The 114,017-nt window shown below is 71.8% G+C and carries 107 protein-coding genes, 5 tRNA genes, 1 other RNA gene, 1 pseudogene and 1 riboswitch (2 of these 115 running past the window's edge); of the genes and pseudogenes, 33 read left to right on the top strand and 81 right to left on the bottom strand.

The features are described 5' to 3' along the window. The 7 genes from Csp2054_RS03140 to ffs form a co-directional block, all read right to left on the bottom strand. A protein-coding gene (locus Csp2054_RS03140; RefSeq protein ID WP_096897837.1) for an Rv2578c family radical SAM protein crosses the window boundary here: on the bottom strand, positions 1-961 show its 5' portion. It extends 122 nt beyond the left edge of the window; 961 of the gene's 1,083 nt are visible here — the first part of the coding sequence; its start codon is at positions 959-961; its stop codon lies off the left edge, out of view. Between the two features lie 41 nt (positions 962-1,002). Further along, entirely contained in the window at positions 1,003-2,490 is a 1,488-nt protein-coding gene (locus Csp2054_RS03135) for a malate:quinone oxidoreductase (protein WP_096897836.1), read from the bottom strand. 117 nt (positions 2,491-2,607) lie between these two features. Next, positions 2,608-3,660 (bottom strand): aspartate-semialdehyde dehydrogenase, encoded by a 1,053-nt coding sequence (locus Csp2054_RS03130; protein WP_096897835.1) that lies wholly within the window; start codon positions 3,658-3,660, stop codon positions 2,608-2,610. Between the two features lie 116 nt (positions 3,661-3,776). Continuing rightward, positions 3,777-5,042, bottom strand: a complete 1,266-nt coding sequence (locus Csp2054_RS03125) for an aspartate kinase (RefSeq protein ID WP_096897834.1) — start codon at positions 5,040-5,042, stop codon at positions 3,777-3,779. A gap of 118 nt (positions 5,043-5,160) precedes the next feature. Beyond that, positions 5,161-5,760, bottom strand: coding sequence for a recombination mediator RecR (gene recR / locus Csp2054_RS03120; protein WP_096897833.1), 600 nt, complete (start codon positions 5,758-5,760; stop codon positions 5,161-5,163). Then, entirely contained in the window at positions 5,760-8,633 is a 2,874-nt protein-coding gene (locus Csp2054_RS03115; protein ID WP_096897832.1) for a DNA polymerase III subunit gamma and tau, read from the bottom strand. Before Csp2054_RS03115 ends, recR begins: the two co-directional genes overlap by 1 nt. Positions 8,634-8,762: 129 nt before the next feature. Continuing rightward, positions 8,763-8,859, bottom strand: an RNA gene (gene ffs, locus Csp2054_RS03110) — signal recognition particle sRNA small type. Between the two features lie 36 nt (positions 8,860-8,895). Between ffs and Csp2054_RS03105 the strand changes: the two genes are divergently transcribed. Further along, complete coding sequence (locus tag Csp2054_RS03105; RefSeq protein WP_096897831.1) at positions 8,896-9,570, top strand: SDR family oxidoreductase; 675 nt, start codon at positions 8,896-8,898, stop codon at positions 9,568-9,570. 93 nt (positions 9,571-9,663) lie between these two features. On the opposite strand, the gene Csp2054_RS03100 is transcribed toward Csp2054_RS03105, so the two are convergent. Both Csp2054_RS03100 and pta read right to left on the bottom strand, forming a co-directional pair. After that, positions 9,664-10,860, bottom strand: a complete 1,197-nt coding sequence (locus Csp2054_RS03100; RefSeq protein WP_096897830.1) for an acetate/propionate family kinase — start codon at positions 10,858-10,860, stop codon at positions 9,664-9,666. Positions 10,861-10,980: 120 nt separating this feature from the next. After that, positions 10,981-13,122 (bottom strand): phosphate acetyltransferase, encoded by a 2,142-nt coding sequence (gene pta, locus Csp2054_RS03095; protein ID WP_096898019.1) that lies wholly within the window; start codon positions 13,120-13,122, stop codon positions 10,981-10,983. A 122-nt stretch (positions 13,123-13,244) separates the two neighbouring features. Here pta and Csp2054_RS03090 point away from each other — a divergent pair. Beyond that, a tRNA-Ser gene (locus Csp2054_RS03090) sits at positions 13,245-13,332 on the top strand. A gap of 346 nt (positions 13,333-13,678) precedes the next feature. Further along, positions 13,679-14,308, top strand: a complete 630-nt coding sequence (locus tag Csp2054_RS03085) for a hypothetical protein (RefSeq protein ID WP_141399098.1) — start codon at positions 13,679-13,681, stop codon at positions 14,306-14,308. 62 nt (positions 14,309-14,370) lie between these two features. On the opposite strand, the gene Csp2054_RS03080 is transcribed toward Csp2054_RS03085, so the two are convergent. After that, complete coding sequence (locus Csp2054_RS03080) at positions 14,371-16,359, bottom strand: helicase HerA-like domain-containing protein (RefSeq protein ID WP_096897828.1); 1,989 nt, start codon at positions 16,357-16,359, stop codon at positions 14,371-14,373. A 43-nt stretch (positions 16,360-16,402) separates the two neighbouring features. Beyond that, positions 16,403-17,659: a multidrug effflux MFS transporter gene (locus tag Csp2054_RS03075; RefSeq protein WP_255252592.1), complete on the bottom strand. Its 1,257-nt coding sequence runs from the start codon at positions 17,657-17,659 to the stop codon at positions 16,403-16,405. 179 nt (positions 17,660-17,838) lie between these two features. Here Csp2054_RS03075 and Csp2054_RS03070 point away from each other — a divergent pair, with 179 nt between their 5' ends. Continuing rightward, entirely contained in the window at positions 17,839-18,417 is a 579-nt protein-coding gene (locus tag Csp2054_RS03070) for a TetR/AcrR family transcriptional regulator (protein ID WP_096897826.1), read from the top strand. 109 nt (positions 18,418-18,526) lie between these two features. Here the strand turns inward: Csp2054_RS03070 and Csp2054_RS03065 are convergent, their stop codons facing one another. The 6 genes from Csp2054_RS03065 to Csp2054_RS03040 all read right to left on the bottom strand — a co-directional run bounded on the left by Csp2054_RS03065 (position 18,527) and on the right by Csp2054_RS03040 (position 27,588). Next, positions 18,527-20,542 (bottom strand): protease pro-enzyme activation domain-containing protein, encoded by a 2,016-nt coding sequence (locus Csp2054_RS03065; protein ID WP_255252591.1) that lies wholly within the window; start codon positions 20,540-20,542, stop codon positions 18,527-18,529. A 301-nt stretch (positions 20,543-20,843) separates the two neighbouring features. Then, on the bottom strand, positions 20,844-21,419 hold the full coding sequence (locus tag Csp2054_RS03060; protein WP_096897825.1) for a substrate-binding domain-containing protein: 576 nt from the start codon (positions 21,417-21,419) through the stop codon (positions 20,844-20,846). A gap of 9 nt (positions 21,420-21,428) precedes the next feature. Further along, positions 21,429-22,856, bottom strand: a complete 1,428-nt coding sequence (locus Csp2054_RS03055) for an MFS transporter (RefSeq protein ID WP_096897824.1) — start codon at positions 22,854-22,856, stop codon at positions 21,429-21,431. A 111-nt stretch (positions 22,857-22,967) separates the two neighbouring features. After that, on the bottom strand, positions 22,968-24,113 hold the full coding sequence (locus tag Csp2054_RS03050; RefSeq protein WP_096897823.1) for a cystathionine gamma-synthase: 1,146 nt from the start codon (positions 24,111-24,113) through the stop codon (positions 22,968-22,970). Positions 24,114-24,162: 49 nt separating this feature from the next. Then, positions 24,163-25,527 (bottom strand): cystathionine beta-synthase, encoded by a 1,365-nt coding sequence (locus Csp2054_RS03045; RefSeq protein WP_096897822.1) that lies wholly within the window; start codon positions 25,525-25,527, stop codon positions 24,163-24,165. A gap of 192 nt (positions 25,528-25,719) precedes the next feature. Further along, a complete protein-coding gene (locus tag Csp2054_RS03040) occupies positions 25,720-27,588 on the bottom strand; it encodes an ABC transporter ATP-binding protein (RefSeq protein WP_411897132.1) in 1,869 nt (622 codons plus the stop codon). Between the two features lie 149 nt (positions 27,589-27,737). Between Csp2054_RS03040 and Csp2054_RS03035 the strand changes: the two genes are divergently transcribed. Further along, complete coding sequence (locus tag Csp2054_RS03035) at positions 27,738-29,159, top strand: APC family permease (protein WP_096897821.1); 1,422 nt, start codon at positions 27,738-27,740, stop codon at positions 29,157-29,159. Positions 29,160-29,369: 210 nt separating this feature from the next. Here Csp2054_RS03035 and Csp2054_RS03030 read toward each other — a convergent pair whose 3' ends face one another. The 5 genes from Csp2054_RS03030 to Csp2054_RS03010 form a co-directional block, all read right to left on the bottom strand. Then, positions 29,370-30,101, bottom strand: a complete 732-nt coding sequence (locus Csp2054_RS03030) for a hypothetical protein (RefSeq protein ID WP_141399097.1) — start codon at positions 30,099-30,101, stop codon at positions 29,370-29,372. 544 nt (positions 30,102-30,645) lie between these two features. Then, positions 30,646-31,029, bottom strand: coding sequence for a 50S ribosomal protein L7/L12 (gene rplL / locus Csp2054_RS03025; RefSeq protein WP_066655204.1), 384 nt, complete (start codon positions 31,027-31,029; stop codon positions 30,646-30,648). Between the two features lie 51 nt (positions 31,030-31,080). After that, positions 31,081-31,596, bottom strand: coding sequence for a 50S ribosomal protein L10 (gene rplJ, locus Csp2054_RS03020; protein WP_096897819.1), 516 nt, complete (start codon positions 31,594-31,596; stop codon positions 31,081-31,083). Between the two features lie 292 nt (positions 31,597-31,888). After that, positions 31,889-33,400: a sensor histidine kinase gene (locus tag Csp2054_RS03015; RefSeq protein WP_096897818.1), complete on the bottom strand. Its 1,512-nt coding sequence runs from the start codon at positions 33,398-33,400 to the stop codon at positions 31,889-31,891. A 10-nt stretch (positions 33,401-33,410) separates the two neighbouring features. Beyond that, positions 33,411-34,151, bottom strand: a complete 741-nt coding sequence (locus tag Csp2054_RS03010) for a response regulator transcription factor (RefSeq protein WP_096897817.1) — start codon at positions 34,149-34,151, stop codon at positions 33,411-33,413. 149 nt (positions 34,152-34,300) lie between these two features. Between Csp2054_RS03010 and Csp2054_RS03005 the strand changes: the two genes are divergently transcribed. Together Csp2054_RS03005 and Csp2054_RS03000 are read left to right on the top strand one after the other, a co-directional pair. Next, positions 34,301-35,845 (top strand): ABC transporter permease, encoded by a 1,545-nt coding sequence (locus Csp2054_RS03005; protein WP_096897816.1) that lies wholly within the window; start codon positions 34,301-34,303, stop codon positions 35,843-35,845. Between the two features lie 149 nt (positions 35,846-35,994). After that, entirely contained in the window at positions 35,995-36,669 is a 675-nt protein-coding gene (locus Csp2054_RS03000) for an ABC transporter ATP-binding protein (protein ID WP_096898016.1), read from the top strand. A 115-nt stretch (positions 36,670-36,784) separates the two neighbouring features. On the opposite strand, the gene Csp2054_RS02995 is transcribed toward Csp2054_RS03000, so the two are convergent. The 6 genes from Csp2054_RS02995 to Csp2054_RS02970 form a co-directional block, all read right to left on the bottom strand. Further along, a complete protein-coding gene (locus Csp2054_RS02995; RefSeq protein ID WP_096897815.1) occupies positions 36,785-37,717 on the bottom strand; it encodes a TolB family protein in 933 nt (310 codons plus the stop codon). Positions 37,718-38,291: 574 nt separating this feature from the next. Continuing rightward, positions 38,292-39,131: a carbohydrate ABC transporter permease gene (locus tag Csp2054_RS02990; protein WP_096897814.1), complete on the bottom strand. Its 840-nt coding sequence runs from the start codon at positions 39,129-39,131 to the stop codon at positions 38,292-38,294. Next, entirely contained in the window at positions 39,124-40,119 is a 996-nt protein-coding gene (locus Csp2054_RS02985; protein WP_096897813.1) for a carbohydrate ABC transporter permease, read from the bottom strand. Before Csp2054_RS02985 ends, Csp2054_RS02990 begins: the two co-directional genes overlap by 8 nt. A 169-nt stretch (positions 40,120-40,288) precedes the next feature. Further along, a complete protein-coding gene (locus Csp2054_RS02980) occupies positions 40,289-41,590 on the bottom strand; it encodes an extracellular solute-binding protein (RefSeq protein WP_096897812.1) in 1,302 nt (433 codons plus the stop codon). 136 nt (positions 41,591-41,726) lie between these two features. Next, entirely contained in the window at positions 41,727-42,908 is a 1,182-nt protein-coding gene (locus Csp2054_RS02975; RefSeq protein WP_255252590.1) for a Gfo/Idh/MocA family protein, read from the bottom strand. Further along, positions 42,905-43,687, bottom strand: a complete 783-nt coding sequence (locus tag Csp2054_RS02970) for a sugar phosphate isomerase/epimerase family protein (RefSeq protein WP_255252589.1) — start codon at positions 43,685-43,687, stop codon at positions 42,905-42,907. Before Csp2054_RS02970 ends, Csp2054_RS02975 begins: the two co-directional genes overlap by 4 nt. A gap of 109 nt (positions 43,688-43,796) precedes the next feature. Between Csp2054_RS02970 and Csp2054_RS02965 the strand changes: the two genes are divergently transcribed. Together Csp2054_RS02965 and Csp2054_RS02960 are read left to right on the top strand one after the other, a co-directional pair. Next, the gene (locus Csp2054_RS02965) at positions 43,797-45,008 is read left to right on the top strand and encodes an ROK family transcriptional regulator (protein WP_176491527.1); all 1,212 of its coding nucleotides are present in this window, start codon (positions 43,797-43,799) and stop codon (positions 45,006-45,008) included. Positions 45,009-45,056: 48 nt separating this feature from the next. Continuing rightward, positions 45,057-45,755, top strand: a complete 699-nt coding sequence (locus Csp2054_RS02960; protein ID WP_096897811.1) for a YqaJ viral recombinase family protein — start codon at positions 45,057-45,059, stop codon at positions 45,753-45,755. 48 nt (positions 45,756-45,803) lie between these two features. Here the strand turns inward: Csp2054_RS02960 and Csp2054_RS02955 are convergent, their stop codons facing one another. From Csp2054_RS02955 to Csp2054_RS02930, 6 genes are all read right to left on the bottom strand, one after another. Then, positions 45,804-46,412, bottom strand: coding sequence for a Pr6Pr family membrane protein (locus tag Csp2054_RS02955; protein ID WP_096897810.1), 609 nt, complete (start codon positions 46,410-46,412; stop codon positions 45,804-45,806). A gap of 126 nt (positions 46,413-46,538) precedes the next feature. Further along, positions 46,539-47,228: a 50S ribosomal protein L1 gene (gene rplA / locus Csp2054_RS02950; RefSeq protein ID WP_096897809.1), complete on the bottom strand. Its 690-nt coding sequence runs from the start codon at positions 47,226-47,228 to the stop codon at positions 46,539-46,541. 73 nt (positions 47,229-47,301) lie between these two features. Continuing rightward, on the bottom strand, positions 47,302-47,733 hold the full coding sequence (gene rplK / locus Csp2054_RS02945) for a 50S ribosomal protein L11 (RefSeq protein WP_017888638.1): 432 nt from the start codon (positions 47,731-47,733) through the stop codon (positions 47,302-47,304). A gap of 121 nt (positions 47,734-47,854) precedes the next feature. Then, positions 47,855-48,901, bottom strand: coding sequence for a transcription termination/antitermination protein NusG (gene nusG / locus Csp2054_RS02940; RefSeq protein WP_096897808.1), 1,047 nt, complete (start codon positions 48,899-48,901; stop codon positions 47,855-47,857). Positions 48,902-48,992: 91 nt separating this feature from the next. Next, complete coding sequence (gene secE, locus Csp2054_RS02935) at positions 48,993-49,271, bottom strand: preprotein translocase subunit SecE (protein ID WP_096897807.1); 279 nt, start codon at positions 49,269-49,271, stop codon at positions 48,993-48,995. 20 nt (positions 49,272-49,291) lie between these two features. Beyond that, positions 49,292-49,364 (bottom strand) — tRNA-Trp (locus tag Csp2054_RS02930). A 173-nt stretch (positions 49,365-49,537) separates the two neighbouring features. On the opposite strand from Csp2054_RS02930, the gene Csp2054_RS02925 reads away from it, so the two are divergent. After that, positions 49,538-50,719, top strand: coding sequence for a pyridoxal phosphate-dependent aminotransferase (locus Csp2054_RS02925; protein ID WP_411897133.1), 1,182 nt, complete (start codon positions 49,538-49,540; stop codon positions 50,717-50,719). A 130-nt stretch (positions 50,720-50,849) separates the two neighbouring features. Here the strand turns inward: Csp2054_RS02925 and Csp2054_RS02920 are convergent, their stop codons facing one another. From Csp2054_RS02920 to Csp2054_RS02910, 3 genes are read right to left on the bottom strand one after another with little or no spacing between them, the layout of a single operon-like run. Then, complete coding sequence (locus Csp2054_RS02920) at positions 50,850-51,896, bottom strand: UDP-N-acetylmuramate dehydrogenase (RefSeq protein ID WP_096897805.1); 1,047 nt, start codon at positions 51,894-51,896, stop codon at positions 50,850-50,852. 2 nt (positions 51,897-51,898) lie between these two features. Then, positions 51,899-52,321 carry a MaoC/PaaZ C-terminal domain-containing protein gene (locus tag Csp2054_RS02915; RefSeq protein ID WP_096897804.1) on the bottom strand — a complete coding sequence of 141 codons (423 nt, stop codon included), beginning with the start codon at positions 52,319-52,321 and terminating at the stop codon, positions 51,899-51,901. Beyond that, a complete protein-coding gene (locus tag Csp2054_RS02910) occupies positions 52,318-52,767 on the bottom strand; it encodes a MaoC family dehydratase N-terminal domain-containing protein (protein WP_096897803.1) in 450 nt (149 codons plus the stop codon). The genes Csp2054_RS02915 and Csp2054_RS02910 overlap by 4 nt, the downstream gene beginning before the upstream one ends. A 110-nt stretch (positions 52,768-52,877) precedes the next feature. Here Csp2054_RS02910 and Csp2054_RS02905 point away from each other — a divergent pair, with 110 nt between their 5' ends. Beyond that, positions 52,878-53,267 (top strand): hypothetical protein, encoded by a 390-nt coding sequence (locus Csp2054_RS02905; RefSeq protein ID WP_141399096.1) that lies wholly within the window; start codon positions 52,878-52,880, stop codon positions 53,265-53,267. A 43-nt stretch (positions 53,268-53,310) separates the two neighbouring features. Here the strand turns inward: Csp2054_RS02905 and Csp2054_RS02900 are convergent, their stop codons facing one another. Next, the gene (locus Csp2054_RS02900) at positions 53,311-54,153 is read right to left on the bottom strand and encodes a helix-turn-helix domain-containing protein (protein WP_096897801.1); all 843 of its coding nucleotides are present in this window, start codon (positions 54,151-54,153) and stop codon (positions 53,311-53,313) included. Between the two features lie 73 nt (positions 54,154-54,226). On the opposite strand from Csp2054_RS02900, the gene Csp2054_RS02895 reads away from it, so the two are divergent. After that, positions 54,227-56,437 (top strand): hypothetical protein, encoded by a 2,211-nt coding sequence (locus Csp2054_RS02895; RefSeq protein WP_141399095.1) that lies wholly within the window; start codon positions 54,227-54,229, stop codon positions 56,435-56,437. A gap of 103 nt (positions 56,438-56,540) precedes the next feature. On the opposite strand, the gene Csp2054_RS02890 is transcribed toward Csp2054_RS02895, so the two are convergent. From Csp2054_RS02890 to Csp2054_RS02870, 5 genes are all read right to left on the bottom strand, one after another. After that, a tRNA-Met gene (locus Csp2054_RS02890) sits at positions 56,541-56,614 on the bottom strand. Positions 56,615-56,647: 33 nt separating this feature from the next. Next, positions 56,648-56,719: transfer RNA gene (locus tag Csp2054_RS02885), tRNA-Thr, on the bottom strand. Between the two features lie 93 nt (positions 56,720-56,812). Further along, entirely contained in the window at positions 56,813-57,988 is a 1,176-nt protein-coding gene (locus Csp2054_RS02880) for a M23 family metallopeptidase (protein WP_096897799.1), read from the bottom strand. A 153-nt stretch (positions 57,989-58,141) separates the two neighbouring features. Beyond that, complete coding sequence (locus tag Csp2054_RS02875; protein ID WP_096897798.1) at positions 58,142-58,972, bottom strand: inositol monophosphatase family protein; 831 nt, start codon at positions 58,970-58,972, stop codon at positions 58,142-58,144. 69 nt (positions 58,973-59,041) lie between these two features. Beyond that, positions 59,042-59,123, bottom strand: a tRNA-Tyr gene (locus Csp2054_RS02870). A gap of 144 nt (positions 59,124-59,267) precedes the next feature. On the opposite strand from Csp2054_RS02870, the gene Csp2054_RS02865 reads away from it, so the two are divergent. After that, complete coding sequence (locus tag Csp2054_RS02865) at positions 59,268-59,756, top strand: YajQ family cyclic di-GMP-binding protein (protein ID WP_096897797.1); 489 nt, start codon at positions 59,268-59,270, stop codon at positions 59,754-59,756. Positions 59,757-59,791: 35 nt separating this feature from the next. Continuing rightward, positions 59,792-61,252: a cardiolipin synthase gene (gene cls, locus Csp2054_RS02860; protein ID WP_096897796.1), complete on the top strand. Its 1,461-nt coding sequence runs from the start codon at positions 59,792-59,794 to the stop codon at positions 61,250-61,252. A gap of 155 nt (positions 61,253-61,407) precedes the next feature. Here cls and Csp2054_RS02855 read toward each other — a convergent pair whose 3' ends face one another. The 4 genes from Csp2054_RS02855 to Csp2054_RS02840 form a co-directional block, all read right to left on the bottom strand. Further along, positions 61,408-62,565: a heparan-alpha-glucosaminide N-acetyltransferase domain-containing protein gene (locus tag Csp2054_RS02855; protein ID WP_096897795.1), complete on the bottom strand. Its 1,158-nt coding sequence runs from the start codon at positions 62,563-62,565 to the stop codon at positions 61,408-61,410. Positions 62,566-62,572: 7 nt separating this feature from the next. Next, entirely contained in the window at positions 62,573-63,946 is a 1,374-nt protein-coding gene (locus Csp2054_RS02850; protein WP_096897794.1) for an FAD-dependent oxidoreductase, read from the bottom strand. Between the two features lie 275 nt (positions 63,947-64,221). Beyond that, positions 64,222-65,298 (bottom strand): polyprenyl synthetase family protein, encoded by a 1,077-nt coding sequence (locus tag Csp2054_RS02845; protein ID WP_096897793.1) that lies wholly within the window; start codon positions 65,296-65,298, stop codon positions 64,222-64,224. Positions 65,299-65,328: 30 nt separating this feature from the next. Then, a complete protein-coding gene (locus Csp2054_RS02840; RefSeq protein WP_096897792.1) occupies positions 65,329-66,138 on the bottom strand; it encodes a demethylmenaquinone methyltransferase in 810 nt (269 codons plus the stop codon). A 65-nt stretch (positions 66,139-66,203) separates the two neighbouring features. Here Csp2054_RS02840 and Csp2054_RS02835 point away from each other — a divergent pair, with 65 nt between their 5' ends. Further along, positions 66,204-67,463: an isochorismate synthase MenF gene (locus Csp2054_RS02835; RefSeq protein WP_096897791.1), complete on the top strand. Its 1,260-nt coding sequence runs from the start codon at positions 66,204-66,206 to the stop codon at positions 67,461-67,463. Positions 67,464-67,972: 509 nt separating this feature from the next. On the opposite strand, the gene menD is transcribed toward Csp2054_RS02835, so the two are convergent. Beyond that, positions 67,973-69,661, bottom strand: a complete 1,689-nt coding sequence (menD, locus tag Csp2054_RS02830) for a 2-succinyl-5-enolpyruvyl-6-hydroxy-3-cyclohexene-1-carboxylic-acid synthase (protein WP_255252588.1) — start codon at positions 69,659-69,661, stop codon at positions 67,973-67,975. A 22-nt stretch (positions 69,662-69,683) separates the two neighbouring features. Next, positions 69,684-70,031 (bottom strand): PLDc N-terminal domain-containing protein, encoded by a 348-nt coding sequence (locus Csp2054_RS18440; protein ID WP_096897789.1) that lies wholly within the window; start codon positions 70,029-70,031, stop codon positions 69,684-69,686. A gap of 63 nt (positions 70,032-70,094) precedes the next feature. On the opposite strand from Csp2054_RS18440, the gene Csp2054_RS02820 reads away from it, so the two are divergent. After that, positions 70,095-70,415 (top strand): DUF4229 domain-containing protein, encoded by a 321-nt coding sequence (locus Csp2054_RS02820; protein WP_176491526.1) that lies wholly within the window; start codon positions 70,095-70,097, stop codon positions 70,413-70,415. 38 nt (positions 70,416-70,453) lie between these two features. Here Csp2054_RS02820 and Csp2054_RS02815 read toward each other — a convergent pair whose 3' ends face one another. The 4 genes from Csp2054_RS02815 to Csp2054_RS02800 form a co-directional block, all read right to left on the bottom strand. Continuing rightward, entirely contained in the window at positions 70,454-71,449 is a 996-nt protein-coding gene (locus Csp2054_RS02815; protein ID WP_096897788.1) for a 1,4-dihydroxy-2-naphthoate polyprenyltransferase, read from the bottom strand. A 100-nt stretch (positions 71,450-71,549) separates the two neighbouring features. Further along, positions 71,550-72,686, bottom strand: coding sequence for an AMP-binding protein (locus tag Csp2054_RS02810; RefSeq protein ID WP_096897787.1), 1,137 nt, complete (start codon positions 72,684-72,686; stop codon positions 71,550-71,552). Next, on the bottom strand, positions 72,686-73,615 hold the full coding sequence (locus tag Csp2054_RS02805; RefSeq protein WP_096897786.1) for a 1,4-dihydroxy-2-naphthoyl-CoA synthase: 930 nt from the start codon (positions 73,613-73,615) through the stop codon (positions 72,686-72,688). The genes Csp2054_RS02810 and Csp2054_RS02805 overlap by 1 nt, the downstream gene beginning before the upstream one ends. A 127-nt stretch (positions 73,616-73,742) precedes the next feature. After that, positions 73,743-74,336 (bottom strand): hypothetical protein, encoded by a 594-nt coding sequence (locus Csp2054_RS02800; protein ID WP_096897785.1) that lies wholly within the window; start codon positions 74,334-74,336, stop codon positions 73,743-73,745. Positions 74,337-74,515: 179 nt separating this feature from the next. Between Csp2054_RS02800 and Csp2054_RS02795 the strand changes: the two genes are divergently transcribed. Beyond that, complete coding sequence (locus tag Csp2054_RS02795) at positions 74,516-75,493, top strand: o-succinylbenzoate synthase (RefSeq protein WP_096898011.1); 978 nt, start codon at positions 74,516-74,518, stop codon at positions 75,491-75,493. A 203-nt stretch (positions 75,494-75,696) separates the two neighbouring features. Here Csp2054_RS02795 and ccsB read toward each other — a convergent pair whose 3' ends face one another. The 6 genes from ccsB to Csp2054_RS02765 form a co-directional block, all read right to left on the bottom strand. Then, a complete protein-coding gene (ccsB, locus tag Csp2054_RS02790) occupies positions 75,697-76,680 on the bottom strand; it encodes a c-type cytochrome biogenesis protein CcsB (protein WP_096898010.1) in 984 nt (327 codons plus the stop codon). A gap of 2 nt (positions 76,681-76,682) precedes the next feature. After that, positions 76,683-78,455 (bottom strand): cytochrome c biogenesis protein ResB, encoded by a 1,773-nt coding sequence (locus tag Csp2054_RS02785; RefSeq protein WP_096897784.1) that lies wholly within the window; start codon positions 78,453-78,455, stop codon positions 76,683-76,685. Further along, entirely contained in the window at positions 78,439-79,137 is a 699-nt protein-coding gene (locus Csp2054_RS02780) for a cytochrome c biogenesis CcdA family protein (protein WP_096898009.1), read from the bottom strand. The genes Csp2054_RS02785 and Csp2054_RS02780 overlap by 17 nt, the downstream gene beginning before the upstream one ends. Before the next feature lie 44 nt (positions 79,138-79,181). After that, positions 79,182-79,802 carry a TlpA family protein disulfide reductase gene (locus Csp2054_RS02775; RefSeq protein ID WP_096897783.1) on the bottom strand — a complete coding sequence of 207 codons (621 nt, stop codon included), beginning with the start codon at positions 79,800-79,802 and terminating at the stop codon, positions 79,182-79,184. Then, positions 79,799-80,455, bottom strand: coding sequence for a histidine phosphatase family protein (locus Csp2054_RS02770; protein ID WP_096897782.1), 657 nt, complete (start codon positions 80,453-80,455; stop codon positions 79,799-79,801). Before Csp2054_RS02770 ends, Csp2054_RS02775 begins: the two co-directional genes overlap by 4 nt. A gap of 104 nt (positions 80,456-80,559) precedes the next feature. After that, positions 80,560-82,050: a SulP family inorganic anion transporter gene (locus tag Csp2054_RS02765; RefSeq protein WP_096897781.1), complete on the bottom strand. Its 1,491-nt coding sequence runs from the start codon at positions 82,048-82,050 to the stop codon at positions 80,560-80,562. Positions 82,051-82,101: 51 nt separating this feature from the next. Between Csp2054_RS02765 and Csp2054_RS02760 the strand changes: the two genes are divergently transcribed. After that, positions 82,102-82,497 carry a MerR family transcriptional regulator gene (locus Csp2054_RS02760; RefSeq protein WP_096897780.1) on the top strand — a complete coding sequence of 132 codons (396 nt, stop codon included), beginning with the start codon at positions 82,102-82,104 and terminating at the stop codon, positions 82,495-82,497. Here Csp2054_RS02760 and Csp2054_RS02755 read toward each other — a convergent pair. Both Csp2054_RS02755 and Csp2054_RS02750 read right to left on the bottom strand, forming a co-directional pair. Then, positions 82,474-82,695, bottom strand: a complete 222-nt coding sequence (locus tag Csp2054_RS02755; RefSeq protein WP_096897779.1) for a hypothetical protein — start codon at positions 82,693-82,695, stop codon at positions 82,474-82,476. The genes Csp2054_RS02760 and Csp2054_RS02755 overlap by 24 nt on opposite strands. Next, positions 82,692-83,030: a hypothetical protein gene (locus Csp2054_RS02750; protein WP_096897778.1), complete on the bottom strand. Its 339-nt coding sequence runs from the start codon at positions 83,028-83,030 to the stop codon at positions 82,692-82,694. The genes Csp2054_RS02755 and Csp2054_RS02750 overlap by 4 nt, the downstream gene beginning before the upstream one ends. A gap of 213 nt (positions 83,031-83,243) precedes the next feature. Here Csp2054_RS02750 and aspS point away from each other — a divergent pair, with 213 nt between their 5' ends. Then, positions 83,244-84,584, top strand: a complete 1,341-nt coding sequence (gene aspS, locus Csp2054_RS02745; RefSeq protein WP_096897777.1) for an aspartate--tRNA(Asn) ligase — start codon at positions 83,244-83,246, stop codon at positions 84,582-84,584. 73 nt (positions 84,585-84,657) lie between these two features. Here the strand turns inward: aspS and Csp2054_RS02740 are convergent, their stop codons facing one another. The 5 genes from Csp2054_RS02740 to Csp2054_RS02720 form a co-directional block, all read right to left on the bottom strand. Continuing rightward, positions 84,658-84,951: a Dabb family protein gene (locus tag Csp2054_RS02740; protein WP_096897776.1), complete on the bottom strand. Its 294-nt coding sequence runs from the start codon at positions 84,949-84,951 to the stop codon at positions 84,658-84,660. Further along, positions 84,948-85,202 carry a glutaredoxin family protein gene (locus Csp2054_RS02735; protein ID WP_096897775.1) on the bottom strand — a complete coding sequence of 85 codons (255 nt, stop codon included), beginning with the start codon at positions 85,200-85,202 and terminating at the stop codon, positions 84,948-84,950. Before Csp2054_RS02735 ends, Csp2054_RS02740 begins: the two co-directional genes overlap by 4 nt. Before the next feature lie 124 nt (positions 85,203-85,326). Next, positions 85,327-85,425: a 30S ribosomal protein bS22 gene (locus tag Csp2054_RS02730; protein WP_003792170.1), complete on the bottom strand. Its 99-nt coding sequence runs from the start codon at positions 85,423-85,425 to the stop codon at positions 85,327-85,329. 135 nt (positions 85,426-85,560) lie between these two features. Then, complete coding sequence (locus tag Csp2054_RS02725) at positions 85,561-85,755, bottom strand: helix-turn-helix domain-containing protein (protein WP_017888579.1); 195 nt, start codon at positions 85,753-85,755, stop codon at positions 85,561-85,563. Between the two features lie 165 nt (positions 85,756-85,920). Further along, entirely contained in the window at positions 85,921-86,436 is a 516-nt protein-coding gene (locus tag Csp2054_RS02720; protein WP_096897774.1) for an ArsR/SmtB family transcription factor, read from the bottom strand. A gap of 71 nt (positions 86,437-86,507) precedes the next feature. On the opposite strand from Csp2054_RS02720, the gene Csp2054_RS02715 reads away from it, so the two are divergent. Together Csp2054_RS02715 and Csp2054_RS02710 are read left to right on the top strand one after the other, a co-directional pair. Further along, positions 86,508-87,941 carry a TrkH family potassium uptake protein gene (locus Csp2054_RS02715; RefSeq protein ID WP_096897773.1) on the top strand — a complete coding sequence of 478 codons (1,434 nt, stop codon included), beginning with the start codon at positions 86,508-86,510 and terminating at the stop codon, positions 87,939-87,941. A 16-nt stretch (positions 87,942-87,957) separates the two neighbouring features. Then, positions 87,958-88,644 (top strand): potassium channel family protein, encoded by a 687-nt coding sequence (locus tag Csp2054_RS02710; RefSeq protein ID WP_176491548.1) that lies wholly within the window; start codon positions 87,958-87,960, stop codon positions 88,642-88,644. A gap of 110 nt (positions 88,645-88,754) precedes the next feature. On the opposite strand, the gene proC is transcribed toward Csp2054_RS02710, so the two are convergent. Next, positions 88,755-89,585, bottom strand: a complete 831-nt coding sequence (proC, locus tag Csp2054_RS02705) for a pyrroline-5-carboxylate reductase (protein ID WP_096897772.1) — start codon at positions 89,583-89,585, stop codon at positions 88,755-88,757. Positions 89,586-89,685: 100 nt separating this feature from the next. On the opposite strand from proC, the gene Csp2054_RS02700 reads away from it, so the two are divergent. Then, entirely contained in the window at positions 89,686-90,060 is a 375-nt protein-coding gene (locus Csp2054_RS02700) for a hypothetical protein (protein WP_096897771.1), read from the top strand. Between the two features lie 15 nt (positions 90,061-90,075). Here Csp2054_RS02700 and Csp2054_RS02695 read toward each other — a convergent pair whose 3' ends face one another. After that, entirely contained in the window at positions 90,076-90,507 is a 432-nt protein-coding gene (locus tag Csp2054_RS02695; protein WP_096898007.1) for a nucleoside deaminase, read from the bottom strand. A 133-nt stretch (positions 90,508-90,640) separates the two neighbouring features. Here Csp2054_RS02695 and upp point away from each other — a divergent pair, with 133 nt between their 5' ends. The 5 genes from upp to Csp2054_RS02670 all read left to right on the top strand — a co-directional run bounded on the left by upp (position 90,641) and on the right by Csp2054_RS02670 (position 96,084). Beyond that, positions 90,641-91,276, top strand: a complete 636-nt coding sequence (gene upp / locus Csp2054_RS02690; protein ID WP_096897770.1) for a uracil phosphoribosyltransferase — start codon at positions 90,641-90,643, stop codon at positions 91,274-91,276. 515 nt (positions 91,277-91,791) lie between these two features. After that, positions 91,792-92,559, top strand: coding sequence for a winged helix-turn-helix domain-containing protein (locus tag Csp2054_RS02685; protein WP_096897769.1), 768 nt, complete (start codon positions 91,792-91,794; stop codon positions 92,557-92,559). Between the two features lie 287 nt (positions 92,560-92,846). Beyond that, positions 92,847-93,329, top strand: a complete 483-nt coding sequence (locus Csp2054_RS02680) for a MarR family winged helix-turn-helix transcriptional regulator (protein WP_255252587.1) — start codon at positions 92,847-92,849, stop codon at positions 93,327-93,329. Continuing rightward, entirely contained in the window at positions 93,326-94,675 is a 1,350-nt protein-coding gene (locus Csp2054_RS02675) for a cryptochrome/photolyase family protein (RefSeq protein ID WP_096897767.1), read from the top strand. The genes Csp2054_RS02680 and Csp2054_RS02675 overlap by 4 nt, the downstream gene beginning before the upstream one ends. Continuing rightward, positions 94,672-96,084, top strand: coding sequence for a serine hydrolase domain-containing protein (locus Csp2054_RS02670; protein ID WP_176491525.1), 1,413 nt, complete (start codon positions 94,672-94,674; stop codon positions 96,082-96,084). The genes Csp2054_RS02675 and Csp2054_RS02670 overlap by 4 nt, the downstream gene beginning before the upstream one ends. 96 nt (positions 96,085-96,180) lie before the next feature. On the opposite strand, the gene Csp2054_RS02665 is transcribed toward Csp2054_RS02670, so the two are convergent. Next, positions 96,181-97,155 (bottom strand): carbohydrate kinase family protein, encoded by a 975-nt coding sequence (locus tag Csp2054_RS02665; RefSeq protein ID WP_176491524.1) that lies wholly within the window; start codon positions 97,153-97,155, stop codon positions 96,181-96,183. A 138-nt stretch (positions 97,156-97,293) separates the two neighbouring features. Between Csp2054_RS02665 and Csp2054_RS02660 the strand changes: the two genes are divergently transcribed. After that, on the top strand, positions 97,294-97,869 hold the full coding sequence (locus Csp2054_RS02660; RefSeq protein ID WP_096897764.1) for a TetR/AcrR family transcriptional regulator: 576 nt from the start codon (positions 97,294-97,296) through the stop codon (positions 97,867-97,869). 194 nt (positions 97,870-98,063) lie between these two features. Here the strand turns inward: Csp2054_RS02660 and Csp2054_RS02655 are convergent, their stop codons facing one another. The 5 genes from Csp2054_RS02655 to Csp2054_RS02635 form a co-directional block, all read right to left on the bottom strand. Further along, the gene (locus Csp2054_RS02655; RefSeq protein ID WP_096897763.1) at positions 98,064-98,678 is read right to left on the bottom strand and encodes a superoxide dismutase; all 615 of its coding nucleotides are present in this window, start codon (positions 98,676-98,678) and stop codon (positions 98,064-98,066) included. Positions 98,679-98,726: 48 nt separating this feature from the next. Next, positions 98,727-99,284, bottom strand: a complete 558-nt coding sequence (locus tag Csp2054_RS02650; protein ID WP_255252586.1) for a flavin reductase family protein — start codon at positions 99,282-99,284, stop codon at positions 98,727-98,729. Between the two features lie 129 nt (positions 99,285-99,413). Beyond that, entirely contained in the window at positions 99,414-100,937 is a 1,524-nt protein-coding gene (locus tag Csp2054_RS02645; RefSeq protein ID WP_096897761.1) for an MFS transporter, read from the bottom strand. Positions 100,938-101,170: 233 nt separating this feature from the next. Then, positions 101,171-102,193, bottom strand: a complete 1,023-nt coding sequence (locus Csp2054_RS02640) for a LacI family DNA-binding transcriptional regulator (protein ID WP_096897760.1) — start codon at positions 102,191-102,193, stop codon at positions 101,171-101,173. Then, the gene (locus Csp2054_RS02635) at positions 102,172-104,247 is read right to left on the bottom strand and encodes an aldo/keto reductase (RefSeq protein ID WP_096897759.1); all 2,076 of its coding nucleotides are present in this window, start codon (positions 104,245-104,247) and stop codon (positions 102,172-102,174) included. Before Csp2054_RS02635 ends, Csp2054_RS02640 begins: the two co-directional genes overlap by 22 nt. A 242-nt stretch (positions 104,248-104,489) precedes the next feature. On the opposite strand from Csp2054_RS02635, the gene Csp2054_RS02630 reads away from it, so the two are divergent. The 5 genes from Csp2054_RS02630 to Csp2054_RS17965 all read left to right on the top strand — a co-directional run bounded on the left by Csp2054_RS02630 (position 104,490) and on the right by Csp2054_RS17965 (position 108,695). Further along, positions 104,490-105,794 carry an ABC transporter substrate-binding protein gene (locus tag Csp2054_RS02630; protein ID WP_096898006.1) on the top strand — a complete coding sequence of 435 codons (1,305 nt, stop codon included), beginning with the start codon at positions 104,490-104,492 and terminating at the stop codon, positions 105,792-105,794. Then, the gene (locus tag Csp2054_RS02625; RefSeq protein ID WP_096897758.1) at positions 105,791-106,837 is read left to right on the top strand and encodes a carbohydrate ABC transporter permease; all 1,047 of its coding nucleotides are present in this window, start codon (positions 105,791-105,793) and stop codon (positions 106,835-106,837) included. Before Csp2054_RS02630 ends, Csp2054_RS02625 begins: the two co-directional genes overlap by 4 nt. Next, a complete protein-coding gene (locus Csp2054_RS02620) occupies positions 106,834-107,757 on the top strand; it encodes a carbohydrate ABC transporter permease (protein ID WP_096897757.1) in 924 nt (307 codons plus the stop codon). The genes Csp2054_RS02625 and Csp2054_RS02620 overlap by 4 nt, the downstream gene beginning before the upstream one ends. A gap of 152 nt (positions 107,758-107,909) precedes the next feature. Further along, the gene (locus Csp2054_RS02615) at positions 107,910-108,458 is read left to right on the top strand and encodes a TetR/AcrR family transcriptional regulator (protein WP_096897756.1); all 549 of its coding nucleotides are present in this window, start codon (positions 107,910-107,912) and stop codon (positions 108,456-108,458) included. A 66-nt stretch (positions 108,459-108,524) separates the two neighbouring features. After that, on the top strand, positions 108,525-108,695 hold the full coding sequence (locus tag Csp2054_RS17965) for a hypothetical protein (protein ID WP_176491523.1): 171 nt from the start codon (positions 108,525-108,527) through the stop codon (positions 108,693-108,695). A gap of 157 nt (positions 108,696-108,852) precedes the next feature. On the opposite strand, the gene Csp2054_RS17960 is transcribed toward Csp2054_RS17965, so the two are convergent. The 7 genes and pseudogenes from Csp2054_RS17960 to Csp2054_RS18640 form a co-directional block, all read right to left on the bottom strand. Further along, on the bottom strand, positions 108,853-109,392 hold the full coding sequence (locus tag Csp2054_RS17960) for a hypothetical protein (protein ID WP_176491522.1): 540 nt from the start codon (positions 109,390-109,392) through the stop codon (positions 108,853-108,855). Further along, positions 109,389-109,880: a hypothetical protein gene (locus tag Csp2054_RS02605; RefSeq protein ID WP_096897755.1), complete on the bottom strand. Its 492-nt coding sequence runs from the start codon at positions 109,878-109,880 to the stop codon at positions 109,389-109,391. The genes Csp2054_RS17960 and Csp2054_RS02605 overlap by 4 nt, the downstream gene beginning before the upstream one ends. Beyond that, the gene (locus tag Csp2054_RS02600) at positions 109,877-110,551 is read right to left on the bottom strand and encodes a TetR/AcrR family transcriptional regulator (RefSeq protein ID WP_096897754.1); all 675 of its coding nucleotides are present in this window, start codon (positions 110,549-110,551) and stop codon (positions 109,877-109,879) included. Before Csp2054_RS02600 ends, Csp2054_RS02605 begins: the two co-directional genes overlap by 4 nt. Positions 110,552-110,628: 77 nt before the next feature. Continuing rightward, positions 110,629-111,108 carry a 6,7-dimethyl-8-ribityllumazine synthase gene (ribH, locus tag Csp2054_RS02595; RefSeq protein WP_096897753.1) on the bottom strand — a complete coding sequence of 160 codons (480 nt, stop codon included), beginning with the start codon at positions 111,106-111,108 and terminating at the stop codon, positions 110,629-110,631. A 35-nt stretch (positions 111,109-111,143) separates the two neighbouring features. After that, positions 111,144-111,737: pseudogene (gene ribB, locus Csp2054_RS02590) on the bottom strand (3,4-dihydroxy-2-butanone-4-phosphate synthase); the annotation flags it as partial. An 80-nt stretch (positions 111,738-111,817) separates the two neighbouring features. Then, a complete protein-coding gene (locus tag Csp2054_RS02585; protein WP_096897751.1) occupies positions 111,818-112,459 on the bottom strand; it encodes a riboflavin synthase in 642 nt (213 codons plus the stop codon). Between the two features lie 83 nt (positions 112,460-112,542). Next, positions 112,543-112,676, bottom strand: a riboswitch (FMN riboswitch). 131 nt (positions 112,677-112,807) lie between these two features. Next, on the bottom strand, positions 112,808-114,017 hold the end of the coding sequence (locus Csp2054_RS18640; protein ID WP_096897750.1) for a bifunctional lysylphosphatidylglycerol flippase/synthetase MprF. The gene runs 1,217 nt beyond the window's last position; only the last 1,210 of its 2,427 coding nucleotides appear in the window; the start codon falls outside the window, past its right edge; it ends in the stop codon at positions 112,808-112,810.

Genomic DNA, 114,017 nt, shown 5'->3' with positions numbered 1-114,017 from the left:
CGACCACGCCGAGACCGACCCCGTGCGCCCGCAGGATCGGCCGGATCCGCTCCCCCAACCAGCGCCGGTAGTCGCGTGGCGCGTACGTGTTGTCGAGGTACATCGAGCGGTACCGCTCGACCAGGTCCGGGCGGGCACGCCCGAGCCACGTGAACCACCACGGCTTCACGCCGGGCCGCAGGTGCAGCGCGGAGTACGTGATGCTCGTCGCTCCGGCAGCGACCGCACGGCCGACCGCCTCGTCGAGGTGCGCCTTCGTGTCGGTGATGTACGGCAGCACGGGCATCAGGAACACCGCGCAGTCGAGGCCGGCGTCACGGACCGCCCGGACGGTCGCGAGCCGCGCAGCCGTGGTCGGCGTGCCGGACTCGACCGCCTGCTGCAGGTCGTCGTCGTAGACCGCGATCGACATGGCGAGGTCGACGGGGACGCGTTCGGCGGCCGCGGCGAGCAGCGGCAGGTCGCGGCGCAGCAGCGTGCCCTTCGTCAGGATGCTGAACGGCGTGCCGGAGTCCGCCAACGCCTCGATCACGCCGGGCATCAGCCGGTAGCGCCCCTCGGCCCGCTGGTACGGGTCGGTGTTCGTGCCGAGGGCGACCGGGTGCCCCTCCCAGCTCGGCCGCGCGAGTTCCCGTCGCAGGACGTCGGCGACGTTGGTCTTCACGACGATCTGCTGGTCGAAGTCGGCGCCCCCGTCGAACTCGAGGTAGGTGTGGGTCGGCCGTGCGAAGCAGTAGACGCATGCGTGGCTGCAGCCCCGGTACGGGTTGATCGTCCAGCCGTAGGCTCCGTCGCCGTCCACACTCGGGACCCGGTTGAGCGCGCTCTTGGCCAGGACCTCGTGGAAGGTCACGCCCGCGAACTCGGGCGTCGTGACGCTCCGCACGAGCCCACTGTTCGACTCCAGCCCCGGCAGGGCGTCGTCCTGCGTCGCGTCGATCGCCTGCCCACTCCACCGCATGCAGCCATTCGAACACATGTTCGAACGGCTGGCAAGCCGGGTCAGTGGTGCAGGCCGAGGACCTTCGCCGTGTGCTCGAGCGTCCGGTCCGCGAGCGCCGGGTCGTCACCGAGGTCGGTGCCGTACGTCGGGACCATCTCGCGGACCGTCGGCTCCCACTGGGCCCACCGCTCGGGGAAGCACCGCTGCAGCATCGCGAGCATGATCGGGACCGCCGTGGACGCGCCGGGGCTCGCGCCGAGCAGGCCCGCGATCGACCCGTCGGCGGACGTGATGACCTCGGTGCCGAACTGCAGCACCCCGCCCTTGTCCTTGTCCGGCTTGATCACCTGGACGCGCTGTCCGGCGGTGATCCGGTGCCAGTTCCCGGGCTCAGCGGTCGGCATGAAGTCGCGCAGGGCGTCGAACTTGGTGGACTTCGACGCGAGCAGCTGCCCGACCAGGTAGCGGACGAGGTCGAAGTTCGAGAACGCGACCGCCAGCATCGGGCGGAGGTTGTGCGGCCGGATGCTCATGACGAGGTCGAGCACCGAGCCCTGCTTGAGGAACTTCGGGCTGAACCCCGCGTATGGCCCGAACATGAGGGACGCCTTGCCGTCCACGATCCGGGTGTCGAGGTGCGGCACCGACATCGGCGGAGCGCCCACGCTCGCCTTGCCGTAGACCTTCGCGGCGTGCTTCTGCACGACCTCAGGGTCGTCCGTGCGGAGGAACTCGCCCGACACCGGGAAGCCCCCGTACCCGCGGATCTCCGGGATGCCGGACTTCTGCAGCAGGTGCAGTGCCCCGCCGCCGGCGCCGACGAACACGAACTTCGCGGCGATCCGCGACTTCGAGCGGCCGATCTCGTTGCGGACGTCGAGCACCCATCCCTCGCTGATCTTCGAGCGGGAGATGCGGCTGACCTGGTGCGACGCCTCGAACTCGACGCCGTCGATCTCGAGCCCGTCGAGGAGCTGGCGGGTGAGGGAGCCGAAGTCGACGTCCGAGCCGGCCGCGGAGTACGTGGCGGCGATCGGCTGGTCCTTCCTGCGCCCCGGGATGAGCGCCGGCGCCCACTTACGGATCTGGGCGGGGTCGTCCGAGTACTCGATGCCGGCGAACAGCGGGTGGTCCTTGAGCGCCTCGTACCGCTTCCGCATGTACTCGACGTTGTCGGCACCCCAGACGAACGAGATGTGCGGCGTCGGGTTGATGAAGTTCGACGGCTCGGGCAGCGCTCCGGTCTCGACCAGGTGCGCCCAGAACTGCCGCGAGACCTGGAACTGCTCGTTCACGGTGACGGCCTTGCTGATGTCGACCCGGCCGTCCGCCAGCTCCGGCGTGTAGTTCAGTTCGCACAGCGCACTGTGCCCGGTCCCGGCGTTGTTCCAGGGGTTCGACGACTCCTGTGCCGCGTTGCCGAGGCGCTCGTACACGCGGATGCGCCAGGTCGGCTCGAGGCGGTGGATGATGGCGCCGAGGGTGGCGCTCATGATCCCTCCCCCGACCAGGACGACGTCGATCGGTTCCACCTGCTTCACTGCCACGCGACGATCCTAGCGCCGGGTGGTGTGAGCACGGTGACCGCGCAGCGGACGGGAGGCCCGTGGCGGCGCCGCCACGGGCCTCCCGTCCGCATGTCCGGCTGGGCCGGCAGACCGCCGCTACGCGGCGACGGAGCGACGCGCGAGGATCGCCTCGGCGATCTGCACCGCGTTCAGCGCGGCGCCCTTGCGCAGGTTGTCGTTGCTGACGAAGAGCGCCAGGCCGCGTCCCTCGGGGGCGGACTGGTCGGCGCGGATGCGGCCGACGAACGTCGGGTCCTGTCCGGCGGCCTGCAGCGGCGTCGGGACGTCGGAGAGCTCCACGCCGGGCGCACCGGCGAGCACCTCGGTCGCGCGCTCGGGCGACAACGGACGCTCGAACTCGGCGTGCACGGCGATGGAGTGGCCGGTGAACACGGGGACGCGGACGCAGGTGCCGGCGACGAGCAGGTCGGGGAGCTCGAGGATCTTCCGGCTCTCGTTGCGGAGCTTCTTCTCCTCGTCGGTCTCGCCGAGGCCGTCCTCGACGATGCTCCCGGCGAGCGGCACGACGTCGAACGCGATCGGTCGGACGTACTTGACGGGCTCGGGGAACGACACCGCCGAACCGTCGTGCGTGAGAGCCGCGGTGTCCTGCTCGATCGCTGCCCGGGCTTGGCCGAGCAGCTCCTCGACCCCGGCGAGGCCGGAACCGGACACGGCCTGGTAGGTCGTCGCGACGAGACGCCGCAGGCCGGCCTCGGCATCGAGGACCTTCAGGACCGGCATGATCGCCATGGTCGTGCAGTTCGGGTTCGCGATGATCCCCTTGCGGGCCTCGTCGATCGCGTGCGGGTTGACCTCGCTCACGACGAGCGGCACGTCCGGGTCCATGCGCCAGGCACTGGAGTTGTCGACGACCACGGCCCCGGCGGCGGCGAACTTCGGTGCGAGCGCGCGGGAGGCCGTCGCACCGGCGGAGAAGAGCGCGATGTCGATGCCGGACGGGTCGGCGGTCTCGGAGTCCTCGACGACGATCTCCTCGCCGCGGAACGGGAGGGTGGTGCCGGCGGACCGGGCGCTGGCGAAGAACCGGACGCGCTCGGCGGGGAACGCGCGCTCCTCGAGGAGCCGGCGCATCACGGCGCCGACCTGGCCGGTGGCGCCGACGACGGCGACGGTGGGGTTGCTCATGTGCTGCTCCCGCTGGTTCTGGGTCGGGCTGGTTCCGGGTCGGGCTGGTGGCCGGTCGGGCTGGCCGCCGGTCGGGCTGGTCGCCGGTCGGGCTGGTCGCCGGTCGGGCTGGTCGCTCAGCGACCGGTGCCGGCGTAGACGACGGCCTCGGTCTCGCCGTCGAGGCCGAACGCCTCGTGCACGACCCGCACGGCCTCGTTCAGGGTGTCGGCGCGCGTGACGACGGAGATGCGGATCTCCGACGTGGAGATCATCTCGATGTTGATCGACGCCTCGTGCAGCGCACGGAACAGCTGCGCCGAGACACCGGCGTTGGTGCGCATGCCAGCGCCGACGAGCGCGAGCTTGCCGATCTGGTCGTCGTACTGGATGCTCTCGTAGCCGATGTCGGCCTTCGCGACCTCGAGGGCGGTGAGGACGCCCTGTCCCTGGTCCTTCGGGAGCGTGAACGAGATGTCGGTCCGACCGGTCACCGCCTCGGACACGTTCTGCACGATCATGTCGATGTTCGCGCCGGCACGGGCGACGATCGTGAAGATCTCCGCGGCCTTGCCCGGGGTGTCGGGCACGCCGACCACGGTGATCTTGCCCTCGGAGAGGTCTCCGGCGATGCCGGTGATGATCGGTTCTTCCACGGTTTCCCCCTCTGCAGGGTTGTAGACGATGGTGCCCTCGGCGTTCGAGAACGACGAGCGGACGTGCAGGGTGACGCCGTGCCGACGGGCGTACTCGACGGCACGGATGTAGAGGACCTTGGCGCCGGAGGCCGCGAGCTCGAGCATCTCCTCGCTGGTGATGCGGTCGACCTTCCGGGCCCGTGGGACGACGCGGGGGTCGGCGGTGAAGATGCCGTCGACGTCGGTGTAGATCTCGCAGACGTCTGCGTCGAGCGCGGCGGCGAGGGCGACGGCGGTGGTGTCCGAGCCGCCGCGGCCGAGCGTCGTGATCTCGCCGGTCGTGCGGTTGAACCCCTGGAAGCCGGCCACGATCGCGACGTGCCCGGCGTCGAGCGCCTCCCGCACGCGCTTCGGGGTGACGTCCACGATCCGGGCCTTGCCGTGCTGGGCGTCCGTGAGCATGCCGGCCTGGCTGCCCGTGTACGACGATGCCTCGACGCCCAGGCTCTTGATCGCCATGGCCAACAGAGCCATCGAGATCCGCTCCCCCGCGGTCAGGAGCATGTCGAGCTCACGACCGGCCGGGATCGGCGTGACGGAGTGGGCGAGGTCGACGAGCTCGTCGGTGGTGTCGCCCATCGCCGACACGGCCACGACGACGTCGTTGCCGGCCTTCTTCGTCTGGACGATCCGCTTCGCCACGCGCTTGATGCTCTCGGCGTCCGCGACGGACGATCCACCGAACTTCTGCACGATCAAGGCCACGGGCGGTTACTCCTGGAGACGGGTGGGACCGCGCAGGTGACGCGGTCTGACAATCGTAGACGGTGTTTCGGGGATGTTGCGTCAGAGGCGGGCCGCACGCAACGATCCTGCGTCGGGTTCAGCCCCCGACGACGCGGCGGCCCTCGAACGCGCGGCCCAGCGTGACCTCGTCGGCGTACTCGAGGTCGCCGCCGACCGGCAGTCCGGACGCCAGTCGCGTGGTCCGGATCCCCATCGGCACGAGGAGCCGACTGAGGTAGGTCGCGGTCGCCTCGCCCTCGAGGTTCGGGTCGGTGGCGATGATGACCTCGTCCACGGTGCCGTCGGCGAGCCGGGTCATGAGCTGCTGGATGCGGAGGTCGTCCGGGCCGACGCCGTCGATCGGGCTGATCGCACCGCCGAGCACGTGGTAGAGCCCACGGAACTCACGGGTGCGCTCGATCGCGGCGACGTCCTTGGCTTCCTCCACCACGCAGATCACGCTCGGGGCACGGCGCGGATCGCGGCAGATGCTGCACCGTTCGGACTCGGTCACGTTGCCGCACACCTCGCAGAAGCGGACCTTCTCCTTGACCTCGGCGAGGAGTTCGGACAGCCGGGTGGGGTCGAACGACTCGGTCTGGAGGATGTGGAACGCGATGCGCTGCGCCGACTTCGGACCGATGCCGGGGAGCCGTCCGAACTCGTCGATGAGGTCCTGCACGATGCCGTCGTACATCAGGCACCGTCCTCGTGCAGGGCGGTCTCCTCGATGAACTGGGCACCGAGGATCTCACGGACGACCGCCTCGCCGTAGCGCCCGGCCACGGCGGTGCGGCGGACCTGGGGTGCGGACTGGGCCGGTCGCTGAGCCGGCTGCGCGGTCGCACGTGGCGGCTGCGCCTGCTGGGGCGCTGCTTGCTGCGGTGCTGCCTGTTGCGGCGCTGCCTGCTGGGTTCGTTGCCGGCCCGGGTCCGGGAACGGTGCGCCGTCGTCGTACGGGTCGTCGTCGAGCGGGTAGTCGTCGACGGGCACGTCGCTGGCTGTGGGAGCGGGCGCACCGCCGCTGCCGGAGGACGACACGGGTGCGGACGCGTCGACATCGGACTGGTCGGGGGCCCCGGCGGCCGGCGCCGGCGCACCGGCACGGGTCGGCGCGCCGAGCGACGAGGCGGGCCGGAGCTGGGCGGCGAGCGCGGCGTCGGCAGCCGGGTCGGTCGTCGCCGACGGCTCCACGGGCGCCACCGTCGCCGACGGGTCGGCCTGCCCGAACGGCGCGGCCCAGGTGGGCTCGACGTCCTCGGGCACGGCGCCCACCGTCGGGTCCACGCTCGGGATCGTCGCCACGGCCCAGTCGGTCACGGGCGCGTTCGACGGCGGCGTCTCCGCGGCCGGGGTCTGCCCACCCGTGGACGAGGACTGGTCATCCCGTTGCGGCGCGGGGGCCTGCTGCTGCGCGGGCGCCTGCCGCTGCGCGGGGGCCTGCTGCTGCGCCGGAGGCTGCTGCTGCGCCGGAGGCTGCTGCTCCACAGGAGGCTGCTGCTGCGCCGGTGCCTGTTGCTGCGTCGGTGCCTGTGCCGGGGCGTCGGACGGCCGATCCGTCATCGGCGCTCGTGTCTGCTGCCCCGCCGGAGGCCCCTGCCGCTCCGGAGCCTGCGACGTGGGAGCGGTCTGCTGCGCGGCGTCCGGTCGCGGCGCGGTGCCGGCCGCTGCCGGCCCTCGTGCGACGAACTTCACCCGGATGCCGAGCACGTCGAGGATCGCCGACCGCAGGAGCTCGGACACGCTCGTCGCCGGGTCCGACATCTCCTTGAAGGACGCTACGTCCTGCTGACTCGGGAAGGTCAGGGTCAGGACGTCGTCCCGCAGCGCGGTCACCTGCGCGGTCACGACGACCGACCAGGCAGAGCGTCGGGCGCGCTGCACGTGCTCGACGACCTGTGGCCAGGCGTCCCGCATCTGCTGGAAACCGACCACCCCGACCGGCTGCACGGCCGGCTCGTCACCGACCGCGGTCCCCTGTCCGGTCGACGACGCGCTGACCGGGGCCGTCGGCTCGTCCGTGGAGGACGGTCGGGAGCTCTCCCGCTGCGGAGCGGACGGACCGGCAGTGGGGGCCGACGGTGCGCTCGTGGGCACGGCAGCTGCCCACGAGGCGGCAGCATCTCGGGCGACGGCGCCGGGATCGGTCGACGGGGCGCCCGGTGCGGTCGCCTGCGCCGGGGTCGCGACCGTGTCGGACCGTTCGCCGGTGCTGGTCAGCGCGGCCGTGGTCGCGGTCTCGGTCGTGGAGGGACCGTCCGTCGACGACCGTCCCGCGGTGGGGACGGATCCGGTCTCGGCACCGGACCGTGCCGGCGTCGGGGCAGCGGGGGCGGGAGCAGCGGCAGCGGCTGCGGCCTGCGCGGACACGGCCGGAGCGCCCCCGGCCTGGTGCCCGCCGGCGTCCCCGACCCCGACGCGCCGTTCCAGCCGCTCGACCCGGGCGAGCGCGCCACGCTGCGAGTCGTCCGACTCGGGCACGAGGATCCGTGCGGTCATGAGCTCGAGGTGGAGCCGCGGCGAGGTCGCGCCCGTCATCTCGGTCAGCGCACGGTTGGCGATGTCCGCCGCCCGCGAGAGCCCGGTCGCGCCGAACACCCCGGCCTGGCGCGACATGGTGTCGAGCTCCTCCGGGGACACCCCACGGAGCACGGCGGCGGCGCTCTCGTTGGTCGCCGCCACCACGATGAGGTCGCGGAGCCGCTCGAGCAGGTCCTCGACGAAACGCCGCGGGTCCTGCCCGGTCTGCACGACCCGGTCGACCGCGGCGAACGCGGACGCCGGGTCCGCCACGGCGAGCGCGTCGACGACGTCGTCGAGCAGGGCGGCGTCGGTGTAGCCGAGGAGGGCGACGGCCCGCTCGTAGGCGATGGAGCCGCCCTCGCTGCCCGCGATGAGCTGGTCGAGGAGGGACAGGGTGTCACGGACCGAGCCGCCACCCGCCCGCACGACGAGGGGCAGCACACCCGGCGCGACCGTCACGGACTCCTGCTCGCAGAGCTGCTCGACGTACTCGAGCATCGCCGCCGGGGGCACGAGCCGGAACGGGTAGTGGTGCGTGCGCGACCGGATGGTGCCGATGACCTTCTCGGGCTCGGTGGTCGCGAAGATGAACTTGACGTGCTCCGGCGGCTCCTCGACGAGCTTGAGCAGGGCGTTGAAGCCCTGGGGCGTCACCATGTGCGCCTCGTCGAGGATGAAGATCTTGTAGCGGTCGCGCGCGGGCGCGAAGACGGCTCGGTCGCGGAGGTCGCGGGCGTCGTCGACGCCGTTGTGGCTGGCGGCGTCGATCTCGATGACGTCGAGGGAGCCGCCACCGCCGCGTGCCAGCTCGACACAGCTCGGGCACACACCGCACGGGGTGTCGGTCGGCCCCTCGGCGCAGCTCAGGCAGCGCGCGAGGATGCGCGCGGACGTCGTCTTGCCGCAGCCGCGCGGTCCGCTGAACAGGTAGGCGTGGTTGACGCGGTTCGTCCGCAGTGCGGTGCGCAGCGGGTCGGTGACCTGCGACTGCCCGATCAGCTCGGCGAAGTTCTCGGGCCGGTAACGGCGATACAGGGCGGTGACCACGCGACCAAGGGTAGTCGGCACGACCGACACCCGAGACCCTCTCCACAGGCACCCGGCACGCGGCCCGACCGCCCGGACGCACGATCCGCGGAGACCGGCCCGGAACGAGCGCGGAGACCGGCGCGGAACGAAGAAGACTCCTCACGCACCCGCCAGAGCCCGGTTACCCTTGCTGCGTTTCCGCCCTGGGGGAGTTGGCCTGGATGGCGTCACGTGAGGAGCCTCCGGAAGTCTACCGGACGCGACGGGCAGTATCGGACACATGAAGATCGCCATCGCCGGAGGCCACGGCCAGATCGCCCTCCTCCTCGCCCGTCAGCTCACCGACGCCGGACACGACGTGCTGTCGATCGTCCGGAACCCCGCCCACGTCGCCGACGTCGAGCAGCAGGGGGCGTCCGCCCTCGTGACCGACCTCGAACAGCTCGACGACGACGAACTGGCGTTGCGCCTCCGCGGCTTCGACGCGGTCGTCTTCGCCGCGGGTGCCGGACCGGACAGCGGCGCCGAGCGGAAGCTGACGGTCGACCGGGACGGTGCGCTCCTCCTCGCCGACGCGGCCGAACGCATCGGCATCTCCCGCTACGTCATGATCTCCGCGATGGGAGCGGACGGCTACGACCCCGAGCGCGCGGTCGTCCCGGCGCGTACCGCCAAGGACGTGTTCCAGGTGTACCTCCGGGCCAAGGCCGAAGCGGACGCCAACATCCGCGCCCGCAACCTGCGCTGGACGATCATCCGCCCGGGCGCGCTGGTGGACACGCCGCCGCAGGGCACGGTGCACGTCGGTCGGACGGTGCCGCGCGGGTCGATCCCCCGCGCCGACGTCGCCACCCTGGTCCGTCACGCGCTGGTGGACGACCTCGCCGTCGGCGTCCAGTTCGAGGTCACGAGCGGGAACACGCCGATCGCGGCAGCCCTCGCAGCGCTCGGCTGACGCCGAGGGCGACGCGGCCGGACGCCGTCCGGCCGCGACGCCGCCCGGCCGCGATGCCGCCCGGCCGCGATGCCGCCCGCGCGGCGGAGCGGCCTACAGCGCGACCGCAGCCGACTGCCGGGCGATCTCGAGTTCCTCGTTCGTCGGGATGACGAGCACCGCGACACGTGACGTGTCCGTGGAGATGCGCCGCGCCTCCCGGGATGCCAGCTCGTTGCGGTCCGGGTCGACCTCGATCCCCAGGTGCTCGAGCCCGGCCAGCACCCGCCGGCGCAACAGGGCGTTGTTCTCCCCCACCCCGGCCGTGAACACGACCGCGTCGAGCCCGCCGAGCTGCGCCGTGTACGCGCCGACGTAGCGCCGGATGCGGTGACGGTAGACGGCGAGCGCCGCCTCGGCCTCGTCGTCGCCGTGCAGCGCCGCGTCCTGCACGTCCCGCATGTCGCCGTTGCCGGTGAGGCCGAGGAGCCCGGACTCCTTGTTGAGCATGGTGTCGAGTTCGTCGAAGCCGAGGCCGGCCTCGCGGTGCAGGTGGATGAGGACCGCGGGGTCGAGGTCTCCCGACCGGGTCCCCATCACGAGGCCCTCGAGGGGGGTGAGCCCCATGGAGGTCTCGATCGACCGCCCACCGTCGATCGCCGCCGCCGACGCCCCGTTGCCGAGGTGCAGCACGATCGTCTTGAGCTCGGCGAGCGGGCGTCCGAGGAACACCGCGGTCTGCTCCGACACGTACTTGTGGCTCGTGCCGTGCATGCCGTAGCGGCGGACCCGGTACTTCTCGGCCAGGTCGGCCGGGATCGCGTAGGTGTACGCGTGCGGGGGCATCGTCTGGTGGAACGCGGTGTCGAACACGGCGACGTGCGGGACGTCCGAGAACACCCGCTTCGCGGCGCGGATGCCCTCGAGGTTCGCCGGGTTGTGCAGCGGTGCGAGGCTGTTCAGGTCCTCGATCTGCTGTTCGACCTCGTCCGTCACGACGGTCGCGCGGTCGAACGTCGTCCCGCCGTGCACCACCCGGTGTCCCACCACGGCGGGCGGGTGCTCGTCGAACGAGGGGCCGACGGCGGCGAAGGCGTCGAGCATGGCCTGGAAGCCGGCCGCGTGGTCGGGCACCGAGGCACCGTCGTTCGAGGAGGACTCCCCCGTGACGGCGTTGGTGTGCTTCCAGGCGCCGGACGACTCGCCGATGCGCTCGACGAGTCCGGACGCCAGGGTCCGCTCGTCCTCGAGTTCGATGAGCTGGTACTTGAAGGAACTCGAACCCGAGTTCACGACGAGGGCTGCGGTCACGGCTGGGTCATCACTTTCTGTTCGACGGGCACGGCAGTTCGACGGGCACGGCAGTTCGACGGGCACGGCAGTTCGACGGGCACGGCAGTTCGGACGGGAGGCACGACTCGCGCTGGTCGGTCAGGGTGCGGCCGGGTGGGTGGCCGGGCCGACCGGGCCGCCGTCGCCGGCGGTCCCCGCCTGGATGGCGGTGATCGCGACGGTGTTGACGATGTCGCTGACGAGGGCTCCGCGCGAGAGGTCGTTGATCGGCTTGCGGAGCCCCTGCAGCACCGGGCCGATCGCGACGGCCCCCGCCGATCGCTGCACGGCCTTGTACGTGTTGTTGCCGGTGTTGAGGTCGGGGAAGATGAACACCGTCGCCTTGCCGGCCACCGGCGAGTCCGGCATCTTCGTGCTGGCCACCGTCGGGTCCGCCGCCGCGTCGTACTGGATCGGGCCCTCGACGAGCAGGTCCGGTCGGCGCTCGCGCACGAACGCGGTCCCCGCCCGCACCTTGTCGACGTCGGCCCCCGAGCCGCTGTCGCCGGTCGAGTAGCTGAGCATCGCCACGCGCGGTTCGATGCCGAACTGCGTCGCGGTCTCGGCGGAGGAGATCGCGATGTCCGCGAGCTGCTCGCTGGTCGGGTCGGGGATGACGGCGCAGTCGCCGTACACGAGGACCCGGTCGGCGAGCGCCATCAGGAACACGCTGGACACGATCGACGTCTCCGGCCGCGTCTTGATGATCTCGAACGACGGCCGGATGGTGTGCGCCGTCGTGTGCTTCGCGCCCGAGACCATGCCGTCCGCGAGCCCGAGCTGGACCATGAGCGTGCCGAAGTAGGACACGTCGGTGACGGTGTCGCGGGCCAGCTCGACCGACATCCCCTTGTGGGCGCGGAGCCGGGCGTACTCCACGGCGAACCGCTCCCGCAGCTCCGGGTCGAACGGGCTGAGGAGCTGCGCCTGCTCGAGGTCGAGGCCGAGCTCGGTCGCGCGCGCCCGGATCGACGCCGGGTCGCCGAGGATCGTGATCCGGCAGACCTGCCGGGCGAGCAGCGTCGACGCCGCCCGGAGGATGCGGTCGTCGTCGCCCTCGGGCAGGACGATGTGCTTGCCGTGGCCGCGGGCCCGGTCGAGCAGGCCGTGCTCGAACATGAGCGGCGTGACCACCCCGGACGGGGTGACCTGCAGCCGGTCCCGGAGTTCGTCCGCGTCGACGTGCTGCTCGAACAGTGCGAGGGCGAGGTCGGCCTTGCGGGGCGAGTCCGCCGCGAGCCGACCACGGGTCTGGGTGATGCGGAGGGCGGTGTCGTAGGTGCCCAGGGTGTTCTGGGCGATCGGCAGGCTGCTCGACAGGCCCTCGAGCAGTCGGCTGATCTGCGGCGACGTCTCGAACCCGCCGTTCAGGATGACGCCCGCGAGGCTCGGGAACGTGTCCGACTGGTTGGCGAGCAGCATCGCGATGAGGACGTCGCTGCGGTCACCCGGCACGACCACGATCCCGCCCTCGATGAGCCGCGGCAGCACGTTCTCCATGCTCATGCCGGCGACGACGGTGCCGAGCGCCTCGCGTTCGAGCAGCGCCTCGTCGCCCCGCACGAGCGTGGCGTCGGTGGCCTCGAGCAGGGCACGGACGGTCGGCGCGACGAGCACGGGGTCCTCGGGGATGGCCCACACCGGCACCCCGGGGTGGTCGTCGTGCACCGCGGCACCGACCGTCGCGACGACGTCGTCGAGGCGGTCCGGGTCGGCGCGGTTCACCACGACGCCGAGCAGCTGGGCGTGCGCTGCCCGGAGCTCGCTCGTCGTCACGTCGGCCACCTGCGCCATCGCCTCCGGCGTCCGGGCACCGCGGTCGGCGGCGTCACGCCCGCCGAGCACGAGCAGCACGGGAGCGCCGAGGTTGGTGGCGACCTTCGCGTTGAAGGAGAGCTCGGTCGGGCTGCCGACGTCGGTGTAGTCGGAGCCGAGCACCACCACCGCGTCGCACTGCCGCTCGACCTGCGCGAAGCGGCGGACGATCGTCGCGAGTGCGGCGTCCGGGTCGGCGTGGACGTCGTCGTAGGTGACCCCGACGGCGTCGTCGTACGAGATGCCGACGGCGGTGTGCTGGAGGAGCAGCTCGAGCACCCAGTCCGGTTCGTCCACCGACCGTGCCACGGGCCGGAACACGCCGACCCTGCCGACCGTGCGGGCGAGCGTCTCGAGGACCCCGAGGGCGACGGTGCTCTTGCCCGTGTGTCCCTCGGCTGACGTGATGTAGATGCGGGTCGACACCGTTCCAGGGTAGCCACCCCACATGACGACCCAGCCGGGAGGGACCCGGGTGTGGACGGCGGTGGTCATCCACACCCCCGCGGACCTGTACCATGGGGTGTCGCCACCGCGAGGTGGCGCCTGGAGGATTCGCCTAGTGGCCTATGGCGCACGCTTGGAAAGCGTGTTGGGTGCAAGCCCTCAGGGGTTCGAATCCCCTATCCTCCGCCACGCACGACGACGCTGACGACGCGACGCACGCCCAGCGCTCGTCGACACCACTCCGGCGCGGGCCCCCTTCGGACCCGCGCCGTCGTCGTCCCCGCCCCGCCCTCTCCCACTCGGCCGTCGTGGTCCCCCACCTGGCCGACCGCGGTGCACCCCGTGCACCAAGGACTGGCCGGGAACCGCCCGATCGGGGTGGAACGGGTTGTCTCCACCGGGGGTCGGTCCCCTATGCTGAGCGGACGGTGGACCCCGGGACGGGTCCACTCGGGTGCAGGAGCGGCAGGGGCGTCGTTCTCGACGTCCAGATCGTCACGCCCACCATCACCGGGAGGACCGCATCGTGGGGGACATGACCGCGCAGGCTGCGATCCGACCACGCCCGCAGACGTGGGACCTCGTCGTCCGGCCGCGTACCGCGCTCGTGCGGTCGACCGTGCTGAGCATCGTCTTCTCCGCCGTCCCCCTCGCGGTCGCGCTCGTCTGGGTCTCGTTCCCGTTCCGGCTCTGGGCGCTGATGGCGACGGTCGTCGCCGTCCTCGCCGTGGTCGTCGGCGCGGTCGCGGTCCGGATCGGCACCGCCTACGTGGGTGTGGACGCGACGAGCGTCGCCGTGCACGGGGTGCTCTCGCGGACCAAGCAACTCGACCGCGCGTGCGTCGACCGTGTCGTGCTCGTCGAGCGTGCCGCACTCGACCGCTCCGTGCGGGAGCTCCTGGCCTTCGCCGAGGACGGCACCTACCTCTTCCGGATGCGGTCCGACGTCTGGGGCCGCTCCGGGCAGGACCGCGTCGTCGAGGAGCTCGGCACGACCGTCTTGCAGGAGCCCCGCGCCCTCTCCGCCCGCGAGATCGCCGAGCGGTGGCCCACCAGCCGTGCCTGGTTCGAGCGTCGCGGTCCGGTCATCGGCGTCGGTCTCGCCGCGGTGGTGCTCGTCGGGGCGCTGCTGGCGGTGGAGACCGCCGGACTCCTCGCCCGCTGACGGCCGGCGGCGCTGACGGCCGACCCCGCTGACGGCCGGCGGCGCTGACGGTCGGCGGCGCGTCAGCGGCGTCGACGCAGGGTCGAGAAGATCCCGCGGACGACCTCCTTGGCGATCGTCCCACCGAGTCCGGAGCCGAGCAGGTCCGACAACGGGTCCCCCGCGCGACGCGACGTCGTCGTCCGTGACCCCGTCGTCCGCGGAGCCGACCGCCCGGACCGTCGCGCCTCGGCCGCCCGCTCGGCCCGCTCGAACTCGCGCTGGGCCTTCTCGTACTCCTTCTGCGCGGCCGCCCGGTCGCGTTCCTCCTGCTTCGCCTTCGCGGCTGCTTCCTTCGCCGCGGTGACCTGGGCGCGGGCGGCTTCCTCCTCGGCCTCGGCAGCCGCCTCGGCGGCGGCCTTCTCGGCATCGGCAGCGGCGGCGTCCGCGGCTGCCGCCTCCATCCGGCGCGCGAGCATCTCGTACGCAGAGTCCGGGTCGACGCGCGTGCCGTAGGTGGCGAGCAACGGCGACGCCTGCACGCGCGCGGCCAGTTCGTCGGCGGGCATCGGGTCCATCGACCCCTCGGGGGCACGCAGCCGGGTCCAGGCCACCGGGGTCGGCGCGCCCTTCTCGTTCATCACCGTCACGATCGCCTCACCGGTCGCGAGCGACGTGAGGACCTCGCCGAGGTCGTAGTCGCTCGACGGGTAGGTCGACACGGTGGCCCGGAGCGCCTTCGCGTCGTCGGGGGTGTGTGCCCGGAGCTGGTGCTGGATGCGCGAGCCGAGCTGGGCGAGGACGTCGTTCGGGACGTCCTTCGGCGTCTGCGTGACGAAGAAGATGCCGACGCCCTTCGAGCGGATGAGCCGCACGGTCCGGATGATCTGGTCGGTGAAGTCCTTCGAGGCGCCGGCGAAGAGCAGGTGCGCTTCGTCGAAGAAGAACACCAGCTTCGGCTTGTCCTGGTCGCCGACCTCGGGCAGCTCGTTGAACAGGTCCGCGAGCAGCCACATCAGGAACGTCGAGAACACCGCGGGCTGGTCCTGCACGCCGGGCACCTCGAGCAGGTGGACGATGCCGCGTCCGTCCGCGGCGGTGCGCAGGAACAGCTGCGTGTCGATCTCCGGCTCGCCGAAGAACCGGTCGGCTCCGGCGTCGGCGAACGTGATGAGCTCGCGGAGGATCACCCCCGCCGTCTGCTTCGACAGCCCGCCGAGCGCCGCGAGCTCCTGCTTGCCCTCGGCGCTCACGAGGAACGTCAGCACGCTGCGGAGGTCCGACAGGTCGACGAGCGGCAGCCCGGCGTGCTCGGCGTAGTGGAACACGAGGCCCAGCGAGGACTCCTGGGTCTCGTTGAGCCCGAGGACCTTCGCGAGCAGCAGGGGTCCGAACCCGGAGACGGTCGCCCGGATCGGCACGCCGGTCCCCTGCCCGCCGAGGGCGTAGAACTCGGCCTGGCTCGCGACGCCCCGCCAGTCCTGCCCGATGCCGGCCGTGCGGGCGAGCAGCTTGTCGCTCGGCGTCCCCGCGACCGCCAGCCCGGACAGGTCGCCCTTCACGTCGGCGGCGAACACGGGCACGCCCGCCGCCGCGATCTGCTCCGCGAGGACCTGCAGTGTCCGGGTCTTGCCGGTGCCGGTGGCGCCCGCCACGAGCCCGTGCCGGTTGAGCATGCCGAGCGGGATCCGGACCTGGACGTCGGGGATGGCCTCGCCGTTGACGAGTGCGCCGAGTTCGAGCGCGCTGCCCGCGACGCGGTACCCGTCGCGGACGGCGGCGACCGCGTCGGCGCCGAGTGGTCCGGCGGGTGCGGTGCGGTCGCCCGCGGCGGCCTGGCCGGGAGGCACGGTGCCGCTCGACGACGCAGGGTCGCCACCGGCCGGGGTCGCGTCCGCACCGTCGGCGAGGGTCGGTTCCGACCCATCGGCGGGCACCCGGTCCTGGGCCTGCAGTGCCGCCGCGAGCTCCTCGGCGCGCGCCGCGGCCTCGTCGGCGAGCCGACGCGCCTCGTCCGCCGCCGCCTTCGCCGCCGCCGCTGCCGCCCGCGCCTGCTCCACTGCATCGCTCATGGGCACAGCATACGAACGCGGCGCCCGCGCGGTCCGGGTCGGTTCAGTGCGACAGGGCCGGGACGCTCCGCGGACGGACGACCGCCCAGAGCAGCACGATCGCCACGGCCGACGTGCACGCCATGACGGCCGCCATCGGGACCGCCGTCGAGATGCCGAGCAGGCCGACGATCGGCGAGATGAGCCCCGCCACCCCGAAGTTCAGCGCACCGAGGAGGGAGGCGGCGGTCCCCGCTTCCTTGCCGTGTGCGGCGAGGCCGATGACCTGCACGAGCGGGAACGAGAAGCCGCACGCGGCGATGAAGAACCACAGCGGGACGAGCACGCCCACCATGCCGGCACCGAGGAGGTCGAGCACGATGATCGCCACCGCCGCTGTGAAGAGCGTCGCGGTCGAGCAGGCGAGGATCCACTGCGGCCCGACCCGCTGGGCCAGGCGCGACGAGATCTGCACGCCGAGCACGACACCGATCGAGTTCACCGCGAAGAGCAGACCGTACTGCTGCGCGTCGAGTCCGTAGACGTCCTGGAACAGCAGCGACGACGAGCTGAGGTACGAGAACAGTCCGCTGAACACCATCGCGCCGATGAGGGCCACGCCGACGAAGATGCGGTCCGAGAACAGTGCCCGGTAGCGTTGCCGGACGCTCGAGTGCCCGGCGTCGTGGCGTCGGGCCGGCGGCAGGGTCTCGACGATGAGCAGCACCGACGCGATCACGACCGCGAGGCCGTAGCAGGCGAGGAACACGAACACGCCGTGCCAGTCGACGAAGCGGAGCATCTGCGAGCCGATGACGGGCGCGAGGATCGGGGCGAGGCCGTTGACCATCGCGAGCCGCGAGAGCATGCGCACGAGCGGCTTGCCGCCGAACAGGTCACGCACGGTCGCCATGGCCACGACACCGCCCGCCGAGGCCCCCATGCCCTGCAGCACCCGGAAGAGGGCGAGCACCTCGACGTTCGGTGCGAGCGCGGCGCCCACGGAGGCGGCGACGTGCACGCTCGTCGCGAGGATGAGGGGCAGCCGACGGCCGACCTTGTCGCTCCACGGTCCGACGAGGAGCTGCCCGACGGCGAACCCGAGCGTCGTTGCCGTCAGGGTGAGCTGGACGGCGCCGTCCGTGATGCCGAACTGGTCCTTGATCGACGGGAAGGCCGGCAGGTAGAGGTCGATCGTGAACGGGCCGAGGGCGGTCAACGCACCGAGCACGAAGACGTACACCAGGCGCTGCGCGCGGGTGAGCGAGTCGCCCGGGTGGACGACGATGCGGAGCGAACCGGTGGTGGCGGGCGCGGTCACGAGGGGTCCTTCGACGATGAGGGGGTTGCGGAGGGGCGCCGCGACGGGCGGCTGGAGATGCGGGATCGAATCGATTCGTCCGCAGGTCCATGCTAGCGGCTCCTGTGCGTCTTCTGACATGCGGTACGTTCTGATTGCCCGATCGACCGGGGCGGACGGACCAGAAGGGGGCCAGCGTCATGGTGGACGCCCGGATCCTGCACACCACGGCAGCGCTGCGCGAGGCGATCCTCCGACTCGCCGCCGATCGACCGGTGTCCCGCATCACCGTCTCCGACGTCACGCGGGCCGCCGGCATCAACCGGGCGACGTTCTACTCGCACGCCGTCTCCCCCGGCTCGCTGCTGGCCGACGTCCTCACGCCGGAGCTCGACCGGATCCGCGAGACCGACCAGACCGCACGGCGGGCCGCCGTCGAGCGCGGCACCTCGCCCGCGGAGCTCGAGGCGATCACGCGCCGCGGCATCGAGGCCGTGGTCGACCACGTCGTCGCACACCGCGCCGTCTACTGCACGGCGCTGCCCGACCCCGAGGACGCCTCTCTGCACCGACTGCTCGTCGACCACTTCACGGTGTCGAGCGCGCAGCACGTCCGCGACCTGCCCGACGGCCGGCCCGAACTGCTCGACGACGTCGCCGCCGGGTTCGTGGCGCAGGGCGTCGTCGGGGCGATCGAGGTGTGGCTCGCGGGACCCCGCCGGTCACGCAGGGCGCTGGTCGAGACGATCACCCGCTCGCTCCCGTCCTGGTGGCGCTGAGCGCGCCCCGCGGCCGCTCGTGCGGTCGCCGTCGACGCGACGCGCGCCGGTGACGGACGGGAGGCACGGCGCCGACCGGCACCGTGCCTCCCGTCCGTCGTCGACGCGGCTAGTGCCGCGCCACCTGCGTCATCCCGCTGAAGGACACCGCGCCGAGACCCGTGACGTCGTCGTAGCCGCGGGCGGTGGTCAGTGAGGTGTCGTGGTCGAGCGTCACCAGGTAGTCCTTGCCGCTCGTCGCGCTCGTGTAGGCCAGCGCGATGGGCGACCGCGGCGGACGGACGTCGGTGAACGCCGACGGCGTCGTCCGGTAGGTCGCGTACAGCGTCGGGTTCGCGAAGCCGATCCGGGCCCCGGTGGTCTGCTGCACGATCGCGGAGAGTGCGGCGGTCAGCGGCGAGGCGAGCGACGTGCCGCCGTAGGTCTCGTCCTGGTACGGCCCCGTCGCCAGGGTGCCGTCGTCCGTGATGGGCCGGATGCCGATCGCGAACCCGGTGTACGGGTCGGCGAGTGCGGCCAGGTCCGGGGAGACGCGCTTGCCGTTCGCGAGGGAGGCCGGGACGATGCCCCGCTGGTACGCGGGCTGGTCGAACAGCGTGCTCCGCCCACCACCGGCACCGCCGCCGACGAGGTCGCCCGGGAGCGGCGACGAGTACACGTTGCCGCGGTCGCTCGACACGATCTGGTCGAGCACGTCGCCCCACCCGGTCTCGAACGTCTTCCGGCCGTCCTGGCCGATGCCGATCGCCGTGCCGCCGACCGCGGTCACCCACGGGCTGGAGGCCGGGAAGTCCGGCTGGGCGCTGCCCAGGGACGCCGACTCGTCGCCGTCGTCGCCGCTCGAGAAGTACAGGCCGATCCCCTCGCCCGCCGCCTGGAGCTGCAGGTTCTCCTCCCCGCGCACGGTCGACAGCGGGACGTCCTCCCCGCCGTCGCTGTAGCTGTTGCTCACGATGTCGGCGAGGCCCTGGTCGAGGATCTTCGACATCGCGACGTCGAGTCCGCCGCCGCAGTTCGTGCCGCCCACGTAGAGGATCTTCGCCGCCGGGGCAACGGCGTGCACGGACTGGACGTCGAGGGTCTCCTCACCCTGCCAGCCGCTCGGCTGCTGGCAGAGCACCTGGTCGGTGAACTGCGACGGCGCGGGGATGCGCTGTGCGAAGGTCGCGCTGGTGAGCCCGGGCTCACCGTTCGCCGCGGAGTAGGTGTTCGTGTCGCGCACGATCGACGGCGAGGCGTAGGCGTCGATGATCGCGACCGTCTGGCCCTGTCCCTGCACGCCCTTCGCGGCGAGCGTGTCCACGCCGTACGCCGACCGGATCTGCTTCGGGACGTAACCGCACGCGAAGGTGCGAACGCGAGTCTGCCCGTAGGCCGCGGGCACCGGGGCGGTGTGCTGGCCGTCGTACTGCGAGCACTGCGCGTCGATCCCCGTGGGTGCCGTCGCCTGCTGCCGGAGGGACCGCGCCGGCGTGCTCGTCACCGGCGTCTGCCCCTGCCGGACGAGCTCGGGGTGGGTGAGGAGCCGTCCCTGGTCCACCGTGACCCCGCTCACGAGCCCCGCGATCGGGGCCGGCAGCGTCGGAGCGCTCGCGGGCGCCACGAGCGTGTGTCCCTCGTGCCGGTAGCGGTGCAGCGAGGTGCCGAGGACCGACCCGACCACCGACGCCGGTCCGCGGAACACGACGTACTGGTGGCTCGCCGGCACCGCGGTGATCGTCAGGCCCTGTGCCCGGAGGTAGTCGGTGACCTCGTCGGCCGACGCCTTCGTCGGCGCGTACCGCGCGATCCACGCCCGCGGGCTGATCGGCTTGCGGTATCGCGCGTTCCCCGGCGTCGACACGGCGGTCGCCAGGGCCTCGGCCCCCTGCTGGTCCCGCAGCGGCAGGTACACCTCGCCCTCGACGTCGGTCGAGGCGGCGGCGGCGCCGGCGTCGTTCGCCGACGTGGCCCAGACCGGGGTCGACCCCGGCAGGGCGTGGCGCGTGGCGGCGTCGGCGGGACCGGCGGCGAACAGCACCGCGCCGATCGTGCAGGCGGCGGTCGCGGCGGCGACGGCGGCGTTCCTGGTGATGCGGGGCGTTCGGGGGTCGGTCCGACGGGTGGTCGGTCGGCGTCGTTGCACTGCGGGTTCCTCTCACCGGGGCGTCCACGTACGGTCCGCCGGGGACGCCGGGTCGGCGCCTCCGCGCGGTCCGCCGGGACGTCCGATCGGCGTTCCCAGCGGATTCGTGGGCTGTGGTGAGGCGACTGTAGTGAGCGGCGGGGAGCGTCGGACAGTCGGTCGTTCCACCGACGAACCATGTCCCCTGTTCGAGGGGTGATGCTGTCGCTCTGCTCAGCAGCCGAGCCCGACGGGACGGCGGTCGGCGGGGCGTCGCTGGGGAGCCGCCGTGAACCGCGACGGCCCTCTTGCGCGGAACGCCTCAGCCGACGTCGGGCTTCTCGCCTCGCTGCAGTGACTCCACGACCGCGGTGGCCCGCGCCACGGTGGCGGCGTCGGAGTCGGCACCCTGCACCCGGTAGTCCGCGGAGACGCCGTCGCCGCCCGTGCCGCTCACCGGCAGGGGGTCACCGAGGGCGATCACGACGACGCCGGCGTCGTGCGCCACCTGCACCGCCCCGGCGAGCGCAGCGGGGTCGGCTGCCTCGACGAGCACCGCCTTCGCGCCCGCACGGACGAGCGCCCGCACCGCCGAGGCCTGGTCCGCGGACGGGTCCGCCGCTCCGGCGACTCGCACGTCGGGGGTGAACCCCGCGGCGGTCAGGTCGTCGTGGAACCGGGTCGACAGCGCCGTCCCGCCCGAGGTCGCCCCCGGCGTCGCGGCGGACTGCAGGAGCACCACCCCGATGACGGCGTGCTGGTCGAAGCCGCCGTCCGAACTCGTCAGGTCGCTGCTCTGCACGGGGGTCGGTGCGCTCGACGTTGTCCCCTGGCAACCCGTGAGGGCGAGCGCCGTCACCACGACGACGACGACGACGGCTGGGATGCGGGCGGACACGCCGCCACGCTACCCGTCGGAACGCGGTGACGCAGAGGCGGACCCCGACGCAGCGGCATCCGGAGTCGAGGGCGCCGGGACCGGGCCGAGCCGTCGGACCGCGGCGGTCGCGAGGACGGCGATGACGATCATGCCCGCGAACACGAGCGGGAAGGACACGGCGGCGTCGGCACCGCCCGTGCCGACGAACAGCAGCCCGGTGACCGCGAGGCCGATCACGCTGCCCGCGGCGTCGGCGATCGTCAGGGCCGAGCTCGCGAAGCCGTCGTCGCCCTCGCCGGAGAACCGCAGCGTCAGCATCGAGGTCCGCGGGTAGATCGCCCCCATCCCCGCGCCGCCGACGAACCAGCCGACGACGAGCAGCCACCACGGCAGGTCCCAGGTGGCCACCGCGAGTGCGGCGACCAGGCTGACCAGCACCAGCACGAGGCCGACACCGAACGTCCGGGCCGCGGAGAGCCGCCGCTCCCCCAGCCGCCCGTGCAGCCAGCTCGCCCCCGCCCAGCTCAGCGCGGCGACGGTCAGCGCGAGTCCCGCCGTCGACGCCGACAGCCCGTGCCGCGCCTGGAGGAGGAACGGCACGTACGCCTCGCTCCCGAAGAACGCGGCCGCGACGAGCCCACGGAGCAGCACGACGGACGGCAGCCCCGGCGCAGCGCGGAACGTCCCCGTCGGCACGAGCGGGCGGAGCGCGGCCCACGTCCCGACCACGCCGACGACGACCGCTGCCACCCGCCCCCAGGTGCCGAGGTCCGGGGCGACGTTGAGCAGGAGGATGGCGACGGCCGCCGCCACCGACCACGCGATCCGGGGACGCTGCCACCGCGCGCGGAGCTCGGCGGCGGGCGGGTGCAGACGACGGAGGGTCGGGACGAGGACGCTGAAGCCGCCGAGGGCGATCGCGAGCGCGCCGGCGAACACCCAGTGCCAGTCCCAGACCTCGGCGACGACTCCGGCGAGTGCGGGCCCGACGAGCGCCGGGACCACCCACGCCGCGGCGAAGGCGGCGAACACCGGCCCGTGCAGGACCTGCGGGAAGATCCGCGCCACGAGGACGTAGAGCACGACGTCGATCGCCCCGGCGCCGAAGCCCTCGACGAGCCGGCCGACCAGGAACGCCTCCATCGTCGTGGCGGTCATGACGATCGCGGTCCCGATCGCGAACAGCCCCGCGGAGACCCAGGCGACGACGCGGCCACCCGCGCGGTCGGTCCAGTTGCCGGCGATGACCATGCCCGGCACCCCCGCCGCGAGCGGTGCCGCGAACGCGAGGGCGTAGAGCGTCCGCCCGTCGAGGTCACGGCTGATCTCCGGCATGACGGTCGTCATCGCGAGGTTCTGGAACGCGGCGACGGCCACGATCGCGATCATCCCCGAGGTCGCGAGGGCGTACCGGCCGCTGAAGATGCTGGTCCTCGTCGGCGCAGCGGTGCTCATCACGCCATCCTAGGAGCGGCCACCGACGGCCGTCAGGACGGGACGGGAGGTCCGTGGTGGCGCCGCCACGGGCCTCCCGTCCGTCTCGTCAGCGCGTCAGCGCTTCGTCCGTCAGCGCTCGAGGGCCTGCCGCAGGTCCGCGACCAGGTCGCCGGCGTCCTCGATGCCCACCGACAGCCGCACGATGCTGTCCGGCACCTCGAGCTCCGTCCCGCGGACGGACGCGTGGGTCATCTCGCTCGGGTAGCCGATGAGGGACTCCACGCCGCCGAGCGACTCCGCGAGCGTGAAGACCTCGGTCGACTCGGCGAAGCGCTTCGCGGCGGGTGCCCCGCCCGACAGCTGGACCGAGAGCATCCCGCCGAAGCCGCGCATCTGGCGTGCGGCGACCTCGTGCCCGGGGTGGTCGGCCAGGCCCGGGTAGAAGACGCGCTCGACGCCGGGCGCACCGACGAGGGACTCGGCCACGGCCTGGGCGTTGGCGGAGTGCCGCTCCATGCGCACGGCGAGGGTCTTGATGCCACGGGTGGTGAGGAACGCGTCGAACGGCGAGGAGATCGCGCCGGCACCGAACTGCAGGAACGCCACCCCCTCGGCGAGCGCCTCGTCCGCGAGCACCACCGCGCCGCCGACGACGTCCGAGTGCCCGCCGAGGTACTTCGTCGTCGAGTACACGACCGCGTCCGCACCGAGCGACAGCGGCTGCTGCAGGTACGGCGACGCGAACGTGTTGTCGACGACGACGAGGGCGCCCGCGGCGTGTCCGACCTCGGCGAGCAGGGCGATGTCGGCGACCTTCATGAGCGGGTTCGTGGGCGTCTCGACCCAGAGCACGGTCTTCGCGGGGGCACCCTCGAGTGCGGCGCGGACCCGGTCGACGTCGCTCATGTCGACCACGACGAGCTCGACGCCCCACGGCACGTGCACGCGGTTCACCAGTCGGTGCGTGCCGCCGTACACGTCGTTGCCCATCACCACCCGGGCGCCGGGCTCGAGGTACGAGCGCAGGAGCGCGTCCTCGGCGGCGAGCCCGGACGCGAACGAGTAGGCGGCGACACCCCCGTCCAGGTCGGCGAGCAGGGTCTGCAGGCCGTCACGGGTCGGGTTGCCGCCGCGGGAGTACTCGTAGCCGGCCCGCATGTTCCCGATGCCGTCCTGGGCGTACGTCGACGTGACGTGGATGGGCGGGATGACGGCGCCGGTGCCGGCGTCGGGCTCCTGGCCGGCGTGGATCGCGCGGGTGCTGAACTCGGTCATGCTGGTGGTTCCTCGGTCGGTCGCTGGGTCGGGTCGGTCGATGGGCCGGTCACTCGGACAGGGACGTGAGCAGGTCGTGGCGGGTGAGGACGGTGACGGGCTTGCCGTCCTCGACCACCAGGAGCGCGTCGACGGTCTCGAGCGCGCGCCGGGCGGCGGCCACGGACTCCCCCGCGCCGATGAGCGGCAGCGGCTCGCCGACGAACGGCGTGAGGGCGTCCGTCATCGATGCCGCTCCGGTGAAGACCTGCTCGAGCAGGTCCTTCTCGGCGACGGCGCCGACGACCTCGCCGATGACGACGGGCGGCTCCGCGCTGAGGACGGGCATCTGCGAGACGCCGTACGTCGCCATGATGTCGACGACGTCGCGGACGGTGTCGGACGGGTGCGCGTGGACGAGGTCCGGCAGCCGTCCGTCCTTGCCGGCGACGATCGACCCCACCGTCCGGGCGTCGTCGGTCTCGGCGAAGCCGTAGGAGCGCATCCACCGGTCGTTGAAGATCTTCCCGAGGTAGCCGCGGCCGCCGTCGGGCAGGAGCACCACGACGACGTCGTCCTCGGTCAGGTCGGCGGCTGCGCGGAGTGCCGCGACCACGGCCATGCCGCTCGACCCGCCGACGAGCAGGCCCTCCTCGCGGGCGAGTCGCCGCGTCATCGCGAACGACTCGGCGTCGGTGACGGCGATTATCTCGTCGGGCACCCCGGCGTCGTAGGCGGGCGGCCAGAAGTCCTCGCCGACGCCCTCGACCAGGTACGGTCGACCGGTGCCGCCCGAGTAGACGGAGCCCTCCGGGTCCGCGCCGACGATCCGCACCCGCCCGTCCGAGGCCTCCTTGAGGTAGCGCCCGGTGCCGGAGATCGTGCCCCCGGTGCCGACGCCGGCGACGAAGTGCGTGATCTGCCCCTCGGTGTCGCGCCAGATCTCGGGGCCCGTCGTCTCGTAGTGGCTGCGCGGTCCGTTCGGGTTCGCGTACTGGTTCGGCTTGTAGGCGCCCGGGATCTCCTGCACGAGCCGGTCGGACACCGAGTAGTACGACTCCGGGTGCTCCGGCGGGACGGCGGTCGGCGTGACCACGATCTCGGCGCCGTAGGCCGTGAGGACGTTGCGCTTGTCCTCGCCGACCTTGTCCGGCAGCACGAACACGCACCGGTAGCCGCGCTGCTGGGCGACGAGCGCCAGGCCGACGCCGGTGTTGCCCGAGGTCGGTTCGACGATCGTGCCGCCGGGACGCAGGTCGCCCGACGCCTCGGCCGCGTCGATGATCCGGGTCGCGATGCGGTCCTTCGACGATCCACCGGGGTTGAGGTACTCGACCTTGACGAGGACGGTCGCCCGGATGCCCTCGGTCACGCGGTTGAGCTTGACGAGTGGGGTGTCGCCGACGAGGTCGACGACGGAGTTGGCGTAACGCACGGCCCCGAGTCTAGGTGCGCTACCCGGGTGGTCCCGGGGACGTGACGATGCGTTGCGTGGGTGCCCACCTGGCGCGCCGTCGGACCAGCGGGTCGCGTGTTCGCCGTGCCCCGCACCGGACGGGAGGCGCGGTGCCCGGCCGCCACGGGCCTCCCGTCCGACCCGCGGCGACGGGGCGCACCGCCCGGTCGATCAGGCGCCGACGGGGAGGTTCTGCTGCCGGTGCAGCGTCGCGTAGGTGCCGTCGAGCGCCAGGAGCTCGTCGTGCGAGCCCTGCTCGACGATGCGGCCGTGGTCGAGGACGAAGATCACGTCCGCGTCGCGCACCGTCGACAGCCGGTGCGCGATCGAGATCGTCGTGCGCCCCGCCGCCGCGGTGTCGAGCGCCGTCTGGACGACGCGCTCCGAGATCGAGTCGAGGGCGCTCGTGGCCTCGTCGAGGACGAGGACGGGCGGGTCCTTCAGCAGGACCCGGGCGATCGCGATCCGCTGCTTCTCACCGCCGGACAGCCGGTACCCCCGCTCCCCGACGACCGTGTCGTAGCCGTCCGGGAACGACGCGATGGTGTCGTGGATGTTCGCCGCCCGCGCGGCACGTTCGACCTCGTCGTCGGTCGCGTCCGGCTTGGCGTAGCGCAGGTTGTCGGCGATGGTCGCGTGGAACAGGTAGGTCTCCTGGCTGACGATGCCGACGTGGCGCATCAGGTCCTCGTGCTCGAGGTCACGGACGTCCCGTCCGGCGAACCGCACGGATCCGGCAGTGGCCTCGTACAGCCGGGGCACGAGGTAGGAGACGGTCGTCTTGCCCGCACCGGACGGCCCGACGAACGCCGCGAACTGGCCGGGCTGCAGCTCGAACGACACGTCGCGGAGCGTGGGTGCGTCGGGCTCGCCGTCCGGGTAGGTGAAGGTCACGTGGTCGAAGGCGACGTGCCCGAGGCGCGATTCGTCGACGGGCTCCGCGGTCGGCGAGTCCGTGATCGCCGGCCGCAGGTCGAGGTACTCGAAGATCCGCGCGAACAGCGCTCCGGACGTCTGGAGGTCGAGGACGACCCGGAGCAGCCCCACGGTCGGGAACAGCAACCGCGACTGCACTGTGGTGAAGGCGACGATCGTGCCGGCCGTGATCGGGACGCCACCGAGGATCAGGTAGGCGGCGACCAGGTAGATCACCGCGGGGATGATCGACAGGAAGATCTGCACGATGGCGAAGAACCACTGGCCGGACATCTGCTGCCGGACCTGGAGCCGGATCTGGTTCCGGTTCTCGTCGCCGTACCGCTGGGTCTCGCTGCGCTGCTGGTTGAAGCTCTTGGCGAGCAGGATGCCGGAGACGCTCAGGGCCTCCTGCGTGATCGCGGTCATGTCGGACAGCGACTCCTGCGTCTGGGCGGCGATGCGTGCGCGCACCTGTCCCACCCGGCGCTGGGCGATGACCAGCAGCGGCAGCGGGACCACGGCGACGAGGGTCATCTGCCAGCTGAGGAGCAGCATGGCGACGACCGCGGCGATGACGGTCACGGTGTTGCCCAGGACGGACGAGATCGTGTTGTTGAGGACACTCGCGACGCCGCCGACGTCGTTCTGCAGCCGCGACTGGATCACACCCGTCTTCGTGCGGGTGAAGAAGGCGAGTTCCATCCGCTGCAGGTGGCCGAACAGACGCATCCGCATCGCACCCATGACCTTGTTGCCGACGGTCGCGGTGAGGTAGGTCTGCCAGACACCGATGCCGGCGCTCGCGATCCACAGCGCGACCATCCCGCCGACCAGGGCGTACAGCACCGGCAGGTCCGGCCCGCCGCCACCCGGCGGGAACAGTCCCTCGTCGAAGGCGCGCTGGGTCAGGAGCGGGGGCACCACCGAGAGCGCGGCGCCCGCGAGCACCAGGACCACCGTCAGCGTGATCGACGCGCGGTGCGGGGCGAACAGGCCCGCGATGCGGTGGAGCAGGTGCGGGATCTTCGGCGCCTCGGCGTTGGCGGCCTTCTGCGCCGCGTGGTCGCCGCTGGAGATCCGCCCACCCGGGCGTGGTCCGCGCCCGCCGTGTCCCATGCTCATGCGTGTTCCTCCTGCATCGACCAGGGCAACCGTACCGCCGGGCGACGACATCCGACCGCGGCGTCGGTTTGACCCCGTCCGGGGGGCATGCCACCATTTCACGTCCCCGTCCGGCCGCGCGGCCTGACCCCGCGCTCCCCCGAGGTCCCATGACGTCCGCCCCGCCCTCCGTGTCCCTCCGCCAGCAGCTCACGCGGCGCAAGCCCATCGAGGACCTGCAGGCCGAGGCCGCCCGCGGGGTCGACGGCGAGCCGCTCCGGCGCTCCCTGGGCGTGTGGCACCTCACGATGATCAGCGTCGGTGCCACGCTCGGCACGGGCATCCTCGTGGTGCTCGGCACGGCCGTCCCGCTCGCCGGGCCCGCGGTGTGGATCTCGTTCGTGCTCGCCGGGGTCGCGGCCCTGCTGTCGGCGCTGTCCTACGCGGAGATGGCCGGGGCGGTGCCGACGTCGGGGTCGAGCTACTCGTACACCTACGCCACCATGGGCGAGGGGATCGCCTGGGTCTGCGGGTGGTGCCTCGTGCTCGAGTACGCGGTGTCCGTGGCGGCCGTCGCGGTCGGGGCGAGCGAGTACGTCGACGAGACGCTGCGGGTGTTCGGGCTGCACCTGCCGACCGCGATCTCCTCCCCGCCGGGTGACGGCGGCCTCGTGAACCTGCCGGCGGCGGTGCTGGTGCTCCTCGCCACCGTGGTCCTGCTCCCCGGCGTCCGTGAGAGCGCGTGGGTGAACACGCTGATGGTCCTCGTGAAGATCGCCCTGCTGGTGTTCTTCGTCGTCGTGGCGTTCACGGCGTTCCGCGCGGGCAACTTCGAGCCGCTCGCCCCGATGGGCGCCGCCGGGGTCACCGCTGCGGCCTCGCGCCTGTTCTTCTCCTACATCGGGTTCGACGCCGCCTCCACCGCGGGCGAGGAGGCGAAGGACCCCCGCCGGGACCTCCCGCGCGCGATCATCGGGTCGATCGCCCTCATCACGGCGCTCTACATCCTGGTGGCCGTCGCCGCGATCGGTGCGCGCACGTGGACGTCGTTCTCCGATTCCGAGGCCTCGCTCGTCCGGATCGTCGTCGACGTCACCGGGCAGCCCCTGGTCGCGCTGGTGTTCTCCGTCGGCGCGGTGATCGCGATCGCGAGCGTCGTGCTCACGGTGCTCTACGGCCAGACCCGCATCCTCCTGACGATGGCGCGCGACGGCCTGGTGCCGAAGGTCTTCGGGCGCGTGTCGCACCGCACGGGGACCCCGGTCGCGAACACGCTCATCGTCGGCATCGTCGTGACCGTGGTCGCCGCGCTCGTGCCGCTCGGGGAGCTCGCCGACGCGACGAGCATCGGCACCCTGGTGGCGTTCGCGCTCGTGAACGTGTCGGTGATCGTCCTCCGCCGGACGCGGCCCGGGCTCGAGCGCTCGTACCGGGTGCCGCTGTTCCCGGTCGTCCCCGTGCTCGGCACGCTGTGCTGCGTGCTCCTCGCGGTGTTCCTCGGTGCCGGGACCTGGATCGCGTTCGGCGTGTGGATGCTCGTCGGCGCCGCGCTGTACCTGCTCTGGGGCCGGCGCCACAGCACCTTGCGCTGACCCGCACCCGGCCCGGCCGCCCCGCGCTGCTCGCGGCCGCGCCGCTGCGCCCGCCCCGGTCGCCACGGCCGCCCCGCGCTGCTCGCGGCCGCACCCAACCGTGCGTCGCTTTCGCGAAAGCGACAGGATCGTCGGTCACCGCGCCGGGATTCTGTCGCTTCAGCGGGGCTCTCCCCGAAGCGATCTGCACGGGTGTCGCTTCTGAGCCACTCACCGGCATGGCACCCGGTGGTGCCGGAGCTGCGCCCGCAGCCGTTCCTTCGACGTGAGGTGTTCCCAGTAGACGCGGACGAACCCACGGACTTCGTCGTGAGAGCGGATGCGGTCTTCGCGACGCTTCTCGTCCCAGAGCGCGTCGGCGGGTCGCTTCCCTCGGAGCATCGAGGGGTCTTCGTACTTCGTGCGCCCGTCGAACTCGATCACGATGCCCTGCTCGGGCAGCCAGAAGTCGACGCGGTCGACCGTGCCGTCAGCTCCTCGGAACTCGTGCTGCGGTTCCATTTCCGGGCAGCCGAGTTCTGCGGCGCGTGCAGCGAAGAACGACTCCCCGACCGACTCGTGGCGGGCGTCGCAGATGTCGAGGGCGTGTTCGACCCGCACACCACCCCACGGCCCGACCTCGTCCGCGATGGTCTGGAGCTCGTCGACCGAGACCCCCTTGCGGAGCGCGTGGTCGAGCGACACGACCGCGGTCGAGAGGTCCCCGCGCCGACCGAGTTCGACCACCGTCTGCGCGAGTGACGCGAACGCGACTCCGTGGAAGGTCCGGTCGTCCAGTCGGGTCGTGCCCGCGTGCAGGGTGAGTCCGACGCGCTGTGCTGTGTGGTCGAGTGACGGCACCACGGCGTGCACGCGCTCGGGCCATGGCGTGAGACGCGGAACACCGTGGACGGCCGCCGCCGAGTCCAGTGCGAACACCGCGTCGAGGCGGAGGATCGGCACGCTCGCTCGCATCCGGACGAGATGCCTCGACCGCGCGTCCAGTCCGGACCAGGCTGCTCGGTCGACGAAGACTCCGTGTCGGACCCGGACGAGCTGCCCGGCGCGCTGCCGGCGTTGGAGGCGGCGCGATGCAGAACGGTCGACGGGGTCGGTTCGCAGGAGTTCGATGGCATTCGCTGGGTGCATGGCAGCACCGTGTCGCCCTTGCGCGACCAATGCGGACGACGCGGCCCACCTGTGGATCGTCTGCTGTGCCTCCCGGCCATGTGGAGGACTTGTCGAAGCGACAGATCTGCGGATCCCCGGGCCGTTCGCCGTGCTGAAGCGACAGATCGCACGCGATCAGCGCGACGAACCTGTCGCTTTCGCGAAAGCGACAGCCCGCACGCCACTCGCTTTCGCGAAAGCGACAGCCCGCAAGCCACTCGCTTTCGCGAAAGCGACAGCCCGCACGCCGAACACCACGACCCACACCCACCCTCCCCCGCACACGACGAAGGCCGCCGCCCCGAGGGGCGACGGCCTTCAGACCAGACGGTCGAACTTACGCGAGCTCGATCGTGGCGCCGGCGGCCTCGAGGGCCTCCTTCGCCTTGTCAGCGGTCTCCTTGTTGACGCCCTCGAGGATCTTGGCGTCAGCGGTCTCGACGAGCGCCTTGGCCTCGCCGAGGCCGAGCGACGTGAGGCCACGGACCTCCTTGATGACCTGGATCTTCTTGTCACCGGCCGACTTGAGGACGACGTCGAACTCGGTCTTCTCCTCGACCTCCTCGGCGGGGGCAGCAGCGCCACCGGCCGCGGCGACCGCGACGGGGGCAGCAGCGGTGACCTCGAAGACCTCTTCGAACTTCTTCACGAAGTCCGAGAGCTCGATGAGCGTGAGCTCCTTGAAGGCCTCGATGAGCTCGTCCTGCGAAAGCTTCGCCATGATTTTCTCCTACTTGCTAATGCGTGGTGTGGTTGTGGAACGCGTGCCCGATCAGGCCGCGGACTCCTGCTTCTCGCGGAGGGCGTCCACGGTGCGGACGGCCTGCGAGAGGGGTGCCTGGAACAGGTACGCAGCACCGAACAGCGAGGCCTTGAAGGCGCCGGCGAGCTTGCCGAGCAGCACATCGCGGGACTCGAGGTCGGCGAGCTTGTCCACCTCGGTCGCGGAGAGCGGGTTACCGTCGAAGTAACCGCCCTTGACCACGAGCTGAGGGTTCGCCTTGGCGAATGCACGCAGCGACTTCGCGACGGCGACGGTGTCACCGTGGACGAAGGCGAGAGCGGACGGACCGGCGAGCTCGTCGTCGAACGACGAGATGCCGGCGTTGTTCGCCGCGATCTTGGTCAGCGTGTTCTTCACCACGGCGTACGTGGCGTGCTCACGGATCGAGTTGCGGAGCTCCTTGAGCTGCGCCACCGTGAGACCGCGGTACTCGGTGAGCAGGACGGCGTTCGAGCTCTGGAATGCTTCCGTGAGCTCGGCGACCGCAGCTTCCTTGTTCGCCATGGTTCTCCTTGGGGGTTTCTTGTCGGCAGCCCCGGGTCCACAGCACACATGAAAAAAGCTCCGGCGCAGAGGCTCGGAGCTGCTCCCCCACGAGGGAAGGAGAGGTTCGGAACACCTGCGCGGGCTGCCTCACGGAGTGAGGACCTTCGCCTGGTGCGCGAGCGCGCCAGGAACCGACGGTCTTTGGCTTCGAGAACTGTACCAGACGTCGCGGACGGCACCAAACGTCCGCCACAGCGCCGGGACACCGGACGGGAGGCGCGGTGCGGGCCCGCACCGCGCCTCCCGTCCGTCAGGTGGTTGCGGGAGCCGCCTCTGGCGTCTCCGACCAGCCCGCCTGGTCCGCGTCGTCGCCGACCGTCGCCGACGTCGTGACGGGCAGGTGCACCGTGAACACGGTGTCGCCCGGCTCGCTCGTCACGTCCACGCGTCCACCGTGCGCCTGCACGACCGCGTCGACGATCGCGAGCCCGAGGCCGGTCGAACCCACGGTCCGGGAGCGCGAGGAGTCCGCACGCGCGAACCGCTCGAACAGCTTCGGCAGGAACTCCGGGTCGATGCCCTGTCCGGTGTCGCGGACGGTGAGGTCCACGCCGTCGGACGTGCGGGCGATCCCGACCGTGATGCGGGTGCCCTCGGGGGTGTGGGTCCTGGCGTTCGTGACGAGGTTGACGATGACCTGGTGGAGCCGTGCGGCGTCGCCGAGCACCTCGACCGGAGCGTCCGGCACGTCCACCTCGATGACGTGCCCCGGCGAGGCGGCGTGCGCGTCGTTCACGGCGTCGAGCACGAGCCCGGTGAGGTCGACGTCGTCGAACTGGATCTCCCGGCCCTCGTCGAGCCGGGCGAGGAGCAGCAGGTCCTCGACCATGCTCGTCATCCGCTTCGACTCCGACTCGATGCGGCTCATCGCGTAGACGACGTCCGCGGGCAGGTCGGCGCCCATGCGGCGGGTGAGCTCGGCGTACCCGCGCACCGAGGCCAGCGGGGTGCGGAGCTCGTGCGAGGCGTCGGCGACGAACTGCCGGACCTTCTGCTCTGAGCGTTCCCGGGCCTGCATCGCCCCGCCGATGTGGCCGAGCATGCGGTTGAACGCGGCGCCGACCCGCCCGACCTCGGTGCGGGGGTCGGCATCCGGGACCCGCACGTCGTCGAGGACGCTGCTGCGCTCGAGGGGCATGCGCGCCACGGCCGAGGCGGTCTCGGCGACACGTTCGAGGGGTCGGAGCGCCCGTCGGACGACGACCGCGGCGACGATCGACCCGGCGAGCAGCGCCCCGGCGACGACCACCACGACGACCCAGAACAGTGACCAGACGCTCTGGTACACGGGTGCCATCGGGATCCCGACCACGAGGACGGCGTTGCCGATCCCCGGGGTGTCCACCTGCACGGCCGCCACACGGTACCGGCCGAGTGCGCCCTCGAGGTCCAGCGTCGCCGGATCGACGCCGACCTTCACCTCGCCCAGCCGGGAGAGCTGGTCGGTCGTCAGCAGGGAGCGGGACCCGTCGTCGTTCAGGACGATGCCGCCCGCGCCGCCGCCGGTGACGTAGTACGCCGTGAGGGTGCCGGCCGCCTGCCCGAGCGGCTGCAGTGCGTCGTCGTTCGGGCGCTGTCCGCCCTGGGGTTGCTCGCCCTGTCCGAACCGGGTCGACGCGCGGTCGGTCGCCTTCTGCAGCTGGGCGTCGATCGCGGCGGTCTGGATCGTCGAGAGCGCGATGATGCTCCCCGCGCCGATGACCGCGGAGACGGCGACGACGAGGGCGACGATGCTCAGGACGAGCCGACGACGGAGGGTCACTGCGCGGACCTCAGGACGTCGGCTTGATGACGTACCCGACGCCGCGCACCGTGTGGATCATCGGGGTCTCACCGGCGTCGATCTTCTTGCGCAGGTAGGAGATGTAGATCTCGACGACGGAGCTCTTGCCGCCGAAGTCGTACGACCACACGCGGTCGAGGATCTGCGCCTTCGACAGCACACGGCGGGGGTTGCGCATGAGGAAGCGGAGGAGCTCGAACTCGGTGGCGGTGAGCTCGATCGGACGACCGGCACGCGACACCTCGTAGGACTCCTCGTCGAGGACGAGGTCGCCGACGACGATGCGGGAGTCGCCGGCCTCGGAGATCGAGATCTGCGAGCGGCGGATCAGCCCGCGGAGGCGCGCCACCACCTCTTCCAGCGAGAACGGCTTCGTGACGTAGTCGTCGCCGCCCGCCGTGAGCCCGGTCACACGGTCCTCGACGCTGTCCTTCGCGGTGAGGAACAGCACCGGGGTGTCGTCGTTGTTCTGCCGGAGCCGGCTGAGGACCTGCAGGCCGTCGAGGTCCGGCATCATCACGTCGAGCACCATCGCGTCGGGCTTCCACTCCCGAGCCGTGCTCAGGGCGTCCTGGCCGCCGTTCGCGCTCTTCACGTCCCAGCCCTCGTAGCGGAGCGCCATGGACAGGAGGTCGGTGAGGCTGGCCTCGTCGTCGACGACGAGGATGCGCAACGGGGAACCGTCGGCACGCGTGAGGCGCGGGGCTGCTGCAGGCTGGGAGATGGTCACGTCTTCGAGTATCGAGAGTTTCCTATGAGCGGTCTGAGACGTGCCGATGTCCGTCCTGTGGATCGCACATAGCGCATTCATCGGATCCCGCGACACTGCTCATCAGCTCCGTCCCTACGGTCTCCCCGATCCCTACACCGAGGAGAACCATGTTCCTGACCTACCTCAGGCGCGAGCTCACGAACCGCAGGAAGCAGACGGTCATCATCGCCGTCGGCATGGCGCTCGCGATCGCCCTGGTCGTCATCGTGTCGTCGATCGCCAGCGGGGTGCAGCGTGCCCAGGCGAGCGTGCTGCAGTCCGTCTACGGCGTCGGCACCGACATCACCGTCACGAAGACCGAGGAGCCGACCGCGGGCAGCACCGGCCGGCCGAGCTTCGACTTCGGCAGCCGCTCCGGCAGCGACGGCGGTTCGACCGACCTGTCGCAGTCGCGGCTCGCCGTGGCACGGGGCACGAGCACGCTCAGTGCCTCGGACGTCCGGACGGTGACGGCGACGGACGGCGTCAAGGCGGCGACCGGCGTGCTGACGCTCGAGGACACGACCTTCTCCGGGCAGGTCAAGCAGAACAGCAGCGGTACCACGGGCAGCAGCAGCACGGGCAGCAGCAACACCGGCGAGAGCGACGCGCAGCAGGGTCCCCCGAGCGGCGGCGGGGGTGGCGGCTTCGGCGGCGGCTCGTTCAGCGTCGACTCGTTCACCGTCACGGGCATCCCCGTCTCCGGTGACACGGTCGGTCCCCTCACGAGCACCGAGCTGACGAAGGGACGCACGTTCACGGCGAAGGACGCCGGCAAGGACGTCGTCGTGCTCGACAGCTCGTACGCGAAGAGCGAGGACAAGGCCGTCGGGGACACGCTCTCGATCGGCGGGACGAAGTTCACCGTCATCGGGATCGTCGCGTCGACCGGCTCGTCGAGCTCCACAGGCTCGAACACGTACGTCCCGCTCGACACCGCGCAGTCGCTCGCCGACCTCGACGGCAAGGTCACCTCGATCTACGTCTCCGCCGAGTCGTCGTCGGACGTGGGCACGATCAAGTCCGCGCTGTCGAAGAAGCTCTCGAGCGCGACCGTCTCCACCGAGGCCGACCTCGCGTCGAGCGTCTCCGGGTCCCTCGGCACGGCGTCGTCGCTCGTGTCGAACCTCGGCACGTGGCTGTCGATCGTGGTCCTCGCCGCGGCGTTCCTCATCGCGATCCTGTTCACCATCTCCGGCGTCACCCGACGCACGCGTGAGTTCGGCACGCTCAAGGCCATCGGCTGGTCGAACGGCCGGATCACCCGACAGGTCGCGGGCGAGTCGCTCGTGCAGGGACTCATCGGCGGGGTGATCGGCGCAGCCGTGGGTCTCATCGGGATCCTCGTCGTGAACGTCATCGCCCCGACGGTCTCGGCGAGCGCCTCGACCTCCACCCGTGGCGGCATGGGCACAGGAGGTGGGATGCCCGGTGGCGCTGCGACCGGAGCGGCCGGTGGCGGCTCGGCCGGTGGCGCCCCCGCCGGTGGGTTCGGCGGCGGCGGTGCGAGCAGCGCCAGCACGACCGACGTCGTCCTGCACGCTCCCGTGACCGTCGAGGTGATCCTCCTCGCCATCGGCCTCGCGATCCTCGGCGGCCTCCTCGCCGGCGCGCTCGGCGGGTGGCGCGCGAGCCGGCTCCGACCGGCCGAGGCGCTGCGGAGCGTCGCCTGATGCCCGCGCCGACCACCGGCGCGGTCCCCGTCCCGGCACGCCCGGACGCGACCGCCGACGACCGCAGCACCCCCGACCCGACAGGAGCCACCGTGACCACCCCGACGACCGCAGCGTCCGCGACGGAGGCGAGCCGCGCCTCCCGGCCGATCTACCGTCTGCAGAACGTGAGCAAGACGTACCAGCAGAAGAAGCGGACCGTCACCGCGCTGACCAACGTCGACCTGACGATCCCGCAGGGCCAGCTCGTGGCGATCCAGGGGCCGACCGGCGGCGGCAAGTCCACGCTGCTGCAGATGCTCGGTGCGCTCGACCGGCCGAGCGCCGGGAGCGTCCTGCTCGGCGACCACGACGTCGCGAAGCTCGGCGACGGGGCGCTCACCGACCTCCGGGCGACCGAGATCGGGTTCGTGTTCCAGAGCTTCAACCTCATCCCGACGTTGACCGCCCTGGAGAACGTCGAGACCGCGTTCGCGGGGTCCCTCGCGAACCGCTCGAAGGCCGAGGTGCGCGAGCGCTCCGCGGCGGCGCTCCGCGAGGTCGGGCTGGGCGAACGGCTCGACCACCTGCCGGCGGAGCTCTCCGGCGGGCAGCAGCAGCGGGTCGCGATCGCTCGGGCACTCGTGAAGAACCCGTCGGTGCTGCTCGCCGACGAGCCGACCGGGGCGCTCGACGAGGGGACGCGCGACGAGATCATGGGCCTGATCGAGAAGCAGTGGAAGGAGCGCGGGCTGACCGTGGTCATCGTCACGCACGACTCGTGGGTGGCACGTCGGGCGGAGCGCCGCCTCCACATCAAGCAGGGGCAGGTGCGCGAGGTGTAGCGCGCCGTCCCGCGCGCGGCCGAGACTCGGCTCAGCGGCCAGTTCCGTGGCCTCGGCCCCGCGGAACCGTCCGCGGGGCCGAGTCTCGGCGACCTCGGCCCGCGGACCCGGCCCCCTACCGCACCGGGTAGTCGCAGTAGGCGAACCACCGTGAGTCCGGCGACCACGGCGGGACGTTCACGGTCCCCTGCCCGCCGTCGAGCGCGACGAGGGTCTCTGGCAGCACCGCGATCCGGGCACCACGCACGAGTGCGCCGGGGAGCAGCCGCAGCTCGACGCGGTGGTCGGCCGGGTGCCCCTGGACGCCGGGCTCGTACGACAGGTACAGCAGGTGCGCGCCGTCCGGCGACAGGTGCGGGAACCAGTTCACCCGGTCGTCGTCCGTGAGGCGCACGGGCTCGCCACCGTCGCGCACCACCGCGAGCTGAGCCGTGCCGGGAGTGAACCGCTCGGTGTTCCACAGCACTGCCCCGTCCGCGAACGTGCAGCCGTCGTCGGGGAACCCGTCACGTGTCAGGAAGGTCGGTTCGCCGGTGCCCGGGTCGACGCTGGCGACGTCCGTCGTCCAGACCCCGTCCGGGGTCAGCTCGCCGACGATCGCCGCGAGGGCGCGCCCGTCCGCCGCGATGCCGTGCAGGTAGAACTTGCGCGTCGTCGGGAGCGCGGTCGTCGTGTCGGTGAGCTGTCGGGCCTCGCCGCCCGCCGGCAGCGGCACCCGGTACAGCTCGCCGTTCCGCGCGCTCACCACGACCGACCCGTCCGAGCGGTCGAGCACGTGGTCGTTGTTGATCTCCTCGACGCCGGGCATCGGCACCGGGACGAGCGCGGTCTCGTCGAGCACGCGGTCGTCACCCGGCGCGGGCAGCGGCAGCAACCAGAGGTCTCCGCCGCCGTTGAGCACGAGGGTGTCGTCGTCGAGGACGTTCGGCGCCTCGACCAGCAGCGTGCTCGACTCGAACACGAGCCGGCCGGTCCGCGCCCCGACGTCGTACACGTGGACGCGGCTGGTCTGGCCGGGCAGCAGTTGCCGTCCGCGGGGTTCGGTCATGGGTCCATCCTGTCGGGGGTTGGTGGCGGTGGGGTGGGAGTGTGCGGACCTGTCGCTCCTGGGTTGCGGTGTCGCTGCCACACCAGGGTGTCGCTCCCGCGCGGGCATGTCGTTCCCGCGCGGGGTGTCCCTTCGGCACGGGGGTGTCGCTCCCGCGCGGGCATGTCGTTCCCGCGCGGGGTGTCGCTTCAGCACGGGGGTGTCGCTCCCGCGCGGGCATGTCGTTCCCGCGCGGGGTGTCCCTTCGGCACGGGGGTGTCGCTCCCGCGCGGGCATGTCGTTCCCGCGCGGGGTGTCGCTTCGGCACGGGGGTGTCGCTTCCGCGAGAGCGACACCGTGCCGGCACCCGATGCCACGCAACTGTCGCTTTCACGGGCTCCGTCGGGCATGCAGCGGCGGCCGGTTCGCGAAAGCGACACCGTGCCGCCGCGCGACACGACGCAACTGTCGCTTTCGCGGAAGCGACAGCGCGACAGCGCGACACCGCACCGCACCACGGCGCACACCGCGGCAGACCGACGGGAGGCGCGGTGCGGGTCGGACCCGCACCGCGCCTCCCGTCGGGTGGTCGCGCCTACTTCACCGCGCCCGCGGTCAGGCCGGCGACGAACTGCCGCTGCACGATGAGGAACGCGATCACGACCGGGATCGACACGACGAGCGACGCCGCCATGATCTGGTTCCAGTACACGTTCGTCTGCGTCGAGTACTGCTGTAGCCCGACCGCGAGCGTCTGCCCGTTGCCGTTCGTCATGACGGAGGCGAAGAGCACCTCACCCCAGGCGGTCATGAACGAGTAGATCCCGACCGCGACGAGGCCCGGACGAGCCGACGGCAGGATGATCCGGAACAGCGCCCCCATCGGACCGGAGCCGTCCACCATCGCGGCCTCGTCGAGGTCGCGCGGGATCGTCTCGAAGTAGCCCGCGAGCATCCAGATCGAGAACGGCAGCGTGAACGTCAAGTAGGTGATGATCAGGCCGAGCCACGACCCGACGAGCTGGATGCCGAGGGCGTTCCCGAGGTTCGTGAAGATCAGGAACAGCGGGAGCAGGAACAGCACGCCCGGGAACATCTGCGTGGAGAGCACCGCCGTGGTGAACGTGCTCTTCCCCTTGAAGTTCCAGCGCGAGACACCGTAGGCGGCGAACGTCGCGATGATGAGCGAGAACACGGTCGCGACGGTGCAGACCACGAGCGAGTTGATGAAGTACTGCCCCAGCGGCACCGTCGACCACATGTCGATGAACGGCTGCAGCGTGATGTGCGTCGGGATCCACGTGAAGTCGTTCTGCACGTCGCCGAGCGGCTTCATCGCGGTCGTGATCATCACGTAGAGCGGGACGACCGTGAACAGCGTCAGGACGACGAGCGTCACGATCTTGAAGGACTTGGCGCCAGCTGTCTCACGCACGGACGGACCTCCGGTTGGTCACGGCGAGGTAGATGCCCGTGACGATGAGCAGGAAGATGAGGAGCAGCACGCTCATCGCGGCACCGGAGCCGAAGTTCCAGGTGATGAACGACGCGTTGTAGATGTGGAAGCTCAACAGGTCGGCGGCCGGCGGCTGCGCGGTCGAGCCGAACAGCACGTACGGCGTGTTGAAGTCGTTGAACGTCCAGAGGAACATCACGAGGACCAGCGTCACGTTGACCGGACGCACCATCGGCAGCGTGATCGAGCGCCACTGCCGGAAGGGCTTCGCGCCGTCGACCGAGGCGGCCTCGTACACGTCGCTCGGGACCGACTGCAGGCCGGCCATGAGCATGAGGAAGGCGAAGGGCCAGGTCTTCCAGATCGCCACGACGACGACCGACACGAAGGCGTTCGACCCGATCAGCCAGAACGGCCCCTGCCCGAGCAGGTGGAGCTGGTCGACGAGCACGTGGTTCACCGCACCGGAGTCCCGCTGGAACATGAACTTCCAGGTGATGATGCCCGCGTACATGGGCAGCGCGTACGGCACCAGGAAGAGCGTGCGGAACAGGCCGCGTCCGCGGAACGGCTTCTGCAGCGCCACGGCCGCCGCCATGCCAAGACCCCAGGAGAGTCCGACGACCAGGACGGTGTAGCCGCAGGTGACGAGGAACGAGTTGAGCACGCCCTTGCCGATGGCCTGGTCGAAGTCGATCGCGACGGAGTAGTTGTTCAGGCCGGCGAACGGTGCCGCGCCCCAGTTGGCGATGAAGTACTTGGTGAGCTGGATGAACGAGATCCAGATGCCGGTGAGCATCGGGATGATGTGGATGAGCAGCTCGAACAGGACCGCCGGCGCGACGAGGGCGTAGGGCAGCCAGTGCGTCTTGCGCTTGCGCTTCCCACCCGGGGCGCCCGAGATGGTCGGGGCCTTCGTGTGGGTCAGGTCGATGCGCTCGGAGTCGGGCAGGACCGAGGTGGACATTCGGGGCCTTTCGGCAGAGGAGGATCGTGTGCGTCGTCCGTCGCGACCAGGGCAGCGGTGGGGAGGAACGACATGCGTGAGCGGTTCGGCTCACCCCGGCCGGAAGGCCGGGTGGGGCGGAGGCCCGGGGACGCGTCCTGACGGACGCGGCCCCGGGCCTCCTGGCGGATCAACCAGCAGCCTGGGACACCTGGTCCTGGGCGGTCTGCAGCGCGCTCTTGATGTCGCTGTCGGACACCGAGCCGCCGGTGGCGATCTTGGCGAACATGTCGTTCATCGCCTTGCCGACGGTGGACTCGAACTGGTCCTCTGCGGGGACGAGCGGGAGCGGCTTCGCCTTGTTGTTGTAGATGTCGAGGAACGTCTTCGTCTGCTCGTCGGTGACCGAGTCGGCAGCGGAGGCGAGCACCGGCAGGGCCGAGTACGGCTTGTCGAGCGTGGACTGCACGTCCGCACTCGTCATGTACTTGACGAACTTCAGGGCGCCGTCCTTGTTCTTCGTGTTCTTGAAGATGGACAGGTTGATGCCGGCCGGGAAGGACGCGATGTCCTTGCCGCCCTGCGGGGCCGGGAACGGCACGACGCCGAACTCGTCGGCGGACATGCCGTTCGAGGTGATCGTCGCGTTGGCGTTGTTCTGCGTCAGCATCATCGCGGCCTTCTTGTTCGCGAAGTCCGAGACCGCCTGCGTGCCGTTGTCGTACTGGGCGTTCGACTTGTTGACGACCTTGTCCGACTGCATCAGGTCGAGGTAGCGCTTGATGCCGTCGACGTTCGCCTTCTGGGTGAAGGTCGGCTTGCCGTCGCTGTCGAACCACTCGCCGCCGTTCTGCGCCGAGTTGATGAACGCGAAGTGCGCGTTCTCGGTGTACGAACCACCCGCGATGGTGAAGCCGTACTTGCCGTCCGTCGTGAGCTTCTCCGCGTCGGAGACGAGCTCCTCCCACGTGGTCGGCGCCTCGATCCCGGCGTCCTTGAACATCTGCTTGTTGTAGTACAGGCCGTACGCGAGCCCGTACAGCGGGACGCTCGTGACGGTCTTGCCCGGAGCACCACCGGTGGAGAGTGCGACCTTGCCGAACTTGTCGGAGCCGCCGATCGCCTTCATCTCCGAGTCACCGAACGGCAGGAACGCCCCGGTGGCCTGGAGCGAGGTCGCCCAGGTGTTGCCGATGTTGACCACGTCCGGGCCCTGGCCCGAGGTGACCGCGGTGGTGATCTTCGTCTGCAGGTCGTTCCAGCCGATGACCTGGAGGTTGACCTTGATGCCGGTCTCCTTGGTGAACTCCTTGAGGACCGGCGTGAGCACCTCCTTGTCGTTCTGCAGGGACGTGCCCTGGTTCGACGCCCAGTAGGTGAGCGTCTTGGAGTCGCCGGACGAACCGGAGCCTCCGGAGGAGCAGGCCGCCAGGCCGGTCACGGTGAGTGCCGCGGCCGCGGTGATTGCCAGTGCGCGGATGGCAGTGCGCATGACTCTCTCTTTCTCGTCGTTGAGATGGTGCTGTGGTGGTGGTGCTGTCGGGTGCTGCTGTGCCGGCGGTCGGGCTGCGGTGCCCGGCCGCCGTGCGGTCCGCGGGTGCGGTCCGCGTGTGGGGTCGACCCGGCCGTCAGGCCAGGGTCGACTCCGCGGGGTCCCAGCCCTCGGGGAGGGTCGGGGAGGGTTCGACGGTGCTCTGGACGAACACCGTCTCACCACGTTCGGCGCTCTCGGCGATGGAGACCATCACGTCGAGGACGTGGAAGGCGAGGGCACCGGGGACCCGGTTGCCGACGCCGGCGCGGATCGAGCGGGCGAGGTCGACCACGCCCGTGCCGCGCGAGTAGGTGGAGCCGATCGCGGGGATCGTCTCGGGTTCCTCGGCGCCGGCCGCGTAGAGCTCGGTGTCGCCGTCGAAGTTGTTCGGGTCGGGGAACACGACCGTGCCGGTCTCGCCCGCGATCTCGACGAAGCCGGTGCGGCCGCGGGTCGACTCGAACGAGAACACGCTCTGCGCACTCCCGCCGTTCTCGAACTCGATGAGCGCCGAGTGGTTCGTCGGCACCTCGACGGGGAACTCCGTGCCGGCCTTCGGGCCGGAGCCGATCACCCGCGTCGCACGGGCCTTCGACGCGGTCGCCGTCACCTTGGACACGGGGCCGAACACCTGCACGAGGGTCGTGAGGTAGTACGGGCCGATGTCGAACAGCGGGCCGGCGCCGTACGCGAAGAGGAACTCGGGGCTCGGGTGCCACGACTCCGGGCCGGGGCTCTGGAAGAGCGTCAGCCCGTTGAGGGGCGCACCGATCCGGCCGTCGCGGATCGTGCGCAGTGCCGTCTGCAGGCCCGCACCGAGGAAGGTGTCGGGCGCGACACTGACCGTCTTGCCGGCGGCGACCGCGGCGTCGCGGAGCTGCGCTGCACTCTCGCGGTCGAGGGCGTACGGCTTCTCACCCCACACGTGCTTGCCGGCGGCGAGGATCTGCATCGCGACCTCGACGTGGGCGGCCGGGATGGTGAGGTTGACGACGATCTCGATGTCGTCGTGCGCGAGGAGCTGCTCGACCGTGCCCGAGCCGGCGACGCCCCACTTCTCGGCCTGGGCGGCAGCGCGCGGCAGGTCGATGTCGGCGATGAAGTGGACCGCCACGTCGGGGAAGACCGTGAGGTTCGAGAGGTACTGGTCCGAGATCACCCCGGCGCCGATGACGCCCACGCCGACGGGACCCGTCCGGCGCGCGCTGCCCGTCGTGGTGTCGGTCGTCGTGTCCGTCGTGGTGTCGGACGTCGTGTCCGTCGTGGTGTCGGTCATGCGCGGGCCCCCTCGAGGAACGTGTACGAGTCGGCCACGGCCTGGAAGACGTCGCCCTCGTGGTCGTCGAGCTCGACGACGTGCAGGGCGTCGGGCGCGGCGGCGAGGATCTCGCGCACCGGCATGATCCCGTCGCCGACGGCCACCTGCTTCTTGTCGTCGTGCGAGCCGTCGCCGTCCTTGACGTGCAGGAACCGGACCTTGTCACCGAGCCGCTCGAGGACGGCGACCGGGTCGTCCCCGCCGACCTTGGCCCAGTACGTGTCGAGTTCGAGCACGACGTCATCGGACAGGGCGTCGGCGAACACCTGGTAGGCGCTCGTGCCGTCGATGTGGTTCGAGAACTCGAAGGCGTGGTTGTGGTAGCCGAGGGTGAGCCCGTGCTCGGCGGCGCGCGGCGCGAGGGCGCTGAGTTCGCGGGCGATCGCCTCGACGTCCTCGCGGGAGGTCCAGCGGGCCTCGTCGATGTGCGGGTCGATCAGGGTCGTGATGCCGGCCGTGACGCTCGCACGGAGGATCGCGTCGAGGCCCTGCTCGTCGGCGTCCAGCAGCCGGGCGTGACCGCTCGGCGCCGCGAGTCCCGCGGCGTCGAGTGCGTCGCGGAGTTCACCGGCACGGTCGACGTAGCCGAAGAGCTCGACGTTCGTGTAGCCGATGTCGGCGATGCGCCGGAGCGTGCCGGGCAGGTCGGCAGAGAGGGCGTCACGGACGGTGTAGAGCTGGACCGAGAGCGGTTGGGTCACCAGGGGGTTCTCCTCGTCGAGATAGCGGATCGTCACTGACCGGTCGTCACACTATGACCACTTCTGTCGGCGGTCAAGCAGAAGTCCAGCGAAACTCGACATACTTCGTTGCGTGTCGCGCTCGATGTATGGTTCACTCCCGATCATGGTCGACTTGACTCGGACGGCAGCGTCGCCGCCGGTCGGGACGAGCGAGCTCTTCCAGATCCTGCGCGACGGCGTCCCACGGACCCGGGCAGAGCTCGCCAGCCTGACAGGACTGGCACGCTCGACGATCGCCGTGCGCCTGGACGCCCTGATCGAGGTCGGGCTCATCGGCCCCGTGCAGACGGCGGCCTCCACCGGTGGTCGCCCGCCGGCGCAGGTGGCGCTCATGCCCCGCGCCCGACTCGTCGTCGCCGCCGACCTCGGCGCCTCGCACGGCCGGGTCGCCGTCACCGACCTCACCGGCACGTCGCTCGCGACCCGAGAGGCCAGCATCGACATCGCCGCCGGTCCGGTCCCGACGCTGACGTGGCTCGTCGACGCCGTCGACGAGCTGCTCGTCGAGGTCGGTCGTCTCCGGGACGACGTCGTCGCGATCGGCATCGGCGTGCCCGGCCCGGTCGAGTTCTCCACCGGCCGACCCGCCAACCCGCCGATCATGCCCGGCTGGGACGGCTTCGACGTCCCCGCCTTCATCCACCAGCACATCGCCGCGCACGTCCTCGTCGACAACGACGTCAACATCGCGGCGCTCGGCGAACGGCAGCACGGTTGGGCCGGGGTCGAGCACCTGCTCTTCGTGAAGGTCGCGACCGGGATCGGGTCCGGCATCGTCTCCGACGGCGTGCTCCAGCGCGGCGCCCAGGGGACGGCGGGCGACATCGGACACGTCCGGGTCGGCCGCGCCGAGGACATCCCGTGCCACTGCGGGAACACCGGCTGCCTCGAGGCGGTCGCCTCCGGCCCCGCCATCGCCAGGACGCTGCGCGGGAAGGGACTCGACGTCCGCACGAGCTCCGACGTCGTCGACCTCGTCGCCCGCGCGGACCTCGACGCGATCGCCGCCGTCCGTCAGGCCGGGCGCGACATCGGCGAGGTCCTCGCGACCTGCGTGTCGCTGATGAACCCCTCGGTGATCGTGCTCGGCGGTTCGGTCACCCGCGCCGGGGAGCACCTCCTCGCCGGGGTGCGCGAGGTCGTCTACGCACGGTCGATGCCCCTCGCCACCGAACACCTCGTCATCGCCCCGTCGCGGGCCGGCTCCCACGCAGCGCTGCACGGCGCCGCCGCACTCGCGATCGACTACGCCCTCTCCCCCGCCGGCGTGGACGAGCTCGTCGCGTTCGCCGAGGGCCGGCAGCTCGTGTCCTGACCGCGCGTCGGTTTCCGCCACGTCGGTGCCCGGGGTGACAATCGATCGGTGACGATCGTGCAGCCCACCCTGTGGGGCGACCTGGACCCCGGTGCGGAGGACGCCGCCCAGGAGGCACGGCTCGCGTCCGGCAACCGCGTCGCGTCCGAGCGTGGTGCGTTCACCGCGCTCCGCGGACACACCGAGCGCATCGTCGCGCACTCGTCGGACCGCGTCGCCTGGCTGCGGGCCCGCGCGATGGGCATCACGGCGACGGACGTCGCCCGGCTCGCCTCGCTCCGCGCGGTGCAGGCCGTGGTCGCCGACAAGCGCTACGGGTCGCGGTTCTCGGGCAACGTCTACACGGAGCACGGCAAGGAACGCGAACCCGTCATCGCCGCGTGGGTCGCCGCGACGCACGGGATCGAACCGTCCGCCCACCTCTTCCACGCTGCGGCGAACCGGGCGCACCTCGCGACCCCGGACGGCGTGGGCCGTGACGGCGACGGCCGTCTGGTGCTCGCCGAGATCAAGACCACGGCGAAGGCATGGCGGAGCATCCCGCGCCACTACCTCCGGCAGATCTGGTGGCAGCAGTACGTGCTCGGTGCCGACCGGACGCTGTTCGTCTGGGAGCGCCACGACGACTTCGTCCCCGCCCATGACGAACCCGAGTGTCGCTGGGTCGACCGCGACGACGACCAGATCCACGTCCTCATCGACCTGGCCGACCGGGTCCTCGACACGCTCCGCCGCGACCGGGTCTGACCTCGCCGCCGGACCGCGACGCCGACGCGCTCGACGCCGCTCGGCCCGCTACACCTTCACGAGCCGCAGCCGGCTCATCCCGACGACGAGCATGCCCATCAGCGCGATGAACACGGCGATCCCGAGGCAGTACAGCGCCACGACGCCGTAGCCCAGGGACGGGTTGAGGAACGGGTACGGCACCCACCCGTCGGTCGCGCCCCTGATCAGGATGACGACGAGCCACACCGCCGGGTAGAGCAGGAACCACCACACGTGGCGGAACAGCAGCCGGGCGCGGTCCGAGAACAGCAACCAGTCGAGCACCGCGTAGACGGGCATCACCTTGTGCAGGACGTCGTTCGACCACTGCACCGAGGTCTGCACGTCGACGTTGACCAGCAAGGTGTTGTACACGATGCCGGTCGTCGCGATGTACACCGTCGATGCCCCACGGAAGACACTGAGTGCCACGTCCGCGCGCTTCCGGCGGGCGGCGGCGACCAGGCACAGCGCGAACGCGAGCCCGATCATGATGTTCGACTGGATGGTGAAGTAGCCGAAGAAGTTGAAGAAGTTGTAGCTCGGCAGTTTCGAGCTCACCAGCCACTGGGCGAGGATCGCAGCGACGACCGCGATGACCGCGACGAGGCGGAGGGCGTTGACCAGGGTGCGCACGAGGTCACGCTATCGGGGCACGGGCGCGGATGTGCGAACGGCACGGGCGCGGATGCGCGAAGGGCCCGCACCGTCACCGGTGCGGGCCCTTCGTCCGAGTCGGGAGACTCAGATGCTGTGGACGACTCAGATGCTGTTGACGTCGAGCGGGATGCCCGGGCCGAAGGTCGTCGAGACGGCGCCCTTCATGATGTAGCGGCCCTTCGAGGCGCTCGGCTTGAGACGCACGATCTCCTCGAGCGCGGCCGAGATGTTCTCGTCGAGCTGCTCCGGCGTGAAGGAGGCCTTGCCGACGACGAAGTGCACGTTGGCGTGCTTGTCGACGCGGAACTCGATCTTGCCGCCCTTGATGTCGTTCACGGCCTGCGCCACGTTCGGGGTCACGGTGCCGGTCTTCGGGTTCGGCATGAGGCCACGCGGGCCGAGCACCTTGCCGAGACGACCGACCTTGCCCATGAGGTCCGGGGTCGCGACGGCCGAGTCGAAGGCGGTGTAGCCGTCGGCGACCTTCTGGATGAGCTCGTCGCCACCGACCTCGTCGGCACCGGCGGCGATGGCGGCCTCAGCAGCAGCACCGACCGCGAACACGATGACGCGGGCGGTCTTGCCCGTGCCGTGCGGCAGGATGACCGTGCCACGGACCATCTGGTCCGCCTTGCGGGGGTCGACACCGAGCTTCAGAGCGACCTCGACGGTGGAGTCGGTCTTCGCCGAACCCGTCTCCTTCGCCAGGGCGACGGCCTCGGACGGGGTGTAGAACTTGTCGGCCTCGATCTTCGCGGCCGCGGCCTGGTAGGCCTTGGACTTCTTCGCCATGGTGTTCTCCTCGGGAGCTACGTGGTTGACGAGCCGGCGCGGCTCTCCCACGGAAGGGTGTTGGGGGTGTGGATCAGGCCTCGACCGTGATGCCCATCGAGCGCGCGGTGCCGGCGATGATCTTCGCGGCCTGCTCGATGTCGTTGGCGTTCAGGTCGGCCTGCTTGGTCTCGGCGATCTGACGGACCTGGTCCATCGAGATCTTCGCGACCTTGACCGTGTGCGGGGTCGAGGACCCCTTCTGCACACCCGCAGCCTTCTTGATGAGCTCGGCGGCCGGCGGGGTCTTGAGGACGAACGTGAACGAACGGTCCTCGTAGACGGTGATCTCGACCGGCACGACGTTGCCACGCTGCGACTCGGTCGCGGCGTTGTACGCCTTGCAGAACTCCATGATGTTCACGCCGTGCTGACCGAGCGCAGGACCGATCGGCGGGGCCGGGTTGGCGGCGCCCGCGTTGATCTGCAGCTTGATCAGGCCCGTGACCTTCTTCTTCGGTGCCATGTGTTTCTTCCTCCTGGAAACGAACGCACGGGATGCCGTGCACTCTCCCGCTGGCCCGGCCGGTCCGGACCGCGGTGAAGCCCCGCACGCTCAGCGCACGGGGCCAAACCTGAGTAGCTTACTACAGCTTGGTGACCTGGTCGAAGCTGAGTTCGACCGGGGTCTCGCGCTCGAACAGCGAGACGAGGACGGTGAGCTTGCCGCTCTCGGGCTTGATCTCCGAGATCGAGCCCGGCAGGCCCGCGAACGAGCCTTCCTTGATGGTGATGGTCTCGCCGATCTCGAAGTCGACCTCGGCCTGCGGCTGCGCCTGCGCGGCACCGCCGGACTTCGCGCCGCCCTTGGCCGGAGCGGCCTCGGCGACCTGCACGAGCGACTTGAGCATGCCGAATGCCTCGTCGAAGCGGAGCGGCGTCGGGTTGTGGGCGTTGCCGACGAAGCCGGTGACACCGGGGGTGTGTCGGACGACCGACCACGAGTCCTCGTTGAGGTCCATGCGGACGAGCACGTACGAGGGGATCCGGACGCGGGTGACGAGCTTGCGCTGCCCGTTCTTGATCTCGACGACGTCCTCCATTGGGACCTCGACCTGGTAGATCGAGTCCTCCATCGACATCGACACCATGCGGTTCTCGATGTTCGACTTCACGCGGCGCTCGAAGCCCGCGTAGGAGTGGATGACGTACCACTTGCCCGGCTTCATCCGCAGCTCGGCCTTGAACGCCTCGTACGGGTCGACCTCGGCTTCGTCCGCGGCGTCGTCGTCCAGGGCCTCGTCGGCGGCGAGCGTCTCGTTGGCCTGCTCGGCGGTCTCAGCCTCGAGCTCGACCTCTTCCTCGTCCTCGACCGCCTCGACGGCGGCCTCTGCCTCGTCCACGGTGTCGACCTCGAGCGCGTCGTCGACGACGGCGTCGGCCTCCGGGTCACGCGACTCCTGCAGCGCGGTCAGCGCCTCGTCGAGTCCGGCGTCGACGGTGCCGTCGTCCGGCTCGTCGCTCAGGCCCAGGGACTCGTCGTCGGCGTCCTCGACCGAGACCGCACGCTCCTCGGCGGACTCCGCCGAGAGCTCCTCGCCCGTCTCGACGTCGCCTTCCTGGTTCTCCTCGACCTCGGAGGACTGCTCGGCAGCCGTCGCGAGGTCGATGTCGTCGCGGGAGTTGTCAGACAATGTCGAATCTTTCCGTTCGGTGGTGCGGATCGGGTGGGCGATCGATCACGGTGGCGGGTGATCGTGCCGCCGGGGCTGTCGGACCAGCCGGTCAGGCCGTCGGCCCGTTGCCGAACACGTAGCCGACGCCGAGACCGAACACGAAGTCGAGGACCGAGACCAGGACCATCATCACGAGCACGAAGACCAGGACGACCACGGTGTAGCTGAAGAGCTCCTTGCGGGTCGGCGTGACGACCTTGCGCAGCTCCGCGATGACCTGGCGGATGAACAGGGCGATGGCAGCGAACGGCCCGCGGCGCGCTGCGCGGTCCTGCTTCGCCTTGGCGACGACGTCGTCCGCCGTCGCTTCCACGTCTTTGCTCGCCAACTTCTACCCTTCCAGATGTGCAGGGCGGACAGGACTCGAACCTGCAACCTGCGGTTTTGGAGACCGCTGCTCTACCAATTGAGCCACCGCCCTTCAGAGCGCATCACGTCACCGATCCGCGTTCCGGTGGTCGAGTGTACGGGAGTCCGTCACACGGTGTCCACTTGACGGATGCTCCGGCGTGCCGCGCCGCTAGGCTGGGAGCCGTGAGCACCGCAGCCGAAGGCCCCGAGTCCACCGCCCGCCCCGCCGCCACGACGCCGCGCATCGCGTCCCGCATCGCGGCCATCGCCGAGTCGGCGACGCTCAAGGTCGATGCCAAGGCCAAGGCGCTCAAGGCCGCGGGTCGACCGGTCATCTCCTTCGCCGCGGGCGAGCCGGACTTCGCCACCCCGCAGCACGTCGTCGACGCCGCCGTCGCCGCCGCGCAGGACCCGAGGAACCACCGATACACGCCGGCCACGGGACTGCCCGAGCTGAAGCAGGCGATCGCCGACAAGACCGCTCGCGAGTCGGGCGTGTCGGTCGACCCGTCGCAGGTCATCGTCACCAACGGCGGCAAGCAGGCCGTCTACCAGGCGTTCCAGACGATCGTCGACGAGGGCGACGAGGTCCTCCTGCCCGCGCCGTACTGGACCACCTACCCCGAGGCGATCCGGCTCGCCGGCGGCGTCCCGGTCGAGGTCTTCGCCGGGAGCGACCAGGACTACCTGGTGACGGTGGAGCAGCTCGAGGCCGCCCGCACCGAGAAGACGAAGGCGCTGCTGTTCTGCTCCCCGTCGAACCCCACCGGTTCCGTGTACAGCGCGGAGCAGACGAAGGCGATCGGCGAGTGGGCCCTGGAGCACGGCATCTGGGTGATCAGCGACGAGATCTACCAGGACCTCGTGTACGACGACGTCCGCTTCACCGGCATCCTCGACGCGGTCCCGGACCTCGCTGACACGACGATCCTCGTCAACGGGGTCGCGAAGACGTACGCCATGACGGGCTGGCGCGTCGGGTGGTTCATCGGCCCGGCCGACGCCGTCAAGGCCGCGTCGAACCTGCAGTCGCACCTCTCGAGCAACGTCTCGAACGTCTCGCAGCGCGCGGCGATCGCGGCCCTGACCGGCCCGCAGGAGCCCGTCGCGGCCATGCGCGAGGCGTTCGACCGGCGTCGCCGCGCGATCGTCGACGGACTGAACGCGATCCCGGGCTTCGTCACGCCGACGCCGAAGGGCGCGTTCTACGTCTACCCCGACGTCACCGCGCTGCTCGGCCGCGAGTGGGCCGGCTCCACGCCGACGACCACGCTCGAGCTCGCGGACCTCATCCTCGAGCACGCCGAGGTCGCGGCGGTCCCCGGCGAGGCCTTCGGTCCCTCGGGCTACCTGCGGCTGTCGTACGCCCTCGGCGACGACGACATCGCCGAGGGCGTCGCCCGCCTGGCGAAGCTCTTCGGCTAGCGCGCCGCACCCCGCGACGCACATCGCGCCCCGTCACGACGGGGCGCGATGTGCGTACCGGGGTGCGGTCGCTGCGTGGTGCGGTCCGCGCACGGCGCACCGGACGGGAGGCACGGCTCGGTCCCGGCGGTCAGCTCGCGGCGAGCAGGTCCCCGACCGCGACGGGCTCGGGCACGAGGGCGACCCCGAACCGGTTGAGGACCGTCACCTGGACGTACCGGGCCAGTTCGGCCACCTGCGCCGCGGACGCTCCCCCGCGGTTCGTCAGCGCGAGCGTGTGCTTCGACGAGATCGCCGCGCACGACCCGGGCAGGGCGTACCCGCGGTGCACCCCGGCGTGCTCGATGAGCCAGGCGGCGCTGAGCTTGACGTCGTCGCCGGCGGGCCAGCGCGGCGCCTCCGTCGGCAGGGTCTCGGCGAAGGACGCGGAGACGATCGGGTTGGTGAAGAAGGACCCGGCGCTCCAGGTGTCGGGATCGGCGTCGTCGAGCACCATGCCCTTCGACGCGCGGAGCCGCAGCACCTCGTCGCGGACCGTCGCCGGGGCGACCCGGTCCCCGAGTTCCACACCGAGCGACCCCGCGAGCTGGGCGTACCGGACCGGGACGCCGGCGTCGGCGGCGACCCCGAGGTGGAACTCGACCGTCAGCACCACGCCGCGTCGGCCGTGCTTCAGGGTGGACGAGCGGTAGCCGAGCGCCAGCTCGGCCGCCGGGACCCACGCGCGCTCCCCCGTCGCCGCGTCGAGGAACTCGATCCGGGTGAGCACGTCGGACAGCTCGACCCCGTAGGCGCCGATGTTCTGCACGGGGGCGGCGCCGACCGTGCCCGGGATGCCGCTGAGCGCCTCCAGGCCGGTCCACCCGCGCGCGACCGTCGACGCGACGAACGCGTCCCACGGCTCGCCGGCCGCGACGCGGACGGTGACGCCGTCGGCGCCCGGGACGTCCGGCGGTACCTCCTCGACGCCGCGTGTGCGGACGAGTACGACGGTGCCGTCGAAGCCCGCGTCGGCGACGAGCAGGTTGCTCCCACCGCCGACGACCAGCCAGTCGTCGTCGGCCCACGCGGTGCGTGCGTGCGCGACGAGCTCGTCGGTGGTCGTCGCCGTCAGCAGGGTGCCCGCGGGACCGCCGACGCGCAGCGTCGTGAGGTCGGCGAGGACGGTGTCCGTCACGGTCAGCGGAAGGCCACCGTGACCTGCGCCTTGCCGAGCACGGTCTGCCCGGCGGCGGTCACGGTGAGGTCGATGCGCTGCGGACGGCCCTCGTCGTCGACGGTGCCGACCTTGGCGACGACCCCGACGGTGGCTCCGTCCTGCGGGTCGACGACGACCGGTCGGGTGAAGCGGACGCCGTAACGGGCGATCCACCCGCGGTCGCCGAGCCACTCGGACACCGGCTGGACGGCGAGCCCCATGGTGAGCATGCCGTGCGCGAGCACGCCGGGCAGCCCCACCGAGGCGGCGACGTCGTCGCTGTAGTGGATCGGGTTGAAGTCCCCGGAGGCACCGGCGTAGCGGACGAGCGCGTCACGCGTCAGGTGGACCTCGCGCTCGGCGACGACCGTGCCGACGCTCGCGGTGGTGGTCTGGGTGCTCATGCGTCATCTCCCCGGACGACGAGGGTGGAGGTCGCGGTGACGACGTGCTCGCCGGACGCGTCGACCACGGCGGACTCGGCGGTGACCATGGCGTTGCCGCCGAGGGTCTTCACGGCGGTCACGGTCAGGGTGGCCGTCAGCTCGTCGCCGGCGACGATCGGGCGGTCGTAGGTGAAGGCCTGCTCCCCGTGCACCACGCGCGAGAAGTCGATGCCCGCGTCCGGTTCGGCGAGCAGCTGCGCGAGCGTCGCCTCCTGCACGACGACCGCGAACGTGGCCGGTGCGACGACGTCGGCGTACCCGGCCGCCCGCGCGGCCTCGGGCTCGTGGTGGATCGGGTTGGTGGCGAAGACCGCGCGCGAGAACTCGCGCACCTTCTCGCGCCCGACCAGGTAGGGCTGGGCCGGCGGGAACGTCCTGCCGACGAGCTCGGGGTTCACAGACACGTCCGGCAGTCTAGCGAGGAGCCCCGACACCATGGCTACGTGAGAATGCATCGGGTATGCTGCGACGGTGTCGACGCGGGGGCGTCGCCGAGCTCGGGGAGGGAGCCACGATGGAACAACGCACGGACTACGCCGTCCACACCGGCGATCGGGGGACCGCCATGGAGGTGGCCGGCGCGGCGCTCCGGCGGAGCGGACACGCGGTGACCTCCACCGGCGGCACGCTCACCGCGACGGCCGGCAGTCGGGCGCTGACGATCCTGCTCGGAGCGCTCGTGCACCCGTCCCGGCAGTTCCGGCGGTACGAGGTGTCGACGACCGTGACGGGCGCCTCGACGACCCTGTCCGTCCGGGCGACCGTGCACGGCACCGCGGTCGCCGGGGGGCCGATCGGCGCCGAGCGTCGTCGTTCCGCGTGGCGTCAGGTCACCGGGACGGTGGAGACGGCGCTCCGGGCGGCCGGGGTCCTGGTCGGGCGGACGGACCACGGGCACCACTGAGGTCGGGGCCGCCGGGCACTGCTGAGCGCGGAGCCGCGGGACGTCAGAGCAGTGCCCGGTCGTCGACGGACGCCGTCCGACGGCGGTACGCGGACGGGGTGGTCCCGACGGCCGCCCGGAAGCGCTCGTAGAACTGGCTGGTCGACCCGAAGCCCGCAGCGAGCGCGACGTCGGTGACCGGCAGACGGCTCGACACGAGCAGGCGCTGCGCCTCCGCCAGCCGGCACTGGGCGAGGTAACCGCCGATGCTCGTCCCGGTCACCCGCTTGAAGAGTGCCATCGCGTGGCCGGGGTGCAGGTGGACGTGGGCGGCCACGTCCGCGACGCCGACCGGTTCGGCGAAGTGCCCCGCCACGAACGCGGCCATCGCCGCCACCCGCTCGGTCGACCCCGGGACCGGGGGCGCGGTCGTCCGACCGGCGTCCTCCGACAGGGAGATGCGCCGGACGAGCGCCTCCACCTCGAGCCGGGCGGTGCGGTCGACGAACGCGGAGGGGCCGCCGAGCTCGCGGGACCAGCGTGCGAAGCGGTCGACCAGGTCCCCCGCTCCCCCGGGGTCGTCGACCGCGCGCGGGATCACCAGCCGACCAGCGAGGAGCGACGAGACGAACGGGTCCGGCAGCCCCCACGCCAGGAACGCGGGCAGCGGGACGGTCAGCCAGGAGACGTGTGTGCCGGGCTCGACGTCGATGAGCTGGTGCGGCCGCGCCGCCCAGAACACGGCGACCCGGTGGGCGGGGATGCGGGTCCTCGTGCCGCTCAGCAGGTACGTCACGTCCGCGTCGCCGACGTTGAGCTCGACGTCGTCGTGCCGGTGGGCGGAGGTCATCGGGCCGGGTTCGTCCACCTCGGCGGCGAAGCCGAACGAGTGCTGTGCGACGGTCACCACCGTAGGATCCCAGAGTTTCCGATGATGCAGCGGGAAGACGTCCGGTCGGGTCGTTCGTAGCGTGGACGACATGTCCTTCGCACAGCCCTGCACCTCCACCCGTCGCGACTACCGCTGGGAGTGGCATCCCGACACCGACCGGTTCACCCTCCACGACCGACGCGGGCTCCTCGTCCTCGAGGCGCCGCTGCAGCCCGCCGTCCTGCTCGACCGCGGGGCGAGCGCACCGGGTCCGGTCCTCCGGGCGACCCTCGACCAGTCCGACGAGGACGGCGCCGACGTCCTGACGGTCGAGTACGAGGACGTGAACGGCGGCGACCTCCTGACGGTCCGGGTCCGGCTGGCGGACGACGGCGTCTGGTTCGACGCCCCCCGGTACCGCTCCGACCGGCAGGCCGAGGTGGTGTCGGTCCTGGCGTTCGCCGAGTGGGCGGACGGCGTCCCGGTCCCCGGCGTGCAGAGCGACTCGATCGTGCACCCCGGAGCCAGCGAGTCCTCGGCGCTCGGACCGGTGATCCCGGCGCAGCTGCGGCTCGACGTCACGACCTGGCTCGGACGAGGGTCGAACGACTGCGACGACATCGTCGCCGCGCAGTGGGGGCTGCCGGTGCACTACGTCGCCGGGTTCAGCATCGAGGGATCGATGTGCGAGCGGGGTGCACTCACGCGCGGCCTGTCCGCGTCGTGGTGCCTCGGGCTGACCGCGGTGCCGGCCGGGGACCTGCTGCTCCGCCACCGCCGTGGTCGCACCAGTCCCTGGCTGCGGACCCACTCCGACCTCTGGCACCAGGCCACGACCGGCGACGGGGACCTGGAGGTCGGGGCGTCCTGGGTCCTGACCGTCGCCGACACCTACGACGACGCGGTCCGCGACTACTACCGGGCGCTCCGGGACCGTGGGATCGTGCGGCCGCGGGAGCGCTCCGCCCGGCAGCTCGCGACGCTCGCCCGGTCGCAGTTCAACACCTGGGGCGCCCAGTGCGCCGCCGGCACCGCGCTCGACCGGTTCGACCAGGCCGCGCTCGAGTCGATCTACGACGACGTCCGTGCCAGCGGGATGTGCCCGGGGGTCTTCGTGATCGACGACAAGTGGGAGGGCGAGTACGGCCTGCTCGAACACGACCCCGAGCGGTTCCCGGACTTCGAGGGCTTCCTCGACCGTGTCCGGGCGGACGGGCTCGAGGTCGGGCTGTGGGCTGCGTTCCTCCGGTGCGACGACCCGGCGTCCCACGGACTGTCGCCCGAACACATGCTCTGCGACGCCGACGGGGTGCCGGTGCGCCGCGGCAACCACGACCACTCGTACTTCCTGTTCGACGTGTCCCAGGAGCCGGTGCGGCAGCGTCTCGCGGCACGTGCGCGGGCGTTCGTCGCCCGCTACCGGCCGAGCGTCGTGAAGTTCGACTTCGGCTACGAGCTCCCGGCGCTCGTCAACGCAGCTCCGGCGGACCGGTCGTGGGGAGGCGAGGTCCTCCTCGTCCGGGCGCTCGAACTCGTCATCGGCGCCATGCGCGAGGTCGACCCGGACATCGTCGTCATGTACTACAACCTGTCGCCGCTGCTGACCGACCACGTCGACCTGCACTCCGCCGACGACATGTACCTCAACGCGGACGAGTACCACGCGGAGGCCAACCGGCGACTCTTCTTCAGCTCGATCCTCGGCGAGCTCGGCGTCCCGAGCTACGGCAGCGGCGGGTACGACTGGCTGGAGATGGGCGACATCTGGCTCGACACCGCCGTGTTCGGCCCGGTCGGGTCGCTCGGCGCGTTCCACGGCGACCCGCGCGACTCGGCCCCGACGGGGATCGACATCGCCCACTACAACGGGCTCGCAGCCCTCACCCGTCCGACGCCGACCTTCACCGTGCGGCCGCTGACGCCGGCGTACCTCGGCGGGTCGACCGGGGCGCGCTCGTCCTCCTGGGCCCGGTACGAGGGAGACGCCCTCACGGCCCTCGTCTCCCGCCCGGACCGCCTCGACGGCAGCGGCGTCGCCCGCCGGCAGCACGTCGTGCGGACGGCAGCGCGGATCGCGGTCCTCAGCCGCACCGACGCTCCCCTCGACACGACCTCGGCACTCGGACTCGTGGCACTCGATCCCGACCCGGTCGAACTCCTGCGCCCGGACGCCCGTCGCGTCGTCGCGGTGGCGCACGCCGCGGACGGCAGCCGGACCGAGCTCCCCGTCGAGCGGACGGCGGAGGGCTTCCGGTTCAGCCCGGTCGCGGTCGGCGGCAGCGGATCACCGATCGAGTGGACCGAGGTGCTCCTCGACTGATCCCGGACGGGAACGGGTGGGCCCCGGCGAGCACGGGGCCCACCCCGGAACGACCGAACGGCGGCTGGGAACCAGCCGCCGTTCTCGATGTGTTCGGTTCGTGTAGCGAGGGCGGGACTTGAACCCGCGACACCACGATTATGAGCCGTGTGCTCTAACCAACTGAGCTACCCCGCCGGAGATCCGGATGCGACACGCGCTCCGGGTCGGAGCCCCGAGTCAGGATTGAACTGACGACCCCTTCCTTACCATGGAAGTGCTCTACCACTGAGCTATCGGGGCGATGTGCCGCGAACGGCACCACACGAGAGTAGCAGACCAGCGACGGTGCTCGGGAACCGGACCGGACTCCCGGGCGTGCCGCCCACCCGGCCGCTAGTTCGCGTTCTCCTCGAGCCACGCCAGCGGGTCCACCGGCACCCCGTCGACGTGGATCTCGAGGTGCAGGTGCGGCCCGGTCGAGTTCCCCGTGCTGCCGACCTCGCCGAGTTCGTCGCCGACGGAGACGTGCTGCCCGGTCACGACCTTGAAGGTGTTGTCCTTCATGTGGCCGTAGACGCTCACGAACTGCTTGCCGTCGACGTCGTGCGTCACCCAGACGTCGTTCCCGAACCCGCCGTCGTTCGCCTGGACCTTCGTGACGACACCGTCCGCGACGACACGGATCGGGGTGCCCTCGCCCGGGGCGAAGTCCACGCCCTGGTGGTTCGTCGAGCAGAACGAGCAGCCGGCGACCTGGCGACCGCCGAAGCCGGAGGTGATCGGGACACCGGTCAGGAACGGCCACTGGATCGTGCCGGCCGCGTCGTTCGTGAAGGCGGACGAGTCCGTGTGCGCGTACTGCGTCGCATCGGACACCGTGTACTGGTCGCGGTCCGTCGCGGACACGCCGGCGTCACCGACGCTGAGCGACTGCGTGCTGCCGTCCGTGGCGGTCAGGGCCGTGGTGGTCGAGGCCTCGGGCGTCCAGAGGGCCTGGGCGGGCAGGGAGGTCGACACGACGAGCCCGGCGGCGAAGAGCAGGGCGCCGACGGCCGTCACCCTGGACGCGGTCCGGCGGAAGGCCGATCCCGACGCCGCACCGGGAGCGGCCTGCTGGGCGCGCGACGGCGCGGGACGCGTCGCACCGGGACGCGTCACACCGGTCCGGGTCGCACCGCGCTGGACACCCCGGGTGGCACCGCGCTGGGCCGTGCCCGGCCGGACGGGGCCACGCCCCGGAGCCGAGCGGACCGGGCGGCCGGCGGTCGACGGCACCGCCTCGACCCGACCGACGTCGGGAGAGCTCGGAGCCGGGGGCGTGGCGGTGCCGACAATGGGCGCGGGCCGCACGGGCGACGCGGGCGCGAGGTCGATCGGCGAGGCCGGTGCGACGGCGTCGACGGGCGCACCCACGATGGCGGCGAACTCGTCGTCGGTCGCGGCAGGCGTCTGGGACCGTGCCGCGGCCCGCTCGGCCTCGATGCGCGCTCGTCGGGTCAGGTGGACGACCGGAGCGGGTGCGTCGACGGTGACGTCGGTCTGGACGGGCGATGGCGAGGCGTCTGGCATGCGTTCGGTGAGAGTCCTGATCGGGGGCAGTGAGCCGCTCGGTTGGTAACGAGCTGGTAACGGAACTCCTGAACGGTAGCAAAGGACACCACGGCCCGCCAGTCGTGTCCCCCGCCGCACCCCGACCCCAGTCCGAGGGCGGACGGCCGCTCGTCAGACCGGGTCGACGCCGAGTCCGACCGTCTCCGCGCGGTGCAGCAGCACCTCGAGCTCGTCGACGACCGCGGGGCTCGCGAACAGGAACGACCGCGTGTCCCCCGCCTGCCACGAGCGGACGACCGCCCCGGCGGCAGCGGCGACGATCGACCCGGCGGCCATGTCCCACGGGTTGATCCCGCGCTCGTAGTACGCGTCGACGGTGCCGTCGCCGACCGCGCAGCAGTCGAGCGCCGCCGAACCGCCGCGCCGGATGTCCCGCACGCTGCCGATCAGTTCGGCGAGGACCGCGACCTGGCCGCGCCGCCGCTCGGCCGTGTAGGCGAACCCCGTCGACAGCAGCGTCTCGGCGAGGGTCGCCGGCGACGAGGCCGTGACCGGCACGCCGTCCCGGAGCGCCGGTCCGCCCACCTCGGCCCGGAACACGGTCCCCGTCGCCGGCGCCACGACCACGCCGGCGACGGGTTCCCACGTCGCGGGGTCGGGCGCACCACGGACCACACCGATGCTCACCGCGTAGTCGAGCCGTCCGTACAGGTAGTTGACCGTGCCGTCGATCGGGTCGACGACCCAGGTGACGCCGGACGTGCCCGCGGAGTCGCCACCCTCCTCGCCGAGGACGGCGTCGTCGGGACGGACCTCGGCGATGCGGCGGCGGACGAGGTCCTCGACCTCCCGGTCGGCGGCCGTGACGACGTCGACGATGCTCGACTTCCGGTCGGCGACCTCGACCCCCTCGGCGCGGCGGCGAGCGGCGAGGGCGGCGGCCTCGCGGGCGATGGCCTCGGCGAGGTCGGCGAACTCGGACGGCGTGGGTTCAGTGGACATGCGTCCATCCTGGCCGGAACGCGCCGCCCGCAACGCGAGAACCCCCTCCGAGGAGGGGGTTCCGAGGTGTGGCGAGTGAGGGATTCGAACCCCCGAAGGCTACGCCGGCTGATTTACAGTCAGATCCCTTTGGCCGCTTGGGTAACTCGCCGTCGCGCACCCGGCCCGTGTGATCACCAACCGGAGGCGCGCAGAACAGCATAGCCGATGCGCGGGGGTGGTCGTGACCACCCCGAGCGGCGGGCCGACGGACGGTCCTGAACCGCTCCTCCCGGCCGCCGATAGGCTGTCCCGCATGGCAGACAGTTCCTTCGACGTGGTGAGCAAGGTCGACAAGATGGAGGCGGAGAACGCCGTCAACCAGGCGGCCAAGGAGATCGAACAGCGCTACGACTTCAAGGGTGCCGGCGCCTCGATCGCGTTCAGCGGGGAGGACGTCCTCATCAAGGCGAACTCCGAGGAGCGGGCCCGTGCGGTGCTCGACGTCCTGCAGTCGAAGGCGATCAAGCGCAGCATCAGCCTGAAGAGCCTCGACGCCGGCGACCCCTACCCCTCGGGCAAGGAGTTCCGCATCGAGGTGAAGTTCAAGAACGGCATCGAGCAGGACGTCGCGAAGAAGATCGGCGCGTTCCTCCGCGCCGAGGCGCCGAAGAGCGTGAAGAGCCAGATCCAGGGCGACGAGCTCCGGGTGTCCTCGAAGAGCCGCGACGACCTGCAGAACACGATCCAGCTGCTGAAGGGCGAAGAGTTCGACGTCCCGCTGCAGTTCGTGAACTTCCGCTGACGCCCGCGTCCGCCTGACCCGACACCGACGACCCCGTGGAGCACTGGCTCTCCGTCGCGATCACGATCCTGCTGGTCCTGCTCGACCTCGCGATCCGTGTCTTCTCGATCATCTACGTCCCGATCAACCGGAAGCCGCAGACCGCGACGGCCTGGCTGCTCGCCATCTTCCTGATCCCCTACATCGGGTTCATCGTGTTCCTGGTCATCGGGTCCACGAAGCTCCCCCGCGACCGCCGCGAGAAGCAGGCGGAGATCAACCAGTACATCCTCGACCAGACCGAGGGCATCGAGCGCGTCCGCAAGGACCACCCGTGGCCGCCGTGGCTCGAGAGCATCACCAAGCTCAACCGTGAGCTCGGGTCGATGCCGCTCGTCGGCGGCAACTCCGCGGAGCTCTACCCGGACTACGAGGAGTCGTACGCCGAGATGACGCGGGCGGTGGACCAGGCCCGGCGCTTCGTCCACGTCGAGTTCTACATCGCGACGCTCGACGACACGACCCGTCCGTACTTCGAGGCGCTCGCCCGCGCGCAGTCCCGCGGCGTCACCGTGCGGTTCCTGCTCGACCACTGGGCGAGCCGCGGCTACCCCGGGTACAAGGACACGCTCGCGTTCCTCGACCGCGCCGGGATCGAGTGGCACCTGATGCTGCCGCTCAAGCCGCTGCAGGGGAAGTTCCAGCGGCCGGACCTCCGGAACCACCGGAAGATCATGGTGATCGACGGCTCGGTGGCGTTCACGGGGTCGCAGAACCTCATCGACAAGTCCTACGACCTCGAGTCGCACAAGAAGCGCCGGATGGCCTACAAGGACCTGTTCGCGCGGTTCGAGGGGCCGGTGGTCGCCGGGCTCAACGCGCTCTTCGTCACCGACTGGTACAGCGAGACCGACGAACTGCTGTTGCGCGAGAGCGACCCGGTGCAGCGCGCCGACCGCGGCGATGCGCTCGACTGCCAGGTGGTGCCGTCCGGTCCGGGCTTCGACGGCGAGAACAACCTGCGCCTGTTCAACGCGCTGCTCTACTCGGCGCAGCAGAAGGTGTCGATCACGTCGCCGTACTTCGTGCCGGACGACTCGATGCTCTACGCCATCACCACGACCGCGCAGCGCGGGGTCGAGGTCGAGCTCTTCGTCGGCGAGATGGGCGACCACGCGATGACGTGGCACGCCCAGCGCTCCTACTACGAGGCCCTGCTCCGCGCCGGTGTGCGCATCTGGCTCTACCGCGCGCCGACGATCCTGCACGCGAAGCACTTCACGATCGACGACGAGGTCTCGGTGATCGGGTCGAGCAACATGGACATGCGCTCGTTCAGCCTGAACCTCGAGGTGTCCGTCATGGTGCGCGGCCGCCGCTTCGTGGACCAGCTGTGCGAGGTGCAGCAGGCGTACAAGGACCACAGCTTCGAGCTGACGCTCGACGCCTGGCTCGACCGCCCGCGTCGGTCGCAGGTGCTCGACAACGTGGCGCGGCTCACGGCAGCGCTCCAGTAGCGGCCGGACGGGAGGCGCGGCACGGGTCCGGCGGGCCGGCTGCGGTGGTGCGTCGGCGCGGCTCCGGCGGGGCGGCAGCGGGGGCGCTGCAGTGCCGCTGTGGCGGCGTCAGCGGTGCTGCGGTGCGGTGGCGCTGCAGTGCCGCGGTGGCGGCGTCAGCGGGCGATCGGGACGAGCCCGGTGAGCCGGGCCAGCAGGCGCTCGAGCGGCCCGCGGCCGAGCACCGTGCGCCACACCACGGCGAACAGCACGGACCCGATCGCGAACCACGCCCACGCCGCGCCACTGTCCGGGTACGCGGGGAGCGCCGCGATGACCACGAGGTGCAGCGCGTACACGGACAGCGGCATCGACCCGACGGCGGCGAGCGGGAGGGCGATCCTCGACGCCGTCCGCCCGCGCCCGTCGACGAGCAGACAGCACAGGCCGATCACCGCGACCGCCACACCGGTCGTGCCGACGACGTCGACGATCGACGAGGAGTGGTCGCGGGGCGACAGGAACACCTGCATGAGTGCGTCCGCCGGGGTCGCGCCCGCCGGGGCGTACGGGACGCCCGGGAACGCGAACACGGCGTCGTCGGGCAGCGGCGCGAGGAGGTTCCCGGCACCGTAGGCGACCACCGCGACCAGCGTGCCGGCCGCGAGGAGCGCGACCTGGGTGCGCCGCGCCTCCAGTCCGTCCGATGGTGCCCGCGTCGCGTCCACGCGACGCGCGGGCAGCCGGGCGACCGCCAGGCCCACCAGGACGTACGCGAGGAAGGTGACCACCGGGTAGACCAGGCCGAGCTGCACCTCCCAGGTGCCCGCGTCGGCGTAGGCGGGCGCGATCGCGAGGGCCGCCACGGGCGACAGTACGGCGCACGCCGCCGCGAGCACGAGCAGCCACCGTGCCCGCCAGCGCAGGACCGGGACCACCAGCACGAACAGCACGCCGTACGTCGGCAGGATCACGTACACCGGCGTGTCCAGCGCCATCAGGAGCAGGCCGACCGCGACCACCGCGGCTGCCCGGATCGCCAGCCGCGCCCGGACCCGGCCGATGGTCGGTGGGCCCGACGGCCGCGACCTCCCGCTCGTCAGCCCGATGGAGACCCCGGCGAGGACCGCGAACAACGACGACGACCGACCGTGCGCCACCGCGGCCCACGTGTCCGGCGCGGACCAGTCCACGGTGTCCGCGATGCCACCGACGTGCGTGCCGATCATGCCGAGCAGTGCGAGTGCCCGGGCGACGTCGACGCCCTGCAGCCGGGGTCCGGACGCGAGCACGCCCCGGACCGCGTCGGGCGGTGCGGGGCGTGCGGCGGTCATCGTCGGCTCAGTCCACCGACGCCGCTGCCCGACCGAGCGAGACGTCGACCATCTCGTCGCGCGGGACGACCTTGATCCGCTCACGACCCTGCGCCTCGCCGAGGGCGATCTCGTGCGCGTCGAGGTTGTGCCAGCCGTCGAGGTCGGTGTAGTTGACACCCCGCTCGCGCAGCAGCGCCGGGACCGCACCGTCCGAGGGGTCCTCCGGCGTCCACCAGCTCGCCTGGTCGTTCACGATGTGCTGCACGGTCTCCATCGCGTCGGACTTGGTGTGGCCGATGAGGCCGACCGGGCCGCGCTTGATCCAGCCGGTCGCGTACACGCCCGGGATCGGCGCGCCGTCCTCGCCGAGGACCTGGCCCTCCTGGTTGGGGATGACGCCGTACCGCTCGTCGAACGGCACCCCCGGCAGCGGCGAGCCGAAGTAGCCGACCGCGCGGTACACCGCCTGCACCGGGAGCTCCCGGACCTCGCCGGTTCCCTCGACACCGCCCTCGCCGTTCGGCCGGGTCCGCTCGTACCGGACGGCAGCGACGTGGCCGTGCTCGTCGCCCACGAACTCGAGCGGCTTCGCGTAGAAGTGCAGGTGCAGCCGTCGGCTCGCCTGCCCCACCTCGCGCTGCCGCCACTGCTCGAGGACGCGGTTCATGACCATGACCTGCTTGTTGGTCTGGATGGCGGTGCGCGAGGCCTCGTCGTGGTCGAAGTCCTCGTCGTACACCACCATGTCGACGTCCCGCAGCTCGCCGAGCTCGCGGAGCTCCAGCGGCGTGAACTTGACCTGCGCCGGGCCACGACGACCGAAGACGTGCACGTCCGTCACCGGGGACGCCTTGAGGCCCTCGTACACGTTGTCCGGGATCTCGGTCGGGAGCAGGTCGTCGGCGTGCTTCGCGAGGATGCGGGACACGTCGAGGGCGACGTTGCCGTTGCCGATCACCGCGACGCTCGAGGCGTCGAGCGGCCAGGTGCGGGGGACGTCCGGGTGCCCGTCGAACCAGCTCACGAAGTCGGCGGCGCCGTAGGAACCCTCGAGGTCGACACCGGGCACGTCGAGGGCGGCGTCCTTGATCGCCCCGGTCGAGAAGACCACGGCGTTGTAGTGCCGCTTGAGGTCGTCGAGCGTGATGTCCTCGCCGAAGCGGACGTTGCCGAAGAGGCGCACCACACCGCGGTCGAGCACGTCGCGCAGGGCGTTCACGATGCCCTTGATGCGGGGGTGGTCCGGAGCCACGCCGTACCGCACCAGGCCGTAGGGGGCGGGGAGCTGCTCGAACAGGTCGATCGACACGTCGTAGCCGTGCGCCTCGCGGAGGAGGATGTCGGCGGCGTAGATGCCGGCCGGGCCGGCGCCGACGATGGCCAGTCGGAGGGTGGGCACTGTTCGTCTCCAGTTCGTTGGGGGTCGTCGTCGGTGGGCGGCGTGCCTGCTGGCTGTGGCCGTCTTCGCCACCCGGGGGCTGCCGCTCGCCTGCTGGCGGTTGCCGGTCGGTCTGTCGGTCGGGCCGGTTGACCGGTCGAGCCGGTCGGGCCGGTCGGGCCGGTCGGGCCGGTCGGGCCGGTCGGGCCGGTCGGGCCGGTCGGGCCGGTTGGCCGGTTGGCCGTCGGCTGACGGTCGGTCCGGTCGGTCGGCTCGTGACGGCCGTCAGTGGTCGGTCACCGGCTGCGGTCGACGACCGACTCGGCGAACCGGGTCAGCGCACGTTTCACCGTACCGTCCGGGAGCGGCCCGAGGGCGGCGACGGCGTCTTGCGCCCACCGGACGGCGACCTCGCGGGTGGCCGCGGTGGCCTCGTGCGCCCGCAGAGCGGCGACCGCCGACTGGTACTCGTCGGTCGCGACCGCGTCGTCGGGGGCGTCCTTCACGTCACGCTCGATGCGGGCGAGGAGCGAGCGCGCGTCGTCGTCGCTGGTGGCGAGACGGCGGAGGTGCAGCAGCGGCAGCGTGTCGACCCCGGCGCGCAGGTCGTTGCCGGCGATCTTGCCGGTCTTGTCCGTCGCCGGCGCGAGGTCGATGACGTCGTCGACGAGCTGGAACGCGACGCCGACCTTCTCGCCGAACACCCCGACGGCGTCGAGGTAGGCACGGTCCGCTCCGGAGAAGAGGATCCCGGCGCGTGCGGCCGTCGCGATGAGCGACCCGGTCTTGTCGCTGAGCACCTGGATGTAGTGCGCGACGGGGTCCTCGTCCTCGCGGGGACCGGTCGTCTCGTGCAGCTGCCCGAGGCACAGCCGCTGGAAGGTCTCCGCCTGCATCCGGATGCCCTCGACACCGAGGTCGGCGGTGATGAGGCTCGCGCGGGCGAACAGCAGGTCGCCGGTCAGGATCGCCACGTTGTTGCCGTAGGTCACGTGCGCGCTCGGCACACCGCGACGGACCGGAGCCTCGTCCATGACGTCGTCGTGGTAGAGCGACGCGAGGTGCGTCGTCTCGATGCTGACTGCGGCCTTGACGACCTGCTCCGTCACGCCCTCGCCGAGCTGCGCGATGAGGAGCGTCAGGGTGGGCCGGATCCGCTTCCCCCCGGCGGACAGCAGGTAGCGGCTCGTGGTGTCGGCGAGGGTGTCCGCGGAGTGCATGGCGTCCTCGAGCGCGTGCTCGACGAGTTCGAGCCCGTCGTCCACGGCCGTGATGAACCGCCTGTCCGCCGGCGACGCGAACAGCCGTTCGCCGATGCCCAGCGAGGCGCGGAGACTCGGTGCGCGACGTGCGACCGGGACGCTCGGATTCAAGTGCTGCTCCGTACTCGGGGAGGGGTGGGGTCAGCCGTCGTGGTCGGCCGGTTCGGCCCCGGGCTGCACGCGGGGCTGCTCGCCGGTGGCCTGGTGGGCACGGCGGGCCTTCGCGCGTCGTGCTGCCGACGCGCGGACCGTCCCGGCGACGGGCTTGCGCCCGCGGTGCAGTGCGACGATACCGGCAGTCAGGTTGCGGTAGGCGACCATGGTGAAGCCGACGCCGCGGAGCCATTGGCTGAGCACCTGCTGCTCGGGCCACGCCTCGATCGACTCCGCCAGGTAGCGGTACGCGGCCGGGTTGCTCGACGACAGCCGCGCGACCCCGGGCAGGACGCGCTTGAGGTAGGCGCCGTACCCGAGGCGGAGGAGCGCCAGCGGCGGCGTGGAGAACTCACAGATGACGACGCGGCCACCGGGCTTCAGGACCCGCAGCATCTCCGCGAGGGCCTGGTGGGGGTCGTTGACGTTCCGGAGACCGAACGAGATGGTCACGGCGTCGAAGGTGTCGTCGTCGAACGGCAGCTGTTCAGCGTCGCCCTCGACGAAGGTGATCTCGGGATGGCGCTCCCGACCGACGGCGATCATGCCCGCGGAGAGGTCGAGGGCGGTGACCTCCGCCCCCTTCTTCGCGAAGGCGGCGGCGCTGGTCCCGGTGCCCGCAGCGATGTCGAGCACCTTCTCGCCCGGGCGCGGGTCGACCGCACGGACCGTCGCGACACGCCACAGCGGGGCGTTGCCCGCGGAGAGGATGTCGTTCGTGAGGTCGTACTTCGCGGCGACGTCGTCGAACATGGCCGCCACCTCGTCCGGCCGCTTGTTCAGGTCCGCTCTGCTCACCCGAGCCATCCTAGAGGTCGACGCTCCAGCATTCCCGGGGGGCACGCTGCGCGTACGATCACCTCGTGCCCCGAACCACCACAGCGGCCCCGCCGTTGACGGTCTCGACCCGGATCCTCGACGACCCGGGCGCCGTCCTCCGACACACGCTCCACGACGCACCGCTGGCCTTCGTCCGCGGCGGGGACGGCATCGTCGGCATCGGTGAGGCGGTCCGGCTCGAGTTCGGCGGAGCAGACCGGATGACCGACGCGGCGGCGGCGTGGCGCGCGATCGTGGCCGACGCCGAGGTGGACGACCCGGTACGGCTGCGCGGGACCGGGCTCGTCGCGTTCGGGGCGTTCGCGTTCGCCGACGACTCCGAGGACACGAGCGTCCTGATCGTCCCGCGGGTCGTCATCGGACGGCGCCGGGGGAAGGCCTGGCTCACGGCGATCGACACGACGCCGGACCCCGCTCCGCTCGGCTTCACGCGGACCTCGGTGCCGGTGCCGGCCGTCGGCCCGCACGTCTCGGTCCCGCTCGTCCCGGGACGCATCGACGAGGACGCGTACGCACGCAACGTCGCCGAGGCCGTCCGTCGGATCTCGGCGGGCGGGGCGCGCAAGGTGGTGCTCGCGCGGGACCTCGTCGGGACCCTGCCGGAGGGCGCCGACCAGCGCGCGGTGCTGCTCGACCTGGCCGAGGCCTACCCGCAGTGCGTCACGTTCGCCGTGGACGGCATCATCGGGGCGACCCCGGAGACGCTCGCCCGGACCGACGGGACCCGGTTGACGGCGCGGGTCCTCGCCGGCAGCGCTGCCCGTGGAGCAGACCCCGTGTCCGATCGAGCCGCCGCCGAGGCCCTCGCGGCGAGCCGGAAGGACGTCGAGGAGCACGCGTTCGCGGTCGAGAGTCTGCTCGAGGCGCTCAGCCCCCTCGCGACCGACCTCCACGCCGACGACGAACCGTTCCGCCTGCAGCTCCCGAACGTGTGGCACCTGGCCACCGACGTGCAGGCGACGCTGCCGGCCGGTGTCACGTCGCTCGACGTGGCGAACGCGCTGCACCCCACCGCCGCCGTCGCGGGGACGCCCACCGACGTGGCCGTGGCGTTGGTGTCCGAGCTCGAGGGCGTCGACCGCGGGCGCTACGCGGGGCCGGTCGGCTGGTTCGGGGCGAACGGGGACGGCGAGTGGATGCTCGCGCTCCGGAGTGCCCGCGTCGCGCCCGACGGGACCGTGCGGGCGTGGGCGGGAGCGGGCATCGTCGCCGGTTCGGTGCCCGAGCGGGAGGTCGCCGAGACACGGCTGAAGTTCCGCCCGATCACGGACGCGCTCGCCTGACGTCCGCGGCGGTTCCGCTCGTCGGCTGCCGTTCCGCTCGTAGGTGGCCGTTCCGCTCGTAGGCTGCCGTTCCGCTCGTGGGTGGCCGTTCCGCTCGTAGGTGGCCGTTCCGCTCGTAGGTGGCCGTTCCGCTCGTAGGAAATCCCCCGTTCCGACCACCTACGAGCGATCCGGCTTCCCATTCCACGCGCGATGGGACGATCCGCTCGTGCTCGACCGAACCGCGCACTGGCGACCGTTCCGCTCTTACGAAGCAGCTCCACTCGTCGGGAGCCGTCCCGCTCGTAGGGTGCCGTTCCGCTCTTGGGTGACCGTTCCGTTCGTAGGAAGCCGCTCCGCTCGTAGGAAGTCCCCTTTTCCGACCACCTACGAGCGATCCGGCTTCCCATTCCACGCGCGATGGACCGATCCGCTCGTGCTCGACCGAACCGCCCCCGCGCGCCGCCGACCACAAGACCGAACGAGCACACGACGCACGAACACACACGGCCCCCGCCCCGCGCCCGACCTCAGTCGACCAGCGGCACCTCGACCACCAACCGCTCCGCCGGGTCCGTCAGCACGCTCTCCAGGTCCCCCCACGTCGCGGCCCGCCGGTACTCCCACCCGAGCCCGGTGACGACCCGCTCCACGTCGACCTGCTGCGGCGTGCTCATCATCCGCTCCATGTCCTCCGGCCGCGTCGTCGCCGCCACCTCGAGGCCGCGGAAGATCGCCCCGCCGCCGTCGTTCCCGACCACCACCTGCACCCGGTGCGTCCGCTCCCTGGTACCGGTCACGAACGCACCGAGGTCGTGCAGGAACGTCAGGTCACCGACGAGCACCCGCGTCGTGCCGGGCGAACCGGCGATGGCCGCCGCGATCCCGAGCGCGGTCGACACCGTGCCGTCGATGCCGGCGAGGCCGCGGTTGGCGTGCACGCGGAGCTTCTTGCCCGCGACGCGGGAGTCGGCGACCCGGATGAGCTGCGATGCACCGAGGACGAGCCGGTCGTGCGGCCAGGTGGCGCCCCAGACGGCGTCGACGAGCATGCCGCGGTCGACGGGCCGGCGGCGGAGGGCGACCTCGTCGCGGAGGAACCGGTTGCGCTCGGCACGGTCCGACGACCGCTTGGCGCCGAGGTCCGGGGCCGCGTCGCCGTCGCCGAGCAGGGTGCGGCTGGCCGCCACCCACCGCCCGACCCAGGCGCGGTGGGCCGGGGTGGTCCGGCCGGTGACGCGCACGTCGCCGACGACGGTGGTCGCGGCGTCCGGACGGGAGGCACGGGCCGGATCGTACGCGTCGGCCCCCGGTGCGCGGACGACGATCGTCTCGACGTCGGCGCGCTGCAGGAGCGCGGGGACCTCGCGGCTGAGGGTGGGGTGGCCGAGCGCGACGGCGCGGCGGACCGCACCGCCGAACCGCGGGTCGCGGAGGAGGTCGCGGTACGCCACGACGAGGTTCCGACCGAAGTGGGCACCGCTCGACACCTCGGCGAGGAGCGGTGCGCCGAGCTCCCACGCGACGCGCTCGGCGTCCTCCCCGGCGTCGTGGCCAGCGATGACGACGGTCGCGGGTTCGTCGTCGGGCGCGAGCTCGGCCACGGGGAGCCCGGTGTTGCGGCGACGGTCGGCGAACGCGAGGTCGCGGTCGGCGTCGTCGATCGGTGCGACGGCCTCGTCGGACAGGCCCGCGGAGAGCGGCTCGCGGAACGCGACGTTGAGGTGCACCGGACCGGGACTGCCGGCGTGACCGGACGCTGCCGCGACCGCCTGGCGCGCGAGCTCCCGCGCGCTCGGACGGAGGGCGTCGACGTCGGTCTGCGCGCTCGGTGCCTGCACGTCGCGCACGAACGACACCGCGGGCCCGAAGATCCCCGGCTGCACGGTGGTCTGGTTGCTCCCGATCCCGCGCAGTTCGTCGGGCCGGTCCGCGCTCACCACGATCATCGGGACGCCGGAGTGGTGCGCCTCGAGCACGGCGGGGTGCAGGTTCGCCACCGCGGTGCCGGAGGTGGTGACGACGACGGCCGGCCGCCCCGTCTCGACGGCGAGGCCGAGGGCGAAGAACCCGGCCGTGCGCTCGTCGAGCCGGACGTGGACGGTGGTGCCGCCGGCACGCTCGAGCGCCACTGCGGCGAGCGCGAGCGCCTGCGACCGGGACCCCGGGCTCACGACGACGTCGGTCACACCGGCTCGGGCGAACTCCTGCAGGAGCACGAGGGCGAAGTCGGTGGCCGGACTACCGCTCGTCGTCGTCGCGGTCGTGGAACTGCTGTTCGAGGTCTCGGAGGGTCGCGTCGTCCTGGTCCTTGTCCGTGCGGGAGGGCCCGGTGGCCGGGGGGCCGCCGAGGAAGTCCGGGTCGTCTTCGGGTCCACGGTACCGGGGCGTCGGGGCAGGACCCGCCGGAGCGCGGCCGAGCAGCAGCCAGAGCACGCCGCCGAGCACCGGGAGCACGATCACGAGGAGGACCCAGACGCCACGGTTGAGGGACCGGACACGCTGCCGCGGCATCGTGGCACAGTCGACCGCCATCCACACCGTGAACGCCACGGCGGCGACGACGACGATCAGCCACAGTCGGACCATGCACGGAGTCTAGGCAGCGCTCCTGTGCGGGACCTGCCACCCGACGCTCCGTACACTTGTCGCGTGAAAGCGTGGCTCCTCTACACCCTCGCCCGTCTCGGGATCTTCGCCGCTGCCCTGGTGCTGCTGCTCCTGTTGACGCCGATGCCCTGGTACTGGGCCACGATCGTCGCCGCCCTCGTCGGGCTGCTGGTGAGCTACCTCGCGCTCGCGAAGCTGCGCTACCGCGTCGCCACGAGCCTCGCCGAGCGCCGCCCGGAACGGGACCACGACGCCGACTCGGACTTCGAGGACGACTTCGTCGACGCCGCTGACGCCGCTGCCCCGCGGGAGCACCCCGTGTCCGACGCCGACCGGCACACGGTCCGGCGCGACGAGGACTGACCCGGACACAGCGAGCACCGCGGCGACCGCAGCGACGCCTACGGCTGCAGCGCCAGCGTGATCCCGAGCACGAGCCCGAACGCCAACGACGCGAACGACGACAGCTGCAGCGCGGTGATGAGCTCCCGCGGCTTCGTGGACGAGACGCCGATGGCGAGTGCCGGCAGCGCGAGGAGCAGCGAGAAGTAGGTCAGGCCGGTGCGGAAGTAGAGCAGCACGAACCACAGCAGCACGACGTACGGCAGCATCAGGAACAGTCCGAAGAGCGTCCGTGCGACCGGTCGACCGAGCACCACCGCGAGGGTGCGCTTGCCGGCGAGGCGGTCCTCGTCGATGTCGCGGATGTTGTTCACCATGAGCACGGCGCAGGCGAAGAACCCGGCGGCGACCGCGGCGGCCCACCCGCTGATCGTGACCTGACGGATGAGCACGAACTGGGTGCCGAGCACGGCGACCAGCCCGAAGAACACGAAGACGAAGACCTCACCGAGCGCGTTGTAGCCGTACGGCCGCTTGCCACCGGTGTAGAACCACGCTGCGACGATCGCGGCCGCCCCGACGAGGAGCAGCCACCAGAGCTGGGTGAGCACGACGATCACGAGCCCGGCCGCGGCGGCGAGCCCGAAGAACGTCAGCGCGACCGTCAGCACCGTGCGCGGCTTCGCGATCCCGGCACCGGTCAGGCGGGCGGGTCCGACGCGGAACTCGTCGGTGCCCCGGACGCCGTCGGAGTAGTCGTTGCTGTAGTTCACGCCGATCTGCAGGAACAGCGCGACGGCGAGGGCGAGGAGCGCGATCGCCAGGTGCCCGTCCTTCGCAAGGTAGTCGCCGAAGTCTCCGGCCAGACCGCTGTCGACGTACCCGACGGCGGTGCCGAGGACGACCGGCACGACGCCGAGCGTCAGGGTGCGCAACCGCGCGCCGCCGATCCAGTCCCGCGCGGTCGCCCTGCGCCGGACGGGCCGGTTCGAGGCGGCCTTCGCCGGGTTGCCGCTCCGGCCCTTCGCGTGCGTCTGCTTCTTCGTACGTGCCACGGCCGTCCATCGTATCGGCGTCCGCCATGGGTCCGGCCCGCGGCCGGACTACGGCCGGACGGGAGGCACGGATCGGCCGGGTCGGAGCGGCCCGCCTCCGTCAGGTGGCCGGGTCCGCGATCGCGCGGATCGCCCGGCGGTCCGGCTTGCCGGACGCGAGCATCGGCAGGCGGTCGAGCACGACCACGTCGGCCGGGCGGGCCGCCCGGCCGAGGGCCTCACCGACCGCCGAGCGGACGGTGTCGAGGTCGACCGGCCGATCGGTCACGACGACCGGCACCTCGCCCCACTCCCCCGACGCCCGTCGGGTGACGACCGCGGCGTCCTGACCGGGGAGGCCGCGGACGATGCGTTCGACGAGGCCGAGCGGGACCTTCTCTCCCCCGGAGATCACGACGTCGTCGAGCCGTCCGAGCACCCGCACCCGCCCGTCGTGGACCTCGCCGGCGTCACCCGTCCGGTACCACCGCCGCCCGTCGTGCTCGGTGAAGGCCGTGGCCGTCCGCCCCGGGTCGTCGAGGTAGCCCTCGGCGAGCACCGGACCGGCGAGCAGGAGCTCCCCGTCGTGCACCGTCGCCTGCACCGGCCCGAGCGGGACGCCGTCGTAGACGCAGCCGCCCGCGGTCTCGCTCGCCCCGTACGTCGTCACCACGCGCACGCCGGCCGCGGTCGCGCGTTCACGGAGTGGGGCCGGGGTGGCCTGGCCGCCGACGAGCACGGCGTCGAACGTCGCGAGCGCCGCGGTGGCGCGCTCGTCGTCGAGGATCCGTGCGAGCTGCACGGGCACGAGCGAGGTGTAGCGGTGCGGCGCCGCCGGGTCGACCTCGAGCCGGTCCGCAGCCTCGGCGAACGCGCGGGCGTCGAAGTGCCCGGGCGGGACCACCACGGGGGTCGTGCCCGCCGTGACGGACCGCGTCAGGACGTTGAGCCCGGCGATGTAGTGGGTCGGGAGCGCGAGCACCCAGTGCCCGGGTCCGCCGAGCGCCGCGTCGGCGGCTGCGGCACCGGCCAGGAGCGCCTCGGACGACAGCGCGACGCGCTTGCCGGTCCCCGTGGAGCCGCTCGTCTCGACCACCAGGGCGACCCGCTGTTCGACGTGGGCCGGAGGCGGTGTCGGCAGCGCGGGGGCACCCTCGGCGACGGGGAGCAGTGCCGGGCCGCCGGTGAGCGCTGCCTCCAGGCCGCGCAGCACCGCCGACGGGTCGGACGTGCCGACGGGGACGAGCGGACGGGGCATCAGTAGTGCCAGGGGAACGCGGTCCAGTCGGGCTCGCGCTTCTGCAGGAACGAGTCGCGGCCCTCGACGGCCTCGTCGGTGCCGTACGCGAGGCGGGTCGCCTCGCCCGCGAACACCTGCTGGCCGACCATGCCGTCGTCGACCGCGTTGAAGGCGTACTTGAGCATCCGGATCGCCGTCGGGGACTTGCCGAGGACGATCTCGCCCCAGCGGATCGCCTCACGCTCGAGGTCCTCGTGCGGGACGACGGCGTTCACGGCCCCCATCTCGTACGCGCGCTGCGCCGAGTACTCCTGCGCCAGGAAGAAGACCTCGCGTGCGAACTTCTGCCCGATCTGCCGGGCGTAGTAGGCACTGCCGTAGCCGCCGTCGAACGAACCGACGTCGGCGTCGGTCTGCTTGAACCTGCCGTGCTCGGCGCTCGCGATCGTCAGGTCGCAGATCGCGTGCAGCGAGTGCCCGCCACCGGCCGCCCAGCCGGGGACGACCGCGATCACGACCTTCGGCATCATGCGGATGAGGCGCTGGACCTCGAGGATGTGCAGTCGCCCCATCGACGCCTGCGCCGCCGCAGGGTCGACGCCCTCCGGCGGGGCGCCCTCGTCGCCGACGTACTGGTAGCCGCTGCGGCCCCGGATGCGCTGGTCACCGCCGGAGCAGAACGCCCATCCGCCGTCCTTCGGGCTCGGGCCGTTGCCGGTGAGCAGCACGACGCCGACCCGCGGGTCCTGCCGGGCGTCGTCGAGCGCGCGGTACAGCTCGTCGACGGTCCGGGGGCGGAACGCGTTGCGCACCTCGGGACGGTCGAAGGCGACCCGGACGATCCCCTGCGACACGTGCTTGTGGTACGTGATGTCGGTGAAGTGCTCCGCGACGGGGGCTTCGGTCCAGACGTCGGGGTCGAACAGGTCGGAGACGGGGGCAGGCATGGACCCAACGTACTGCCGTCCGGTGGGCGACCGATCGCCGGGCGCCGGTCGGGTAGCCGAGGTCGGGCAGTCGAGGTAGCCGAGGTCGGGCAGTCGAGGTCGGGCAGTCGCGGCTCGGCAGTCGCGGCTAGGGGGTCGAGCCGCCCATGTCGGTGAGGAGCTCCGGGGCGACGATCACGACGAGGACGATGAGGATCACCGGGTTGGCGAGGAACGCCACCACGACCCCGATCGCGCCGTACCACCGGCCGAACGACCCGACCGCGGCGATGAACCCGAGCACGGCGGCGACGAGCGTGAGGAACACCACGACGAAGCAGATGCCGAACGCGAAGGTGGTGTCGCCGCCGACGAAGACCGCGAACGCGCTGGCGTCGACCGCGGCGCAGACGACCGCCATCCCGAGCGCGATCTTGCCGATCAGCGGGTTCCGTCGACGCGGTGTGCGGGCCTGGTGGTCGCGGACGTCGACGGTGTTGCGTTGCACGAGGCGCGCGAACTCGTCCGTCTGGGCAGGAGCGGGTCGTGCGGCGCTCCGGGCCGCTGCGGTGCGGGGCTGCGCGGCACGCTGCTGCGCTGCCCGCTGCTGTGCGGACCGCTGCTGGGTTGCCCGTTGCTGGGTCGCCTTCTGCTGGGTTGCCCGCTGCTGGGTCGCCTTCTGCTGCGTTGCCCGTTGCTGGGTCGCCCGCTGCTGGGCGGCCCGTTGTTCGTCTGGCGCCACCGGGCCTCCCTCCTCGCCATCCGGTCGACGATGCCCGTCGGGACGGGCGCCGGCCGGAGCCGACCGGTCGATGCTAGTGCCCTGCGCTGGCGGTCCCCTCCGAACAACCGGGGGGCTCGCTGGGCACGCCCGGACGGCCGCCGAGCACCTCCCCGGTGCTCCGCTGGGAGGATGGGCTCGTGCTCCCCGACCTCGACGCCCTGCTCGCCGACGCCCACGTCGTCACCCTCCCGATGCGGGTGCGGTTCCGCGGGATCACGGAACGCGAGGCCCTGCTGCTCCGCGGACCCGAGGGGTGGACGGAGTTCTCGCCCTTCGTCGAGTACGACGACACCGAGGCCACCGCCTGGCTCCGTGCCGCCGTCGACTTCGGCTGGACCGCGCACGAGCCCGCTGCCGACTCCGTGCCGGTGAACGCCACCGTGCCCGCGGTCGACCCCGCCGCGGTCGCCGACCTGCTCGCCCGCTACCCCGGCTGCACGACCGCGAAGGTGAAGGTGGCCGAACCCGGCACGACGGTCGACGACGACGTCGCCCGCGTCGCCGAGGTCCGACGGGTGATGGGACCGGACGCGGCCGTGCGGGTGGACGCGAACGGGCTGTGGAGCGTCGACCAGGCCGTCGTCGCGCTCGAGCGGCTCGCCCCCTTCGACCTGCAGTACGCCGAGCAGCCCGTCGCCACCGTCGCCGGTCTCGCCGAGGTCCGACGCCGGACCGCGGGACTCGGCGTCGCGATCGCGGCGGACGAGAGCGTCCGGAAGGCCGACGACCCGCTGGCGGTAGCCCGGGCGGGAGCCGCGGACGTCCTCGTCGTGAAGGCGCAGCCCCTCGGCGGCGTCACGGCGGCAGCCGCGATCGTGCGGGAGGCCGGGCTCCCCTGCGTGGTGTCCAGTGCGCTCGACACCTCCGTCGGGCTCGGGATGGGGGCGTTCCTCGCGGCCCGGTCGATGGCACCGGGGTACGCGGCGGGCCTCGGGACGGCTGCGATGTTCGCGGCAGACGTCAGCGTGTCGCCGCTCCTGCCTGTGGACGGCCGGGTTCCGGTGCGGCGGGCGACCGTCGACCGAGGGCTCCTGGAACGGCGTGCGGCATCGCCGGAACGGACCGCGTGGTGGCGCGACCGGCTCCGGCGGGTGCACGCGCTCCTCGCGGCCTGACGAGCGCGCCACCGCGGCGCGGGCGCGCTGCGCGCTCCGGCGGACCTGCGGCGCGCTTGCGGCGCCAGCGCGGGCAGATCTCCTCGTGGCCTCCCCGCCTCCTGCCGACGGACGGGAGGCGCGGTACCGACCGGCACCGCGCCTCCCGTCCGACGACCGTCGGGTCGCGCGTCGTCAGACCGCGCGCCGCCACGTCTGCGGGCTCACAGCCCGGAGTAGCTGTGCAGCCCCTTGAAGAAGACGTTCACGACGGAGAAGTTGAACATCACCGCTCCGAAGCCGATCAGCGCCAGCCACGAGGACCGGGCACCACGCCATCCGCGGGTCGCGCGCGCGTGGATGTACCCGGCGTAGACGACCCAGATGATGAAGGTCCAGACCTCCTTGGTGTCCCACCCCCAGTAGCGTCCCCAGGCACGCTCGGCCCAGATGGCGCCGGCGATGAGCGTGAAGGTCCAGAGCACGAAGCCCACGAGGATCACCCGGTAGCTGAGGACCTCGAGCCGGTCGGCGTCGGGCAGGGTCTCCATGAAGCGGAGCTTGCCCGTCGACGGACGGCCCTGGCGGTAGGTCTGCACGAGCTGGGACACGGCCAGACCGGCGCCGAGCGCGAAGAAGCCGGTGCCGGCGATCGCGACGAAGACGTGGATGACCAGCCAGTACGACTGCAGCGCCGCGACGAGCGGGACCACGGGGACGTAGTAGTTGACCGTCGCGACCCCGAGCAGGATCAGCGTCAGCCCGGAGATGAACACGCCGAGGAACTGCAGGTTCTGCCAGAGCTGCACCCCGAGGAAGATCAGCACGATGAGCGCCGTGCCGGTCAGGGAGAACTCGAACATGTTGCCCCACGGCACGCGGTCGGCCGCGATCCCCCGGAGCACGACCGCCCCGATGTGCAGGATGACCCCGAGGATCATCATCGCCATGCCGACGCGCTCGAACTTCGTGCCGGACCTGCCCGTCTCGGGGCGGGTGTCCTGCTCCACCTTCTCGAGCACGACGGTCCCGCCCTGCACGGTCGCGACCGACTTCGCGGCACGTGCCGGGGCCGCTGCGGTGGCACCGGCCGCGACGTTGCCCGCCCGCTTGGCCATGTCGAGGGCGAACGAGATGAACGCGATGACGTAGACGGCCATCGCCGAGTAGGTCAGCACGACCGAGTAGCTGGCGAGGGTCGCGGTCATGTTCACTCCGGCATCCTAACTCCGAGGTCCGACACGTGCCGCTTCGCGATGTCCGCGACGGCCCGTTCCAGGTTGGGGTCCTCACCGCGGGCGAGACCCGCGTACTCGAGGTCGTACTCGCCGTGCTCGGCGCCCCTGCGCGGCACGGCCTTCACCCACACCCGGCGACGCGGCACGAACAGCGAGGTGAGCAGGCCCAGCGTCGACAGGAGCGCGAACCCGCCGACCCAGAGCTGCGCGGGGTCGTGGTGCACGTCGAGCGAGACGTAGCGCTTCACCCCGTCGAACGTGATCGACCCGGCGCCGTCCGGCAGTTGCTTGGTCTGGCCGGGCTTGAGCTCGATGGCGGCCGCCTTCGCCTGACGCCCGGCGATCTCCTTGAGCCCGCTCGTGTCGAGCGTGTAGACGCTCTGCGGCACGCCGTCGTCGAGCCCGAGGTCGCCCGTGTAGACCTGCAGGCTCAGCAGCGGGTTCTCGGTGTCGGGGTAGGCGCTCGCGAACGCTCCCGTCGACATCTGCTGGGCGGTCGGGTAGAAGAAGCCCTGGATGCCGAGCTGGTCCGGCACGGCGTCCGGCACCTTGATCACGCCGACGGACGTGTAGTTCGCGTCCTGCGGCAGGAACGGCACGACGTCCTTGAACGCCACGTTGCCCTTGCCGTCGCGGATCGTCACCTGCATGGCGTAGCCGTTTCCGAGCAGGTACACGTTCGTGCCGCCGATCGAGACCGGGTCGTTCACGCCGAGCCGCTGCGTCTTGGTCACGCCGTTCTTCGTCGTGGTCGTGACGGTCGCGTCGTAGTCGAGCGCCTGGCCGAGCGCGTTGAGGTTCTTCTCCTCGTACTTCGTCACGAACTTGTCGAGCGTCAGGTTGTAGCCCTGCAGGTCGCCCTGCTGGAACCACCGGCCCGGGTTGAACGAGTCGTACGCCACCAGGCTGTTCGAGAACGTCTGTCCCTCGACGAGCAGGCGCTGGCCGGTGAACCCGAAGCCGCCGCCCACGCCGACGGCGATCAGGACGCCGACGAGGGCCGCGTGGAACACGAGGTTGCCGGTCTCGCGCAGGTAGCCGCGCTCCGCGCTCACCGAGTCGCCGAACCGCTCGACGCGGTACCCGGAGCGCTTCAGGAGCGCCATGGCACGCGTCACCGCGTCGTCGACGGACGGGAGGCCCGTGGTGGCGCCCGCCCCGTCGCCCGCGGTCGTGACGCTGGTCGCGTCCACCGGCACGGTGCGGAAGCCCGCGAGCCGGCCGAGCCGCACCGGCGTCTTCGGCGGTCGTGTCCGAAGCGCCTGCCAGTGGTGCTTCGTGCGCGGGACGATGCAGCCGATCAGCGAGATGAAGAGCAGCAGGTAGATCGCCGAGAACCACACCGAGGTGTAGGTGTCGAAGACCTGCAGCTTGTCGAGCACGGGGTAGAGCGCCGGGTGGTCGGCCTTGTACTGCACGACGCCGTTCGGGTCGGCCGTCCGCTGCGGGACGAGCGAGCCGGGGATGGCGGCGAGGGCGAGCAGCATGAGCAGGAACAGGGCCGTCCGCATGCTCGTGAGCTGTCGCCAGAAGAAGCGCAGGTAGCCGACCAGGCCGAGCTTCGGCTGCGCGACGTCGGCACCGCCGCGGTCCGACGGCTCGCGCCGTGCCGGAGCGGCGTCGACGTGGTCGGACGGGCGCTGCGGGTCGGAGACGCGGTCTGTGCCCTCCTGCGTCTCCTGCGACTGCTGGGCCTCCTGGGCCTCCTGGGCCTCCTGGGCCTCCTGGTCAGACTGCCGGGACAAAGCTCTGGATCACCGCCCCGAGGCTCGACATGACGGCCGACCAGATGCCGGTGACCATGAGCAGACCGATGACGATCAGGATCGCTCCTCCGATGATGTTGACGACGCGCATGTGGCGCTTCACGGCGCGGATCGCCCCGGTGGCCCAGCCCGCCCCGAGCGCCACGAGGACGAACGGGATGCCGAGACCGAGGCAGTAGGCGACGCCGAGCCACATGCCCTGCCAGGCGCTGCCGGCCTGCACGCTGAGCAGGTTGATGGCAGCGAGGGTGGGGCCGAGGCACGGGGTCCACCCGAGTCCGAACACGATGCCGAGCAGCGGTGCGCCGAGGAGCCCCGTCGCCGGGGTCCAGCTCGGCTTGATCGTGCGCTGCAGGAAGGTGAAGCGTCCGACGAACACCAGGCCCATCAGGACGACCACGACGCCCAGCACCTGCGTGATGACGTCCCGCCACCGGACGAGCCAGAAGCCGAGCGCCCCGAACACCGTCGTGTAGGCGACGAAGACGGCCGTGAACCCGAGGATGAAGAACAGCACACCGAGGACCACGCGTCCGCGCCGCTGCCCACCCTCCGCGACCCCGCCGACGTACCCGAGGTAGCCCGGGACGAGCGGGAGGACGCACGGGGACAGGAACGACACGAGCCCGGCGAGCGCTGCCACGGGCAGCGCCACGGCCATCTGGCCGCTGAGGATCGCGTCGGCGAAGGGGTTGGCGGCCACGGTCAGGAGGCCTTGGCCTTGCCCGACAACTCGTCGCCGATCAGCGTGTTGAGGATGCCGGGACCGTCGATCGCGCCGAGGACGCGAGCTGCGACCCGCCCCTCCTTGTCGAGGACGATGGTCGCGGGGACGGCGTTCGGGGCGACCTGGCCGGACATCGCGAGCTGCATGGTGCCGGTCTTCTGGTCGAGCACCGTCGGGTAGTCGGTGCCGAAGGTGCGCTCGAACGCCTCGGCCGTGCCCTGCTCGTCGCGGACGTTCACCCCGATGAACTGGACCTGGTCGGTCGAGTAGTTGTCCGCGACCTTGCCGAGGTACTTCGCCTCGGCGCGGCACGGCGGGCAGCTGGCGTACCAGAAGTTGACGACGACGACCTTGCCCTTGAGCGCCTTCGAGGACAGCCGTTCACCCGTCATGCTCTCGACGTCGAACGAGATCGGGTCGGTCCGCTTGTCGGCGGCGACCTCGGTCACCGCACCGTCGCCGGAGATGTAGTTCTGCGTGGTGCCGTTGCCGTACTGCTGCGACAGCTTGTCGTTGCTCGACGAGCACCCGGCGAGCGCCGTCGCCGCGATGACCGCCGTCACCACGACGGTGACGATCCGCTTGCCGTTCGTGATCACACTGCTCCTTCGTCGATCGCAGACGCCCGCAGCCGTTCGGCCGGGTCCGCGTACCCGACCTCGGTGAAGCGACCGTTCGGCGTGGCGGGCACACGCTCGAGGGTCGTGATGCTGGAGAGGTCGCAGCGCCGCTTCCGCGGGTCGTGCCACAGCGGTTCGCCGGCGAGTCGCCGGTGCACCATCCAGATGGGGAGCTGGTGGCTGACGAGGACGACGTCACCGCCGTCGACGCTCCCCCAGGCCGTGTCGACGGCCGCGAGCATGCGGTTGGCGATCGATTCGTACGCCTCGCCCCAGCTCGGACGGAACGGGTTCGCGATCCAGGGCCACTCCGTCGGACGGCCGAGCGACCGCTTGGTGAACCCAGGGGGCTGTCCCTCGTAGCGGTTCGTCGGTTCGATGAGCCGTTCGTCGAGGGCGACCTCGAGACCGTAGGCCTGCGCCCAGGGCGCCGCGGACTCCTGCGTGCGCTGCAGTGGGGACGCGACGATGCGCCGGACGTCGACGCCGGCGTCGTGCCAGGCGGCCGCCGAGGCCGAGGCCATCTGCTTGCCGAGATCGCTCAGTCCGAAGCCCGGGAGCCGACCGTAGAGGACACGGTCGGGGTTGTGCACCTCGCCGTGACGGACGAGGTGGACTCGGGTCGCGGGCATGGCCTCCAGTCTAGGTCGCCCTGGCGCTCCCACCCCCCGCCCAGGGGATTCACTGCTGCGGGGACGCTCAGCACGGTGCGCGGACGCTCGACCTCGGGGACCACTCAGCCGAGGTGGCCGGACAGCCGCCCGTGGATCGCGACCGAGCCGGTGTTGAGGTTCTCGACCCGGACCGTCGAACCGTGCTGCGCGTAGCGCTGCTCGACCCCGTCGAGCGCGGCCACGGTGCTCGCGTCGAACACGTGCGCACCGGACAGGTCGACGATCACGTGCTCGGGGTCCTGGGCGTAGGAGAACCGCGTGACGAGGTCGTTCGAGCTCGCGAAGAAGAGCGCACCCCGCACGCGGTACCGGACCGTGTGCTCGTCGACGAGCTCGCGGTCGACCGTCACCACGTGGGCGGCCCGCCGTGCGAAGACGAGCGCGGCGGCGACGACGCCGACGAGGACGCCGGTCGCGAGGTTGTCGGTCGCGACGACGACCACGACCGTCAGCACCATCACGACCGTCTCGCCGACCGGCATGCGGCGCAGCGTGTTCGGCCGGATGCTGTGCCAGTCGAAGGTCGCCACGCAGACCATGATCATGACGGCGGTCAACGCCGCCATCGGGATCTCCGCGACCAGGTCGTGCAGCACGATCGTGAGCACGAGGACGGAGACGCCGGCGACGAAGGTGGAGATCCGTGTCCTCGCGCCGGCCGTCTTCACGTTGATGACGGTCTGCCCGATCATCGCGCAGCCGCCCGTCCCGCCGAAGAACGCGGATGCGATGTTGGCGATGCCCTGCCCCCACGACTCCCGCCACCCGCTCGACCGCGTCTCGGTGATCGCGTCGACGAGCTGTGCCGTCAGGAGCGTCTCGATGAGCCCGACGATCGCCGCCCCGAACGCGTAGGGCGCGATGATCTGCAGGGTCTCGAGCGTGAACGGCGTCGTGATCCCGGAGAACCCGGGCAGGGCGGTGGGCAGGGCGCCCTCGTCGCCGACCGTGGGGACCGCCACGCCGAACACGATCGTGATCGCGGTGATGACGACGACGGCGACGAGCGGGGCGGGGACGGCCTTGGTGAGGAAGGGGAAGCCGATGATCACGGCGATCCCGAGCGCGGTGAGGGGCCAGACGACGAGCGGGACGTCGCCGCCGAACAGGTTCGGCAGCTGTGCGGTGAAGATGAGGATGGCCAGCGCGTTGACGAACGCCACGTTGACACTCCGGGGGATGAACCGCATGAGCCGGGCGACCCCGAGCAGTCCGAGCACGATCTGGATGACGCCGCCGAGCACGATGGTGGGGACGAGGTAGGCGATGCCGTGGTCGCGGACGAGCGGTGCGATGACGAGGGCGACCGAGCCGGCGGCCGCCGACACCATCGCGGGTCGACCGCCCACGATCGCGATGACGACCGCGATCACGACGCTGGAGAACAGGCCGACGGCCGGGTCGACCCCGGCCACGACCGAGAACGAGATCGCCTCCGGGATGAGGGCCAGGGCCGTCACGACACCGGCGAGGACCTCCCGGGTGAGCATGCGCGGGGAACGGAGGGCGGCGATGACACTGGGCGGCGTCGGGGCGTGGGTGATCACGGACATCGGCGGTGACTCTACCGTCACGTCAGGGTCGGGTTGCTACGGTTGCGCCTCATGAACACGATGCACATCGGCGAGCTCGCGGAACGCGCGGGGATGTCGCTGCGCACGATCCGGCACTACGACGAGGTCGGCCTGCTCGTGCCGAGCGGTCGGACGTCGGGTGGCTTCCGGGTCTACACGGAGCAGGACCTGGAGCGGCTGCTCGTGGTGCGCCGGATGAAGCCGCTCGGCTTCACGCTCGACGAGATGGCCGAGTTGCTCCGGGTCGTCGACGCCCTGCGGAACCGCGGCACGGACGGTGACACCGACGACGAGCCCGCGCTCGCGGCACGGCTGGACGAGTACCTGCAGGACGCGCGGGAGCGGCACGCGAAGCTCGTCGAGCGCGCGGGGATGGCCGAGGAGTTCGTCGAGACGCTCGGGTCACTCCGCGCGTCGCTCCCCTGACAGTTCCCCGGCGTCGATCAGCCGACGGCGCTCCCGGCGAGCGGTCTTCCACTCCGTCTGTCGTCGGAGCAGCTCGTCGTGCTCCCAGATCAGACGCCGGGCCTTCCACGGCCGCAGCCGGTACTTCCGTCTGATGCGCTCACGCCACTCCTCCTGCCGGCGCTCGATCAAGGCCAGGACCGGATCGTCCGCCGTCATCTGTGTTCCCTCCCCGTGATCAGTCCCAGCACCATCGTGCCGAGCACCGCGTCGTCCTCGCGAAGCATCTGCATGTCGTACATCGTGTCGGCGCCCACGAGGCCGATCTCCGATCGACCGACGTCCGCGTCACACGCCTGATCCACGATCCAGACGAGGCGCGACCAGGCGCGGTCTCGCTCCTCGCGCGCGACGTCCCGCCGCCACCTGACCACCGCCCAGACCCCGCCGACCAGCGCCACGAGCATCGTGAACGCGGCGGTGCACGCTGCGGCCAACACGACTGCGACCGCAGCGGGCGGCCAGGCCGCGAGCCCCTCCGTCCCTGCCGTCACGGGACCTCCCTCGAACTCGCGACCCGGCCACGTCGACGACGCTACGGACCCGTCGGGCGCGAGCCGCGCCTCCCGGCCGGTCTGTGGAGAACCCCGCGCAGCCGGGCGCTTGTGCAGGAGTGGGCTGTCCGGCGGAGCGACCGCGGCAGACCGGACACCGGCCAACAGGAGCTGTGGAGCGGGCTCGGACCGAGCCGGTTAGACTCGACCCCCGTGATCGAACGCACCCGCATCGCCGACCTCGCCGCGCTCCCCGACGGCCCCGTCTCCGTCGCCGGATGGGTCGAGACCGTCCGAGATCAGAAGAAGGTGCAGTTCGTCGTGCTCCGCGACGAGACCGGCGCCGCCCAGCTCGTCAACCCCGCCACGCGCGAGGCCGAGGACGGCGACGACGCTGCGCAGGCCGCGCTGGCCATCACGAACGACATCTCGGGCCTCGCCCACGGCACCTTCGTGCACGTCCGGGGCACGCTGAAGCACGACGAGCGCGTCAAGCTCGGCGGACTCGAGGTCAAGGTCGGGTCGCTCGACGTCGTGAGCGCCGCGATCCCGGAGACCCCGATCGCGGACGACTCGTCGCTCGACAAGCGCCTCGACTGGCGCTTCCTGGACCTGCGCAACCGCAAGCAGAACCTCATCTTCCGCATCCAGACGACGATGGAGCACGCGTTCCGTTCGTACTGGGTCGACCGCGACTACATCGAGATCCACACGCCGAAGCTCATGGCGTCGGCGTCCGAGTCGCGCGCCGAGCTCTTCCAGCTCGAGTACTTCGAGACCACCGCGTACCTCGCGCAGTCGCCGCAGAACTTCAAGCAGATGGCGCAGCCGGCCGGGTTCGGTGCCGTCTTCGAGATCGCCGACGCCTTCCGCGCCGACCCCTCGTTCACGAGCCGCCACGCCACGGAGTTCACGAGCGTCGACGCCGAGATCTCCTGGGTCGAGTCGCACCAGGACGTCATGGCCATGCACGAGGAGGTCCTCGTCGCCGGCTTCACGGCCGTCAAGGAGAAGTACGGCAAGGAGATCGAGGACGTCTTCGGCTTCGAGTTCGTCGTGCCGACCGCCCCGTTCCCGCGCGTGACCCTGGCCGAGGCCCGGAAGATCGTGGCCGACAGCGGCTACGACGTCGTCCGTGCCGACGGCGACCTCGACCCCGAGGGCGAGCGCCGCGTGAGCGCCTGGGCGAAGGAGACGCACGGCTCCGAGTTCGTGTTCGTCACCGACTACGACGCCTCGATCCGGCCGTACTACCACATGCGCCACGAGGACGACCCGACGCTCACGAACAGCTACGACCTGCTGTTCAACGGTGCCGAGATCTCCACCGGCGCCCAGCGCGAGCACCGCGTCGACCGGCTCGCGGCCCAGGCCGAGGAGAAGGGTCTCGACACCGCCGAGATCGACTGGTACCTCGACTTCTTCCGCTACGGCGTCCCGCCGCACGGCGGCTTCGGCATGGGGCTCGCGCGCGTGCTCATGCTCGCGCTGCACGAGCCGTCGATCCGCGAGGTCACGTACCTCTTCCGCGGCCCGACGCGCCTCACCCCGTAGTCCCCGCGCCCGCGCGAGAACGGCCCCCTCCCGTGCGGGAGGGGGCCGTTCCGTTGCGACCGGGAGGCGCGGCTCAGCTCTCCCAGTCGATGGCCGCCCGCCCCGACACCAGTCCGCGGATCTCCCCGGCGGCGGCCTGGTGGTCGGGGTGCACCTGGTAGGCGTCGAGCCCGGCGAGGTCGTCGAAGGTGGCGACGACGGCGAGGTCGCTGTTCTTGTCCGGGTAGGCGACGTTCTCGACGACCTCGAGCGAGCGGATCGACGTCACGGTGCCGACGAGGCCGGTGAGGAGTTCGCGGACGCGGGCGATCGAGGCGTCGCGGTCGACGTCCTCGCGGAGGGTCCAGGCGACGACGTGGTGGATCATGCGGAGACCTCTGCCTTCTCGAGGGCACGGGCGAGCCGGTCGGCGTCGACGTGCCAGTTGCTGTGGACGCGCCCGTCGATCAGGACGACCGGGATGTCCTCCGCGTACTCGACCCGCAGGGTGTCGTCGTCGAGGATCGACCGTTCCTGCAGCGTGGTGCCGGGGTGTTCCGCGACGACCCGCTCGACGATCGGTCGGGCGTCGTCGCACAGGTGGCATCCGGGCTTCGTCAGGAAGGTCACGACGGGCATGGGGTCAGCGTACCCGGCCGCCCGAACACGAACGGCCGGGGAAACACGAACGGCCGGGGAACACGAACGGCCCGGAGAACACGAAAGCCCCGGCGGACCGGGGCTTCGGGTGCAAGTACTGGACTTACTTCTTGTTGCGACGCTGGTGGCGCGTCTTGCGAAGGAGCTTGCGGTGCTTCTTCTTCGCCATGCGCTTGCGGCGCTTCTTGATGACAGAACCCATAGTGGACCTCGCTCGGAACGATGCTGATGTGTGGACACCGCGCCCGACGGGACCGCGGAAAATCAACCCGGCCGAGTCTAGCGGAGCGCGCCGGTCCTGTCGAACAGGGCGCCTCGGAGCGGCCGGTGGCGGCCGTCAGCCGACGTCGGCGACGCCGCCGCGGAGCACGTCCGCGACCGCCGACTCGGGCACCCGGAACGACCGGCCGAACCGGATCGCCGGCAGCTCCCCGGCGTGCACCATGCGGTAGACGGTCATCTTCGACACGCGCATCATCTCCGCGACCTCGGCCACGGTGAGGAATCGCACGTCGTCGAAACTGCCGGTCATGATCCGCCTTCGGGGGGCACGTGCACGAGCGGCACGGGGAACGGGTGTGACCTGTGTGGTCACTGGTAACTGTAGGGGCCGCTGGGATGCGGTGTCCAGGGATCCGGTCACGACTCGGCCACGGTGGCGACCCGGAGCGCGTGCCTCGTGGACGGTGCTCCCGGGTCAGTCCTCGTCGCCGCGGCGGGCGAAGCGCTTGCGCCCGCGGTCGACGACCCGCTCCCACCCCTGCTGGGCCCCGGTCAGCGCGGCACTGGCACGGTAGGAGGCCTCCGCCATCACGCGACCGAGCTCGGTGCCGACCTCGACCGTGGCCTTGCCCGCCGCCCCGTTGCGGCGCACCGACACCGGCTGACCGTCCGGGGTCCACGCCGTCGTCGCGGGGGTGCCGTCGGCGTCGACCGCACCGGTGAACGCGAGCACCCACTCCTCGACGGGCAGGAGCGGCTCCGGGTCGAGGCGGTAGTAGCGGTGCTGCCCCTCCTCGCGGCTCGACACCAGGCCGATGTCGCGCAGCACACGCAGGTGCTTCGACACGGTGGGCTGGCTCACCCCGAGCTTCTCGACGAGCTGTCCGACGCTGAGCTCCCCGCCGGTCACGTCGGAACCGTACGCCGCGAGCAGCGCACCGAGCAGCTCGCGTCGGGTCGGGTCCGCCACGACGGTGAAGATGTCGGCCATGCGGCAAGGCTATCCGCCCCGTCACGGATGTACCATGCCAGGCGTCCCGCCCATGTCCCCGGAGGCATACGATGCTCGACCGCTCGGAACCGCTGACGGCGCCGGCGAGCGCCGTGCGGCTCCGGGTGTCGCGGATCGGTGCCGTCCTCCGGTCGTCCCCGTCCCGCCTGGCGATCCTCGTGTTCGTGGCACTGATCCTGGTGTTCACGACGCTCTTCACGACGCCGTGGGCCGCAGCGGACGGCCGACCCACGCACTTCGCCGACGCCCTGTTCACGGCCGCGTCGGTCGTGTGCGTGACGGGCCTGTCCACCGTCGACATGGCGACGCACTGGTCGGTGTTCGGCAAGGTCGTCATCGTCGTCGGCACGCAGATCGGGGCCGTCGGGGTGCTCACGTTCGCCTCGATCCTCGGGCTCGTCGTGACGCGCCGGCTCGGCCTGCGCGCGAAGCTCATGGCGGCCGGCGACTCGAACCCGCTGCGGACGCACGCCGGGGCGGTGCCGGAGGGCCAGGCGGTCCGGCTCGGCGAGGTCGGCACGCTCCTCGCGACGGTCGCCGTGAGCACCGTGACGATCGAGGTCGTCGTCGGCGTGCTGCTGCTGCCGTCGGTGCTCGTCGCGGGTTTCCCGTTCTGGACGGCGGTCGGGTACGCGTTCTACTACGCGGCGATGGCCTTCACGAACACCGGGTTCAGCCCGAACGCCGCCGGCCTCGGACCGTTCACCGACGACTACTGGTTCCTGTCGCTCCTGATGCTGGCGGTCGTCGCCGGGTCCATCGGGTTCCCGGTGATCCGCACCGTCGCGAAGCAGTTCCGCACGCCCCGCCGGTGGTCGCTCCACGTCAAGCTCACGCTGGTCACGAGCGCGGTCCTGCTCGTCAGCGGCGCGGCCGTCTACACCGCCCTCGAGGCAGCGAACCCCCGCACGCTCGGCGACGCCGGGCCGGGCCACACCGCGTTCCAGGCGCTGTTCCTGTCGACGATGACCCGCTCCGGGGGTTTCGCCACGATCGACGTCGAGCAGATGCACGGCGCGAGCCTCCTCGTCACGGACATGCTGATGTTCATCGGCGGGGGTTCGGCGTCGACCGCCGGCGGCATCAAGGTGACGACGCTCGCGGTGCTCTTCCTCGCCGCCGTCGCCGAGGCCCGCGGTCGCAGGAGCATGGAGGCGTTCGGCCGCCGCATCCCGAGCGACGTCCTCCGTGTGGCCGTCGCCGTCGTGCTGTGGGGCGCCACGATCGTCGCGGTGGCCACCATCGTGCTGCTGCAGATCACGGGCGACTCCCTCGACCGCGTCCTGTTCGAGGTCATCTCCGCCTTCGCCACGTGCGGGCTGTCGTCGGGGATCTCGGGCGAGCTCCCCGAGGCCGGCAAGTACGTGCTCGCGGCCACGATGTTCCTGGGTCGGGTCGGTACAGTGACGATCGCCGCCGCCCTGGCCGCGAGCCAGAGCCGGCAGTTGTTCCGTCGCCCCGAGGAGAGGCCGATCGTTGGCTGACCGCACCCGCTCACCGTTGCCGTCGTCGCACCCGCTCGCCACGGCCGTCAGTCACGACGCCCCGGTGCTCGTGATCGGACTCGGCCGGTTCGGCGCGGCCACGGCCGGGCAGCTCGAGCGACAGCACCGCGAGGTCCTCGTGGTCGACACCGACGCGGGCCTCGTGCAGAAGTGGTCGGACCGGGTCACGCACGCGGTGCAGGCCGACGCGACGGACATCGACGCCCTGCGGCAGATCGGTGCGCAGGACTTCGCGATCGCGGTCGTCGGCACGGGCTCCGACCTGGAGTCGAGCGTGCTCATCACGGCGAACCTCGTCGACCTCGGCATCCCGCAGATCTGGGCGAAGGCCATCAGCCGGTCGCACGGCATGATCCTGTCCCGCATCGGCGCGAACCACGTGGTGTACCCGGAGCGGGAGGCCGGTGAGCGCACCGCGCACCTGGTCTCCGGCCGGATGCTCGACTTCATCGAGTTCGACGACGACTTCGCGGTCGTCAAGATGTTCCCGCCGCGTGCGGTGCGCGGCAAGGACCTCGCGACGACCGTCATCCGCACCCGCTTCGGGCTGACGGTGCTCGGCATCAAGTCCGCTGGCGGGCCGTTCGTGCCCGCCACGCCGGAGAGCGTCATCGGCGAGGACGACGTGATCATCGTCTCCGGCTCGACCGCCGACCTGGAGCGCTTCGCCGCCGTCGAGTGACCGACGTCCGCACCTGACGGACGGCCCACCCACGCGACGGACGGGAGGCACGGTGCGGGCCGGCACCGTGCCTCCCGTCCGTCAGGTGGTGACGACTCCGGGCGTCCGCCTCAGCCGGCCGCGATCTCCTCGGCGCGTGCGATGGCGGCGCGCGACGCGCGCAGCAGCGTGTCGGCGAGGTCGGCGTCCTGCAGCACCGCCACCGCGCGCTCGGTCGTGCCCTTCGGGCTCGTGACGGCCCGGCGGAGGTCGGCCGGCGACCGGTCGGACGACTCCAGGAGCGCGACGGCGCCCCGCACCGTGCCCTGCACCATGGTGGCCGCCTGCTCGGGGGTGAACCCGATCTCCTCGGCGGCCAGCTGCCACTGCTCGACGAGCAGGAAGACGTAGGCGGGCCCGGAGCCGGACACGGCCGAGAGCGCGTCGAGCTGCGACTCGGGGACCTCGATGACCGATCCCGACGCACTGAACACGGACGACGCCAGGGCGACGGCGTCCTCGTCGGCGGTCGCACCGGCGCTGATCCCGGTGACCCCGCGCCCGACGCCGATCGGCGTGTTCGGCAGCGCCCGGACGACGCGGACACCGCCGGGCACCCGCGCCTCCATGCTCGCGGTCGTCGTGCCGACGGCGACGCTCACGACGACCGCCCCCGGCTCGAGGTCCGCCGCGACCTCGTCGAGCAGCTCCCCGACCGCGTACGGCTTCACCCCGACCACGACGAGCCCCGCGCCGCGCACGGCCGCGCGGTTGGCATCCGCGTCGGAGTCGCTCGCCCGGGCGTCGAGCCCGCGGGCGCGGTGCGCCGCCGCGGAGGCCTCCGACTTCGTCGTGAGGGTCACGGTCGACGGGTCGAGGCCGGCGGCGAGCAGGCCGTCGAGGACGGCGCCGGACATCGAGCCGACGCCGAGCAGGGCGGTGCGGGGCAGTGCGATCGTCATGCCCGCGACCCTACCGACCCACGGGCGACGGACGGGCCGCGCCCGGCGGTGAGGTCGTCCTAACTGGCGGCGCGCCCGCCCGGTGCCGGACGATGTGGACATGACCGCACTCAAGGACGTCCTGCTCATCCTGCACTTCATCGGCCTGGCCGCCGTGATCGGGTCGTTCCTGTTCCAGGTGCGGCGCAAGGGCGGGTTCGACACGAACTGGGTCATCATCGGCCTGGTCACCCAGCTGGTCACCGGTCTGGGACTCATGGGCGTGATCGACGCGACGACGGACGGCGGGGCGAACCACGTCAAGCTGGGCGTCAAGCTGGTGATCGCCGTGGTCGCCCTCGTCCTCGCGCTGGTCGCACGGGCCCGGCAGAAGCGCGCGGACGCCGGGCAGGCGAAGGACAAGGCCGCGCTGCCGTTCTTCCACTCCGCCGGCGCGCTCGCCATCGTGAACGTCCTCATCGCCGTCATCTGGTGATCGCCTGACGGCGGGTCAGCGACGCGCGCCGAAGAACTCGTCGAGCACCGCGGCGCAGGGGGCCTCGAGCACGCCGCCGACGACCTCCGACCGGTGCGGCAGCCGACGGTCGCGTGCCACGTCGTAGACGCTGCCCGTGGCCCCGGCCTTCGGGTCCCAGGCCCCGAACACGACCCGGGGCACCCGGGCGGCGAGGACCGCCCCCGCGCACATGACGCACGGCTCGAGCGTCACCACGAGCGTGTGGTCGGTCAGGTGCCAGTCCCCCGTGGCCGCCGCCGCTGCCCGGAGCGCGAGCACCTCGGCATGCGCGGTGGGGTCCTGCCGCGCCTCGCGTTCGTTGCGTCCCCGCGCCACGACCCTCCCGTCCGCGTCGACGACGACCGCCCCGACCGGGACGTCGCCGGTGGCCAGGCACGCACGCGCCTCGACGAGCGCCAGCTGCATGGCGTCGATCCAGGGACGTGCGGCGGGTGCTTCCACGGGGCTCTCCTGTCTGGTCGTCGGGGCGGGACCTGGTCGGTCGTCTGCACGCGGCGGTTCGTCGGTCAGGGGTCGGACTGACGGTAGGCTCGACCCTATGCGAGTCCACGTCGCCGACCACCCGCTCATCACCCACAAGCTCTCGGTGCTCCGCGACCGGACGACCCCTTCGCCGACCTTCCGCGCGCTGACCGAGGAGCTGGTCACGCTCCTCGCCTACGAGGCCACGCGGAACGTCCGGGTCACCGCCACGCCCATCGACACGCCCGTCGCGCACACCATGGGCGTCGCGATCGCCCGGCCGCGCCCGCTCGTGGTGCCGATCCTCCGCGCAGGCCTCGGCATGCTGGAGGGCATGGTCAAGCTCGTCCCCACCGCCGAGGTCGGGTTCCTCGGGATGGCCCGCAACGAGCAGACCCTCGAGCCGCAGACCTACGCCGAGCGCCTGCCCGACGACCTGTCCGACCGGCAGTGCTTCGTCCTCGACCCGATGCTCGCCACCGGCGGGACGCTCGCGGCGGCGATCGACTTCCTGTTCGACCGCGGCGCGGAGGAGGTCACCTGCGTGTGCATCCTCGGCGCGCCCGAGGGGCTGGACGCCGTGGAGCGGGCCGTCGGTGACCGCAACGTCACGATCGTGCTCGGCGCGCTCGACGAGAAGCTCGACGAGAACGGCTACATCGTCCCCGGGCTGGGCGACGCGGGCGACCGGCTCTACGGGCTGGCCGAGTAGCCGACACCGGTCGCGTCCGCGACCACCGCGGACGGACGGGAGGCCCGTGGCGGGATCGCCACGGGCCTCCCGTCCGTCTCGCCGCCTGTTCGCGGACCGCACCGTCCGCGCGGACGGTTGACACCACGTTGGTATCCCACCCATACTCATGCCATGACTGCACCCGCGTCCGCCCGCGTCCTGATCGAGGCACCGGTCCTCATCGAGGCACTGGGGACCACCGGCATGACGATGCCGGACGCGTCGGTCATGCGTTGTCGAATGTGTGCCTGATCGGCACCCGTTCCAGCCGGATCCCCCGCGACCCCACCCCGGTCGCGCGCGCGTGATCCCCGGGTGACGACCTCGTCGACGACGCGCACCGCCGTCCGCACGGGTTCGCTCCCCGCTCCCCCGGGCTCCCCGGTCCGCAGCAGGACCGCTGGGAGGATCGGCGCACCGCCGCACCCGGGCCGACGCATTCGACACCGGCCGTCCGTCCACCTCGCCACGGCCTTCCTCCCGGAGACCCCGCCATGTCGCTCACCATCGCTCAGCCCCGCACCCCCCTCCGCTCCGCTGCTCCGGCCACGACCGACCTCGGCACGGTGACGCCGCTGCGTCCCCGTCGCGAGCCCGCCACGCCGCAGACCGCCCCGGCGCCGACGAGCCCGGTGGTGGCCCCGCAGCGCAACCGTGCGCTGCCCGAGGGCACGGAGGCCCGCGGCTTCGCGCTGTACGTCGGCATCGACGAGGCGAAGGCCGCGGCGGCGGGCACCACCCTCGCGGCGGTCGTCGAGCAGCTCAAGGCGCTGACGGCCCAGCTCGTGCCGACGTCGGAGACGTACGCCGCGGTCGCCGTCGCCGCCGAGGGCTCCGGCGGACGGGACGTCGACGTCGTGCGGCTCGCGCTCCAGGACCGCTCCGCCGTCGCCGCGCGCAAGCAGGCCGAGAAGCCCGAACCCGAGGAGAGCGGCGTCGTCATCGACATCTCGCGCAAGCGCGTCACGCTCGACGGGGAGCCCGCCCCGCTGACGTACAAGGAGTTCGAGCTCCTGCAGTTCCTCGTCCTCCGCGAGGGGCGGACCGTGGACCGCTCGGCGATCATCGACGGCCTGTGGTCCGACGGCGAGGACGAGACCCCGAACGAGCGGACCATCGACGTGCACGTCCGACGACTGCGCGCGAAGCTCGGTGCCTTCGAGGAGATCGTCCGGACCGTGCGCGGGGTCGGGTACCGCTTCGACCGGCACGCGGACGTCGCCGTGCGCTACGCCTCGACGCCGTCGCCCGACCTGTTCTGATCGCTCACCGGGGCTGCTGTCGCGGCTCTTGGTGAACTCGCAGCGAACGACGCCGGCTGGCACTAGCGTGCCGTTACCGGTTCGTTATACAGTCGGAACCGCAGGCAGTGTTTGCTGTGGCACCGCCTGTGGAATGTGATTGCAGGAAACTCTTGGTGCAAGGGAGAGGGCCGGTCGTCCACTGGGCGGCCGGCCCTCGTTGCGTTCCGGACGGGCCGCTACTGCGCTCCCGTCCGGCTGTCGGGTGCCCTCGGTAGGGTTGGTCGACAGACTGGAGGGAGCGGATCGTGAGTGACAAGGCCACGGCGGTCGCCGCGTGGGAAGCCCTGTTCCGCGCGCAGGTGCAGGTGATGCGGAACCTCAACGCGGAGTTCCCCGGCGGCGAGATCTCCTTCAACGAGTACGACGTGTGCTTCAACCTCTCGACACAGCCCGGGCGCCGCTCCCGGATGCGCGACCTGACCGGGCACCTCCTGCTCACCCAGCCCAGCGTCAGCCGACTCGTCGACCGGCTCGCCGCCCGCGGGATCGTCGAGAAGCAGCCCGACCCCGCCGACGCCCGCGGGGTCTACGTCGCGCTCACCCCGCACGGGTTCGACGTCTACCGCTCGGTCGCGGTCCAGCACGCCGCGACGATCGCCGAGCAGGTCGGAGCCGGCCTGACCGACGCCGAGCTCCGCACCCTGACCGAGTTGTGCACCAAGCTCCGACGCACCACGGCGACGCCGAGCCGGCGCGCCACCGCCCCGACCGACGCGGCAGCGGTGTGAGCGGCGCACTCGTCTGGCTCCGGGACGACCTCCGGCTCGCCGACAACCCGGCCCTCCGCGCAGGCATCGACCACGGCGGCGCCCTGACCGTCGTGTACGTCCTCGACGAGGAGTCCGACGGTGTCCGACCGATCGGTGGCGCGGCACGCTGGTGGCTGCACCACTCGCTGGCCGCGCTGGACGCCTCGTTGCGCGAGCGCGGCTCGCGGCTCGTGCTCCGACGGGGTGCCGCCGCTGCGGTCGTCGACGACCTCGTGGCCACCACCGGTGCCGACGCCGTCTACTGGAACCGCCGCTACGGCCACGCCGAGCGCGAGGTCGACGCCGGCATCAAGACCGCGCTGCACGACCGCGGAGTGGACGCCCACAGCTTCGCCGCGAACCTGCTCTGGGAGCCGTGGACCGTGCTCACCGGCCAGGGCGAGCCGTTCAAGGTCTTCACGCCGTTCTGGCGCGCGGCGCAGGCAATGCCGGAGCCGCGGCACCCGCTCCCGAAGCCGCGCGACCTCCCCGCTCCCGCCGAGGTGCCGGGCGACGAGCTCGCCGACTGGGCGCTGCTGCCGACCGCTCCGGACTGGGCCGGCGGACTCCGCGACGCCTGGACGCCCGGCGAGCTCGGTGCGCACCGACGGCTGGAGCACTTCGTCGACGACGCCCTCGAGGACTACGACCAGCGCGACGAACCCGCGACGGACGCCACGAGCGGGCTCTCCCCGCACCTGCGGTGGGGCGAGATCAGCCCCTACCAGGTGTGGCACCGCCTGCACGGCGAGCTCGCCCCGCACCAGCGACAGCAGGCACCCGCGTTCCTGCGGCAGCTCGCGTGGCGCGAGTTCAACTGGAACGAGTACTTCCACTGCGACGACATCGCCACCGTCAACGTCCGACGGGAGTTCGACGCCTTCCCGTGGCGCGACCCCGCCGATGCCGAGCTCGACGCCTGGCGGACGGGCACGACCGGCTTCGACCTCGTCGACGCCGGCATGCGGGAGCTCTGGCACACGGGGGCGATGCACAACCGCGTCCGACTGGCGACCGCGAGCTTCCTCGTGAAGAACCTGCTCGTCGACTGGCGGGTTGGTGAGCAGTGGTTCTGGGACACGCTCGTCGACGCCGACGCCGCGAACAACCCGGGCAACTGGCAGTGGGTCGCGGGCTCCGGCTTCGACGCGGCACCCTACTTCCGCGTCTTCAACCCCGACCGACAGCTCGAACGATTCGACCCCGACCGCGAGTACGTCCGACGTTGGGTCCCCGCCGACGAGGACCGCCCCGAGCCGATGGTCGACCTCAAGGAGACCCGCCAGCGCGCGCTCGACGCGTACGACCGGATGCGCCGGTCGTGACGGTCGACGACGACGTCCTCGCCCGCGTCGACCGCGTGTTCGCCGAACGGGTCGCCAACGGGGTCGCCCCGAGCAGCGTGTGGGGCGTGTTCGACCGCGACGGGCTGGTGGCCTCCGGCGGCCACGGCGACCGTGGCGACGGCAGGGCACCCGACGCCGACACGGTGTACCGCATCGCGTCGTGCACCAAGAGCGTCACCGCCGCGACCCTCCTCACCCTCGTCGCTGACGGCCGGCTCGACCTCGACGCCCCGGTGACGGACTTCGTCCCCGCCTTCGACGCTGTCCGGCTCCCGACCCCGGACTCCCCCGTCCCGACGCTCCGCATGCTCCTGACGATGTCCGCCGGCTTCCCGACGGACGACCCCTGGGCGGACCGACAGGAGTCGACCACGGACGCGGACCTCGACGCCGTGCTCACCGCGGGGCTGCTCTTCGACAGCGTGCCGGGCACAGGCTTCGCCTACTCGAACCTCGGCTACGCACTCCTCGGTCGGGTGGTCTCGGTCGTGACCGGCCGGCCGTACACCGAGGCGGCCACGACGGCGGTGCTCCGACCGCTCGGGCTCGACGCGACGGTGTTCGCCGCAGACCGCTCGGACGGCTTCGTGGTCGTCGGCACGCGTCCGGACGGCACGGGCTGGGAGCAGCTGCCGCTGTCCGGTCCCGGAGCGTTCTCGGCCATCGGTGGGCTCTTCTCCACGGTCACGGACCTCGCCCGCTGGGGCCGTCACCTCGCCTCGGCGTTCTCGGAGACGCCCGAGCCCGGGCCACTCTCCCCGGCGGACCGCCGGGCGATGCAGCAGGCACTGCGGGTCGTCCCGCCGTCGGTCCTGCCCGGTGCGACCCGCGCGACGGCGTACGGCCTCGGGTTGTTCGTGGAGCAGGACGAGCGGTCCGGGCCGATCGCCTCGCACTCGGGCGGCTACCCGGGGTTCTCCGCGCACATGCGCTGGTCGACGCGCGACGGCCTCGGAGTCGTCGCCTTCGAGAACGCGACCCAGGCCAAGGTCGCCACTGCGGCCACGACCGCGCTGGACCTCGTCCTCAGCGCCCACGGGAGCAGCACCGACGCGCCGCGGGTGGCTCCCGAGACGCGCGCTGCCCAGGGCAGGGTCACCGAGCTGCTCCGACACTGGGACGACGCCACGGCGGACGCCGTCTGCACCCCGAACGTGGCCCTCGACGAACCGTACGAGCGTCGACGCCAGGCGATCGCCGAGGCCGCGGCCGCGATCGGTGCGGACCTCGGTGCCGAACCGGTCGCCGAGGAGTCACTGACCCCGACACACCTGCGGTGGTGGCTCCCCGGGACCTCCGGGCGGCTCCGCGTGGAGATCCGCCTCGCACCGCTCGCCGCCGGCCTCGTGCAGACCCTGATCGTCCGGTCCGAGCCCTCCGAGCAGTGAACGACGCACACGGACCGACGCGCACCGAGCGACGCGCACGGACCGACGCGCGCTGACCGAGGCGCACGGACCGAGGCGCACCGGCCGCCGACGGGCTCAGGCGGGCGGGCGACCCCCGACGAACCCCAACGCCCGGGCCGCGACCCGACCACCCTCGCGCGCGGCCGCTCCGACGCGGACGGGGTCCGTCGCCCACGCCCGCAGGAACCCCGCAGCGAAGGCGTCCCCGGCGCCGAGGGTGTCGACGACGGTCGCGGGCGTGGCGGCCACGCGGTGCGGACTCCTCCCGGCACGGCCGAGGAGCGCCCCCTGCGTACCCGTCGTGACGACCACCAGCGGGACGCGGGTCGTCAACCGCCGGACCGCGTCGTGCAGGTCGTCCGTCCCGGCGAGCGCACGCGCCTCGTCTGCTCCGGGGAAGAGGACGTCGACCCCGTCGAGCGCGTCGAGGAACGCCGTCGCACCGACGATCCGGACGACGGCCGTCGAGGAGGGGTCGAGCGAGACCTTGGCACCCGCGGACCGACCGAGGGCGACGAGCTCGGCGATCCGATCTGCGCCGCCGCCCGCGAGGACGCCCGCACCGGTGAGGTGCACGATGTCCGCCCGTGCGAGGATCTCGACCGGGACGTCGGAGGCGGTGAGCCGGCCGGCGGCCGCGGGGTCGGACATCGTGGTCCGGCCACGCTCGTTCCGCATCGAGACGACGCTCCCGGTCGTCGAACGGACGTCGTAGCGGATGTGCGGACGCACCCCGGCGTCCTCGAGCGCACGCTCGTGCCGGTAGACGTCGTCGACTCCGACCCGCGCCACGAGGTCGACCTCGGCACCGAGCCACCCGAGCCAGGTTGCGGTGTTGCCGCCGGCGCCGACGATGCGGTGGCGGATCACCGCGGACGGGTCGTGGTCGCCGGTGGAGGCGGCGGAGGTCTGGACGAGCACCCCGTCGAGGACGTCGCCGATGACCAGGAACCGCTTCCCGGCCCCGCGCCGCCGACTGCGGTCCGGGCGTACACGACGCACGCCGTCGGGCGGCGACGGGGTCGTGGAGCGCTCCTGGGGGGTGGACATCCCGTTCAGTGTACGGGTACCCGAGCAAATCTCCGGTTTGCCTGCGCATCCTCGCAGACCTGGGGACATCATGGACGAATGCATCACACGTCCGGTAATATCCAGATGGTCACATGCCAGTCCGAGACCGGAGGTCCCATGCCCAGGAAGCCCGACCCGACGCTGAAGCCGGCGATCGTCGCGAAGGTCGCCGACCACCTCCGTGACACGAAGCTCGAGGACGTCTCGGTCCGCAGCCTCGGCCGGGTGCTCGGCACCAGCGCGTACCCGATCGTCTACCACTTCGGCAGCCGCGAGGCACTGATCCAGGCGGTCGTCGAGCACCTCCACCGATCGCTCGACGGTGTCACGCTCCGACCGGACGCCGACGATGGACGCCTGCGGGCGTGGTTCGTCACCGTGTTCGGCGGACTCGACGACCCGGAACGGGCACTCGCGGTCCGGCTGTCGTTCGAGCTCGGTTCCGTCGAGGAGCTCGACGGACGCGTCCGGGAGCGCACCGCGCAGCGCGAACACCTCGAGGCCGTCGCCGCCTGGTGCCGCGCGCACGGCACGGATGCCTTCGAGGCCGAGCGTGCAGCACGGGCCGCCGTGTACGCCGCACGCGGTGCGCAGTGGGCGGCGATCGTCGACCCCGGTCGCACGGAGGTCGACCAGGTGCTGCAGGGCATCGCGGACGACCTCGTCGCGAGCGTCGAACTCGCGACGGTGTGAGCGACGTCCGAGGACGAGCGACGGGGACGGACCCCGGGCCGACGCACGGCTGGGTCACGACGCACGGCCTGATCACGACGCACGGCTGGGTCACGACGCACGGCCGGGTCACGACGAACGGGAGGCGCGGTGCCAGCTGGCACCGCGCCTCCCGTTCGTCGTGCGGTCGCCTCAGGCGACCGTCACCACGCGTCTCAGAGCGTGACGAACGACTGCGACTTCGCGTTCGCGAAGCGTGCCGCGACGTTCTCCCAGTCGACGATGTTCCAGACGGCCTTCACGTAGTCCGCCTTGACGTTGAGGTAGTCGAGGTAGAAGGCGTGCTCCCACATGTCGAGCATGAAGATCGGCACGACGCCGAGGGGCACGTTCGCCTGCTGGTCGAACAGCTGGAACGTCGTGAGCTTCTGGCCGACCTGGTCCCAGGCGAGCACGGCCCAGCCCGAGCCCTGGATGCCGGTGGCGACGGCGGCGAACTGCGCCTGGAACTTCTCGAACGAGCCGAAGAACTCGTCGATCGCGGCGGCGAGCTCGCCCTCCGGGACCTTCGTGTCCGGGCCGAGGTTGGTCCAGAAGATCGAGTGGTTGACGTGGCCACCGAGGTTGAACGCGAGGTCCTTCTCGAGCTTGTTGACGTTGGCCAGGTTGCCCGACTCGCGCGCCTCGGCCAGCTGCTCGAGGGCGGTGTTCGCGCCCGTCACGTACGTCTGGTGGTGCTTGTCGTGGTGCAGCTGCATGATCTTGCCGCTGATGTGCGGCTCGAGCGCCGCGTAGTCGTACGGCAGTTCCGGCAGGGTGTACTCGGCCATGTGCGAGTTTCCTTTCGATCGGTGGTTGGCGGAACGCGGTCCCCGGGCTCAGGTGAGCCGGGAACGGTCGGTGAGGGAGTGGAACTCCCGGTTGTGGTAGACGAGCGGCTCGCCGTGCTCGCGGCCGACGACGATGTCGAGGACCTCGGCGACCACGACCGTGGACGAGCCGATCGGCGTGGTGGACAGCGGACGGCAGCGCAATGCTGTGGCAGCGCCGGGCAGGTAGCGCTCGCCGCTCGGGAGGGTGCCCCAGATCGGGTCGTCGGCGGCGGGGCTCCCGGTGGCCGCGAACCGCCGTGCGAGCCCGACCCCGAGGGAGTCGACGAGGTGCACCACGAACAGGGGCGCGCCGAGGACGATGCCGGCGGAACCGGAGTTCGTCGACAGCGAGAACACCAGGACGGGCGGGTCGACCGCGACGCTCGCGACGCTCGAGGCCGTCAGACCGGTCGGACCGTCGGGGCCCTCCGCCGTGATGACGGCGACGCCGGCGGGGTGACCACGGAATGCCGACTTGTACGCGTCGGCGATGTTCACGGGGGCGTCGGCTGTCTCGGTCGTGGTCGTTCCTGTCCTCGCATCGGCCGCGTCCCTCGCGGCCACGTCCCAACGTAGGACCTGAACCCTGGTTGAGGTCAACGATTCACAGGTTCGTCCGATCCCGGGCGTGCCGCGGCCTCGGTGGTCGTACAGACCGGCGGCCCGTGGGCCCGGACGACTCGGCGACCGACGTCAGCGGCGGCGCAGCATGACGACCGCCCCGGCTGCCGCGACGACCATCAGCACGGCTGCGACGGCACCGGTGGTGGTGACCCCGGAGTCGAACGCGGCGCGGGCCGACGCGAGGAGCGCCTGCCCGGCGGAGCCACCGAGCTCGGACGCGGCGGACACCGCTCCGCCGAGGGTCTCCTGCGCGGCGGTGTGCGCCGACGAGGACAGCCCGTCCGGGACCACCACGTGCGAGCGGTACGCCGTCGAGAGGATCGTGCCGAGGACCGCGGTCCCGAGCACGGCACCGATCTCGTACGCCGTCTCCGACAGGGCAGAGGCGGCACCGGCCTTGTCAGCCGGAGCGGTGGAGATGATGAGGTCGTTCGTGACCGTCTCCGACGCGCCGATCCCGATGCCGAGCAGCACGAACGCGAACCCGAGCGCGGCGATCGTGGCGTGGTGGCCGAGGACCGCGACCATGCCGTACGCCGCCGCCGAGAACAGCAGCGCGACGGCGACGACCCAGCGCGGCGCGATCCGACCGACGATCGGCACGACCACGAGCCCGGCGACGATGGTCAGCACCGAGCCGGGGACGAGCACGATGCCGGACGCGAACGGGTCGAGGCCGGCGACGAGCTGCAGGTGCTGGGCGATGAAGAACAGGAACCCGGTCAGCGAGAACATCGCCGCGAGGTTCATGAGCACGCTGCCGGTGAACGCCGTGCTCCGGAACAGCTTCAGGTCGAGCATCGGCGTCCGCGACCGGAGCTGCCGCCGCACGAACGCGATCCCGCAGAGCACGCCCACGGCGAGCATGGCGATCGCGAGGCCACGCTCCTCGGGGTGCACGACCGACTTGATCGCCCACGCGGTCGGGGCGAGCGCACCGAGCGACAGCAGCATGCTGGTCACGTCGACGGGACCGGGCGCGGGGTCGCGCGACTCCGGCACGAGGAACGGCACGCCGACGAGCATGAGGACGAGGATCGGCACCGCCACGAGGAAGACGCTCCCCCAGTGGAAGTGCGCGAGCAGCGCGCCACCGACGAGCGGGCCGAGCGCGTTGCCGGCGGCGAACATGGTCGACCAGACCGCGAGCGCCATGCGCCGCTCCCCCGCGTCCGTGAAGACGTTGCGGATGATCGAGAGCGTGGCCGGCATGAGCATCGCGCCGAAGACGCCCATCGCGATGCGCGCGGCGACGAGCATCCACGCATCCGAGACGAACGCCGCGGCGACGGAGAACAAGGCGAACCCGGTCGCGCCGACCACCAGGATCCGACGGCGGCCGATCCGGTCGCCGACGCTCCCCATCACGACGAGCAGCCCGGCGAGCACGAGCGGGTACGCGTCCACGATCCAGAGCTGCGTGGTGGCGTCCGGGTCGAGGGCACGGCTGATCGACGGCAGCGCGAAGCTCAGCACGGTGTTGTCGACCGAGATGAGCAGCACCGGCAGCATGAGCACGGCGAGGGCAGCGAACCGCCGGGCGCGGCTGCCGGTGACGGCGGTGGCGATGGGGCTGGTGAGCAGCGCGGACACGGTGGACCTCCTGAGGACTTCGAGCCGGACCAGGTCGACGGCGACAGGACGGACAGCAGACGAGACGGGACGCGGTGTCGTCACGCGCCCCGTCAGGACTCCGTTAGTGTACCGTCCGGACGGTTATGGTTGCAAGTGCAACCAATGACGGGCGGGAGGCGCGTGGCGGCGCCGCCACGTGCCTCCCGTCCGCCGTACGGCAGTCCGGGCGGATCGCCCGACCAGGTGGTCCGCTAGGCGCTCTCGCGCAGCAGCAGCCGGTGCCGCACGGTGCGCTGCACCGTCGGCCCGCTCCGCGGCGACGACCCGTCGAGCATCCCCAGCGCGAGGTCCAGGGCCTCGCGGGCGACGGCGTCGAGGTCGACGGCGAGGGTCGTCAACGTCGGCGAGGCGAGCGCCCCCAGCGGCAGCCCGTCGACGCCGACCACCTTGACGTCTCCGGGGACGTCGACGCCGGCGCGGCGGCACGCCTGCAGGACGCCGAGCGCCATCACGTCGTTGAAGGCGAGGACCGCGTCGAGCCGACGGCGCCGCGCCAGGATGCGCACCGTCTCCTCGGCGCCGCACTCCGCGGTGCCGTGCGGTCCGTGCACGAGTTCCGGCAAGTAGCCGCGTCGCTGCAGCGCGTCGAGCATGAGCGCACCACGGGCACTCGGTCGTCCTGGCTGCGAGTTGTCGAGCACGACCGGGTGGCGGACCCCGGTCTCGACGAGGTGGTCGGCGAGCGCCTCGATCGACTCGGCCGGATCGATCCACACCGCGGCCGTCGGTGGGTCGTCCGACGGGTCGAGCTCGACCATGGGCACGGGTCCGAGGAGTGCGTTCCACCGCTCACGCCGGTTGCCGAGGTAGCCGATCACGACGTCCGTCTGGGCACCGAGCGCCTGGACGATGCGGTCGGCGTCCCCGGCGAGCGTCGTGTCCGCGAGCATCACGTTCCAGCCCTGCTCGGCCGCGAGCCGGTACACGGCGGAGGCCAGCTGCGGCGAGTAGGGGTTGCGGAGGTCGTTCACGACGAGACCGAGCTGGTGGTCACCGCCCGTGACGAGTCCGCGGCCGAACCGCGACGGACGGTACGCGAGCTGCTCCGCGACGGCCAGGACGCGTTCCTTCGTCGCCGCGCTGATGCCGGGCATGCCGTTCATCGCGCGGGTGACCGTCTGCCGCGAGACCCCGGCCGCCGCGGCGACGTCGATGATCGTCGCCCGGCCGCCGGGGACGGCGACGGGGTCGGTCAGTCGCGGAGGTCCAGCCATGCCACCTGTTCGGGAGTGAGGTCGACGGAGAGGCCCTGCATCGAGGATCGAGCCTCTGCGATCGTACGCGGTCCGAAGAGCGGGAAGGTCGGGAACGGCTGGTGCAGCACGTACGCGAGGGCGATCGCGGTCGCCGGTACGCCGAACCGCGCACCGAGCTCCCGGGCACGACGGAGGCGCTCGAAGTTCTCGTCGGAGTAGTAGCAGCGCACGAGCTCGGCGTCGCTCGTGTCGTCCGGGGCTGCGCGACCGGTGAAGAACCCGCGGGCCTGGGACGACCACGGCAGCAAGGGGACCTGGCGCTCCTCGAGCCAACGCTTCGACTCCGGGTCCGTCGCGTGACGGCAGCCGGCCCACGGCACGTCGTACGCCTCGGCGAGGCCGAAGTGGTTGCTCAGGACCTCGAAGCCGTGCTTGCCGTTCGCGGCGGCGTAGGCGTTCGCCTCGTCGAAGCGCTCGAGGCTCCAGTTCGAGCCGCCGAACACGCGGATCCGACCGGCGCGGCGGTGCTCGTCGAGGACGTCGACGAACTCCCCCACCGGCACGTCCTCGTTGTCGCGGTGCATCATGTAGATGTCCGCGTAGTCGGTCCCCTGTCGCTCGAGGCTCTCGAGCAGCTGCCGCGTCAGCGACTCCGGGTCGCAGTACGGGGTGTGCGCGCCCTTCGTGATGACGACGACGTCCTCGCGGACGCCGCGGTTCTGGATCCACTTCCCGAGGCGGCCCTCCATCGTGCCGCCGCCGTAGATGTACCCGGTGTCGAAGACGTTGCCGCCGCGGCTGACGAAGTGGTCGAAGATCGCACTCGCGTGGGCGAGGTCGAGCTGGTTGTCGACGCCCATCACCAAGCGGGACAGGCGCTTGCCGACGCCGGCGATCTCGCCGTACCGCATCGGGTTGTCGGCCCGGTCGGGCTCGTGGGCGGCCACGGTCAGCGGCCGGCCGCTCACCGTGGGGATGTCCGCGTCCTCGGCCTCGAACGGGTACCGGAGGCCGATCGCCGCACGCCAGCGGTCGAGCGTCCTGGCGGTCGCGAGCGTCTCGTCGAGCGTCATCTCCGGGGCGTCCGTGCGTCCCTCGCGCAGCGCCGCCGTCGTGGCGTCGGCCTCGATCGCGTACGGCTTCGCACCCGCGAACGAGAGCGTCCGGGGATCCTCGTCGACGGTCCGGACCTCGATCGTGGGGTCGTCGCCGAGCGTCCACGGGTCGGTGAGCACGATCCGGCCGCGGGAGCCGTACACCGTCACCGCGTTGTCGTCCTGCACCCGGACCCCGGTCCGGACCGCCGCGGTGATGCCGGACGGGTAGGTCAGGTGCGCCGTGGTCCACTCGTCGACACCGGTCGGTCCGATGGTGCCGGTCGCGGTCAGCTCGGTCGGCTCGGCCACCGCGACGCCGGTCGCCGCCTGCACGATCGCCGCGGCCATCGTGACCGGGTACCCGCCGACGTCGAGGATGCCGCCGCCCGCGGTGTCGACGTCGAAGAGCCGCCCGGTCCGCTCGCCCGCCCGGAACGCGAACGAGGCGTCGATGTGGGTGACGTCGCCGATCGCGCCGTCGCGGACGAGGTCGCGGAGGGCCGCGGTCTGGGGGTGGAAGCGGTACATGTACGCCTCGACGAGCGGCAGGCCCGCCTGGCGTGCGGCGTCGGCGAGCGCCATCGCGGTGCCGTGGTTCGGGGCGAGCGGCTTCTCGCAGAGGACCGCCTTGCCCGCCTCGAGGGCGCGGAGCACGAGGTGCGCGTGGCCCGTGTGCACGGTCGAGACGTACACCGCGTCGACACGTGGGTCGGCGAGGACCTCGTCGTACCCGGCGGCCGTGACGTCGGCGAACCCGTGGTCGGCCGCCTCGTCCGCGAAGGACCGGGCGCGGTCCGTGTCGCTGCTCCCCGCGGCGACGAGGACGCCACCGACGGCCGGGTCGACCACGCCCGTGGCACCGTTCCCGCTCGCCGGCAACTGGGCGAGGAACCGGCGGGCGATGCCACCCGGTCCGAGGACGGCCCACCCGTCGTGCGTCCGGGTGCTGGTGGGGGTCGCGGTCTGCGCTGACATGCGGATCCTGTTCGTCGTGAACCTTCACGGTCACGGCGACGCTAGCCCCATCTCCGCGGCGGCACAATGCGGGAAGTGCTTGACACGGCGTGTCGCGGAGAGCATGCTCTGACCACTTCGTGAGCGTTCACGGTCGAACGCTCGGCGCAGGGGGTCGACGGTGACCCGCTGTGTGCCGGCCGCTGCCCGACGAGCGTGCCGCCGAGGTGTCCGGCAATCTCAACGACGAGAGCAGGTCGTCCGTGACAGCAGCGCAGTCCGTCCGTCTCAGCCGGCGGGGGTTCCTCGCCGGGGCTGGAGCCCTCGGGGCACTCGCCACCACCACCCTCCTGGCAGGGTGTTCCACCGGCACCGCGATCTCGAGCGACCCCGACGAACTGGTGCTCTGGTACTGGAACCGGTCGCTCGATCCGGTGTTCCTCGACCGAGCGGCGAAGGGCATCCCCGGCCAGGGTGCGAAGCGGCTCCGTCCCGACCTCATCGGCGGGGCGTCCTACGACACGAAGTTCCGCACGGCACTCGCCGGGAACGCGTTCATCCCGGACGTGCTCATGATCAACTCGAACTGCTGGCTGTACTTCCCCGACGAGGAGCTCTTCACCGACTTCCGTCCCACCGCCGCCGAACGGTCGGCGTACTACGACTGGAAGCTCGCGCTCGGGCGGACCCCCTCCGGACGCCAGTGCTTCTGGCCGGTCGACACCGGGCCGACGGGCTTCTTCTACAACCAGGAGGTCCTGCGGAAGGCCGACCTGCCGACCGAGCCCGACGAGGTCGGTGCCGCGATCAGCACCTGGGCGGACTTCCGCACGGTCGGCAAGCAGATCAAGCAGAAGACCGGTGCGGCGACGATCATCACGGCGACCCAGCTCTTCAACCAGTTCGTCGCGGCGAGTCCGACCCGGTACTTCGACCGCGACGACGAGCCGCTCTACCACCGCGACGACAGCGCGGTGCGGAAGGCGTGGGAGAACGCGGTCGAGTCGATCCACGCGGGCATCACCGGCAACCTGCAGTCCGGCACCGACCAGAACGCCGGCTGGGTGGCCGGACGGGTCGCCGGACAGATCGAGGGCGCGTGGTGGACGCAGATCATCCACGACACCGCCCCGGACCTCTCCGGCAAGTGGCGCATCGCGAAGCAGCCGGAGCGGCCGGGCAACAGCGGCGGTTCGTTCCTGGCGGTGCCGAGGTCGTCGAAGGACCCGGACGCCGCCGTGGCGTTCGCGAAGTGGATCACGCAGCCGGACGTCCAGTCGCACACCTACAACGACATCCAGCTCTTCCCCTCCACCCCGGCGTCGTTCTCGAACGGCCTGATGCGGAACCCCGGCGACTACTTCGGTGACCAGGACCCGCTCGACTTCTTCAGCGACGCCGCACCGGAGGTGCCCGTGACCTACATCTCGAACCGGGAGCGCTTCATCGGCGCCTTCGCGACGGAGATCACCAACGTCGAGTCCACGGGCAAGGACCCGGAGCGGGCCTGGAAGGACGCCGTCGACCAGACCGACCGGGTGCTCGCGAAGCGGGGGGTGGCGGCATGACCTCGACACGCGAAGCGCCGTCCACGACAGCGAACCCCGTCGTCGGTGGTGCCCCCACCGCCTCGGTCTCGACGGCGGCGGTCGGGCACCGGAACGGCCTGCGGCGGTTCTGGCCCCAGTACGTGGCGATCGCGCCGTTCTACGTGCTGTTCCTGGTGTTCGGCCTGTTCCCGATCGTCTTCTCGATCGTCCTGTCGTTCACCGACTGGGACGGCGTGGGCTCCCCCGCCTGGGTCGGACTCGCGCAGTACCGGTACCTGCTCGGCGACCCCCGCTTCTGGAACGCCGTGTCGAACACGTTCCTCATCTGGATCATCTCCACCGTCCCGATGCTGTTCCTCGCGCTCGTGCTCGCGTTCCTGCTGCACGGCAACATCCGGGCGAAGGGCTTCTACCGCGTCGCGTTCTTCATCCCGAACGTCACGAGCATGGTCGCGATGGCGATCGTCTTCGGGTCCGTGTTCTCGGACGGGTTCGGCCTCGTGAACGCCGCGCTCCGTGCCCTCGGCGCCGACCCGGTCGGGTGGTTGTCGACCTACTGGGGCGTCAAGGTCACCATCGCCGTCATGGTCATCGGGCGGTGGACCGGGTACAACGCGATCATCTACCTCGCCGGACTGCAGTCGATCCCGACCGAGCTCTACGACGCCGCCAAGGTCGACGGCGCGAACACGTGGCAGATCTTCACCCGGATCACGATCCCGATGCTGCGCCCCGTGATCCTGTTCACGGTCATCACGTCGACGATCGGCGGGCTCGGCCTCTTCACCGAACCGCAGATCCTGTTCAACGGGCAGGCCGTCGGCGGTCCGGACGAGGCCGGCATGACGATCGTGCTGTACCAGTACGACCAGGCCTTCAACCAGTTCGACTTCGGCTACGGGTCGGCCATCGCCTGGGTGCTGTTCTTCTTCTCCGTGGTCTTCGCGATCATCAACTGGCGCCTGCTCAGCGAACGGGACGGCCTGAAGACCCCGCGACGACTGCGCACCGCCCGTGCCCTCACCCCGGCCACCGCGTCCACGAAGGGGGACCGCGCATGAGCGCCGACACCGCGCCCCGCACGACGAACACCGCCGCCGCCCTGGGCCGACCGAACGCCGTCGCCGACCGCCCCGACGACCACCGTCGCGGGTTCCGGCACGGGTGGGCGGGACGACTCGTCACCCACCTGTGCCTGATCGTCGGCGTCGTGCTGTCGGTCTTCCCGTTCTGGTGGCTGCTCGTGATGTCGACCTCGTCGAACGCGGAGATCTTCGGCTACCCGCCGTCGCTGTGGTTCAACGGCCACGCCCTGCAGAACGTCGCGACCGTCTTCAGCAGCGTCGACATGCTCCGGGCCCTCGGAAACACCGTGCTGGTGTCCGGTGCGACGGCGGTGCTCGTCATGCTGTTCGACTCGCTCGCCGCGTTCGCGTTCGCGAAGTACGAGTTCCCGTTCAAGCGGTCGCTGTTCACGATCATGCTCGCGACCTTCCTCGTCCCGGGCAGCCTGTCACTCGTGCCGAGCTTCGTGCTCATGGCGCACCTGGGGTGGATCGGCGGGCTGCAGGCGCTCATCGTGCCGGGTGCGGCGAACGCGTTCGGGATCTTCCTGCTCCGCCAGTTCGCGACCGGGTCGATCCCGAACGAGATCATCGACTCGGCCCGGGTGGACGGTGCCGGGTTCTTCCGGACGTGGTGGTCGATCGCGGTGCCGATGCTCCGCGGCGGGCTGGCGTTCCTCGGGATCTTCACGTTCATCAGCTCGTGGAACGACTACGTCTGGCCCCTGATCGTGCTCATCGACCCGAAGGGGCAGACGCTGCAGGTGGCGCTCGCGTCCCTCAGCTCGGTGAACGCGACCGACCTCGGATCGGTGATGGCGGGCGCGGTGATCAGCGTGTTCCCGCTCATCGGGGTGTTCATCATCGGCTCGCGGCACTTCATCGCCAACATCGCCGCCGGGGCGTTGAAGGGCTGACCGGACCCGCAGGCGCCGTGGAGGATGGCCCACGGCGCCTGCGTGCTGCGCCGCCGCCCGTCCCGCCCCGCGACGCCCGCGCCCTGCGCCGGCGCCGGCCCCTGCCCCGACACCTGCGCGCTGCGGCACGCGCGGCATGGCAGACTTCCGGCATGGCCAGCGCCCGCGATCGTGTCCTCGACAGCTTCGTCGCCATCGTGTGCGAGGAAGGCGAGCGTCCGGCGACGCTCGACGCCGTCGCCGCACGCGCCGGCGTCTCGAAGGGCGGACTGCTGTACCACTTCGGGTCGAAGGCCGCGCTCGTCGAGGGCCTGTGCGAACGCCTGTCGGACCTGTCGCACATCGACGTCGAGCGGATGCGCGAGGCCGAGGACGGCGCAGCCCGCTACTTCGTCCGCAACTGCCAGTGGGTCGGCAGCGAGCTCGACCTCGCACTCCTCGCCGCCGGTCGGCTGCAGCAGGCCGGCTACGAGGAGGCGGGCCGGACCCTCGACGAGACCGAGAACGCGTGGCTCGAGACCCTCGTCGACGAGCTGGGGGACGAGCCGACCGCGCAGGCCGTCAAGCTGCTCGGCGACGGCCTGTACCACCAGGCCTCGCTCGGGGCGACGACCGACGTCCGACCGACCCGGGGCGTCGTCGACATGGAGGCGCTGCTCGCCGTCGTCGACCGTCTGATCGCGACCAAGCCGACCGCGTGAACCAGCACCCCCGCCGCGGGGGATAGACTGGCACCCGAACCACCCGCTGATTCCGGAGGTACCACCGTGGGCCGCGTCATCGCTGCTGTCTTCTCAGTCCTGCTGCTGCTCGTGTCGATGTACCTCTTCGGCGTCGCGTTCCAGGTCGCATCCGGTCAGGCGTTCGTCTTCATGGGCGGCGTGCTGCTCATGTGCCTCTCGTTCTTCCTGCCGATCCACGTGTTCGGCAAGCGGTAGACACCGCTCGACACGACGGCCCCGCACCGGCAGGTGCGGGGCCGTCGTCGTCCGTGGCGCGTCGTCCGTGGCGCATCGACCGGCGCGCGGTCCGCATCCGGACAGGAGGCACGGGGCCGGGTCCGTCCGCTACCCACGTCCCACAGGTGCGCACCGCTCACTCCGTCCCGGGTGGTGCCTGCGTCGATCGGGCCTCCTGGCGCTGCGCCTCTTGTTGCTGTGCCTCCTGGCGCTGGGCCTCCTGGCGCTGCGCCTGCCGCAACTGTCCCCGGCGCGCGAGCGCGCCCGCCGCGCCGGCCGCGAGACTGACGGGTGCCGTGACGACCAACGTGTCGACACCGCCGAGCGCCGCTGGGACGGCCGCGAGCGTCCCCGCGAGCAGCGCCGTGGCGACGATGTGCACCCGAGCGCTGCGGACCCGTTCGAGCAACTTCCCGGCCGCCCAGGTGACGGGGACGGTCACGAGCGCCGATCCGAGCACGAACACCGCCGAGACCGCGTCGACCAGGACCGCCCAGCCGAGCAGTCCCCCGGTCGCGGACCACCAGTCGCCACCGGTGTACTCCCACGACGGACCGGCCAGGGGTGCCACGAGCAAGCCGAGCACCGACGCCACCGGGAGCGTGGCGCCGAGCATCCAGCCGGCGGCGCGGCCGTTCAGCGTCCAGGCGTCGGCCGCGGTCCACGGCGCGGTCACGGCCACACCACCGTCGGACTCACACCGGGTCGCTGCCGCGTGTCGGAGCGGAGCTGCCCCCACCGGGCGAGGGCACCGGCTCCGGCGGCGCTGACCCCCACGAACAGGGCGAGCAGCGGACCGGAGGGCGGCAGCACGGCCTCCCCCGCGATCCACGCCGTCACGCACCCGAGCCCTCCGGCGAGGACCGTGGTCGCGGCCACCTGCAGCCGCCGGGACCGCACGTCGACCAGCAGCACGCCGAGGACGTGCGTGAACGGCAGCGACACCACGGCCCCGCCGAGGGCGGCCACCGCGGTCACGACGTCGAACAGCAGCACCGCGGGCAGGACCTCCTCGAGACCACCCCGCCACCCGTCGACGACGGCCGAGACGGTCGCCGTCCAGCAGGCGACCGTGACCGACACGACCGGCACGGTGACCAGCGCGAACCACCCGTACGCGCGCGCGACGAGTCCGATCGTGTCGTCGATGCGCCAGGCCGTCATGCGTCCCGCCCCGCGACGATCCCGACGATCTCGGTCACGCTCCGGCGGAACGGCCGCACCCGCAGCATCGGTACCGCGAACCGCAGGAGCGCGAGCGCCGCGTCGACGAGCCGGTCGGTCCGCCGCTGCCCCGGCGAGCCGTCGTACACCCAGAACAGCGTCATGAGCAGGTACGCGGACCACAGCGCCGACGGCAGGTCCTCGGCCAGTGTCCCCGGCAGCGTCGTCCGTGATCCGTGCACCGCCTCGCGGAAGAGCCCGAGCACGACGTCGCGTGCCGGTCCGGACTCCGGCGACATCGGGTTGTTCGGCGAGCCGGGGGCGATCGCCGTGGTGAGGAACTGCGGAGCGAGCGCATGCCAGGGCCGGAGGTTGCCGAGGCCCGTCCGGACGACGACACCGACCCTGGTGGCGAGGTCGTCGACCCCCTCGAGCTGCGGCCGTGCGAGGGCGGCGTGCTCCTGCTGGACCTCGACGTACAGCTCCTGCACGAGGTGGTCCTTGGTCGGGAAGTGGTAGTACGCGTTGCCGACGGAGAGCCCGGCCTTCTCCGCGATGCCACGCATGGTCGTCGCGTCGTAGCCCTCCTCGCGCAGGGACCGGAGCGCGACCTCCCGGATCCGTGCCCGCGTCCGATCGCGCTTCGACTGCGGCTCACCATTTTCGAACATGTTCAAAAAGTACACCTCGGAAACGGCGGAGCGCACCCCCTCGGTGAGGGGGTGCGCTCCGGTGGGTCCGGGTGTCGTCAGGCCGGGACGGCGAGCGACCGCAGTGTGACCGCGGTCGCGATCGCGGCGTGCGCGGCCTCGGCGCCCTTGTCCTCCTTCGACCCGGGCAGCCCGGCGCGGTCGATGCCCTGCTGCTCGTCGTCGAGGGTGAGCACGCCGAACCCGACCGGCTTGCCGGTGTCGATCGCCACGCGGGTCAGACCGCTCGTGGCAGCGTCGGAGACGTACTCGAAGTGCGGCGTCCCACCGCGGATGATGACGCCGAGGGCCACGGCCGCGTCGTACCCGGACTCCAGCGCGGTCTTCGCCACGACGGGCAGCTCGAAGCTCCCGGGGACGGGGAGGACCGTCGCGGTGGCGCCGAGTCGTTCGACCTCCCGCTGCGCACCGGCGAGGAGTCCCGCCGCGATGACGTCGTGCCACTGTCCCGCGACGATCGCCACCCGGACCCCGGTCCCGTCGACGTGGCCGCGCTCGGCCGCTCCTGCTCCGCTCATCCTGCTGTTCCTTCCGTGCGGGCGTCGGACGCCCGGTCGGCCGCGTCGAGCCAATCGGCGAGCGCGGCGATGGTGATGACGGGCACGCCCTCGCGCGCCCCGAGTTCGACGAGCCGCGGCAGCCGCATCATGCTGCCGTCGTCGTCGACGATCTCGCAGATCGCCGCGGCGGGCCGGAGCCCGGCCGCGGTGACGAGTTCGATGGCCGCCTCCGTGTGACCGGCGCGCTCGCGGACGCCGCCGGGTCGGGCCCGGAGCGGGACCACGTGGCCGGGTCGGTGCAGGTCGGACCGCACCGACGACGGGTCGGCGAGGACCCGCAGCGTCCGCGCGCGGTCGTGCGCGCTGATGCCGGTGGTGATGCCGCTCGCCGCGTCGACCGTGACGGTGTAGGCGGTGCCGCGTGGGTCCTCGTTGACGGCGACCATCGGCGGGAGGTCGAGCGCGTCGGCGATCTCGGCCGACACGGGTGCGCAGATGAAGCCGGACGAGTGCGCCACGGTCCACGCGATCCACTCCGGTGTGGCGAGCTCGGCGGACAGGATGACGTCGCCCTCGTTCTCGCGGTGCTCGTCGTCGGCGACGATGACCGGGCGTCCGGCGGCGATCGCGGCGACGGCGGCCTCGATCGTGGCGAGCCCGCTGACGGCCGCGTCCTCGTCGACGGTCGACGCGACCGGACCCCCGACGTGCGGTGTGCGCGTGACCATCACCGTGCCTCCGTGACGGCGGACGCTGCTGCGTCGAGCCGGAGCATGCGGCGGACGTGCCGGGCGAGGACGTCGGTCTCGATGTTCACCCGGTCGCCCGGTACCCGGAGGCCGAGCGTGGTGGCCTCGAGCGTCTCGGGGATCAGGCTGACCTCGAACCACGCGGCCTCGGGGTCGGTGTCCTCGGGCGAGACGGCGCTGACGGTGAGCGAGACGCCGTCGACGGCGATCGACCCCTTGTCGACGACGAGCGGGCTCAGCGCCGGGGCCAACGAGAACCGGACGCGTCGCCAGCCGTCGCCGTCCGCGGTCTCGAGCACGGTCGCGGTGCCGTCGACGTGGCCCTGCACGATGTGCCCGCCGAGCCGGTCGCCGACGGACGCGGCGCGCTCGAGGTTGAGGCGGTCGCCGACCCGGAGCGTGCCGTGCGCGCTCATGTCGAGCGTCTGCTTCATGACGAACGCGGTGAAGGTCTCGGGGGTCTGCTCGACGACGGTCAGGCACACCCCGGACGTCGCGATGGAGTCGCCGTGGGCGGCGTCCGCGACGACGAGGGGGCCGCGGACGGTGAGCGCGACCGAGTCGCCGTGCTCCTGCACGGCGGTGACGGTGCCGAGTTCCTCGATGATGCCGGTGAACACTGGTGTCCTCTCAACGGGACTCCGGGTGTGTGCGCGACGGTCGTCGACACGGGCGGACGGGTCGACGCGGTCGACCTGCCCGCCAGCGCTTCCTCCCATCCGGACTCTCACCGTCGGTCCTGGGATTGCACCAGGTCAACCGCCGCCGGGTTCGCACCCGTCAGCAGCTCGTGGACTGTCACCACCGGTTCGGACTTGCACCGACCCCGGAGCGCTTGCGTACCCCGCAGCGTACCCCACGCGACCGGTGCTGCCGCGCCGGTTGCGTCGTGTGACGGGCGGGTAGGACGGCCGGGAGGCGCGGAGCGGGCCCGCCCCGCGCCTCCCGGCCGTCGGGTGGTGCGCCGGTCAGGCGCGCCCGCGCGCCAGGGCGACCGCCTGCCGGAGCGACAGGTCGGGCAGGTACGCCCGGACGACCGCGATCCCGATCGACGGCAGCGCGACCGGGTCCGGGTACGCGAGGACGAGCGGGTGCAGGTCCGGCCCGAACTTCTGCTTGAAGCGGAGCAGCGAGCGGAAGCCGTAGACGGGTTCGAGGACCCCGCCGACGAGCTCCAGCAGGTTCTGGACACCGTCCGCCGGGGCGTCGGCGGCGGACACCTGCGCCAGCGGCGCCGCGGAGAGGCTGAGCCGTTCGACGTCGTCGTCGCGCATCCGTTCGGCGGCGCTCGCGACGAGGAACTCCATCACGCCGTTCGGTGCCTGGTCGGTCCGGCGCATGACGTCGAGGGTCCAGCCGACGACGCGTCCGTCGCGGTGGCTCGGCAGCCAGCTCGTGACGGCGAGGACGGTCCCCTCGGCGTCCTGCGCGACCAGCGTGCGGACGGCCGGGTCGCGCATCTCGTCGACACCGCCCAGGGTGAAGCCCATCTCGGGCAGCTCGCGCTCGGCGACCCACTCCTCGGAGATCGCCTCGATCTGCCGCGTCGTCGCGACCGGCAGGTCGTGCCACGCGGACCAGGTCGCGGTGATGCCCTCACGGCGGGCCTTGTTCACCGCCGTGCGGACGTCCTGCTTCCTCTTCCCGGTCGTGGTCCAGGTCCGCGGGTCGAAGTCGGCGTCCTCGGCGACCGGGAGCGTGCCCCAGCCCTGCCGGGTGAGGTGCTCCGCCGTGTCCGCGTCCACCCCGTAGAACGCTGCCGTCCACCCGTTGTCGTCGCAGTACCGGGCGAACGCGGTGAGCGCGGCGGGCCGGGCGTCGACGTACCCGAAGGGACCACCCACGGTGACCGCGACGCTGCCGCTGCGGCGGAACGCCACCCCGGAGCGACCGTCGTCGGCGAACCAGTACTGGTTGCCCTGCCAGGTCGTCATCCAGCCGAACGTGTCGCCGCCGCCGGCGAGCAGGAGCGCCCGGGCGTGCTCGCGGTCGCGCTGGGAACGATCGGCGTCGGCGTCGGCCTCGACGGCGCCCGTCGGTCGGATCGCGGCCACGGCCACGACGACCCAGAGCACCGGTCCGCTCAGTCCGACGACCAGGCGCAGCAGGGGGTCGAGCGTCGGGAGCCGGTCCCAGAACGACACCGGCGCGAGCGGCCCGAAGGCGGCGAGCGCCAGG

It is taken from the genome of Curtobacterium sp. 'Ferrero' (assembly GCF_002412165.1).
GTDB lineage: Bacteria > Actinomycetota > Actinomycetes > Actinomycetales > Microbacteriaceae > Curtobacterium.
The sequence above is the reverse complement of the archived record's forward strand: the minus strand, read 5'-3'. Positions and strand labels throughout refer to the sequence as shown.

Coding starts and splice junctions, on each gene's coding strand:
- Csp2054_RS03130 (WP_096897835.1), bottom strand. CDS start 3,660: ATGAGCAACCCCACCGTCGCCGTCGTCGGCGCCACCGGCCAGGTCGGC.
- recR (WP_096897833.1), bottom strand. CDS start 5,760: ATGTACGACGGCATCGTGCAGGACCTCATCGACGAGTTCGGACGGCTC.
- Csp2054_RS03105 (WP_096897831.1), top strand. CDS start 8,896: ATGAAGATCGCCATCGCCGGAGGCCACGGCCAGATCGCCCTCCTCCTC.
- Csp2054_RS03085 (WP_141399098.1), top strand. CDS start 13,679: ATGACCGCGCAGGCTGCGATCCGACCACGCCCGCAGACGTGGGACCTC.
- Csp2054_RS03080 (WP_096897828.1), bottom strand. CDS start 16,359: ATGAGCGATGCAGTGGAGCAGGCGCGGGCGGCAGCGGCGGCGGCGAAG.
- Csp2054_RS03070 (WP_096897826.1), top strand. CDS start 17,839: ATGGTGGACGCCCGGATCCTGCACACCACGGCAGCGCTGCGCGAGGCG.
- Csp2054_RS03055 (WP_096897824.1), bottom strand. CDS start 22,856: ATGAGCACCGCTGCGCCGACGAGGACCAGCATCTTCAGCGGCCGGTAC.
- Csp2054_RS03050 (WP_096897823.1), bottom strand. CDS start 24,113: ATGACCGAGTTCAGCACCCGCGCGATCCACGCCGGCCAGGAGCCCGAC.
- Csp2054_RS03040 (WP_411897132.1), bottom strand. CDS start 27,588: ATGAGCATGGGACACGGCGGGCGCGGACCACGCCCGGGTGGGCGGATC.
- Csp2054_RS03035 (WP_096897821.1), top strand. CDS start 27,738: ATGACGTCCGCCCCGCCCTCCGTGTCCCTCCGCCAGCAGCTCACGCGG.
- rplL (WP_066655204.1), bottom strand. CDS start 31,029: ATGGCGAAGCTTTCGCAGGACGAGCTCATCGAGGCCTTCAAGGAGCTC.
- rplJ (WP_096897819.1), bottom strand. CDS start 31,596: ATGGCGAACAAGGAAGCTGCGGTCGCCGAGCTCACGGAAGCATTCCAG.
- Csp2054_RS03005 (WP_096897816.1), top strand. CDS start 34,301: ATGTTCCTGACCTACCTCAGGCGCGAGCTCACGAACCGCAGGAAGCAG.
- Csp2054_RS02995 (WP_096897815.1), bottom strand. CDS start 37,717: ATGACCGAACCCCGCGGACGGCAACTGCTGCCCGGCCAGACCAGCCGC.
- Csp2054_RS02985 (WP_096897813.1), bottom strand. CDS start 40,119: ATGTCCACCTCGGTCCTGCCCGACTCCGAGCGCATCGACCTGACCCAC.
- Csp2054_RS02980 (WP_096897812.1), bottom strand. CDS start 41,590: ATGCGCACTGCCATCCGCGCACTGGCAATCACCGCGGCCGCGGCACTC.
- Csp2054_RS02975 (WP_255252590.1), bottom strand. CDS start 42,908: ATGACCGACACCACGACGGACACGACGTCCGACACCACGACGGACACG.
- Csp2054_RS02965 (WP_176491527.1), top strand. CDS start 43,797: ATGGTCGACTTGACTCGGACGGCAGCGTCGCCGCCGGTCGGGACGAGC.
- rplA (WP_096897809.1), bottom strand. CDS start 47,228: ATGGCGAAGAAGTCCAAGGCCTACCAGGCCGCGGCCGCGAAGATCGAG.
- rplK (WP_017888638.1), bottom strand. CDS start 47,733: ATGGCACCGAAGAAGAAGGTCACGGGCCTGATCAAGCTGCAGATCAAC.
- Csp2054_RS02915 (WP_096897804.1), bottom strand. CDS start 52,321: ATGAGCACCCAGACCACCACCGCGAGCGTCGGCACGGTCGTCGCCGAG.
- Csp2054_RS02905 (WP_141399096.1), top strand. CDS start 52,878: ATGGAACAACGCACGGACTACGCCGTCCACACCGGCGATCGGGGGACC.
- Csp2054_RS02895 (WP_141399095.1), top strand. CDS start 54,227: ATGTCCTTCGCACAGCCCTGCACCTCCACCCGTCGCGACTACCGCTGG.
- Csp2054_RS02880 (WP_096897799.1), bottom strand. CDS start 57,988: ATGCCAGACGCCTCGCCATCGCCCGTCCAGACCGACGTCACCGTCGAC.
- Csp2054_RS02875 (WP_096897798.1), bottom strand. CDS start 58,972: ATGTCCACTGAACCCACGCCGTCCGAGTTCGCCGACCTCGCCGAGGCC.
- Csp2054_RS02865 (WP_096897797.1), top strand. CDS start 59,268: ATGGCAGACAGTTCCTTCGACGTGGTGAGCAAGGTCGACAAGATGGAG.
- Csp2054_RS02855 (WP_096897795.1), bottom strand. CDS start 62,565: ATGACCGCCGCACGCCCCGCACCGCCCGACGCGGTCCGGGGCGTGCTC.
- Csp2054_RS18440 (WP_096897789.1), bottom strand. CDS start 70,031: ATGGTCCGACTGTGGCTGATCGTCGTCGTCGCCGCCGTGGCGTTCACG.
- Csp2054_RS02810 (WP_096897787.1), bottom strand. CDS start 72,686: ATGCCCCGTCCGCTCGTCCCCGTCGGCACGTCCGACCCGTCGGCGGTG.
- Csp2054_RS02805 (WP_096897786.1), bottom strand. CDS start 73,615: ATGCCTGCCCCCGTCTCCGACCTGTTCGACCCCGACGTCTGGACCGAA.
- ccsB (WP_096898010.1), bottom strand. CDS start 76,680: ATGACCGCGACCCTCGCCAGCTACTCGGTCGTGCTGACCTACTCGGCG.
- Csp2054_RS02780 (WP_096898009.1), bottom strand. CDS start 79,137: ATGGCCGTGGCGCTGCCCGTGGCAGCGCTCGCCGGGCTCGTGTCGTTC.
- Csp2054_RS02770 (WP_096897782.1), bottom strand. CDS start 80,455: ATGCCCGCGACCCGAGTCCACCTCGTCCGTCACGGCGAGGTGCACAAC.
- Csp2054_RS02765 (WP_096897781.1), bottom strand. CDS start 82,050: ATGTCCGTGATCACCCACGCCCCGACGCCGCCCAGTGTCATCGCCGCC.
- Csp2054_RS02760 (WP_096897780.1), top strand. CDS start 82,102: ATGAACACGATGCACATCGGCGAGCTCGCGGAACGCGCGGGGATGTCG.
- Csp2054_RS02755 (WP_096897779.1), bottom strand. CDS start 82,695: ATGACGGCGGACGATCCGGTCCTGGCCTTGATCGAGCGCCGGCAGGAG.
- Csp2054_RS02740 (WP_096897776.1), bottom strand. CDS start 84,951: ATGATCCACCACGTCGTCGCCTGGACCCTCCGCGAGGACGTCGACCGC.
- Csp2054_RS02735 (WP_096897775.1), bottom strand. CDS start 85,202: ATGCCCGTCGTGACCTTCCTGACGAAGCCCGGATGCCACCTGTGCGAC.
- Csp2054_RS02730 (WP_003792170.1), bottom strand. CDS start 85,425: ATGGGTTCTGTCATCAAGAAGCGCCGCAAGCGCATGGCGAAGAAGAAG.
- Csp2054_RS02725 (WP_017888579.1), bottom strand. CDS start 85,755: ATGACCGGCAGTTTCGACGACGTGCGATTCCTCACCGTGGCCGAGGTC.
- Csp2054_RS02720 (WP_096897774.1), bottom strand. CDS start 86,436: ATGGCCGACATCTTCACCGTCGTGGCGGACCCGACCCGACGCGAGCTG.
- Csp2054_RS02715 (WP_096897773.1), top strand. CDS start 86,508: ATGCTCGACCGCTCGGAACCGCTGACGGCGCCGGCGAGCGCCGTGCGG.
- proC (WP_096897772.1), bottom strand. CDS start 89,585: ATGACGATCGCACTGCCCCGCACCGCCCTGCTCGGCGTCGGCTCGATG.
- Csp2054_RS02700 (WP_096897771.1), top strand. CDS start 89,686: ATGACCGCACTCAAGGACGTCCTGCTCATCCTGCACTTCATCGGCCTG.
- Csp2054_RS02695 (WP_096898007.1), bottom strand. CDS start 90,507: ATGCAGCTGGCGCTCGTCGAGGCGCGTGCGTGCCTGGCCACCGGCGAC.
- upp (WP_096897770.1), top strand. CDS start 90,641: ATGCGAGTCCACGTCGCCGACCACCCGCTCATCACCCACAAGCTCTCG.
- Csp2054_RS02685 (WP_096897769.1), top strand. CDS start 91,792: ATGTCGCTCACCATCGCTCAGCCCCGCACCCCCCTCCGCTCCGCTGCT.
- Csp2054_RS02665 (WP_176491524.1), bottom strand. CDS start 97,155: ATGTCCACCCCCCAGGAGCGCTCCACGACCCCGTCGCCGCCCGACGGC.
- Csp2054_RS02660 (WP_096897764.1), top strand. CDS start 97,294: ATGCCCAGGAAGCCCGACCCGACGCTGAAGCCGGCGATCGTCGCGAAG.
- Csp2054_RS02655 (WP_096897763.1), bottom strand. CDS start 98,678: ATGGCCGAGTACACCCTGCCGGAACTGCCGTACGACTACGCGGCGCTC.
- Csp2054_RS02640 (WP_096897760.1), bottom strand. CDS start 102,193: ATGGCTGGACCTCCGCGACTGACCGACCCCGTCGCCGTCCCCGGCGGC.
- Csp2054_RS02635 (WP_096897759.1), bottom strand. CDS start 104,247: ATGTCAGCGCAGACCGCGACCCCCACCAGCACCCGGACGCACGACGGG.
- Csp2054_RS02625 (WP_096897758.1), top strand. CDS start 105,791: ATGACCTCGACACGCGAAGCGCCGTCCACGACAGCGAACCCCGTCGTC.
- Csp2054_RS02620 (WP_096897757.1), top strand. CDS start 106,834: ATGAGCGCCGACACCGCGCCCCGCACGACGAACACCGCCGCCGCCCTG.
- Csp2054_RS02615 (WP_096897756.1), top strand. CDS start 107,910: ATGGCCAGCGCCCGCGATCGTGTCCTCGACAGCTTCGTCGCCATCGTG.
- Csp2054_RS02605 (WP_096897755.1), bottom strand. CDS start 109,880: ATGACGGCCTGGCGCATCGACGACACGATCGGACTCGTCGCGCGCGCG.
- Csp2054_RS02600 (WP_096897754.1), bottom strand. CDS start 110,551: ATGTTCGAAAATGGTGAGCCGCAGTCGAAGCGCGATCGGACGCGGGCA.
- ribH (WP_096897753.1), bottom strand. CDS start 111,108: ATGAGCGGAGCAGGAGCGGCCGAGCGCGGCCACGTCGACGGGACCGGG.